This window comes from Enterococcus sp. DIV1089c (genome assembly GCF_050530965.1).
GTDB lineage: Bacteria > Bacillota > Bacilli > Lactobacillales > Enterococcaceae > Enterococcus_B > Enterococcus_B hirae.
Genome location: NZ_CP172888.1, coordinates 173014 through 288356, shown reverse-complemented (window position 1 = coordinate 288356; position 115343 = coordinate 173014). Strand labels below are relative to the sequence as shown.

The 115343-nt window shown below is 36.7% G+C and carries 103 protein-coding genes and 2 other annotated features (2 of these 105 only partly in view); of the genes, 27 read left to right on the top strand and 76 right to left on the bottom strand.

Annotated features, from left to right (window positions below; translation table 11 throughout):
* Positions 1-626 carry the 5' portion of an ABC transporter ATP-binding protein gene (locus tag IGL30_RS01390; protein WP_010720230.1) on the bottom strand. The gene continues 76 nt to the left of window position 1, outside the view, so 626 of the gene's 702 nt are visible here — the first part of the coding sequence; it begins with the start codon at positions 624-626; its stop codon lies beyond the left edge, outside the window.
* A 163-nt stretch (positions 627-789) separates the two neighbouring features.
* On the opposite strand from IGL30_RS01390, the gene IGL30_RS01385 reads away from it, so the two are divergent.
* From IGL30_RS01385 to IGL30_RS01375, 3 genes are all read left to right on the top strand, one after another.
* The gene (locus IGL30_RS01385) at positions 790-1395 is read left to right on the top strand and encodes a cysteine hydrolase (RefSeq protein WP_088745380.1); all 606 of its coding nucleotides are present in this window, start codon (positions 790-792) and stop codon (positions 1393-1395) included.
* 84 nt (positions 1396-1479) lie between these two features.
* Positions 1480-2505 carry a ribose utilization transcriptional repressor RbsR gene (gene rbsR / locus IGL30_RS01380; protein ID WP_010720232.1) on the top strand — a complete coding sequence of 342 codons (1026 nt, stop codon included), beginning with the start codon at positions 1480-1482 and terminating at the stop codon, positions 2503-2505.
* Between the two features lie 321 nt (positions 2506-2826).
* Positions 2827-4932, top strand: coding sequence for a glucosaminidase domain-containing protein (locus IGL30_RS01375; RefSeq protein ID WP_088745378.1), 2106 nt, complete (start codon positions 2827-2829; stop codon positions 4930-4932).
* Positions 4933-5304: 372 nt separating this feature from the next.
* Here IGL30_RS01375 and IGL30_RS01370 read toward each other — a convergent pair whose 3' ends face one another.
* The 10 genes from IGL30_RS01370 to IGL30_RS01325 all read right to left on the bottom strand — a co-directional run bounded on the left by IGL30_RS01370 (position 5305) and on the right by IGL30_RS01325 (position 14552).
* Positions 5305-7113, bottom strand: coding sequence for an FtsX-like permease family protein (locus IGL30_RS01370; RefSeq protein WP_088745377.1), 1809 nt, complete (start codon positions 7111-7113; stop codon positions 5305-5307).
* Between the two features lie 14 nt (positions 7114-7127).
* Complete coding sequence (locus IGL30_RS01365; protein ID WP_088745376.1) at positions 7128-7880, bottom strand: ABC transporter ATP-binding protein; 753 nt, start codon at positions 7878-7880, stop codon at positions 7128-7130.
* Positions 7881-7886: 6 nt separating this feature from the next.
* The gene (locus IGL30_RS01360; protein ID WP_010736939.1) at positions 7887-8273 is read right to left on the bottom strand and encodes a YxeA family protein; all 387 of its coding nucleotides are present in this window, start codon (positions 8271-8273) and stop codon (positions 7887-7889) included.
* Positions 8274-8955: 682 nt separating this feature from the next.
* Positions 8956-9825, bottom strand: a complete 870-nt coding sequence (locus tag IGL30_RS01355) for an SPFH domain-containing protein (protein WP_034699254.1) — start codon at positions 9823-9825, stop codon at positions 8956-8958.
* A 26-nt stretch (positions 9826-9851) separates the two neighbouring features.
* Positions 9852-10346, bottom strand: a complete 495-nt coding sequence (locus IGL30_RS01350; protein WP_010720238.1) for a DUF5348 domain-containing protein — start codon at positions 10344-10346, stop codon at positions 9852-9854.
* A 407-nt stretch (positions 10347-10753) separates the two neighbouring features.
* Positions 10754-11587, bottom strand: a complete 834-nt coding sequence (locus IGL30_RS01345) for a DUF4097 family beta strand repeat-containing protein (protein ID WP_088745375.1) — start codon at positions 11585-11587, stop codon at positions 10754-10756.
* A 17-nt stretch (positions 11588-11604) separates the two neighbouring features.
* Positions 11605-12219, bottom strand: coding sequence for a DUF1700 domain-containing protein (locus IGL30_RS01340; RefSeq protein WP_010720241.1), 615 nt, complete (start codon positions 12217-12219; stop codon positions 11605-11607).
* A complete protein-coding gene (locus IGL30_RS01335) occupies positions 12212-12529 on the bottom strand; it encodes a PadR family transcriptional regulator (protein ID WP_088745374.1) in 318 nt (105 codons plus the stop codon). The genes IGL30_RS01340 and IGL30_RS01335 overlap by 8 nt, the downstream gene beginning before the upstream one ends.
* Positions 12530-12855: 326 nt before the next feature.
* Positions 12856-13881: a HAMP domain-containing sensor histidine kinase gene (locus tag IGL30_RS01330; protein ID WP_123874931.1), complete on the bottom strand. Its 1026-nt coding sequence runs from the start codon at positions 13879-13881 to the stop codon at positions 12856-12858.
* Positions 13878-14552, bottom strand: a complete 675-nt coding sequence (locus tag IGL30_RS01325; protein ID WP_123874930.1) for a response regulator transcription factor — start codon at positions 14550-14552, stop codon at positions 13878-13880. The genes IGL30_RS01330 and IGL30_RS01325 overlap by 4 nt, the downstream gene beginning before the upstream one ends.
* A 141-nt stretch (positions 14553-14693) precedes the next feature.
* Here IGL30_RS01325 and IGL30_RS01320 point away from each other — a divergent pair, with 141 nt between their 5' ends.
* Complete coding sequence (locus tag IGL30_RS01320; protein WP_249509772.1) at positions 14694-17030, top strand: ABC transporter ATP-binding protein/permease; 2337 nt, start codon at positions 14694-14696, stop codon at positions 17028-17030.
* Between the two features lie 199 nt (positions 17031-17229).
* On the opposite strand, the gene IGL30_RS01315 is transcribed toward IGL30_RS01320, so the two are convergent.
* The 3 genes from IGL30_RS01315 to IGL30_RS01305 form a co-directional block, all read right to left on the bottom strand.
* Positions 17230-17517, bottom strand: a complete 288-nt coding sequence (locus IGL30_RS01315; RefSeq protein ID WP_034699260.1) for a DUF1905 domain-containing protein — start codon at positions 17515-17517, stop codon at positions 17230-17232.
* A gap of 120 nt (positions 17518-17637) precedes the next feature.
* Entirely contained in the window at positions 17638-18351 is a 714-nt protein-coding gene (locus IGL30_RS01310) for a DUF4811 domain-containing protein (RefSeq protein WP_081128217.1), read from the bottom strand.
* The gene (locus IGL30_RS01305; protein WP_034699264.1) at positions 18348-19820 is read right to left on the bottom strand and encodes an MDR family MFS transporter; all 1473 of its coding nucleotides are present in this window, start codon (positions 19818-19820) and stop codon (positions 18348-18350) included. The genes IGL30_RS01310 and IGL30_RS01305 overlap by 4 nt, the downstream gene beginning before the upstream one ends.
* 137 nt (positions 19821-19957) lie before the next feature.
* Here IGL30_RS01305 and IGL30_RS01300 point away from each other — a divergent pair, with 137 nt between their 5' ends.
* Complete coding sequence (locus IGL30_RS01300) at positions 19958-20437, top strand: MerR family transcriptional regulator (protein WP_010720251.1); 480 nt, start codon at positions 19958-19960, stop codon at positions 20435-20437.
* Positions 20438-20621: 184 nt separating this feature from the next.
* On the opposite strand, the gene IGL30_RS01295 is transcribed toward IGL30_RS01300, so the two are convergent.
* On the bottom strand, positions 20622-21167 hold the full coding sequence (locus tag IGL30_RS01295) for a PadR family transcriptional regulator (protein WP_063626489.1): 546 nt from the start codon (positions 21165-21167) through the stop codon (positions 20622-20624).
* A gap of 103 nt (positions 21168-21270) precedes the next feature.
* Between IGL30_RS01295 and IGL30_RS01290 the strand changes: the two genes are divergently transcribed.
* The 3 genes from IGL30_RS01290 (at position 21271) to IGL30_RS01280 (ending at position 24667) form a co-directional block, all read left to right on the top strand.
* A complete protein-coding gene (locus IGL30_RS01290) occupies positions 21271-21801 on the top strand; it encodes a phenolic acid decarboxylase (protein ID WP_010720253.1) in 531 nt (176 codons plus the stop codon).
* Between the two features lie 295 nt (positions 21802-22096).
* A complete protein-coding gene (locus IGL30_RS01285; RefSeq protein WP_375371706.1) occupies positions 22097-23713 on the top strand; it encodes a hypothetical protein in 1617 nt (538 codons plus the stop codon).
* A 324-nt stretch (positions 23714-24037) separates the two neighbouring features.
* On the top strand, positions 24038-24667 hold the full coding sequence (locus IGL30_RS01280) for a hypothetical protein (RefSeq protein WP_088745371.1): 630 nt from the start codon (positions 24038-24040) through the stop codon (positions 24665-24667).
* A 112-nt stretch (positions 24668-24779) separates the two neighbouring features.
* Here the strand turns inward: IGL30_RS01280 and IGL30_RS01275 are convergent, their stop codons facing one another.
* Both IGL30_RS01275 and IGL30_RS01270 read right to left on the bottom strand, forming a co-directional pair.
* The gene (locus IGL30_RS01275) at positions 24780-25613 is read right to left on the bottom strand and encodes an endonuclease/exonuclease/phosphatase family protein (protein ID WP_088745370.1); all 834 of its coding nucleotides are present in this window, start codon (positions 25611-25613) and stop codon (positions 24780-24782) included.
* Positions 25614-25865: 252 nt separating this feature from the next.
* Entirely contained in the window at positions 25866-28043 is a 2178-nt protein-coding gene (locus tag IGL30_RS01270; protein WP_088745369.1) for a PTS transporter subunit IIBC, read from the bottom strand.
* Positions 28044-28349: 306 nt separating this feature from the next.
* Between IGL30_RS01270 and IGL30_RS01265 the strand changes: the two genes are divergently transcribed.
* The 4 genes from IGL30_RS01265 to IGL30_RS01250 are packed head-to-tail and all read left to right on the top strand — an operon-like array spanning position 28350 to position 33358.
* A complete protein-coding gene (locus IGL30_RS01265) occupies positions 28350-30644 on the top strand; it encodes a glycoside hydrolase family 65 protein (protein WP_123874928.1) in 2295 nt (764 codons plus the stop codon).
* The gene (gene pgmB / locus IGL30_RS01260) at positions 30637-31302 is read left to right on the top strand and encodes a beta-phosphoglucomutase (protein ID WP_088745367.1); all 666 of its coding nucleotides are present in this window, start codon (positions 30637-30639) and stop codon (positions 31300-31302) included. The genes IGL30_RS01265 and pgmB overlap by 8 nt, the downstream gene beginning before the upstream one ends.
* Positions 31295-32317, top strand: coding sequence for an aldose epimerase family protein (locus tag IGL30_RS01255; RefSeq protein WP_088745366.1), 1023 nt, complete (start codon positions 31295-31297; stop codon positions 32315-32317). Before pgmB ends, IGL30_RS01255 begins: the two co-directional genes overlap by 8 nt.
* A gap of 18 nt (positions 32318-32335) precedes the next feature.
* A complete protein-coding gene (locus tag IGL30_RS01250) occupies positions 32336-33358 on the top strand; it encodes a LacI family DNA-binding transcriptional regulator (protein ID WP_063626481.1) in 1023 nt (340 codons plus the stop codon).
* Between the two features lie 170 nt (positions 33359-33528).
* Here IGL30_RS01250 and nhaC read toward each other — a convergent pair whose 3' ends face one another.
* The 10 genes from nhaC to dhaM all read right to left on the bottom strand — a co-directional run bounded on the left by nhaC (position 33529) and on the right by dhaM (position 46330).
* Positions 33529-34905 carry a Na+/H+ antiporter NhaC gene (gene nhaC / locus IGL30_RS01245; protein WP_430618446.1) on the bottom strand — a complete coding sequence of 459 codons (1377 nt, stop codon included), beginning with the start codon at positions 34903-34905 and terminating at the stop codon, positions 33529-33531.
* A 322-nt stretch (positions 34906-35227) separates the two neighbouring features.
* Positions 35228-36646, bottom strand: a complete 1419-nt coding sequence (tyrP, locus tag IGL30_RS01240) for a tyrosine-tyramine antiporter (RefSeq protein WP_010720263.1) — start codon at positions 36644-36646, stop codon at positions 35228-35230.
* A 514-nt stretch (positions 36647-37160) separates the two neighbouring features.
* Positions 37161-39035, bottom strand: a complete 1875-nt coding sequence (gene tdc, locus IGL30_RS01235; RefSeq protein ID WP_081128229.1) for a tyrosine decarboxylase — start codon at positions 39033-39035, stop codon at positions 37161-37163.
* 289 nt (positions 39036-39324) lie between these two features.
* Positions 39325-40581 carry a tyrosine--tRNA ligase gene (gene tyrS / locus IGL30_RS01230; RefSeq protein WP_010736915.1) on the bottom strand — a complete coding sequence of 419 codons (1257 nt, stop codon included), beginning with the start codon at positions 40579-40581 and terminating at the stop codon, positions 39325-39327.
* Positions 40582-40675: 94 nt separating this feature from the next.
* Positions 40676-40881: a binding site (T-box leader), on the bottom strand.
* A gap of 375 nt (positions 40882-41256) precedes the next feature.
* Positions 41257-41913 (bottom strand): HI_0552 family protein, encoded by a 657-nt coding sequence (locus IGL30_RS01225; RefSeq protein WP_088745363.1) that lies wholly within the window; start codon positions 41911-41913, stop codon positions 41257-41259.
* 121 nt (positions 41914-42034) lie between these two features.
* On the bottom strand, positions 42035-42865 hold the full coding sequence (locus tag IGL30_RS01220) for a hypothetical protein (RefSeq protein ID WP_088745362.1): 831 nt from the start codon (positions 42863-42865) through the stop codon (positions 42035-42037).
* A gap of 107 nt (positions 42866-42972) precedes the next feature.
* The gene (locus tag IGL30_RS01215) at positions 42973-44109 is read right to left on the bottom strand and encodes a hypothetical protein (RefSeq protein ID WP_088745361.1); all 1137 of its coding nucleotides are present in this window, start codon (positions 44107-44109) and stop codon (positions 42973-42975) included.
* A gap of 223 nt (positions 44110-44332) precedes the next feature.
* A complete protein-coding gene (dhaL, locus tag IGL30_RS01210) occupies positions 44333-44935 on the bottom strand; it encodes a dihydroxyacetone kinase subunit DhaL (protein ID WP_010720270.1) in 603 nt (200 codons plus the stop codon).
* A 14-nt stretch (positions 44936-44949) separates the two neighbouring features.
* Positions 44950-45933: a dihydroxyacetone kinase subunit DhaK gene (gene dhaK, locus IGL30_RS01205; protein WP_088745360.1), complete on the bottom strand. Its 984-nt coding sequence runs from the start codon at positions 45931-45933 to the stop codon at positions 44950-44952.
* A 1-nt stretch (position 45934) separates the two neighbouring features.
* Positions 45935-46330, bottom strand: coding sequence for a dihydroxyacetone kinase phosphoryl donor subunit DhaM (dhaM, locus tag IGL30_RS01200; RefSeq protein ID WP_010720272.1), 396 nt, complete (start codon positions 46328-46330; stop codon positions 45935-45937).
* A 203-nt stretch (positions 46331-46533) separates the two neighbouring features.
* On the opposite strand from dhaM, the gene IGL30_RS01195 reads away from it, so the two are divergent.
* The gene (locus tag IGL30_RS01195; RefSeq protein WP_010720273.1) at positions 46534-46854 is read left to right on the top strand and encodes a putative heavy metal-binding protein; all 321 of its coding nucleotides are present in this window, start codon (positions 46534-46536) and stop codon (positions 46852-46854) included.
* Positions 46855-47404: 550 nt separating this feature from the next.
* Here the strand turns inward: IGL30_RS01195 and IGL30_RS01190 are convergent.
* The 3 genes from IGL30_RS01190 to pepV form a co-directional block, all read right to left on the bottom strand.
* Positions 47405-48085: a hypothetical protein gene (locus IGL30_RS01190; RefSeq protein WP_123874926.1), complete on the bottom strand. Its 681-nt coding sequence runs from the start codon at positions 48083-48085 to the stop codon at positions 47405-47407.
* 471 nt (positions 48086-48556) lie between these two features.
* Positions 48557-50695, bottom strand: coding sequence for a hypothetical protein (locus IGL30_RS01185; RefSeq protein ID WP_260221566.1), 2139 nt, complete (start codon positions 50693-50695; stop codon positions 48557-48559).
* Positions 50696-51127: 432 nt separating this feature from the next.
* Positions 51128-52546: a dipeptidase PepV gene (pepV, locus tag IGL30_RS01180; protein WP_010736907.1), complete on the bottom strand. Its 1419-nt coding sequence runs from the start codon at positions 52544-52546 to the stop codon at positions 51128-51130.
* 147 nt (positions 52547-52693) lie between these two features.
* On the opposite strand from pepV, the gene IGL30_RS01175 reads away from it, so the two are divergent.
* The 3 genes from IGL30_RS01175 to IGL30_RS01165 all read left to right on the top strand — a co-directional run bounded on the left by IGL30_RS01175 (position 52694) and on the right by IGL30_RS01165 (position 54276).
* The gene (locus IGL30_RS01175) at positions 52694-53542 is read left to right on the top strand and encodes an NAD(P)H-hydrate dehydratase (RefSeq protein ID WP_088745358.1); all 849 of its coding nucleotides are present in this window, start codon (positions 52694-52696) and stop codon (positions 53540-53542) included.
* Between the two features lie 2 nt (positions 53543-53544).
* Positions 53545-53976: an acyl-CoA thioesterase gene (locus tag IGL30_RS01170; RefSeq protein WP_014834326.1), complete on the top strand. Its 432-nt coding sequence runs from the start codon at positions 53545-53547 to the stop codon at positions 53974-53976.
* 132 nt (positions 53977-54108) lie between these two features.
* Positions 54109-54276, top strand: coding sequence for a hypothetical protein (locus IGL30_RS01165; RefSeq protein ID WP_010720280.1), 168 nt, complete (start codon positions 54109-54111; stop codon positions 54274-54276).
* Positions 54277-54408: 132 nt separating this feature from the next.
* On the opposite strand, the gene IGL30_RS01160 is transcribed toward IGL30_RS01165, so the two are convergent.
* From IGL30_RS01160 to IGL30_RS01120, 9 genes are all read right to left on the bottom strand, one after another.
* On the bottom strand, positions 54409-54534 hold the full coding sequence (locus tag IGL30_RS01160; protein WP_283397847.1) for a hypothetical protein: 126 nt from the start codon (positions 54532-54534) through the stop codon (positions 54409-54411).
* Between the two features lie 150 nt (positions 54535-54684).
* Positions 54685-55038, bottom strand: a complete 354-nt coding sequence (locus IGL30_RS01155; RefSeq protein ID WP_260221551.1) for a hypothetical protein — start codon at positions 55036-55038, stop codon at positions 54685-54687.
* Positions 55013-56230 (bottom strand): DUF3329 domain-containing protein, encoded by a 1218-nt coding sequence (locus tag IGL30_RS01150; RefSeq protein ID WP_260221549.1) that lies wholly within the window; start codon positions 56228-56230, stop codon positions 55013-55015. The genes IGL30_RS01155 and IGL30_RS01150 overlap by 26 nt, the downstream gene beginning before the upstream one ends.
* A gap of 1057 nt (positions 56231-57287) precedes the next feature.
* Positions 57288-58001 (bottom strand): type II toxin-antitoxin system PemK/MazF family toxin, encoded by a 714-nt coding sequence (locus IGL30_RS01145; protein WP_185068152.1) that lies wholly within the window; start codon positions 57999-58001, stop codon positions 57288-57290.
* Between the two features lie 1269 nt (positions 58002-59270).
* Positions 59271-59630, bottom strand: a complete 360-nt coding sequence (rplT, locus tag IGL30_RS01140; protein ID WP_010720283.1) for a 50S ribosomal protein L20 — start codon at positions 59628-59630, stop codon at positions 59271-59273.
* Between the two features lie 54 nt (positions 59631-59684).
* Entirely contained in the window at positions 59685-59885 is a 201-nt protein-coding gene (gene rpmI / locus IGL30_RS01135) for a 50S ribosomal protein L35 (RefSeq protein WP_002289309.1), read from the bottom strand.
* 71 nt (positions 59886-59956) lie between these two features.
* Positions 59957-60481: a translation initiation factor IF-3 gene (gene infC, locus IGL30_RS01130; RefSeq protein WP_010720284.1), complete on the bottom strand. Its 525-nt coding sequence runs from the start codon at positions 60479-60481 to the stop codon at positions 59957-59959.
* Positions 60482-60524: 43 nt separating this feature from the next.
* Positions 60525-60650 (bottom strand) — a sequence feature (ribosomal protein L20 leader region).
* Between the two features lie 184 nt (positions 60651-60834).
* Positions 60835-61740: a magnesium transporter CorA family protein gene (locus IGL30_RS01125; RefSeq protein ID WP_010736889.1), complete on the bottom strand. Its 906-nt coding sequence runs from the start codon at positions 61738-61740 to the stop codon at positions 60835-60837.
* Between the two features lie 224 nt (positions 61741-61964).
* Positions 61965-62624 carry a deoxynucleoside kinase gene (locus IGL30_RS01120; protein ID WP_025480454.1) on the bottom strand — a complete coding sequence of 220 codons (660 nt, stop codon included), beginning with the start codon at positions 62622-62624 and terminating at the stop codon, positions 61965-61967.
* 314 nt (positions 62625-62938) lie between these two features.
* Here IGL30_RS01120 and mvk point away from each other — a divergent pair, with 314 nt between their 5' ends.
* Genes mvk through fni form a run of 4 tightly spaced genes read left to right on the top strand, consistent with a single transcriptional unit; the run spans position 62939 to position 66997 of the window.
* Positions 62939-63886, top strand: coding sequence for a mevalonate kinase (mvk, locus tag IGL30_RS01115; RefSeq protein WP_123874924.1), 948 nt, complete (start codon positions 62939-62941; stop codon positions 63884-63886).
* A complete protein-coding gene (gene mvaD, locus IGL30_RS01110; protein ID WP_063626468.1) occupies positions 63879-64856 on the top strand; it encodes a diphosphomevalonate decarboxylase in 978 nt (325 codons plus the stop codon). The genes mvk and mvaD overlap by 8 nt, the downstream gene beginning before the upstream one ends.
* A 12-nt stretch (positions 64857-64868) precedes the next feature.
* Positions 64869-65954 (top strand): phosphomevalonate kinase, encoded by a 1086-nt coding sequence (locus IGL30_RS01105; RefSeq protein ID WP_010720289.1) that lies wholly within the window; start codon positions 64869-64871, stop codon positions 65952-65954.
* A complete protein-coding gene (fni, locus tag IGL30_RS01100) occupies positions 65951-66997 on the top strand; it encodes a type 2 isopentenyl-diphosphate Delta-isomerase (protein WP_088745636.1) in 1047 nt (348 codons plus the stop codon). The genes IGL30_RS01105 and fni overlap by 4 nt, the downstream gene beginning before the upstream one ends.
* A gap of 244 nt (positions 66998-67241) precedes the next feature.
* Here fni and IGL30_RS01095 read toward each other — a convergent pair whose 3' ends face one another.
* The 4 genes from IGL30_RS01095 to tgt form a co-directional block, all read right to left on the bottom strand.
* Positions 67242-68336, bottom strand: a complete 1095-nt coding sequence (locus IGL30_RS01095; protein WP_126344798.1) for a hypothetical protein — start codon at positions 68334-68336, stop codon at positions 67242-67244.
* Positions 68337-68605: 269 nt separating this feature from the next.
* The gene (adhE, locus tag IGL30_RS01090; protein ID WP_375371606.1) at positions 68606-71203 is read right to left on the bottom strand and encodes a bifunctional acetaldehyde-CoA/alcohol dehydrogenase; all 2598 of its coding nucleotides are present in this window, start codon (positions 71201-71203) and stop codon (positions 68606-68608) included.
* A gap of 272 nt (positions 71204-71475) precedes the next feature.
* Complete coding sequence (gene yajC / locus IGL30_RS01085) at positions 71476-71865, bottom strand: preprotein translocase subunit YajC (RefSeq protein WP_010720295.1); 390 nt, start codon at positions 71863-71865, stop codon at positions 71476-71478.
* A 92-nt stretch (positions 71866-71957) separates the two neighbouring features.
* Positions 71958-73103: a tRNA guanosine(34) transglycosylase Tgt gene (gene tgt, locus IGL30_RS01080; RefSeq protein WP_010720296.1), complete on the bottom strand. Its 1146-nt coding sequence runs from the start codon at positions 73101-73103 to the stop codon at positions 71958-71960.
* Positions 73104-73311: 208 nt separating this feature from the next.
* Between tgt and IGL30_RS01075 the strand changes: the two genes are divergently transcribed.
* Positions 73312-74013, top strand: a complete 702-nt coding sequence (locus tag IGL30_RS01075) for a DUF975 family protein (protein WP_010720297.1) — start codon at positions 73312-73314, stop codon at positions 74011-74013.
* Positions 74014-74114: 101 nt separating this feature from the next.
* Here IGL30_RS01075 and IGL30_RS01070 read toward each other — a convergent pair whose 3' ends face one another.
* The 13 genes from IGL30_RS01070 to IGL30_RS01010 all read right to left on the bottom strand — a co-directional run bounded on the left by IGL30_RS01070 (position 74115) and on the right by IGL30_RS01010 (position 84282).
* Positions 74115-74324, bottom strand: a complete 210-nt coding sequence (locus tag IGL30_RS01070; RefSeq protein WP_223609961.1) for a PepSY domain-containing protein — start codon at positions 74322-74324, stop codon at positions 74115-74117.
* Entirely contained in the window at positions 74290-74742 is a 453-nt protein-coding gene (locus IGL30_RS01065) for a hypothetical protein (RefSeq protein ID WP_123874922.1), read from the bottom strand. Before IGL30_RS01065 ends, IGL30_RS01070 begins: the two co-directional genes overlap by 35 nt.
* Positions 74743-75033: 291 nt before the next feature.
* Complete coding sequence (locus tag IGL30_RS01060; protein ID WP_375371605.1) at positions 75034-75450, bottom strand: Ohr family peroxiredoxin; 417 nt, start codon at positions 75448-75450, stop codon at positions 75034-75036.
* Between the two features lie 249 nt (positions 75451-75699).
* The gene (locus IGL30_RS01055) at positions 75700-77121 is read right to left on the bottom strand and encodes a flippase (protein ID WP_010720300.1); all 1422 of its coding nucleotides are present in this window, start codon (positions 77119-77121) and stop codon (positions 75700-75702) included.
* Positions 77122-77126: 5 nt separating this feature from the next.
* Positions 77127-78293, bottom strand: coding sequence for a nucleotide sugar dehydrogenase (locus IGL30_RS01050; RefSeq protein ID WP_430618436.1), 1167 nt, complete (start codon positions 78291-78293; stop codon positions 77127-77129).
* A gap of 3 nt (positions 78294-78296) precedes the next feature.
* Positions 78297-79148 carry an NAD-dependent epimerase/dehydratase family protein gene (locus IGL30_RS01045; protein ID WP_430618434.1) on the bottom strand — a complete coding sequence of 284 codons (852 nt, stop codon included), beginning with the start codon at positions 79146-79148 and terminating at the stop codon, positions 78297-78299.
* The gene (locus tag IGL30_RS01040; RefSeq protein WP_260221548.1) at positions 79148-79987 is read right to left on the bottom strand and encodes a glycosyltransferase family 4 protein; all 840 of its coding nucleotides are present in this window, start codon (positions 79985-79987) and stop codon (positions 79148-79150) included. Before IGL30_RS01040 ends, IGL30_RS01045 begins: the two co-directional genes overlap by 1 nt.
* A gap of 39 nt (positions 79988-80026) precedes the next feature.
* The gene (locus IGL30_RS01035; protein WP_260221547.1) at positions 80027-80293 is read right to left on the bottom strand and encodes a hypothetical protein; all 267 of its coding nucleotides are present in this window, start codon (positions 80291-80293) and stop codon (positions 80027-80029) included.
* A 16-nt stretch (positions 80294-80309) separates the two neighbouring features.
* The gene (locus IGL30_RS01030) at positions 80310-81386 is read right to left on the bottom strand and encodes an EpsG family protein (protein WP_010720304.1); all 1077 of its coding nucleotides are present in this window, start codon (positions 81384-81386) and stop codon (positions 80310-80312) included.
* Positions 81383-82423: a glycosyltransferase family 2 protein gene (locus tag IGL30_RS01025; RefSeq protein WP_010720305.1), complete on the bottom strand. Its 1041-nt coding sequence runs from the start codon at positions 82421-82423 to the stop codon at positions 81383-81385. The genes IGL30_RS01030 and IGL30_RS01025 overlap by 4 nt, the downstream gene beginning before the upstream one ends.
* A gap of 5 nt (positions 82424-82428) precedes the next feature.
* Positions 82429-82902 carry a hypothetical protein gene (locus tag IGL30_RS01020; protein WP_249509781.1) on the bottom strand — a complete coding sequence of 158 codons (474 nt, stop codon included), beginning with the start codon at positions 82900-82902 and terminating at the stop codon, positions 82429-82431.
* Positions 82875-83414, bottom strand: coding sequence for a hypothetical protein (locus tag IGL30_RS01015; protein ID WP_249509782.1), 540 nt, complete (start codon positions 83412-83414; stop codon positions 82875-82877). The genes IGL30_RS01020 and IGL30_RS01015 overlap by 28 nt, the downstream gene beginning before the upstream one ends.
* Before the next feature lie 13 nt (positions 83415-83427).
* A complete protein-coding gene (locus tag IGL30_RS01010; RefSeq protein WP_249509783.1) occupies positions 83428-84282 on the bottom strand; it encodes a glycosyltransferase in 855 nt (284 codons plus the stop codon).
* Between the two features lie 131 nt (positions 84283-84413).
* Between IGL30_RS01010 and IGL30_RS01005 the strand changes: the two genes are divergently transcribed.
* Positions 84414-85796 (top strand): putative mucin/carbohydrate-binding domain-containing protein, encoded by a 1383-nt coding sequence (locus tag IGL30_RS01005; protein WP_260221544.1) that lies wholly within the window; start codon positions 84414-84416, stop codon positions 85794-85796.
* A gap of 328 nt (positions 85797-86124) precedes the next feature.
* Positions 86125-87138, top strand: coding sequence for an acyltransferase family protein (locus tag IGL30_RS01000; RefSeq protein ID WP_010736869.1), 1014 nt, complete (start codon positions 86125-86127; stop codon positions 87136-87138).
* A gap of 132 nt (positions 87139-87270) precedes the next feature.
* Here the strand turns inward: IGL30_RS01000 and IGL30_RS00995 are convergent, their stop codons facing one another.
* The 6 genes from IGL30_RS00995 to IGL30_RS00970 form a co-directional block, all read right to left on the bottom strand.
* The gene (locus tag IGL30_RS00995; protein ID WP_088745641.1) at positions 87271-89907 is read right to left on the bottom strand and encodes a cation-translocating P-type ATPase; all 2637 of its coding nucleotides are present in this window, start codon (positions 89905-89907) and stop codon (positions 87271-87273) included.
* 746 nt (positions 89908-90653) lie between these two features.
* Positions 90654-91685: a tRNA preQ1(34) S-adenosylmethionine ribosyltransferase-isomerase QueA gene (queA, locus tag IGL30_RS00990; RefSeq protein WP_010736867.1), complete on the bottom strand. Its 1032-nt coding sequence runs from the start codon at positions 91683-91685 to the stop codon at positions 90654-90656.
* A 128-nt stretch (positions 91686-91813) separates the two neighbouring features.
* Positions 91814-92524 (bottom strand): hypothetical protein, encoded by a 711-nt coding sequence (locus IGL30_RS00985; RefSeq protein ID WP_123874919.1) that lies wholly within the window; start codon positions 92522-92524, stop codon positions 91814-91816.
* A 159-nt stretch (positions 92525-92683) separates the two neighbouring features.
* On the bottom strand, positions 92684-94507 hold the full coding sequence (locus IGL30_RS00980; RefSeq protein WP_010720326.1) for an amino acid permease: 1824 nt from the start codon (positions 94505-94507) through the stop codon (positions 92684-92686).
* 560 nt (positions 94508-95067) lie between these two features.
* Positions 95068-97773 (bottom strand): YhgE/Pip domain-containing protein, encoded by a 2706-nt coding sequence (locus tag IGL30_RS00975; protein WP_088775480.1) that lies wholly within the window; start codon positions 97771-97773, stop codon positions 95068-95070.
* Positions 97774-98031: 258 nt separating this feature from the next.
* Positions 98032-98976 carry an NADP-dependent oxidoreductase gene (locus IGL30_RS00970; protein WP_123874918.1) on the bottom strand — a complete coding sequence of 315 codons (945 nt, stop codon included), beginning with the start codon at positions 98974-98976 and terminating at the stop codon, positions 98032-98034.
* A gap of 222 nt (positions 98977-99198) precedes the next feature.
* Between IGL30_RS00970 and rpsN the strand changes: the two genes are divergently transcribed.
* Positions 99199-99468, top strand: coding sequence for a 30S ribosomal protein S14 (gene rpsN, locus IGL30_RS00965; RefSeq protein ID WP_010736862.1), 270 nt, complete (start codon positions 99199-99201; stop codon positions 99466-99468).
* Positions 99469-99791: 323 nt separating this feature from the next.
* Here rpsN and IGL30_RS00960 read toward each other — a convergent pair whose 3' ends face one another.
* The 14 genes from IGL30_RS00960 to IGL30_RS00895 all read right to left on the bottom strand — a co-directional run bounded on the left by IGL30_RS00960 (position 99792) and on the right by IGL30_RS00895 (position 112432).
* Positions 99792-100154 carry a type II toxin-antitoxin system PemK/MazF family toxin gene (locus IGL30_RS00960; RefSeq protein ID WP_010720330.1) on the bottom strand — a complete coding sequence of 121 codons (363 nt, stop codon included), beginning with the start codon at positions 100152-100154 and terminating at the stop codon, positions 99792-99794.
* A 10-nt stretch (positions 100155-100164) separates the two neighbouring features.
* A complete protein-coding gene (alr, locus tag IGL30_RS00955) occupies positions 100165-101286 on the bottom strand; it encodes an alanine racemase (RefSeq protein ID WP_123874917.1) in 1122 nt (373 codons plus the stop codon).
* Between the two features lie 15 nt (positions 101287-101301).
* Positions 101302-101652, bottom strand: coding sequence for a holo-ACP synthase (gene acpS / locus IGL30_RS00950; RefSeq protein WP_010720332.1), 351 nt, complete (start codon positions 101650-101652; stop codon positions 101302-101304).
* A gap of 129 nt (positions 101653-101781) precedes the next feature.
* The gene (gene cshA, locus IGL30_RS00945; RefSeq protein WP_010720333.1) at positions 101782-103293 is read right to left on the bottom strand and encodes a degradosome RNA helicase CshA; all 1512 of its coding nucleotides are present in this window, start codon (positions 103291-103293) and stop codon (positions 101782-101784) included.
* A 322-nt stretch (positions 103294-103615) separates the two neighbouring features.
* Positions 103616-104968 carry a UDP-N-acetylmuramoyl-tripeptide--D-alanyl-D-alanine ligase gene (locus IGL30_RS00940; protein WP_123874916.1) on the bottom strand — a complete coding sequence of 451 codons (1353 nt, stop codon included), beginning with the start codon at positions 104966-104968 and terminating at the stop codon, positions 103616-103618.
* 76 nt (positions 104969-105044) lie between these two features.
* The gene (locus IGL30_RS00935) at positions 105045-106121 is read right to left on the bottom strand and encodes a D-alanine--D-alanine ligase (RefSeq protein ID WP_010720335.1); all 1077 of its coding nucleotides are present in this window, start codon (positions 106119-106121) and stop codon (positions 105045-105047) included.
* Between the two features lie 169 nt (positions 106122-106290).
* Positions 106291-106656, bottom strand: coding sequence for a DUF2512 family protein (locus IGL30_RS00930; RefSeq protein ID WP_034698720.1), 366 nt, complete (start codon positions 106654-106656; stop codon positions 106291-106293).
* Positions 106657-106782: 126 nt separating this feature from the next.
* A complete protein-coding gene (locus IGL30_RS00925; protein WP_088745039.1) occupies positions 106783-107247 on the bottom strand; it encodes a YaiI/YqxD family protein in 465 nt (154 codons plus the stop codon).
* Positions 107231-108607, bottom strand: coding sequence for a hypothetical protein (locus IGL30_RS00920; protein ID WP_088745040.1), 1377 nt, complete (start codon positions 108605-108607; stop codon positions 107231-107233). The genes IGL30_RS00925 and IGL30_RS00920 overlap by 17 nt, the downstream gene beginning before the upstream one ends.
* A gap of 429 nt (positions 108608-109036) precedes the next feature.
* Positions 109037-109528: a GNAT family N-acetyltransferase gene (locus IGL30_RS00915; RefSeq protein WP_123874915.1), complete on the bottom strand. Its 492-nt coding sequence runs from the start codon at positions 109526-109528 to the stop codon at positions 109037-109039.
* A gap of 23 nt (positions 109529-109551) precedes the next feature.
* A complete protein-coding gene (locus IGL30_RS00910; RefSeq protein WP_088745042.1) occupies positions 109552-110151 on the bottom strand; it encodes a TVP38/TMEM64 family protein in 600 nt (199 codons plus the stop codon).
* Positions 110152-110295: 144 nt separating this feature from the next.
* The gene (gene udk, locus IGL30_RS00905) at positions 110296-110925 is read right to left on the bottom strand and encodes a uridine kinase (RefSeq protein ID WP_010720341.1); all 630 of its coding nucleotides are present in this window, start codon (positions 110923-110925) and stop codon (positions 110296-110298) included.
* Positions 110926-111008: 83 nt separating this feature from the next.
* Entirely contained in the window at positions 111009-111704 is a 696-nt protein-coding gene (locus tag IGL30_RS00900) for a YjjG family noncanonical pyrimidine nucleotidase (protein ID WP_010720342.1), read from the bottom strand.
* An 11-nt stretch (positions 111705-111715) separates the two neighbouring features.
* A complete protein-coding gene (locus tag IGL30_RS00895; protein WP_088745043.1) occupies positions 111716-112432 on the bottom strand; it encodes a 16S rRNA pseudouridine(516) synthase in 717 nt (238 codons plus the stop codon).
* 327 nt (positions 112433-112759) lie between these two features.
* On the opposite strand from IGL30_RS00895, the gene IGL30_RS00890 reads away from it, so the two are divergent.
* From IGL30_RS00890 to IGL30_RS00880, 3 genes are all read left to right on the top strand, one after another.
* The gene (locus IGL30_RS00890) at positions 112760-113368 is read left to right on the top strand and encodes a 50S ribosomal protein L25/general stress protein Ctc (RefSeq protein WP_010736853.1); all 609 of its coding nucleotides are present in this window, start codon (positions 112760-112762) and stop codon (positions 113366-113368) included.
* Between the two features lie 215 nt (positions 113369-113583).
* The gene (locus IGL30_RS00885; RefSeq protein WP_088745044.1) at positions 113584-113907 is read left to right on the top strand and encodes a DUF960 domain-containing protein; all 324 of its coding nucleotides are present in this window, start codon (positions 113584-113586) and stop codon (positions 113905-113907) included.
* A 268-nt stretch (positions 113908-114175) separates the two neighbouring features.
* Positions 114176-115343 carry the 5' portion of an MATE family efflux transporter gene (locus IGL30_RS00880; protein ID WP_430618423.1) on the top strand. Its footprint extends 218 nt past the window's final position, so the window shows 1168 of its 1386 coding nt (coding positions 1-1168); it begins with the start codon at positions 114176-114178; its stop codon lies beyond the right edge, outside the window.

Sequence of the window (115343 nt, the reverse complement as noted above, 5' to 3'; positions counted from 1 at the left end):
ATGACACGATCAGCAATCGGTGCTAAGGCAGAATTATGAGTAATGATCAACACCGTATTTCCATGTTCTCTACTCGCATTTTGTAATAACTTCAACACCTGTTTCCCTGTTTCAAAATCCAACGCACCTGTTGGTTCATCACATAGAAGTAATTTCGGATTTTTTGCTAATGCTCGAGCAATGGAAACACGCTGCTGTTCTCCTCCTGAAAGCTGTGAAGGAAAATTGTCCAGCCGATGTGCCAGACCTACTTGTGTCAATACCTCCACTGGATCTAACGCATCTGGTGAAACTTCTGTTGCCAACTCGACATTTTCTTTTGCTGTTAAATTCGGTACCAAATTATAAAATTGAAATACAAATCCGACATCTGTTCGACGATAGGCGGTCAATTGTTTATCGTTGAACTGAGCGATGTCTGTCTGATCAATGATGATTTGCCCTTCATCTGGCTTATCCATCCCGCCTAATATATTAAGAACTGTTGACTTCCCTGCACCACTTGGACCAAGTATAATGACTAGTTCTCCTTTTTTGATCGCAAATGAAATATTATCATTTGCGGTAATCGTTGTTTCTCCCATTTTGTACCGTTTACATTCGTTGATTACTTCTACATAGCTCATCCTTCTTCTCTCATCTCCATCTCTTTACGAATAAAGTCGCTACTTTTTATTTTACCATTGAAATGAATCAGACTAAAGATTTGATAGACGATTCATTGACAAATACAGAAATTATGTTTTACTTACATGGAAAACGATCTATTTATTGAAAGAAGGAAAACCCATGACTACTACAAAATCACCTATTCCACTCGAATTAGCAAAAACAGCTTTTTTACCGATCGATCTCCAAAAAGGAATTGTGAATTCTGGGCAATTATTCCCTTATGATGCAACCACCATCCTCTCAAACAATCAACTGATTGCTGAGCATTTAAAGCATACACCTGCTTGGAATATACTAGTCAATGTCGATATTACCAGCTTTCAGTATTTGAGTGCTAAAAATGACCGAGCACAAGCAGGTGCTTTTTATACCCCCCCTAAAGAATTTACTGATTTATTACTTGAACCTACCACCAAAGGAACACAAAACACACTCACGATCACTAAACATAATCCAAGTGCTTTTTTTGGAACGTCTTTAGATGCCCAACTTCGTCGAAGAAAGATCGATACGCTCATTCTTTCAGGTGTAGCAACTTCAAACGGTGTCTATGCCACCGCTTTAGATGCTTTTCAACATGGTTACCATGTTATTGTTATCGAAGATGGTTGTAGTGATCGAGATCTAGAACTTCATACTCTCTTTTTTGAAAAAATGTTTCCAAAAACAGCACGAGTGCGTACAACCAAAGAAATCCTTCAAGCAATCGAAGAAGCCAGATAAAGGAACCAAACACGCCTTGTTTTTCATTTACATTGCTGGTTTTCCATGGGAAAATAAAAGTAACCGTTAGATAGGAGTATCAGAATGAAAAAAAAGAAAATAACGATTAAAGACGTGGCAAAACATTCTGGTGTTTCCATTGCCACTGTTTCATTGATTTTAAATGGTAATGAAGAAAAATTCAGCGCTAAAACAGTTGAAAAAGTGCTTGCTTCAAAAGACATTCTCGGCTATCAACCTGACTATGTCGCTCGCCAAATGATTACGAAAGAAACAAAAACGATCGGTGTCCTCGTGCCGGATATCACCAACCCTTTTTTTAACACGCTAATGCGTGGAATTGAAGATGTGTTATACAAACAAAACTTCGTGACGATTTTATGTAACGCTGATTCTGACCATCAAAAAGAAATTGAGTATTTAGCCGAATTAGCACGACGAGGCGTCGATGGGTTTATCATAGCTACTTCCGCTGTTTCGACTACAGCAATCAATGAAAATCTCAAGAAACAAAATCGACCTTTTATTGTGTTGGATCAAAAAAAGGCTGAAGGATTTAGTGATGCGATCAGCACAGATGATTTTCGTGGAGGATACTTGGCTGGTACACACTTACTTCATTTAGGTCACCAATCCATTGCGCTCGTTTATCCACAAAATCCCCCTGAAAACGTCTATCGTAGGATCGAGGGTTTTAAACATGCACTAGATTTTTATCAGCTCTCGCACGACAATTTATTGTTACTACCTACTCATTTTTCTAAAAATGGTGGGTACCAGGTCGTTCCAACGATTCTTAATTCCTCTGCGACCGCAATCTTTGCCTTAAACGACGAGCTCGCTTTTGGTATTTATCGTGGGTTGGAAGAACATGGAAAGAAAATCCCCGAAGATTATAGTGTGATTGGATACGATAATGTGGATATGTGTGAATATGTCAAACCAAAATTAACGACGATCGCTCAACCAATTTTTGAATTAGGACAATCTGCTGCTCAATTATTATTAGCCCGTATCCAGTCGCCTGAAAAAGAATGGAGCGAAAAATTATTACCAGTAGAATTGAAAAAAAGAGCTTCAACTAAGCGTGTAAGTAGCATTTGTGAATAAATTATGAAGAAAAAAATAAAACATGATGAAGTATTTTTGTGTTTTATTTTTTTTTGTTTTTTACGGTCGTTATTTTTACAAATATTTTGTAGAAATCTATCTCCTTTGGTACAATTTAAGTAGTATGACCATTTCCCCCAAATTTGTTCTCCCCCAACAAATTAATGGCATGCAGAATAATTAAAATGTTAAAGCGAAGCGACTTATTAGAAAAAAGAATCGTAGCTTATTAATCAAAAAAATCAGATCTTTGTTATGTATTAACAACAGTTGCATGAGCATAGAGACTCGTCACAAGCAAAAAGAAAAGGAGTACCGCATATGAACAAAAATAAAGCAATACGCCTACTTGCTGCATCTTGGCTGATTGCTCCAACGATTTTATCGACTCAAGCTGTTTTTGCAACAGAAAACCAACCAACAACTACAAGTAGCTCACTTGTTTCGGGAAGTGATTCTGTAACTTCAACAGCCTCAAGTACAGACACAACTGAATCGTCCACCACAGATTCATCAGCCACAACTGGCTCAACGGGTGAATCATCAACCACTGATTCATCAACGACTGAAACAGGTGAATCAACTGAGAAACCTGCGGAAGAAGTTGCGACACATACACTGACAGTTAATCCCGAATTACTGGGGAAAATTAAGCTGTCTGTTATCAGTAACGCCCCTCGAGAAGAAAAAGAGTTGACCATCCAACCTAATGGCACGGTCAGTGGGTTGAAAGAAGGAACGAAAGTGTTCTATGAAATCACCCCTCCTAAAGGTGAAAAATTACTTTCTTTCCAAGTAAATGGTGCCCAAGAAGTGAATTATCAAAAAAGATTCTTTGTCGTTGGTGTAATGGATCTATCATTGACTGCTTCATTCAACACACCAACTGTTCCATCTGAAGACTCTTCTACTCAGGATACGACTAATTCAGCTGGAAATACGCAAGATTCTTCTCAAACGACAAAACCTAATGATACAACGAAACCTAGCACAGATAAAAATAAACCAACTGATAGTTCAAAAGAACAATCGAAACCGTCAACGTCAACCAGTAACGATTCAGTTGTTTCAGCAAATACCAATAATTCTTCCAATCACCAAACAAATGACAAAAATAAAGGTCAACAGGCAGGAATTGAAAATCCTGTAGACGGGTCCTCCGATTTTGTCAGCAAAACACCGATTGAAACAACTTTACCAACAAACACGACAGCAGTTCAAAAAGAAATCGTGAAAGAAGCCTATAAATATTTAGGCAGACCCTACGTTTGGGGAGCAAAAGGACCAAGTACATTTGACTGTTCGGGTTTAGCTTATTATGTTTACATGAAGGCCACTGGTCATTATATCGGTGGATGGACAGGTGAACAACAATACGCTGGAACACAGATTCCAGTAGATCAAGCACAACCAGGTGACTTAGTATTCTGGGGACCTTCCTCAGGTGTCACTCATCACGTTGGGATTTATATTGGTAATGGACAATTTATTCATGCCCCTCAACCAGGTGACAAAGTTCGGATTACTTCAATTGCTGATTTCAGACCAGATTTTGCAGTACGTGTCAATATCGCAGGTCTACCAAGCGTGACTGACCAACTGAAAAACCAGTCGATTTTAGATGGTTTAAATGATTCATTCAACTTTACAAAAAATCAAACAACGGATCAGTTTTTGAAAAAAATTGCTACAAGCGCGCAAGAAATTGGTCAAAAAGAAGGCATTTACGCTTCTGTTATGATGGCTCAAGCGATTTTAGAAAGTGGTTCTGGCAATAGTTTGTTGGCAAGTGAACCAAACTATAATCTGTTTGGCATAAAAGGAACTTATGAAGGAAAAAGTGTTTTGTTCAATACTTTGGAACAAGACAGCAACGGTGCAAATTACCAAATCCATGCAACCTTCCGTAAATACCCTTCTTATAAAGAAAGCTTAGAAGACTATGCGAAATTGATCAAAGGCGGGTTGTCCAATAACAAAGATTTCTACAAACCAACTTGGAAATCTGAAGCCAAAAGTTATAAAGAGGCAACGAAGTATCTGGAAGGCCGCTATGCTACAGATAAACAATACGCCAAAAAATTGAATGCGATCATTGAATCGTATGATTTAACTAAATACGATGAACCGAAAAAAGAAGATAATAAAGAAACCAAAGTTAAAAATGTTTCAAAACCTTTGGTAGTACCTGTGTCTTGGGATAAAAATGAGATGTCGCTAGTTGATGTAGACACTTGGTCTTTAAAAACAATTAGGAAAAAACCAGAATATCTTTCTACAATGAAAACACCAAATTACTGGGAATTGTACTTGCAACTATCTGCCAGAGAAATTCCAAAAACGACTGTCATTAAAGTCAAAGCCGATACCATTCCTTTATTGAAAAACTTAGCGATCATCCATCCATCGTGGAGTAGATTAACTTAAAAAAAGCTATGACAGAAGTGTCTAGCTCTGAAAACAAGCCGGAGAAGAGGTTGAGACAAGTTTTGTCTCAGTCTCTTCTCCGGCTTATTCATGTTTAGAGTGAACGTGTGATGTCTCAGATGTTTCTTGTTTTAGCGTACACAAAAAGCACACAACCTTGTAAGATTCAAGTAACGAACAAAAATCAAAGGAGTGTGCCTTTTGTTAAACTATTGGATCGTCCATCAAACCACTTCAGTAACCCATATGGAACAATTTATTCCAGAAGCTGATATTACCTAGTCAATACCTCAGATGAACCAATGCTTCTTTTTCGTCTCTTTAACAAGTGCTATCGATGAAACCAACCAATTTCACCTATTTAGAGTATTTTTATTTCTCTCTTTTCAAAACAATACTTGTATATAACCAAACAGTCAATACATAGTAAATAAAGTACATGACAAAGAAAATTCCGAATGGTATCAACACATCACGATATGGATCATTCATTAAAAATTCAAATAGTCTTAAACCAAATAAGACATGGATCGCTCCTAAAATACCAGGTGCTAAGAATAAAACACCAATTTCTCGTCGAATCGATTGTCTTAATAAGCCACGAGTCGCACCGATTTTTTCTAACATCGTATATCGACCAATATCGCTCTTACTACCTGAAAGAATCTTAAACATCAAGCAACTTGCTAACATCGCTAAGAACGCAATTCCTAGGAAGAAGCCCATAAATTCCATCCCTGAGAAAATACCATTCACTTGTTGATACATTTCATATTTTTGTCCACTCATGGCTTGGTAATCTTTCAACTCTGGATTGACTTGATTATTTTCTTTTACTAATGTTTCGATACCTGGTAAACTTGCTTCAAAATCTCTAACTGTAATTAATTGTAACGTTGTTTCTGGCAACGCTAATTGATCGAATTCACTCGCACGAACTAATTTTATTCCCTTCGCTTGTTGCGTAGGTAATTCGTTTTGTCTTAATGTCTCTTGCAACTCACTTGATTTTGCGATTTCTTCAGCAGTTGCTGTCTTTACTTTGTTATCCGCAAAAGTGTTCCCACTATATGCAATATATCTAAGCGGCTCTTTTTCCCATTCATCATAATTGTAATAAACGTATTGTTCATCTTCTTTTTGAGCATAGATGTTATTTGACGTTGGATTTAGTTCTCTGACTTTTCCTTGGTCAATCTTTTGTGCATTGTTTAGAACTAAATCATAAGCGTTCGATGAATTGGTCAATGCGGAGATTTGATTTCTGAATCCTAAACCAACCGTTAACGCTCCTAAAGCTAAAGCAAATAAGATCGCTACCATTGAAAGCATTTGCGTATAGTCACGAATCCTAAAGCTTAATTGTGATAAGGTAAAGTTGTTCAACTTTTTCAATGAGATACCTTCTGATTTTTTCAGTAAAGACAAGAAGAAAATAATCACTGAATGGAAAATGAAATAGGTTCCCAGACAAATCGTTACGAGAGAAATCCCTAAACCAGACAATCCAATACGTGCAATTTCTGATAGAACGTAATAACCAACGCCTAATAAAACAACCCCTAATACAACTTCAAGTAAAAATAAAAATTTATTTTGTTTCATTCGTGTTGGTGTAGCTTCCGCACGAATCAATGTAAGAATTGGCTTTTTCACAATTGAAAAAGCATTGGTGATTGCTGCTAATAAAAACAAAACAGCAAAAAAGAAAAGAGTGATCAGAATACCCTTTACACTAAATGGTGTAAAATGTGTAATTGAAATGTTTAATTGTTCAACGAGTACTCGTTCCACAATACTTGTTAGCCCTACACCAATCGCAGAGCCAACGACGGTAGCTGTTGCACCCACAACAAATGTTTCGGTAAAAATCATTTGTGCAATTTTTCTGCCCTTAGCCCCTAACATCATAAACATTGCATAATCTTTCTGACGCATTGCCATTAAAAATGAATTAGCATAAAGGATGTATACAAAAGTAATGATTGCTAATAATACCGAGCCAAAATGAAAAATTAAAACAGTTGATCCAACGGTAGAATTACTTTCTAAAAACGCTTCATTGCTTGCGATTGACTCGAACATATAAAAAATAGCTGAAGTCATAACCAAACCTGAAAATAAAACAATATAATCTCTTAAACGCCCTTTAATCCCAGTAAGCGATAATTTCCAAAGCATGTTTTTTCCTCCCCTTACTGTTCTAGATTTCCTAAGATCGTTAGAATATGACGATAAAACTCATCACGGCTTTGTTCGCCACGTTTGACTTCTTCGTGGATACCGCCATCTTTGATAAATAAGATTCGTTCACAGTAGCTGGCAGAAAACGGATCATGTGTTACTAATAGAATTGAAACATCATCTTTTTGATTCAATTCTTTCATCGTATCTAGCAAATCACGCGCACTCTTAGAATCTAAAGCTCCAGTCGGTTCATCACCTAATAAGATCGTTGGTTGTGTAACCAAGGCACGAGCTGCTGCTATCCGTTGTTTTTGACCACCTGAAATCTCAGAAGGATAACTTCCCATGATATGAGAAATCGATAAACGTTCTGCTACTGCTTTGACCCGTCGCTTGATTTCTTTAGGTTTAACACCTTGTAAGGAAAGTGGTACTGCAATGTTTTCTTGTGCAGTTAAGTTTTCTAGTAAATTAAAATCTTGGAAAATAAAGCCAATCTCTTTCGCACGAAAGTCTGCTAATTGGTTTCCTTTTAACTTTGTTACATCGTTTTGATTGATTCGGATATTTCCGTCTGTGGGTTTATCTAATGTAGATAAAATATTTAACAACGTTGATTTACCAGATCCAGAAGCCCCCATGATTCCGATAAATTCTCCTTTTTCTACTGTAAAGCTGATCCCACTTAAGGCTTGTGTCTTCTTCTCATTATTCTTACCGTAGATTTTTGTTACATTTTGAACCTCAACAATTTTTTCCATTTTCATCTATCCTTTACTTAGTTTTTCTTGTGCTAACTTAGGTATATCGTTTTGTTTGACTTCTTCATAAGAAGTGACACCTTTTTTTTCATTCCATGTAATCTCTAAATAGGCTCCTTTTCTTAAAGGACGAGGTTTTTGTCCATTAAATGTTAATATTTTTTCACTTCCCTTTTCATCATATCCGGGAAGAGTATATTTATATTGGATGGTTATTTCATTACGATTATCTTTTATTTCCTCTTTTTCTCCATCTGTCGTAATTTTGACATAGTAGCTATCGCCACCCATGATCATTCGATCCGCAATTTTTAGGCCCCCAAAGATAAAAACTACCGAACCTAATACCAACGCTGCAATGGAAATGCCAATCCCGACCAGTAGTTTCTTCATTTCCTCTCCTTCTTTCACATATGATAGGGCAATTATAAAAAAAAAGTCCGTATTTTACCTTTGATTTAGCTGTCAAATATCTTTCAATATTGTCATTTATCTATCACAAAGCAAAAGAGTGATCCGCAAGCTTGAATCGAATCGTTTTTTATTTAGATAATAGTTTGATGAATTTTATAAAAAGACGTTGAGATAAAAGTGTTTAGCATCAAGAAATAAGAAGGAATTTCCGAAAACTGCTTCTCATATTTTTTTAAGATGCTGCTTTGATCTTACCGTGAACAAGAGGTCAGCTCTATGAACGCCGTGAATCAGAGGTCGTGAAAATATCGGGTAGCTCTGATGACAATAAGAAAGAATTTTTTTGAAACAGCTTCTCATGTTTTGAAAAATTCAGGCTTATTTCAAGGAGCTGATGTTTGAACACCGTTTAAAGCAAGAGGCTGTGAAAGAAGCGTTCAACTCCGAGCGAATAAGAGAGGATTTTTTTAAATAGCTCCTCATATTTTAGAAAATCATCGCTTATTGTTGAGGAGTTGCTTCTTGAACGCCGTTTATTCGTTTTTAGAAATACTAAAAAAGACTGAGTTTTGGCTCAGTCTCTGACTACTCTACTGTTCTATTATAGAAAAAATACAGTTGAAAAATTCGTTACAATCATACGATATTTACTCAATAATGGTTATTTTTCTTTCACTGTCCCTGTATTAATGACCGGTTGTGTTCCTTTATCTGTAATAATCGAAACAAGTAGGTTATTGATCAATTGGACTTTCCGATCATCTGTAAAATTGATCTCTTGTCCTGTTTCAATTTGTTCCAATGCCATTTGTGTCATCGTAACTGCTCCTTCAACGATCGTTTGCCGAGCAGATAAAATAGCTTTTGCTTGTTGTCTTTGTAACATTGCACTAGCAATTTCAGTCGCATACGCTAGATGATTCAATCTCGTTTCAATCACCTCGACCCCAGCAACAGATAACCGCTCCTGAAGCTCGTTGGCTAATTCATCAGAAATGGCAGTCGTATTGCCTCGCAAAGTCAAATCTTCTTCATTGAAAGTATCATAAGGGTATTGGCTGGCAATATGACGAATCGCTGTCTCACTTTGAATCTCAACAAAGTCTTGGTAATACGCCACATCGAACAACGCCTTAGCCGTGTCAACAACTTTAAAGACTACGACGGCAGATATTTCGATGGGATTGCCGTCTAGATCGTTCACCTTTAAAACCGAACTGTTAAAATTTCGTACTTTTAAAGATAAGTTGATTTTTTGTGCAAACGGAACCGTTAAGAAAAAACCACTTTCTCGTATCGTCCCAATGTACTGTCCAAAAAACAAAATAACTTTTGCCTGGTTGGGACTAACAACCGTTGCGGAGCTTAGTAGTGCAATAGCAATCAACCAACAAACGAAACCCATGACCGTCTGGAAGATCGCTCCACTTGTCATGCCAAAATAGAATAAGAAGCCGCCGATACCAACTAATAACACCAAACCGATCAATCCAATATACCCATTTACATAAACCGCTTTCTTTTCACTCATCACTTAGTTCCTTTCTTAGACCATTCCTACATGATTGGTTTCTTTCTAATACGAGCCATCACTCCCTCTAATTCTAATTCCTTATCTTCTGTGATATACCAACCGCTCACTTGTGGTCCTCCGGAAGTTTGGGGTAGATATTCTAACCTTGTGCGTACCCAATGTTTTTCTTCGGTAAAATAATCTTCCACTAAAATCTCTAAATCAATTCCTGCAGAAAGAATCAAATTCTCTCGAACTGATTTGAACACAAAACGCTCTTTTTCTTCGTCGTACTTTAAGATCCCTGTATCTAAAATCGGCAAAGAGTAATAGTCTAATTCCCTCTTTACTTTCAATAAATGATGGAATACTTCATTGTAAACTTGTTCTAATTGCCGACCTTCTGAGTTATTCGGGTAATCGATCATCACACGTTCTTTTTTTGTATCATAATATTTATGATTAAGTTCCGTGAGATAATTATGTAATTTTGTTATTTCTAACTGTAGCTCTTCTCGTTTCGCTTCATCTATTCTCATCTATTTTTCCACCTTATTATCTCAGCTGTGTTTTCTCTATTTTCTCTTATTTTACTACAGATTTGTAAGTTAAGCGATGAAAAAAATCGTTATTCCCCATGATACTGCCCGATGTCTTAACATCCTAACAGTCATATCTGTTATATTAGCTAACCTATCTGAGAAACTATCTATCAAACACCTATCCGAGATAAAAGATGTAAAATCGTTATCTAAATGTGAATAAACCGTTATTCGAAAAAAATTTTACGTGGATCATCATCCATAATCAACGACCGTCATTCAAAATCTTTTGAAAAAAATCGCTTAATCAAAAAATCGAAAAGTTCCAAAAATAGTTGCACCTATCTTTGAACCTCTTCGATTTATTTCTCTTTACTTCCTCTTAATGACAGACTTTATCCTTTTTAAACATCATATTGATGGTTTTCGTCAGCTATCACCACACTGCTATCATAACCAGTGATTTTTATATTGTTTTCTCCTTTGATCACTGTTTTGATTGGTAATTCTTCATTATTTTTTGTGACAGTTGACATCCCTAATAGATCAATATCTAATCCAATCTCTCCATTATCAAGAAAGTCTACATAGCAATTTTCTAACATAACTGTTCCTTGGGTATTTTTGAATCCATTTAAGAATAGATTCCCATACTTGGCATTCAATTCGATGTTTGAAATATCTGAATTATCAATATTTACATAACTTTGCACAGAATTTACTTTAACTTTTTTTCCATCAACTTTATTAAATGTAATGTATCCACCATTATTTGTAACGGAAACATTCTCACTCACTACGTCATTTAATAAAAGTTGTCCTTGCTCTCCTTCTAACACAAGTTGATCTAAAGGAAGTTCGCTAGGAACTGTCAGGGTGATTTTGGATGTGTTATTCATTACATGAAACAAGACGTTTTGTTCACGACCATTTCCGTTAATCGTCAAAGTATCTCCTTTAGTAGTGACTTGAGGTTTACTTGCTTTTTCATACGTAGAGTTAACTTCAAAATTTTTGCCACGTTTGATCTCAACTTGTTGGTATTGTGCATTGACCACTATTTTGTTGATTTTTTCTTTTGTCGATATCATTTGTGAGTCATGGTTCATTTCGACCAATTGAGGGCCATTTTCCCAAGCAAGGCTTCGGTGCGTCCCAAACGCATAGGTTGTCCCGGCAAGTAAGCCACCACTAACCATCAAGCCTAGACCAGCCATTAAAAAATATTTTAATTTCATCTTCACACCTCTTTTTCTTATAACTTCGACGAATGAATCGCACGTCTCGTTACAAAACGACGTCCAACCCACTTCACAAAATTCATCATCATTTTAAATATCCATTTTGTCATTTTCAGAAGGAGCGGCGCACAGAAGACGACAGTTCCGGTAGCGAATAGCCCTAATCCAACGTAAAATAATCCACTTTCTATCGACTGCCCCAACACACCAATACCCGAAACAACTGAAAATAATCCAAGCCCTAAAACAGTAATACAACCGACATAACCACCTACCAGCAAAGCGACTAATAGACATAATAACCCCACGATCACTGCAACAAAACCAATCGCCAAAGGAATCAACAGAGGGGAGGCACATAAGCCAATCACGATCATCCAAATCAACCGAATTTGTCGTTTAGAACTTCTTGGGTTGACTTCATCTGTTGCTGAATCATCTTGTTCAGAGAAATAATTGATTTTCAATTTAAGCGCAAACTGTTTAGGCGTACCATATTCTTCAATGATTTGATCAATTGTTTTGCCAGAATCTAAAAAATATTCTTCATAATATTGAATCAAATCGAATCGGTCATCTTCAGGAATCTCTTGGATTTCCTCTATTACCTCATCTAAATATTCATTCATGTTTATTATCCTCCAATAATCGATTTAAGGAATCTCGAAAGACGATCCACTCATCAATAATATCTTCTAACCGATTATACCCCGCTGGTGTTAATTGATAATATCGACGATTTCTTCCTTCAAAGGGTTCATCATAAGTATCTAAAAATCCTTCTGTTTTTAACCTTCTTAAGACGGGATACATCGTTGACTCACTTACCGACAGGCTTTCCTGTACGATTTTAGTCAACGCATAGCCATACATATCTTCTTTACTCAATGCAGCTAATACCGTGCCATCAAGTAATATCGTTGGAACTTGGATGTGCATTCCTTCACCTTCTTTTATACAATATCTTCTTTCACAACATATTATACTACATATAATATTGTTTTAAAATATAAATGTTGATTATTTTTAAATAAAACAGCATAATACTTAGATCTAAAATCTATAAATAACGCTCCGAAATCAATTGCTGCTTCAGATTATTAGAGTTGAGCCATTTGAGAAAGACAAAAACATACTAAGATTAGTCGACGGAATACCTTACCCACTCATCTTAGTATGTTTCTTTTATAACGTAATTGATCTGGTTTTAGTTCATAATAAAACAATTGAATAGAGCAACTACTTCATTATTAAAGTTTAGCTTTTTATTTTTTTAAGCTGATCACAGCTGTGGTTCCTATTTCAGGAATGCTATTATAGCGTATCGTACCCTCATGCAATTCAAGGATTTTTTTTACCAAAGACAATCCCAAGCCATTGCCAGCCATCTGACGGCTTGTGTCTCCTTGATAAAATTTTTCAAAAATGCGATTTTGAGTTTCTTCGTTCATCCCTAAACCTGAATCCGTTACTTCCAATAAAATATCTGTAGCATTTTGAGTCAAACGAATTTCGATCTTGCCATCAGGTTGATTATACTTGATCGCATTATCCATGATATTCAACCACACTTGGTATAAAAACTCTTCGTTTCCCTCATAAAAGACCGTATCCAAATCGATATGCAACTTCAACCCTTCCCATTTAGGTTGCAAAAACACGATGACTTCTCGTATTTGTTCATCTAAACGAAATTTATGCTTTTCGATTTTGACACTTTGGTTTTCTAACTTATTTAGTTTCAAGATATTTTCAGTCAACTGTGAGAGCTGAGTAATATTTTCAATCAATCGTTGCAAAAACACTTGCTTCTCTTCTTCTGGAATATCTGGTGCTTGTAACAATTGGACATAGCCTTGGATCGTCGCTAGTGGTGTTTTAAACTCATGTGAAACACTCGAAACAAAATCATTTCTTAGCGTTTCGATGCTATTGAGTTCTTGGACCATCACGTTGAAATCTTTATATAACTGTTGGACTTCTGCGACTTTGGGAGGTTCCTCCATTCGAATAGAAAAATCACCTGTAGCTACTTTACTCATATTTTTACGTAGTTCACTGATTGGCTTCAAGATCCTATGACCGACAAAGCCAGAGATTACCGTGCCGACGATCATGCTAAAAAAAGCAAAAACGAATAACGGATAGAGTGTTGGTCGTTCAGATGGCGTAACGTTTTGATGAGAAAGCAAAAAAATAAAGCCTAAGAAGCACAGTAGAGTCACTAATATTGAAACAAACACAATGCTAGCAAAGTAGATCCACAGTTGAGAGTATAATTTCTTTTTCATCTTTTGACCTCCGCTTTATACCCGAGTCCTCTAACGGTGATGAGCTGGAAATCTTCACTTGCTTCAAAACGTGTCCTTAATCGTTTGATATGTACATCGATCGTTCGTTCTTCTGTATTTGTATCCAGCCCCCAAATATCGTCCATCAATTGTTGTCTCGTAAAAATCTTATTCGGATAAGCTAACAGTTTGTAAAGCAAAAGAAATTCTTTCTGAGGCAGCACACTGACCTTTTCATTTTGTCTCACTTCATACGTTTCCTGATCTAAGGTAGTATTTCCAATATTCAATTGATTACTATGATTGATTTTTGCTCGCCTTAATAACGCTTCCACACGTAAAACCATTTCATTGACATCTACGGGTTTCGTCATGTAATCATCCGTTCCTAACTGGAAACCACGTTTTTTATCTTCAAAATCGGCTTTAGCCGTGATCATCAGCACAGGAAGCTCTATTTTTCCATCTTGTAAACTTTCCAACAATTCATAACCATCCATCTCAGGCATCATGATATCGGTAATAATCAATTCTACATGAAAATTTTCCAATCGTGCTAGTGCTTCTGTTCCACTACTAGCTGTGACTACCGAAAAACCAGCATGTTCTAATACTGAACGATAAAGCAATTGTAAATTTTCATCATCTTCTACTACTAATATACGGTTCATTTTATTCCCTCGATTTTTTGAAAAATTTCTTGTTTCTTTCTGATTGTTCATATTGAGTTAACATTCATTGATTATACTGCGTTTATTGTTCTGATATACTTTTAAGTATACCGAATATTCTAATAAGAAAGAAGGACGAATATGCTACAACTTAAAGATATAAAGAAATATTATAAAGTTGGCGAAACAACGACTAAAGCATTAGATGGCGTATCTGTTGCCTTTAGAAAAAAAGAATTTGTTGCCATTCTTGGTCCAAGTGGTTCAGGAAAAACAACGATGTTGAATGTCATCGGTGGCTTAGACAACTATGATTCCGGAGATATGGTGATCAACGGAAAGTCCACAAAAGACTTTAAAGATAGCGATTGGGATGCTTACCGAAATAATTCGATTGGTTTTATTTTTCAAAGTTATAACTTGATTGGACATTTAGGAATCATCGAAAATGTTGAATTAGGGATGACACTTAGCGGTGTGGCAAAAGAAGAAAAACGCCAAAAGGCTGAGGAAGCCTTACGCCGTGTCGGTTTAACGGACCATATGCACAAAAAACCAAACCAATTATCTGGCGGACAAATGCAACGGGTCGCAATTGCTCGTGCTTTAGCCAACGATCCAGATATCCTCTTATGCGATGAACCAACTGGAGCACTAGATACCGAAACAAGTATCCAAATCATGGAATTGATCCAAGAACTATCTAATGAGAAGCTAGTAATCATGGTTACCCATAACCCTGATCTTGCTCATCAATATGCAGATCGAATCATTGAATTTTCAGATGGTAAAATCTTGGCAGATTCACATCCTCATATCGAACGACCAAAAGATGATCAATTCAATTTACGTCGGACAAAAATGAGTTTCTGGACAGCCTTGAAACTTTCATTTAATAATATCCGCACGAAAAAGGGGCGAACATTTTTGACGTCCTTTGCTTCAAGTATTGGGATCATCGGGATTGCGATCGTCTTGGCATTATCTTCAGGCTTCCAAAAACAAATTGATAAAACACAGTCTGAAACGATGGCAAAATTCCCGATCACTATCTCAAAAGTGACAACTAATCGTTCAACAGATTCTGCTTCATTGGGTACTAGTAAAGCGGATTATCCAAATACAAAGCAGGTAACTGCTAAAATCAGTGATGAAGATAAAGCACAGCACACCAATAAAATCGACCAATCTTATGTAGATTATGTCAAAGATATCGATCCTAATTTAAGTAATAATATTGGCTTTACTCGTGCTACTGGTATCAATATGCTTCGCCAAGTTGATGGTAAAGTGCAACCAGTAAGTTTCTCTAACCAAAACCCTGAAAACGAATCATTATCATTATCAAGCACGATGTCTGCTATGACGGGTGTCGGTGTTTCCAGTTTTCCAACACAGTTAGACAATCAAAAAGAAAACTTTTTAAAAGCGAACTATTCACTGCTTTCAGGCAGTTATCCTGCTTCTGCGAATGACGTGGTCTTAATCGTAGATGGTAACAACAATACAAATATCAATGCCTTGAAAAACCTGGGCTTTGATGTAAAAGACGGTCAAAAATTAGACTTTGATCGCATTGTTGGGACAACTTTCAAAGTGATCAACAACAATGATTACTACACGAAATTACCTACTGGCAACTTTATTCCAAATACTGATTACGATACGTTGTATGCTAATTCAACGAACGAAGTAAAGATTGCAGGGATTTTACGAGTAAAATCTTCTTCAACAATGAATCTTCTTTCCCCTGGAATTGCATATAGTGATCAATTAACGACACAAATCGTTAACGAAAATAAAGATTCTGAAATTGTAAAAGCGCAAAAAGATAGTGATACGAATGTGATGTCCAACGAAAAAGTGGATGAGACAGCTAAACAATCACTGATCAGCTATTTAGGCGGTGACAGCATTCCAACTAGCATCATGATCTATCCAAATAACTTTGGTGACAAAGAAAAAATCCTTGATTACTTAGATGCTTACAACAAAGGAAAAGCAGAAGAAGATAAAATCATTTACTCTGACTTAGCAGGAACAATGACTGAATTGACTGGTGGTTTGATGGATGCCATCACTTATGTATTGGTTGCTTTTGCTGGTATCTCACTAGTGACAAGTATGATCATGATCAGTATTATCACGTATACTTCAGTCATCGAACGTACCAAAGAAATCGGGGTGTTAAAAGCATTAGGGGCTCGTAAAAAAGATATCACTCGTGTTTTTGACGCAGAAACTTGTATCTTAGGAATCTCTTCGGGCTTATTAGGTGTTTTGATTGCTTGGTTAGCAACGTTCCCAATCAATCATTTACTCTATCAAATGACTGATCTAAAAAATGTGGCTCAACTGAACCCACTCCATGCACTGATCCTCGTGATCGTCTCTACGATCTTAACGATGTTAGGTGGGCACATCCCAGCAAGAATGGCTGCTAAAAAAGATGCAGCGATTGCTCTGCGTGCAGAATAAACGATTGATATTGATTGAAGAGGGGGGCTTGTGCCTCTCTCTTTTTTCTACTATCTACTAATTTAAGATTTTGTTTTCTTCTATTTTAATTCTTTTAAAAAAAAATAATTTTCTTATTATTTCAATCAACATCTTTCTCTTATTAATTACAAAAAATGGGCTGCTAATTAATTATTCCAAAAGTGAAGTTGTTTCTTGTTTAATTTTTTGGAATCACTTCTACAGAAACGATATCACCGATGTCTTTCTCAATTTTTTTACGAATATCTTTACGTATCCCTAAGATGTAGCAAATTGTTCCATCTTCGTTTTTTACCCCCATATTCACAATACTTCCCTCATATGCTACTCCATCAAATGTCGCTTGAACTTTGACTCGGCCTACACCAAACTCTTCTCTGAGATCATAAGGAAAAATGATATATGCGCCACCCTTACCTATTTCAGAAGCATAAATTTTTGACTGGAAAGAATATTTTTTTTGCATTTCCCCACCCCTTTTTTGTTCAGTATAACAAAAAAAAGGACTCTCCACAGCTGATCGTTCAACTGTATGGAGGAGCCCTTCTTGAAATTAACTGATTCTTGCACTTACTTGATTAGCTGACTATTTATTTGCTTTGACTTCTTCAACTAATTTCGTTAATGCTTGTTGTTGGAATTGCGTTGCTAATTCTTTTGACAATGTTGCTTGTTCTTCTGGAGTCATGGCTGGATTTTCAGTCATAGCTTTCATCAGACCTTCTTGTACAAAAGCCTTTGCGTCGCTTTCCATCGTACTTTGTTGTTCTTTTACTCGTTGCGCTAATGTTTTTGCTTGATCCGTACTTAATTCGATCCAATCAGCTGGAATTTTAAAGGTGTTCACACGACTTGCATACTCGTGGTTATTGTCCGCTAGATTGAACCAGAATTTATACATATCATTTTTATAGACCCAATAAGTTGTTTTTGCTACTTTTTGCGCTTGACCAGTCGTACGTTCTACTTTATTGGTTTCATTATCAGTACCGGTAGCTTTTGGTTTCTTTTGGTCTTCATTCGTACGGTAAAGGTAGACTTTTTCAGTCCCGTCACCTAATGCTTGATATAAAAGCATATTTGCACTATCTGAATCAGCACTTGATACGATGTTAGTGGTTTTCGTTTCAGTTACTTTTTCCATACCAAAATGGTTGGATAAATTAGCCACGATCAATCCTAAGGATGCCACAAAGACTAACCCAAAAAGTAATGATACAATTGTTTGCCAAGCTTTTTTTGCAAAGATATTCATTAGGGCAAAAGCCACTAAACTAATGATCAATACGAAAATAATCATGCTTTATCCCCCGCTTTCGCTAGAACAGGTTCTTTTCTCTTCAATAAGAAGGCAATCACAAAACCAATCACACCAAAGACGATTGCTACAAAGAATGCTGCGTGGTAACCAGATAATGTCGCATTGATCGCTTGGTCTTTATAAGTTAAAGGCGTGCTTTCTAAGACTGATTTTGCAGGTAGATTATCTTTTGTTACATTGGTCAATACACTGATCAAAATAGCTGTCCCAATCGAACTAGCAATTTGTCGGAAGGTATTGTTTACTGCAGTCCCATGACTGATCAGTTTGTTTGGTAAAGCATTCATACCAGATGTTGTTACTGGCATCATAACCATAGAGATCCCAAACATCCGAATCGCATAGAGAACAACAATATATAAAATAGGCGTTGTTTTTGTTAAGAAAGCAAATGGTGCTGTTGCAGCGGTTAGCACGAACATCCCGACAATCGCTAAACGTTTTGCACCGTGTTTATCAAAGATCGCACCTGTGATCGGCATCATCGCCCCCATAATCAAGGCACCGGGTAGTAACATCAAGCCAGAATGAAAAGCTGATTCGCCACGGATATTTTGGATATATAGAGGAACAACCATTTCAGCACCGACCATCGCCATATTCGTTACACCAGCTAAAACTGCTGCAATCGTAAAGGTTGATGATTTAAATACACGCAGTTCCAAGAATGGATTTTCCAAACGAAGTTGGCGCCATGCAAATAAGGCAATAAATATTACCCCTACGATCAAGAAGCCGATCACTTTCGCACTGCCCCATCCAGCATCACCGACACTTGAAAAGCCATAAAGCAAACTACCAAATCCAATTGTTGAAAGGATAGCAGATAGAATATCGATACTTGGATTTGATAACGGAATAACGCTTCGCATCAAGAAAAAGGCTAAGACCAAAACTAAGACGACAATTGGTAAGACCATACCAAATAGATCACGCCAATGATAGTTATCAATAATATAACCTGATAATGTTGGTCCTAAAGCTGGAGCCAATCCAATAACGATTCCTGACATCCCCATGGCAGATCCTCTTTTTTCTGGTGGGAAAATCGATAACATAATATTTTGTAATAAAGGCATTGAAACACCCACACCACAGGCTTGGATCAAACGTCCAATCAATAAAGTACTAAAGTTAGGGGCAACAAAACAGGTAATTGTTCCGATTAAAAAGACTGACATTGCTGATAAATATAAACTTCTTGAACTAAATTTATTGATCAGCCAAGCAGTAATCGGGATCATGATTCCGTTAACCAATAAGAACCCTGTTGTTAGCCATTGAACACTTGATGCAGAGATATCAAAATCTTTCATCAGCGTAGGAAAAGCTGTAGTTAATAAGGTTTGATTTAATACCGTACAAAAGGTACCAATCAATAAAACGACAACTAATAGTGTCCGATTATATGGTTTGCCGTAAATATCTACGGGTTGATTTTTATTCATATTTCTCCTTCTTTCTGAATTCTTTCTGAAACCACTTGAATACTTTAGTCCTATTTCGTTCATTTGTCAACCTACTTGACACATAAGTTATCCCAAGTATAATTAAGGAAAGTTAGACAACAAAAGGAGGGACAAAAATGGTAGGAGCATCCCTGAAACGTTTATTAGAAAATGATCATTTACTGGTAGGAATCAGTGAACTAAGTGAAATTGTCGGTGTGTCTCCACGTCAGTTACGATATTGGGAACAAAAAGAATTCATTCGTTCCGTTTCTACTGGTGTGAATTGTCCTCGAAAATATCAATTACCTACTGTTATCAAGGTTGAGATTATCAAAAAATATTTAGATGAAGGCTATACGTTGAACAAATCAGCTGAAAAAGCCGAAGAACGTCTAAAAAAAATGAAGCATGTCCGCAAAGTTTTTTCCAAAGCAATCAAAGAAATCGAATTGATTGATGAAAGATATACTGTTTTATTGATCGGTGATTTCAAAGAGACAACTGAAGACTCAAAACTTTATATCATCCACGATGAAGCAACAGATGAACTCACGTATAAAATTGTCCCCGTAAGCGAAAAAATTGATTTCGAACAATTATTGAAAAATCTTTAAGCAATGGAAAATAAAATGTAGTCAAATATCCCAATTTCTCATGTGTTTTACCAAAACAATTTAAGAAATTGACGATAACCGACTACATTTTTTGCTTCTTTTCTATCTTTTTCAATTCACTACTATCATTAAATGAAGTTATTCAATTAAGTTTATCTTATATTCTCTATTCCATTTATTATTTCTATCTTTTTTGCTCTTCTAATACGCCCGTCAACCAATTCGCATATTCTGTTTCTCGATTGATCGCATGGGATAAAATCAAATAGTGTCCATAATTTTCTTCTTGTTCTTTTCTTGTTGGAAATATCCTCTCTTGACGTGCCAATAGATGTGCTCGCTTTTCTTCATGGAGATCCCGTTGCTGCTCAATGATCTCTCTCAACATCGGATCATTCACATCTTTCACAAAATATAATTTCAACACAAACTCGTCTCGATTGACTGGTAATTCATTCGTTGGCGTCCGAATCCATTCGTTTAACAATGCCTTTCCTTCATCCGTTAATTGATAGACTTTCTTCTCCAATTTCATCCCTGTAATTTCAACTTCATGTTTGATGATCCCTCGTTCTTCCATTCTTGCTAATTCAGGATAAATTTGACTATGCTTCGCTTGCCAAAACTCACCGATTTCATTTTTGAACGATTGGTTTAATTCATAGCCTGTCATCTTTTTTTTACTCAACAATCCTAACAAAATATAGCGTAGCGTATTTTTTCTCGCCATGCTCTCTCCTCCTTGACAAATCCTTTTATTCATTCTATCATAATCACGTAATCAAAAACATGTACTTTATTACATATTTTAATTTAAAAGGAGCTGTTGTTTCATGAAAGAATTTAAAGAACTAGAAGATTTTATCGGTACACACTTTATTTATACGTACGATAATGGTTGGGAATATGAATGGTATGCTAAAAATGACCATACTGTCGACTATCGAATTCACGGCGGAATGGTCAAAGGCCGTTGGGTCAAAGATCAAGAAGCAGATATCGTTAAGTTAACAGATGGCGTCTTCAAAATTACTTGGACTGAACCAACTGGTACTGACGTGGCCTTGGATTTCATGCCCAATGAAAAAAAATTACATGGAACGATTTTCTTTCCTAAATGGGTTGAAGAACATCCTGAGATCACAGTTACTTTCCAAAATGAACATATAGCTGAGATGGAAGCAGCACGTGAAAAATATGAAACTTATCCAAAATTGTTAGTACCAGAGTTCGCTAACATTACTTATATGGGCGCTGCTGGTCTCAATAATGAAGATGTCATTAGTGAAGCTCCTTATGAAGGAATGCCTAGTGATATCCGAGAAGGTCGTTATTTTGATAAAAACTATAAACGGATAAAATAAGAATCATTCGTAGATTTGACTATTAGTCTTATACGAATAGGGAAAAACAACCATAGCATCTCATACTATGGCTGTTTTTTTAATTAACTATTGATCTAAATAAAGCGAGCAACAAAGGATGTATTTTGAAAATTTCCTGTAATAATGATAATTTTTTTCATATTTTTTCGAATTTCTTGCCACTCTTTTAGGTAAGCTTTATGATTAAATAAGTTACATTATCAAAAAAGGAGTATGACAATTGAAAAAATATGTTCCGTATTTGACAATTTTACTATTTGCATTCTTATTTGTTATGCCAAATATCCTAACACATGACCTTATCATTGGAGCAGATGCACCATTTCATTATAACCGTTTTTACGATGCCGCTGAACAATTCGCTAATTGGGATTTCCATTATTTCCCTTCCATGTATGGATTTCAGCAAAGCGGGCGTATCGTCAATGCGATCTATGGTCCGTTGTTTGCTTATTTTCAAGGCTTGATCGTTTTAGTTTCAGGCAGTTGGTTCCACTATCAAATCTTATCAAACTTTATTCTCTTTGTGATTTCTGGTTGGTCGATGTTGACACTATTGAATTATGTACAGGTGAAAAAATGGGTCAGCATACCAATCTCGGTATTATTTATGACGACTTATTCCATTCAATATTGGGCAATCAATCAGGGCTTTACCAGTTGGGGCACCTGTTTTTATCCCTTATGCATGATTCCATTAGTGGACTTTGTTGTTCATAAAAAATTTCCTGTCTTGAAAGTTACCTTTTCAATTGCACTGATGACTCAGATCCACTTACTGTCCACCGTTATGTTGGTACTGATGTATATCCCTTTTTATCTTTATTATTTCTTTACTCAGACAGAAAAAGGCAAAGCAATCGGGCAACTGATCAAATCTGTCCTCTTTTATTTTGTACTAACAGCAAATATTTGGGCAGGATTAGCTATCGTCTATGGTGGAAATAAGATTTTGCCACCTTTTGTCAACCGAGAAATGAGCCAAAAAGCAATCAATCTGGATGGCAGCTATTGGCTAGCGTATCCCAAGATTTTTCCAATTTTTTTATTGATCGGACTAATACTGTATCTTCTTTTCCGCCGTCACTACGACATTTTTACAAAGTTACTTTTACGCACAAGTCTTGGATTCTTCCTACTTTCAACCAGTTTGATCCCTTGGACAACACTAGTGGAAAAAGAGGTACCTTTCGTAAGCTTGATCCAGTTTCCTTTTCGTTTCTTTGTCCCATTTACCTTGCTCTTTCTACTCTTTTTAGCACTTGCGCTAAATCAATGGGAAAAGAAAAATTGGTATCGTGCGTTTAGTGTCCTATTTCTCTTTGTCGCTTCTGCACAAACGATCCAAAACCTCTATCAGCATCTGGATAAATGGCAAGACGAAACATTTGTCAGCCGTCACACGTATCTCTTTGATACACCAGCAGAGGCAAGAAAAACATTTTATGACCATGATATGTCTACTAGTTTATTCGTTTTTCAAAAGACAACACCCGATTATCTACCAATCTATCATGAAACTAAAGCAAATAAATATGATCGCTATAATGAAGAAATCCTGGAAGGAGAAACCACGTTCATTAAATCTCATCCTGGAGGACGTTTAACGATCAAATGGAAAAACACTGGGGAAGAAACTGTCCATTTACCAGTCATTGTCTATGACCGCACAGTGTTACTGCAACACGGCAAAAAATTGACAGATTATCAATTAACAGATATCGGTACTCCTATCGTCAAACAGCACAATGGAATCAATGAGATCACTCTCTATTATGATTTACCAATTTTCTTTTACTTTGTGATGGCATTCTTCCTGATTGGTTGGTTCGTTTTGATCGGACTCTTTGTCAAAAATCGTTACCAGGTTGGGAGGATAACTAAAAAATAAGGGACTTGCTTCTGTGGATCAAAAAGAGAAATTCTCAACACGGAAGCTGTCTCTTTTTTATACCTTTTTATAAAATAGCAAACAAATCGTCAAATATAGTAGTCCTAATAAACGAATCGTGTTAGTAGCTACTTTTTTTTTCTAAACATAAGAAAAAATATTTATTTACTCTCTTCTTTTATAAACTATACTAGAATACAGAAAAGAAGGAGTGATACATATGCCTCAAACAACGAATCGACAATTGACTTTGAAAAAAAAATCGGACATGCTTTTGTTCATCAATCTACGAATACTACCCTTAATACTGAGTCTCACCTTGAAATGATACTTAAAGATCTACCTGAGGATTCGCTATCAATTAAAGAATCAACTAATGAACAGCTGTATGAGCTGCCAAATAGTAAGACTGAGCCGCTATATGTAACTGTAATTGGTGATCGATCACCTACGCCCATTTCAAATGTTCGGTCAACGAGTGAATCAACTTGTATTAATGACCAAGATTATTCTAAAAGAAATACCATTTTAGACATTTTAAAAAAAACTGCAAACTCTCCTGAAGAGGTAAAAGAGCTGACAAACATCATAGAGCAGTTAATTAATGAACTGCCACATCGTGAGCCTAGCGGTGAAGTTCTGCAACCTCATGAGCCTAAAATCAAAGATTCCCTCGTTGTACTTTTGAATCTTTTAGATAACTTGCCAATTCTAACCGATTCCGATAAAGATCGATTTATAGACCATTTTGATATTTTACATGAGGAAGTACTACATAATACCAATTTACAAAAAAATACACCGGTAACTAAAGAGTCCGACTCCTTGAAAAATGTCCGAGAATTCATTTCTGCCAATCGGAAAAAAAGTCCAGCCGAGTTAAAAAAACAATGCAGAGACCAAAGAAACAGAGAATTTTATTGCCTTCCTCCTTGGTGCTTCCCATCGCACTAACAGTCATTTCATTATCTAATCAAATTTCTGCACGTAGCTGAAGCTGCTGCAAACAAAAAGTCCCATAGAAAGGATGTATCCATTTTTCTTTCTATGGGACTTTTTGATTATTTTATTGAATGGGGCTGACCGTTATCTCTACTCCATAATGGTCACTTACAATGATTTCTTGTTTTCCATCAAAAATACTACGATAAGAAGGAACTGAGAATTCCTGTGGTACATAGATATAATCGATTCGTAACTGCTCTGTATTCATTTCCCATCCATCGATTTTCTGTTCAATGGTTGCCTGACCATGAACTTCTTGGGCAACAGTATAGGAATCGACAATCGCAAGAGGGCTTTTTTCAACCAAGCGATAGCCTGCCTCTCCTGCTGGGTTGTTAAAATCCCCCATTAAAAACAGCGGATTTGAGAGATTAGCTAAGTGTTCCATCAAGCAATGCCATTCAAAAGCAAAGCCCTTCGTTTCATCTATCCACCAAGAAAAATGACAGCTTGCTAGAGTGATTGTTTGGTCATCGATCATCGTCTGACAGATCAAAATTTTCCGAGTGTGGTAATCCTCTTTTTGCTTTGTTTCAGAAACATAGATTGCTTCACTGGTTAGTGGTGTCTTAGAAAGCAGCGCATTCCCCTCTTCATAAATCCCATAACCGACATGACTCATTTCCCAACTCCAATAATAGTCTTTCCCTTGTTTGGCTAAGTAGCGCACCAAACAATAAGCAAAATTATCGACATGGACCGGTGTTTGTTCTATAACTGGACAAAATTTGTTTAATTCTTCATTCACGATACTTTCGGAAGTGATTAATTGATTGACTTCTTGTAAAGCAATCACATCATAATCTGCTTGACAGATTTTATCTACGATCTGGCGCATCTTTTCTTCTGGTGATTCTTCTAACCAGCTATGTGTATTCAAAGTCATCATCTTCATCTTCAATTCTCCTTATTGATTAAAACTTACTTCATTTCTTTTATGATAGGATAGCCATGGATCATTAGCTGTGATTGTTTACCTGCTCGCAAACATTTAAAAATAAGTCTGAGAACTCAAAAACGAAGTATAGCGTTTTCGTGTTTTCAGACTTATTTGAGAAACAGAAAAACTGACTATCGGAAACCAAATAAGGAATTAAATTTGGTACTGGTCATCTTACTCATTATTGTTGGGTGTCTTTTATAATGATCACAGTTTTATTTCGCCAATTACTGTTCCTAATTCCGTTGGTCCTAAATGTTTGAGAATCATTTCATTGACTTTCCCATCCGTAAATACCACCATAATCGTTATATCTTTTCCTTCATTTTTGATTTCGGTTAGATTCATTTGTGCCAGTTTTGCTCCTGCTTCAACGGTTTGACCTTCTGTTACCAGGATTTCAAAAGCTGGTTGATCCATTTGGACTGTGTCGATTCCCATATGGATTAGTACTTCTGCACCTTCTTCTGTTTCCATTCCAATAGCATGTTTGGTTGGAAAAATACTAACTACTTTCCCAGTAACAGGTGCCACAACTTCACCAGTCGTCGGAATAACAGCAAAGCCATCCCCCATCATTTTCTTTGAAAAAACAGGATCATTGACTGTTGCCAAGTCTATCACTTCACCAGCTGCTACAGTCTGCAACTCTTTTCGTATACCTAACGTTTGATTATTAGCTGTTTCTTTTTCAACAACAACTTCTTCTACTGGAGCTGGGATAGGCGCCCCCGATTGAAGCAAATCTTCGATATCTGATTTTAATACATCGGCTTTTGGACCATAGACAGCTTGTACACCATTATCTTTGACGATTAGCCCCATAGCGCCTGCACGTTTCCATTCTTCTTCTGAACCTACTTTCTCACGATCAGCTACACTCACACGTAACCGTGTCATACATGCATCTACATCTTTGATATTATCTTTCCCGCCTAATAAGTGAATGATTTTGATGATTTGTGGGTCTGACGTGCCAGCTTGGACTGTCGTTTGTTCTCCATTCCCATTGCTATCGTTACTGTCACTATCATAATTACCATTACGCCCTGGTGTAGCAAAATTGAATTTTTTGATCATGAAGTTTGCCACAAAGTACGTAACAACTCCAAACAAAATGACGCAAATGACGAAGTTAAGCAAATCGCCACCAAGTCCAGCTTTCATCGCTAGAGGAGTTCTAGTTAACAATTCGATGTTTCCAAAGGAATGAACACGTAACGGTAATAAATCTGCCATTGCAAATGCTGCCCCTTGGATCACAGAATAAACAATATAAAGTGGAACTGCAGCAAACATAAACATAAATTCTAATGGTTCAGTAACCCCTGTTAGAAAAACAGCTAATGCAGCTGAGAAATACATGGAACGATAGCGTGCTTTTTTATCAAGATCAACATTTCGATACATCGCTAAAGCTAACCCCATCAAAATACCAGAAGAACCAATCATTTGCCCCACTTTAAAACGAGCTGGTGTCCAGTTGTTCAACACAAATTCATACTGTGACAAATCCCCCGCACCTTTTAAATTCACCAAATCAGTAGCCCAAGCTAACCATAAAGGATCTTGCCCAAAGACTTGCGTTCCTGCTTGTGCACCAGATAAGATTTCATACGTGCCCCCTAATTGCGTATAATTGATCGGAATCGTCAACATATGATGCAAACCAAAAGGCAACAATAATCTTTCTAAGGTACCATAAAGAAATGGCGCTAAAACCGGTGCACTTTCTTGTGACTGAGCGATCCAAAGACCAAAATTATTGATACCTGCTTGGACATTTGGCCAGACAACAGCCAATACTAAAGCTACAATCGTTGACCAAAGAATCACTACAAAAGGAACAAATCGTTTTCCATTAAAGAAAGATAACGCATCAGGTAATTTACGATAATTGTAATATTTATTATAGGCCATTGCACCAACAAAACCAGCAATAATCCCTACAAACACGCCCATATTCAACGCAGGTGCCTCTAATACACTAGTAAAAAATCCTTTGACCATGATCTTCGTGCCAAATAATGTATGGGTAAAGGCATCTTCTTTTGCTAGCATCTCACTCGTCACTCCGAAAATCGCTCCCGTGATCCGGTTGATCAAAACAAATGAGATCCCTGCTGCAAAAGCACCACCCGCACGCTCTTTTGCCCAACTTCCACCTATTGCTAAAGCAAACAACAGATGTAAATTCCCGATGATCGCCCAACCAATATTTTCAATGACACCACCCGTTGTTACTAAAAAAGCTAAATCGGGATCAATCAATGGAATAGATTTCCCGATACTGATCATCAAACCCGCAGCTGGCATCACTGCCACAACAACCATTAAAGCTTTCCCAAATTTTTGCCAAAACTCAAAATTAAATAATTTCTTCATAACTCCTACTCTCCTTTATGCAATCGGTTTCGTTGTTAGTTATTATAGCCTTTGTTTCTTTTTTTGTAAATGCTTTATTTTTGATTTTATTCACTTTCTACCCAAACAGTCGCTATCAGAAGAATCATTTTCTTTTCGCATTTAGTAGTAACTTATTATCAAAACAGTGAATGTTTTCCAGGAAAATTATCTTTTCATTTCTTTGTTTTAAATCCCCGCTAAAAAATTCTGCTTTATTTATATTGACTTGCGCAATCGGTTGCGTTTATTATAAACGTATCAATGAAATTATCTAGGAGGAGTACAATGAAACAAATCAAGCGCCTATTTCAAATTGATCCTTGGAAGATCAGCACCAACACATTAGATCGGGAAAATCTCCGTTTACAGGAATCTTTAACTAGTATTGGTAACGGATACATGGGCATGCGAGGGAATTTTGAAGAAGCCTATTCAGGTGATCATCATCAAGGAACTTATTTAGCTGGGGTTTGGTACCCCGATAAGACTCGTGTTGGCTGGTGGAAAAATGGCTATCCCGAATATTTTGGCAAAGTGATTAATGCAATCAATTTTATTGCCATGGATATCTATATCGATGAGCAATTATTAGACCTTGCTACAATCGAACCAGAAGACTTTTATTGGGAATTGAATATGAAAAACGGCGTGTTATCACGTAGTTACACAGTAACGACTGCAACTAACAAACTAAAGATCACCTTTGAACGTTTTTTAAGTATCGTCAAAAGCGAAGCTGCTTATATTCGTTTAACAGTTACGATGCTCGAAGGAAATGGCACGGTCAAAGTCATCTCTAAATTGGATAGTAACGTTCAAAATGAAGATAGTAACTATGATGAACATTTTTGGAATGAAATCGGTCGAGGTACTTCTGATGAAACAGCCTACTTAATGACCAAAACGATTCCAAATAATTTTGCGATCGAACAATTTACCGTAACGGCTGCCATGAGACATTTCGTTAATGAAGAATTAGCGCAACCAATTTACCACGAAGATACATTAGCCGTCCTTGGGGAATTTTCTTTCGACTTAACAACGAATCAATCCGTGACACTTGATAAAGAAGTACTTGTGTTGACGAGCCGTGACATCCCCGAAGCACAGCAAGTCCAACAGATTCTCCAAGAATTTAGTGACTTACAAAGTCATTATCTGCAAGCAAAAGCAGAACAAACCACTGCTTGGAGCAAACGCTGGGCACTGGCTGATGTGGTGATCGAAGGTGACGAGGAAGCACAGCAAGGGATTCGTTTCAATCTTTTCCAACTATTTTCTACTTATTACGGCGAAGATGAACGTTTGAATATTGGACCCAAAGGTTTTACAGGAGAAAAATACGGAGGTGCTACTTATTGGGATACGGAAGCTTACGCTGTCCCCTTATATCTTGCTTTGGCAAAACCTGAAGTGACAAAAAATCTCCTTAAATATCGCCATAATCAATTGCCTCAAGCTATTCATAATGCCCAACAACAAGGGTTAAAAGGCGCCTTGTACCCAATGGTTACTTTTACAGGGGTCGAATGCCACAACGAATGGGAAATTACCTTTGAAGAGATCCATCGTAACGGTGCGATCGCTTATGCGATTTACAACTATACGAACTATACAGGTGACACCGATTATTTGAAAAAAGAAGGGTTAGAAGTATTAGTTGAGATTGCTCGTTTTTGGGCAGATCGAGTTCATTTTTCAAAACGTCATAACAAATATATGATCCATGGTGTGACTGGTCCGAATGAATATGAAAACAACATCAATAACAACTGGTATACCAATACGATAGCTTGCTGGGTATTAACGTATACCCGGGAAAACTATTTAAAATTCCAAACAGAAACTACTGTAACGATCACTGACGAAGAACTAACGAATTGGCAAACCATTGCAGAAAATATGTATTTTCCTAAAGATGAAGAATTAGGTATTTTTGTCCAACATGATACATTTTTAGATAAAGAATTATTGCCGGTATCAGAGCTATCTCCTAGCGAGCTTCCATTAAACCAACATTGGTCTTGGGACAAAATTTTGCGTTCTTGTTTCATTAAGCAGGCGGATGTTCTACAAGGAATCTATTTCTTCAACGACTCGTTTAGCAAAGAAGAAAAACAAAGAAACTTTGATTTTTACGAACCAATGACCGTTCATGAGTCTTCCCTTTCACCAAGTATCCATGCCATTTTAGCTGCTGAATTAGGTATGGAGGATAAGGCAGTGGAAATGTATCAACGGACAGCCCGCCTTGATTTAGATAATTATAATAACGATACCGAAGACGGATTACACATCACGTCGATGACTGGTAGTTGGCTCGCAATCGTCCAAGGATTCGCTCAAATGAAAACAGATCACGAACAGTTACGCTTTGCTCCTTTCTTACCAAACACGTGGAAAGCCTACTCCTTCCATGTGAATTATCGTGGTCGTTTATTATTTGTTTCGGTGTCTAGTGAACAGGTGCAATTGACCTTAGTATCAGGCGAAAGTTGCCCATTAAAGGTGTACGAAAAAACGTATCTTTTAGAAGACCAGTTAAAGGTACCTTTGCGTAAGGAGGAATTAGATGTTTAAAGGAGTTTTGTTTGACTTAGATGGGGTGATTACAGATACTGCGGAGTTCCATTATCGTGCTTGGAAAAAATTAGGTCAGGAAATCGGTGTTCCCATTGATCGAACATTCAACGAACAATTGAAAGGGGTTAGTCGAGAAGATTCACTTCGCTTATTGCTTTCCTACGGACAAAAAGAAAGTGAGTTTTCCCCACAAGAATTTCAAGAATTAGCGCACAGAAAAAATGAGTACTATCTTGAAATGATTCAAGCGATCACGCCTACAGATGTTTTTCCAGGGATATTGCCATTACTTGAAGAATTGAAAGCAAACAAGATCAAGATTGCCCTTGCTTCAGCTAGTAAAAACGGACCTTTCCTCCTTGCTAAAATGGCATTAACGCCATTTTTCGATGCAATTGCCGATCCTGCAACGATCAAACTGGGTAAGCCGGCTCCCGATATTTTCTTATTGGCCGCAAAAGAAATTGGCTTATCCCCACAAGAATGCATCGGGATCGAAGATGCACAATCTGGGATCAAAGCAATCCGTGCTAGCGGGGCATTTCCAATTGGTGTTGGACGAATAGAAGATCTTGGAAAAGATATCCCAGTCGTACCTGATACGACTTGCCTTACACTAGACTATTTAAAAAATGAGTGGACACAGTATGTCTAAACCTTCCATCACTGTGATCCCCATTCCCAACACCAACTTGAAGCAAATCACATTGAAGAACGACGAACTCACAGTCGTTCTTCTCAACTACGGGGCAAGGCTTCATCAAATTCTAGCTCCAGATAAAAATGGTCACTTAGAAAATGTCTTATTATCTTATGATTCCTTAGAAGACGTTTTAAAAGATCAAAGCTATTTTGGGGCAACGATTGGACCAGTCGCTGGCAGAATTAAAAATGGCTCTTGGGCTGATCATCAGCTAGAAAAAAACGAAGGAAATCACCATATCCATGGTGGTTCAAACGGTTGGGCATTTCAGTATTGGGAGGTAGAAGTTTTTGAGACTCCTACAGCGATCGGTGTTGTTTTTTATTTGCAGGATACTTTTTCCAGTTATCCCGGTCCGATCACCGCAACCGTTACGTATCAGATAACCCAAAATAAATTAGAAATGATCACCAAGACAAGCAGCTCGACTGAAACCATCTGCAACCCAACGAATCATGCGTATTTCAATCTTTCTGGCAATGGCAAACGAGATATCTACGATCATGAACTAACGATCCAAACAGATGGAATATTAGCCTTAGATCACGAAAAAATACCAACTGGTGAAGTGATCGCTCTCAGCGACTTACCGCTTAATTTTAAACACCCACATTCGCTAATGGAAATTTTAACGAATGATCCAAACGGACTAGATGATGCTTTTGTTTTAAGTACGCCTAAACGAACGAAGAAAATACTTACCTTGACCGAAAAGCAAGCTGGTCGCCAGTTGTCTATAGCAACGACGAGCAAAAGTATGGTATTATTTTCTACGACTGGATTTGAAGCAGATTTTTTAATCAATGGCCAAAAAATGCACTCAAATTATGGGTTGGCAATTGAACCACAAGAACTTCCTGATGCCGTTCATTTCCCTGAATTTGGGTCAATCGCATTATATCCGGGACAAGAAAAAGTTTGCTCTACCACTTATCAATTTCATCGTTTAAATGAAAAGCAAGTCTAGAAAAGAGGTGTATCGTTTATGGCGATCACAGTGAAGGATGTAGCCAAAAAAGCTGGTGTTGCGACCTCGACCGTTTCACGGGTCATCAATGACCATCCAAGCATCTCAGAGGCAACCAAAAAGAAAGTACGAAAAGTCATGGATGAACTAGGCTATGTACCAAATATCACTGCTAGAAATCTAGGGAAAAGAATTTCTAGCGCAATTGGCGTCATTCTCCCACCCCTTGATTCAAAAGAACGGATTGGGAATCCTTTTTATCTTGAGATCATGGAAGCAATCAATGAAGAAGCACGCCGTTATGATCTGACAACTGCTATAGCAACAGCCAAAAATTTTGATACTTTATTAGAAAACGTGCAACGGATGCATCTGCAAAAACAAGTCGATGGGTTTATTTTAGTTTATTCCGACAGTGAAGATCCTGTCATAGATTATCTCTATACGAATGAGATTCCTTTCACTTTGATTGGTCAGCCTTACCGACATGAGAATGAAATCATTTATGTCGATAATGATAACCAATTATTAGGTAAACAAGCCACGGATTTCTTGATTCAAAACGGTCATGAAAACATTCTTTTCGTAACCAATACAACCCACGAGAGCCTTTACTTCGAACGTTATTTTGGCTACCAAAAAGCCTTGATGCTAGCTGGACTTACAGTTCATCCTAGTGTAGTGATCGAACAACCCGAAGATTATTTAGCTTTTGATGCCATTTTGAAAAAGTCACAATCAACAGCGCTGGTAGTCATTGACGATATTTTTGCCTTACGAACGATGCAACTAGCACAGATGTATGGCTATCGAATTCCTGATACCCTATCGATCATCAGCTTCAATAACTCTATTTTCGCTACATTGACTCACCCTTATTTAACCAGTATCGATATCGATATTTCTGAATTAGGAAGGGTTGCGATGCAAAAATTATACGAATTGATCCACGATGAAATCAGCAGCGGTGTTCGTTTAGTCATTCCTCATCAACTCGTCAAACGAGAAACCGTCGTTCCTCGCTTACAAGAAAAAAAATAAAACAACTGTTGAACACACAAATAAACTATTTGTAGTGTCTTCAGTTGTTTTTTTACTATACAGGTTCATTTTTTAAGAATCTACACTCTTCAAATAACTTTTTCATGAAAAAGAAACTGAGTATAAAAAGCTATTTCGATTCTCGTTCTCAAACCTTGATGGTGCCTAGACTATACACTGGTACGTTTTTTCATCTTTTGATTTAGCCAGAAACCACTCAAAATCGTAAAAATCGGTGCTAAGATCGAGAAGAAAGTAAATGGTAGATATTGTAATGCACTGACTTTCATCGTGCCCATAATAAAGGTACCACTAACTCCCCACGGAACGAGTGAATTAACGGTTGCTCCAGCATCTGCCAAAGTTCTGGTAAGATACTTTTTATTAACGCCCGCACGATCGAACGATCGCTTAAAGGTTTCGCCTGGTAAAATGATCGACAAGTACTGTTCGCCTACGATCAAATTGATCCCGATACAGCTTAATGCTGTAAAGCCAACCAAGCGAGAAGGCCGATCCATTTTTTCTCGCAATTCCTGAACAATCGTTTCCACAATCGTATATTTGATCAATAAGCCACCCAAAGCTAAAGCTAGAAGAATCAAGCTTGCTGAACCAAGCATACTAACAATTCCCCCTCTTGAAAGCAATTCATTGATTTTAGGGTCTGCTGTATGGGCAACATAGCCGTTCATTAAAATATTAGCTACTTTTGACATCGTTAAATGTGGTTGATTGATGAAGGAAAGAATGATCGCAGCAGTTGAACCAACTAGTAGTGTTGGAATCGCTGGAATTTTTTTAATCGCTCCACCAAACAAGATCACTAATGGGATCAACGTCCATGGAGAGATCCAGAAACCTGCTTTCATGTTTTGGATCATGTCCGTGATCGCTTGTAGATCCGCTGTGTGACTCCCATTCCCAAGAAAAACATAAAATAACATAGCAATTAAAAATGCTGGCAAATCAGTGTAACGCATTTGAGCGATATGCTCAAATAAGTTTACTTCTCCGATCCCGGCCGCCAGGTTCGTAGTATCAGATAACGGCGAACAATTATTTCCTAAAAAAGCCCCCGAAACAACTGCTCCTGTCGTCATCGCATCACTAAAACCTAAAATATGACCGATTCCTAAAAAAGCAATACCGATCGTTGAAATCGTTGTAAATGAGCTTCCAACAGTAATCCCGACGATTGCACAAACAAGAAAAGAAGTCGGTAAGAAAAAGCGAACCGAGATCAATTGGAAACCATAAACCATGATCGTTGGAATCGTTCCAGATAAAATCCACGAAGCTACCAAAACACCAATCAACAGAAAAATCAAAATTGGTATGATCCCTGGAGTAATTCCTTTGACAATCCCATCATGAATCTCATCCCATGAGAAACCTCTAAATCGTCCGTAAAATAACAAACACATGAAAGCGATTAGTATAGGAATATGCGGAGACAATTGAAATCCAATAATCAGTATTCCTAATATCGCCAACAATATGAATAAAACTGCCATACTTTCTTTCACAGATATTTTTTTATTCATCGTATCTTCTCCTATTTTTTTTACAAAAAAAGCCCTACCTAAAAAAAGCGTTCTTTTGGTAGGACAACTGGTCATAGCATCATTTTTTTGTTTTAGCGGATAGACGATGCTAATGACGATTATTTTCTCAAATCCGCTGAACCTTATGATTAGCGTTATTTTCGCAAAGGTTCCCTGATTAAAAAGCATACATTTGGCAAACCATGCTGTAACAGACATGAGCTACTTCTGGAACACCGTTTGTTAGGAATAAGGGACTGTGACAAGATTTTTGTCATAGCCCCCTTCCCTATTTACATTTTTTACTTGCTTCTTATTTGTTCTATTCTTTTAAACTCTTTTCTACTTCGCTTCCCCAAGAATCATTTTTAAAACGATTGATGATCAAAGGAATGACAAACATAACGATTGCAATAACTGCTACCAATAATGCATCCGTCAAGGTAGATGTTCCTAAAGTGGATACAACTACTGCAATGATAGAGAAAATCAACATGCAGCTAACTACCCAAGCCATTCCATTTCCTTTTTTACCAATTCGATAAGGACGTTCTAAATCTGGATGGCTTTTTCTCATTTTGATCAATGAAACAGCAATCAAAATATAGACGATACAATAAATAACAGTTGTAGCATTTGTTAATGTTAAGAATACAGCACTGACGTCATCCATTACGCCGTAAAGTAAAGCGAATAATGAAATAACGATTGATTGAGTTAATACGACATTACGAGAAACACCATATTCATTTTCTTTATGGAATCCAAATTTAGGTGGTAAGAAACCTTCACGTGCTACTTGGATAATCGTTTTAGATGGTCCAGTTACCCATGCAGATAATTGAAGTAACACACCGATAAACACCATAAAGCTGAAGATGTTCCCAATAATTGTTGGTAAGCCAAGGATTTGGCAATAAATCAAGATTGGTTGCGTAATGTTTGCTAATTCCATTTTTCCATTTGGTACAACATTGGCAACTAACATTGCATTGATCACGTTCAATAAAACAAGACCAATCAACGCAATAAAGACCCCTTTAGTGTAGTTTTTCGTTGCATCTTTTAAACGAGGCATGTAAACAGAACTCATTTCGATACCAACAAAAATAAATGTGATACCTGCAAGATATTTCAATGATTCACTATGTTGTAAATCTGGGAAAGCTTTTGACCAAGAAAAATCTCCTAAGTAACCATTAGATACTAGACCCACTTTGAATGCGGCGAATAAACCAAGGACAAACATGATAACCACTGGGATATACACACCTAACCAAACGCCGATGTTCCCACCAACTTTGGCCATATCAAATTTCAAGTTCAAAATTGTAATGATCCAATAAATAACTAAAATACAACCTAATACAAATAAATGATTATTGCCTAATTCTACGTTCCCGAATGTATTTCCTAATAATGGACCTAATGTTGATGCAACCATAACCATCCCTGGGAACATTTGAACCCAAAGCAACCAGGCAACAACAAATCCCCATTTACTTCCTAAGGCAGTTTTGACCCATAATTGTGGTCCACCTTCTTGTGGAAGCATCGTAGAAAGCTCACCAGAAACCATCGAAATAGGACCGGCAAAAAACAGTACGGCAAAAATTGAATAAAAAATCAATGTCCAACCAACGGCTGCTAAAGTCGGAATACTCCGAACTGTCGCACACAAAGCCATCGTCAGACCGACAAAGGTCCCAAGACCCATTTTACTTACTTGTGATTTACTCACTGTTGACACGCTCCTTGTTTTTTTTTGAATAAAAAAACGTTGTCTTCAAAGTAATCCCAAGTCGCAAGACAAAAGCCAAGAGGTTGTTCCCCACAACTTTTTTAGTATAAAAACGATGCTTAGTGACTGGATTTTATTAGTTATTATTTGCTAAAAAAGAAAAATCTGAAATAGTCTTGTGTTCCATTCGCTGTATTTGTATTGAAGCTTTTCGATCTTTCTCTTCATTCATACCAAATACCTAAAAGAGCGCAAGCTATTTCATTACAACCTCGGCTGTTTTGAACGGATTACTTGTATCGCTTCAAAGACAACCTGTAAAACAAAAAACACCTGAGCAGATAACAGAAGTGCTGAGCTCAGAAAAACCAGCAGAAGAATCTAAAAAATAACTTTTTGTATTTTAAAGATCCTTCAACTGTATTTTTCGATTGAGCTACCACCGTTTATTCGGTTTTATAGCATACAATAAAAGTGACTTCTACTTCTTATACTCAGAATGTTTTTTATTTTATTATTTTTCTTCGCTTGCTAGTAATTGATTTGCGTAGATTTTTTCTAATTTTTCTTGAAGAGCTGCTTTGATTTTTCCAGCATATTCTTCGAAGTTTTCTGCTTTATTCATGTATGGTGTCATTACACTTGCACGTAAAACAGTTACTTTTCCTGCACGGTTCCATTCTTCATCTGAGAAACCTAATTGGTTCACAAATTGTAATGGGCTGTTGCCATAATCTGGAATAGCAAAGTCAGTGTGTGATGTCAAGAATTCATTACCATAGATGCTACCTTTAACGTATGAAGAGTAGTCATAAACGTCATGATTCAATTTGTTCATTGCAACTAGATCGTCGTTGCCTTTTTCTTTAAATACATAGTCAACCATATTGAAATCTGGGTAAGTTAATGGATGTACTTCGATTTCTTTATCGCCAACTTTAAATGATAAATCTTGTAAGAAGTTATAGAAACGATGTGCTCCTTCGATTGAAGCTCCCATCAATTTACCATAACCAGTTACATTAAGTGGTAAGACATGATGTGCAGCCCAAACACTAGCAGCAGTTGCTCCTGCTTTTGAACCTTCTAAAATGTATGCACCAAGTAATGCTGGGATATCTGCGCCTTTTTCAAACACGTAAGTAGCAAAGTAAGAAATAACGTCGCGCATACGTACGTCTTTGATGACGATCCCACCAGCTGAGTAAGGAACATAACCCATTTTATGTGGATCAATTGTTACAGATTCTGCTTCTTCAATTGCTTTGAAGGCACTGTGTACATCTTCTAAGATATAATCTTTGTTTTCTGTAAATACATGATGTTTTGCATGAACATCTTTTAATTCTTCAAATGGAATAAAGTTATTTTCTTCGTCTAAGAAAATGGAACGACCATAACCGCCGTAAGCAGCATCAACATGCAAGTAGAAGTAAATACCATCTTTTTCTAATACTCGACGTAATGCAACGATTTTATCGATACCGTCAATGGCTCCTTCTTCTGTCGAACCAACAACACCGACTACACCCAAGATTGGTGTTTTTTCAGCTGCTAGTTGACGAACGATTTTTTCAAGTTCGTTGATATCCATTCGATAGTTGTGATCAACTGGTACAGGGATTACTTGATCTAACCCGATACCGATGATATCAGCTGCTTTTAGCCATGAGTAATGTTTCGTTTGTGGTACTAACCATTTTCCTAATTGTTGTAAATGTTTTCCGCTACGTGCAGAATGTGCTTTGATGTCATCAATTTTTTCTGGAACACTATCTAACAAGTCCATGATTTCTTTTGTAGACATGTTCATCAATTCCCAGTCACTTTTTCCTGAGACTAATTCAGGTGCAACTTCTTTCATTGCAAGTGGAAGTGATTTGATGTTACGTGCATACCAAAGACCTTCTAAGTTAGCTAAAGAACCATCAGCAACGATGTGTCCCCAGCCATCTTTATAGCCCATTAATTTCGCAAACTCTAGTCCTACTTCTTCTTCCATTTGACTTGTTGCTGGAGAAGATTCGTAAGCAACGTTGTTACCATTCCATAGCATTGCGAAATTATATGCTAGTAAAGATGGCATTAATGTTTCAGAGTTCATATGACCCCAATAACGTCCAGCTGTATGCCATGGTACTGAGTGAGTACGCATACGAGCTGAGATTTCAGATAAAACATCTTTTGTTTTATTGACTGTGTGCTCAAAACTTGCACTACTTTGTTCTTCTGGTGTAATAACTGGCATGTCTTGTGGCATGTAATTTTGTCGCCAGCCTAAATGTTCATCTACTAAATCGTTCAACAAATCTTTATAGAGTTGGCCGTTCTCCGCTTTGTCTCCGATAAATAGTGCATTTAGGTTTAATTCATTTGACAATGATTCCATGTGAAACCCTCCTAAAAAATATTTAAATTTTGTCGAGCCCTACATTACACCTGTTTTTTATTTCTGTAAACTAAATCACAAGTGGTTTTTTAATCATTTTATAATAATTATCAATTGTGCAAATTGTTTGCACATTTAAAAAAATTAAAAAAAACGAGGGAATTTACAAAAGTAAATTCCCTCGTAAAGATTGTATTAACTAGATCCCACGTCACCCTTTTAGGTTGGGTTTCAAAATTGGAATCTTGTAATAGAGTTGACCATTTTCAAGCCAAAAAATTACTAAATTCTAATCAACTACTTTGGCCAAAAAGTAATTTTTCTTACCCTTTCGAATAACCACAAACTTACCATCAAATTCCTTCGATGGATCTATGACAAAATTTAAATCGGTAACACGGTCACCGTTAATACTTATAGCTCCGTTTGAAACATCTTCACGCGCTTGACGTTTTGATGGTTCAATTTTTGTGGAAACCAATAATTCCACGATATTTTCAGGTTTACTTGAAATTTCAACGTTTGGCATTTTACCAAATCCTTGAGCGATCTCAGCTGCATTTAATTCTTTGATGTTTCCAGAGAACAATGCTTCTGTTATTTTTTGTGCTTCTTTCAAGTCTTCTTCACTATGAACGAATCTCGTCACTTCTTCTGCTAAACGTCGTTGTGCTTCACGTTTTTCAGGTTCAGTTTCAACTTTTTTCGCCAAATCTTCAATTTCTTCTTGTGATAAGAAAGTAAAGAATTTCAAGTATTTCACAACATCTCGGTCATCTTGGTTCAACCAGAATTGGTAGAACTCAAATGGTGATGTTTTCTCAGGATCTAACCAGATAGCGCCACCGGCAGTTTTACCAAATTTTGTCCCATCCGCTTTTAACATCAATGGGATCGTTAAACCGAATGCTTCTGCTTCTGGTCCTTCTAATTTACGGATTAAGTCTAATCCAGCTGTGATGTTCCCCCATTGATCAGCACCACCGATTTGTAGTTGAACATCATATGTTTTGTGTAAGTGCAAGAAGTCAATTGATTGCAAGATTTGGTAAGTAAATTCTGTAAATGAGATACCGACTTCCAAACGACTTGCTACGATATCTTTCGCTAACATCGTGTTAATGTTGAAGTTTTTACCGTAATCACGTAAAAATTCAAGTAACGAGATTTTTGATAACCAATCGTAGTTATTCACAAACGTGATGTTTGCATCTTTCCCAAATAATTTTCTCATTTGGTTAGATAAAGCATCAACATTATGTTGGACTTGTTCCATTGTTTGTAAGACACGTTCTGTCTTACGGCCACTTGGGTCTCCAATTGTACCTGTTCCGCCACCGATCAGAATGTATGGATGATGTCCTGCCAATTGAAATCTTTTCATCATCATAAATGGAATCAAATGTCCGATGTGCATAGAATCCCCAGTTGGGTCAACTCCGCAATATAGTGAAATACTCTTTTCGTCAACAAGTTCACGAAGTCTTTCTTCATTCGTTTGTTGGTTAATGGCATCACGCCAAGTTAATTCGTCGATAATATTCATGTTAAATCCCTCCGTATCATTTTATTGTGAAAGCAGGAACCTGCTATCATTCATACTAATTAAAATCAATAAAAAAAATCCCTTGGTTAACTAACCAAGGGACGAAATCTCGCGGTACCACCCATTTTATATGTTTCATTCAAAACATATCACTCAAACATTTAACGCTGTCACGTGACAAATCAATGCCAAAGGCTCCTAAAATGTAATTCGTCTTAAAGCTTGTACTAGTTCTCAGCAACCACTAGCTCTCTGAAACATTGGCTTTAATAACTACTGCGTTTTGATCATTGCCTGTTATCAAGTTAATATGTGTCTATCATAGAACGCTATTTTTTCTTTGTCAATAAAAAAGATAAAAATTTCTTTCTATACTTCTTCAACAATGGAATAAAACAGTAAAATCCGAACATTCTTTTTTTTAAATTATTTGCATCCAATTACCTAAAATAACTCATTGATCCCTTTATTTCATCCGTTTTTTCTAAGATGAATGATCCATTCAATGGCGCTCATTTAACCATCAAATGAAAATTTTTAAACTTTTTGAAGCTTAAGAAAATTTTATAAACTAGTATTTATCAACGACAAATTTACTTCTTTTATTTTATTATTTTAACGTTTTCGATCATCTAAGCGATCAAATACCCCTTTCTCTCGCCCTACTTAATGTTATTATTTCCCATTCAATCGAAGGTATAAAGGCATCAATTCCTGCATACCATCTAAAATCAACTTTTCAGCATCTTTTAATTCATTCGGATAAAAATAAAGCTTACCAAGTTGGAAGGTTTTATCCTCCATTGCTTGTTTTAATTCGATTTGCTTTTGCTTATCCGTCAAATAGGTGGCTAACGGTAGGTGATCCACCAGTTCATGTTCTGGTTGTGGCCAAATATAATACTCTTCAACCGGAATGTGCTTACTCCATTCCTCTAAAAACGTTAGTAGATGATTGAAGGACGAAATGCTTCCTTGGCGTTCTTCACTTTTATAGTGTTGAAACATCAAATAGATTTGGAATTGTTTTTTATTCAGCAAAGTAGCTAAACAAGCATTTTCCTGTTGGCGTCCTTCACTACGGTAAGCACACCAAAAATGGCTTCTGAGATTCCAACCATTCGTCCAACTTTCGATTTTTGGTTTTCTCATCTGCCATTGCAAGGGGGTTGCTTTTGCCACTTGTTCATTCATTTTTTTCCACTTTTGCCAGTGTGTTTGATACCTCACCTTAAGCTGTACTAATTCTTCAGTAGTATAACTTTCTTTTAGCTGCTTAAAGGTATACATCGAACGATCAAACAATTCATAATCACTAGTTAATAAATCCATTCCGCCACTTCTTTCTTAACGATTTCCCTATCCTACATTGTAAAGACTATCAATGAGAGAAACAACAAAAATAGCAAGAAAAGAGTGAGCATGGAATTATTTCGGTGAAAATACTCGATAATCATCTTCCTTTATCATTTAGATCTTGTTTTGCTTGTGTAATTGGTTGTCTATTAACTGGATTCTGCTTTGTTGTAGTTTCCTGTACTTTGTCTTTTAATTGAGCTTTTTGTCGCTGTCCATTCCCTTGTTCTAATTCCATATGCTTTTCCAGAGAGGCGATCAGCTTATCTGTATATTCTATATCTTGTTTTACCAATCCTTTAAAACTATTAATCAAAGGCATCATTTTGGCAACCAGAAGTTGTGATTGACTCTGAGTAGTGTTTTCCAGTTGAACATTCAAATTTAAAAAACGCTCTCTTTCCTTGCTCACATCTTTCTTTAACTTTTCAAGACTTTTTGTTCCTAGAAGTTTTTTCCCTAATGCTAACTCAGCTTTTTGAGCGTCAATTTCTTTTTTCAACATATATTTTTGTAACCAATTCACACCTTTTGCTAATTTTTCTTCGTTTTTGTTCATACTATCCTGCAATTTATCGATTCGTTGAGTCAAATGAACCTTCATATTTTCCTGATCTCGTGGTTCTACGTCTAATTTTTTTGCATGATTTAAATAATTTAATCGATTCATCCGTTCTTTTTTCAAATAAGAAACTCGAGCATACTGCTTCTGTCTTTGCTTATCTAACTCTAGGATCGTTTTATATGTATGTAAAAATTCCTTATCCAATAGCATGGGAATTTCCATCTTTATACTCTTTTTTTTATTTCCATTTACCTCAGTTAATTGGTAAATCTTGGCATTTTTTTTAGATACTACTTCTTGTTCAACAAGCTGATAAATTTTTTCTTTTGTTTTAACCTCTTTTGCTTTTGGTAGTATTGACATTTTTTTACTCCTTATCATTTAGTAATCGAGATATTTCGAAAACGAATGCATTGTGCCTAAACTTAGACGAAACGCATTTGGACAAACGAAACTTTCCAAACATATTACTAATTACGTGAATCGTGTTCAGGCGTTGATCTTTGTTGTTTCTCTGGTTGGCTTTGTTGTTTCCCTGGTTGGCTTTGTGGCTGCGTAACTCCTTCTATCAGAGTATATAATTCACGTGGACCATTTGTTTTTTGCACATCATTTATTTTTATTGTTTCATGCACTTCATTTGTTTCTTGCTCATCATTTCTTTCCATTTCGGCTTGTACTTTATTCTGATATTCATGTAACTCCGCATTTAGTACTTGTGGGCGATGATTCTTGATATTTTCAAATCTCTGCTGTGTCTCTAAGAAATTTTTTTCGGTCGTATAAATTGAGCGAGCAAGTTCGCCTAATAGCGGTGCCACGTACGGAAATAGACTGGCTGATACTTTATTATTTAAATCTATAAAACCTTTCTTCACCATACTAAATTGTTCATTCATATTCAAATCAGAATATTCTTTCGTTATTTTATTTATCCATTTCTTCTTTATCTTTTTACTATCAACCTCCCCACTCAAACTATAGCCTTTCCCATAAAGTGATGATAGATCAGACTCCAGTTTACCTTTTATAAGCTTTTGTTCATTTTCCAATGAACGCTTCTCTTTTTCCAAAGCTCCTATTTCACCTGTAAAATAACTTAAAAATCTTCTAAACGGTGAAGCTTTGATCTTATCGATTTCATCAGTCTTCTCCTTGATTAGTACTGGTATTGCATTTAACCGATTCAATTTGTTATCCATGTTGTTTTTTTCATTAGTGTAGCTAGTCAATTCTACGCCTATCTCTTCTTCCAACGACTGAATTTTTATTTTCATGTCGTCTTCATCACGCTCTAACTTATTTTGCATACTAATTACTGAACTCATGTCTTTATTTAGTTCAAAACACTTTTGTACTTCTTTTTTAGGAACAACTAATGATTCCTTATATGAACCAAAAGAATATTCGCTCATTAGACGTAGATCTGATTTTTCGTGTTTTTTCAACAGTTTTTGTTTGTTTTGTTCAATTGACGCAATTTTAGCTTGGTCGTTAGTGACATACGCTGCTATACATTCCTTTTTATATTTCTTAAATTTATCTTCCTGTTCCATTTCTAAACTAGATACTGCCGCATTTTTATTTTTGTTATTTAAATCCCCCATATCTGCTTATCTCCTTTATTACTTTAGTGTGTTAAGAATAACACGCACGACAACTGTTATTTCTCCGACATTTTCTCAGTTTGGAAATTTTTGTTTTAAAATTGTTTATCCTTTGTTTTTTGATTTGAAAGCATATTCTCATAAGTGTTCTGGAATAGAAAAAAACTGACTTTTGTTCCCATTTTTACTGGTTAAAAAGTCAGCTATATAAATATTTTGTTATTTATGATTCTATATTAGTTAATAAAGTTTCAAAGAAAATAGCACTAGAAGCTGCTCCGGGATCGATATGGCCAATGGCTCTTTCCCCTAGATAAGAGGCACGTCCTTTTTTGGCTACTAAATCTTTTGTATGTTCCTTCGCTTCTTCAATCACTTCTTCTGTTAATCGATTATTCTTCAAGGCTTCAGTAACAGGTAACCAGACATCTAGCATCGTTTTCTCTTCTGCTTCTGCTTTCCCCCTAGCTTGAATCCCATTTTTTCCTTCTTCAATGATTTTCCCTAATTGTTCTTGTGATGTAATCACATCAATGTCTTTTGTAGCCTTCATCATATTCATAAAGGCAGAACCATATAATGGTCCAGAAGCACCTCCAACTTTTGAGATCATTGCCATCGAAAGAACCTTGAACGTGTCACTGATCGTTTTCGGTTGTTCTTTTTGAAACGCTTCTTGATAAGCCGTCATCCCTCGCCCCATATTATTGCCATGATCGCCATCACCGATCGGCGTGTCGAGCTCACTCAGATAACTTTTATTTTCATCGATTTTCTCTGTAAAATCCGTTAACCACGCTTGAATTTCTTTGACCGTTAGTTCCATCATTCTCCTACCTTCTACCACGAAATTGTGTGAACTTCACTTTCCAATGCTTCCTGCCATTTCTTAGTTGTTAGGTCAATCATCGTCAGAGATAATCCTTGCATGTCTAAAGAAGTCATAAAATCACCGACTTTATGAAATGTCACTTTGACTGCTTCTTGTTCGAGTAATGATTGGACATCATTCATAAAAACAAAGAGTTCCATCAATGGCGTGCCACCCATCCCATTAACTAGCACTCCAACTTCTTTTGGTTTCTCTGGGTAGTCAGCTAAAATTTTTGTTACTAATTCTTCAGCTAATACTTTAGCAGGTTGTAACTTTTCTCTACGATAACCAGGCTCGCCATGGATCCCTACTCCGTATTCGATCTCATCTTCGGCTAATTCAAATCCTGGCTTTCCTACTTCAGGAACCGTGGCCGCACGCAATGCCACACCAATCGTCTTGATCGCTGGAACTAGTCTATCTCCTAGTTCCTTCAATTCTTGCAAGGATGCACCTTTCCTAGCGGCATCCCCTAAGATTTTATGCACAAGAACTGTTCCAGCTACTCCACGTTTGCCAGCAGTATATGTGCTATTTTCCACCGCAATGTCATCATCCACTACAACACTTTCTACTTCAATCCCTTCCATAGCCGCCATTTCTTTAGCCATGTCAAAATTGAGTACATCTCCTGTATAATTCTTGATGATCAATAAAACGCCTTTTCCTTGATCCGCTTCTTTGATAGCTATCTGAATCTGATCAGGTGTCGGCGAAGTAAAAACATCTCCTAAAACTGCGGCACTCAACATCCCAGCACCAACAAAACCTGCATGCGCTGGTTCATGACCACTTCCTCCCCCAGAAACCAAGCCAACTTGTTCTACTTGATCATTTTTTGCTACTACTCGAGAATCAGCTACTTGGTGAATCATTTCTGGATAACTTATCACTAAACCAGACAACATTTCTTCTACGATTGTACTAGGATTATTCATGATTTTTTTCATTTCACGTCCACCCTTTCTTTCCCGCATTCTGTGCTTCCGTTAGTATTTGTTGAGGATCATCCGTGATACCTGCTGTGATCGCTCCAGCAAAAGCCCCTTCAACAAGTGGCGCATCCACAAGATAGTATTTCTTTTGTTGGTCTTCATTCAACATTTCCTTGGCCATTTCAGCGTTCAAAACCGCACTCCCGATATCCGCAAACACAAAATACATGGCGGAATCAGCTGATTGGTTGATCGCATCGATGATTTTCATCGGATCAGAACCAATTCTTCCCTCTACTCCTCCTAAGGAAAAAAGTAACACATCTTCTGATTGTTGCATCTGTTCAATCATTTCTTTGAGTCCATCCGTTAACTGTTGACTATGGGAGACAAGTAAGATACTTTTTTTCATGCCATTTCTCCTTCTTCCTTTTGTGGTCACGCCAAGTTTGCGCTTTCATTCTTTTGATCATCAACTACATTCTTTTGCATAGTTCCAGTATATAATAGAATGTCCATTTTTTGGAAATGATGCGCTGTAATTGACTAGCTAATTCCAATTGCGACTTAAGAAATAAATTTTGATATACTATTTTTAAAGAAAGGAGTGATCGAATGATCATTACAACAACAAACAACGTGGAAAATAAAGAAGTAACAGCATATAAAGGCATTGTTTTTGGTGAAGTCATTACTGGAATCAACGTATTAAAAGATATCGGGGCAGGATTTCGCAATGTTTTTGGCGGACGTTCAAAAAGCTACGAGGATGAATTGCTTGCTGCACGTGAAGAGGCCTTAGCAGAAATGCAAGAGCGTGCTCGATCATTAGGTGCAGATGCAGTCATTGGGATGAAAATGGATTATGAAGTATTGGGGAGCGATAACGGAATGCTAATGGTCACCTGTAGTGGGACAGCGGTGACAATAAACTAGTTCAGACATGAGGTTGTGAAAAGAGTGTCTTGACCTGAGCGCTCACCAAGTAAAAACTGCGACGAGTAATCGCAGGAGCATTAAGGATGAAAATCTCGAAACAGCTCCTCATGTTTGAGATTTTTTGACTTATCGCCGAAGGTCAGCTCTTTGAACGCCGTGAATCAGAGGTCGTGAAAACATCGGGTAGCTCTGATGACAATAAGAAAGAATTTTTTGAAACAGCTTCTCATGTTTTGAAAAATTCAGGCTTATTTCAAGGAGCTGATGTTTGAACACCGTTTATTCGTTTTTAGAGATACTAGAAGAGACTGAGATAGAACTCTCACTTAAAAAATATTCCGAACCTGTTCTACCAATACACCGATTCAAAAAACAGATGGATATAAAATAAGGTGTTTCCTAAAAAATATACGTAAAAACGTTAAATTTTAGGGAACACCTATGCTCTTTTTTCCTAAATTTAATTGATTATCCAAGTAAGATACTGCTATCTAATTATTTATGTACGTTGCTCTTTTCATCAATGGATTATTTTCTGTTTTACTATCTATGATTGCTGGCATTTCACCATCCGATTATCCTCTTGAAGTTCGATTCGTTTTAAGGAAGATGCCTTCAATTTACTAAGCTGATTCTTTTTTTCATTTTCTATTTCTTTTTTTATTTCTTTTATTTCTTCGATTTCTTCTTCTACTTCTTCTTCGATTTCTTCTTTTATGTCTTCTTCTGTTTCTTTTTTTATTTCTTTTAGTTCCTTAATAACATCTCTATTTGGAAACAAGTCTTTTATAATATTTTTTACTCTAGTCTCTGATTCCTTGATTTGTTGATCTATTTCCTCCTTTTGCTTCCGTGCGTTAGGACCGAACTCCTCGACTTCTGGATCTCGCTTACTATCGTCAATTTCACTTTTTGGTTTTGTTTCCTGTTTTATTTCCTGTTTCTTTGGTTTGGAAGGCATCACTTTATATTCTTTTAAAAATTCATCCACCATTTCAGCGTGTTTATTTTCTGCGGCTACATGGATACTCTTCGCAACCTTAAACTCATCTGAAAAAGGTTGATATGTTTCCATATGATCCAATATCTGCCATGCACCATCAACTTTTTCTTGTTGTAAGTCAATTTCTTTTATAGCTTTATCCATCGCTTTTTTCTTTTCAGCTTCTGCGGCTACTTCTGCAGCTGATTGCTGAGTTATTCCTTCCTGAAAAACTGGCCTTCCCATTCTTATTTCACTCCTTCGTATATTGATAAATTAAGCGTAACATGACAATAAAAACTTTATTTTTTAATAATTTCTTTGTTTGGAAATTTTTAATAAAGTTTCATTCTTCTAGAATAAAAAGGCACTTCATCGTACCCTTAAAAATTCTGCGAGATCAAACTAACGTTTTTTGAAACAAGTAGTATTTAGGATCCTCTATCTGTACTTACTCGTCAGCATTTACCAATCGTTGACTTCACCTCCGAAAGCAAACAAAAAAATCAAGAAGATCAAAAGCAATTTTTGCTTCTCCATTCTTGATTTTAATGCCAATCCTATATTTTTCTTATTTACAGATTCAAAAGATGCTCCTTCAATAACAGACCACTTTTTTCTTCAGAAATCTCTTGTATCACTTGATACGTATATCATATCTTAGTAAAACATCAAGCAAGATACCGCCACATATTAGAGAGTACAAAATTTTATTCTCTATAATGTATGTACTTCTCTGCCAATTGATTGATTCGTTTGGTTATGTACTTGTTGAGATTTCCGGTTGCGATTTTTGTTATTTTTTAACAACTTCTTATTCCAGGCATTCGTTACCAATATTCTATACTTTTGATAATCAACAGATTTTTTCGGTGACTGATCCACTTTTTTTGAAGGTTCCTTATCTTTAAGTTCCAACATCACCCAAAAACCCAATTGTTCTTTTATCTTTGGTTGTTGCTCCTTAATAAATTTTAAACTTTTCTTTATTTGAGCAGCTAGTTCATTATTAATCTTTGGATGTTCTTCTCCTGTTGGATATTTATTTTTCAGCTGTTTCAACTGGCTTTTTAAATCTGCCAATCCATTGTTAACATGATCAACTTCCTTTCTCGCCTTGATAAAAATTCTCTCAGCCTGCTCATTCTTTTCTGTTTCAATCCTTTTTCGCTCAATGAGTTCCTTTATTTTATTCTCAAAAGTTGTCGATAAGACACTTTTTTTGGCAGTGTACTTTTCTCTAGCTTTTATATGTTTTTTAGTAAATCGACTAATAAATCGTTTTACTCTCGGCTGATCGCTATTAATCATTTTTTTCGTTGATTTTTCCCAATCCTTATGTATCTTCGCAATTTCTTGGATAATTTTTTTCACAGAATGACTTGCCTTATCACGTTCTTGTATCGTTAAGTCATATAATTGTTTAAAGTCACTGGAAAAGATATTTTGAACTTTCATATCTAATTCGGTGCTTTTATGGACTAAATATTGATACAAACCAGGTGCATTTAATTCTTCAATACGTACATTTTTATTTCCCAATTCAGCCGAAAGTTGATTGGTAAAGATATTTTCTCTTTCATTCAAATGTTTGCTTTTAGCATTTTGTTCCCTTCTTTCATTTGTTTGATTTACTGTTTCGATTACTGTTTGATCTATCGCTTTGCTTATCAGACGAATAAATCCTTGTTGATCTTTACTTTGTTCTTGCTTACGGTATTCGTCTATTTTTTGCAGATTTTGTGTTATACCTCCCACAGTACCTTTAACTTCTTCTAAATTCTTCTGTAAATTTTCTATTTTTTTCGTTAAAGCTTCCCTATTTACCTCTTTTGGTACATTTTCCTTTACTATTTCATAATTCTGATTTAAATCATTCAAAGTGGCTCCTATGTTTGCACACTTTTCTTTCCACCCCTCAAATATTTCATTACTAGAGAAAACTTCATTAAGGATATTCTCATTTCTTGTGTAAACTGTTTGTGCTTCTTCTATTTTAGAATTCATAGTATTAATTGTAGCTTTTTTTGTATCTAACTCTGTTCGTAATTCGGCCTGTTCCTTAGTAAAAAAATTAATGATTTTTCTAAAGAACGACTGATCAATCGCTTTAATTTTCGATTCTATTTGTTCAGCATCTGATTGTAGAGATAACTTTTCAACATAGCTATCCAAAAAATTTTTTTTGGCTTCATCACGTTCTCTTATACTATTTAAGATATTTTTAGTTTCTTCGTCTAGTTTAGATAACTTTGTATGTGCTTCTTCCTTTTTACTTTCTAACGGGCTTAATTTGTCGATAACTTCAGTTTCTACTGTCTCATAAAGAGAAGAATCTTTTTGTTTAAAAAATTCTCGTTCTTCATCTACTGCTAAACTACCTTCTTGAACTATTGATTGAGTTTCTTGCTTCCTTTCTGGTATCCTCGCTTCTGCATTATTCGGAGAATGTTTTATTTTTGCACGTTCTCTTTTATCTTGAATTTCTCCATTTGTTTCTTCCATAATATGTAAATCCCACTTTGCTTTTAAGTAGTCATTCTCTACTTTTCTTGCTTTATCATTATGAGGATGGGTTGAATAAGCGTCATAAATTGAGAAGAGCTGTGCTACTAATTTTTTTTGCGCCTTCAATTCTTCACGACTATATTCCTTATCTGTTGCTTTAATTGGGTGTCTTAGCATCGTTGCTAACTTTTCCTCTTCTTTTTCATGAATACGAGCTGCGTTTTTATAATTTTCTCCGTGAGGATAGGTAGCGTGACTATCCATTGTTTTATAGGCGTTCTCTACTATTTTTTTTTGCTTATCAATCTCTGATTTTGTAAATCCTCTACCTTCTGCTATTTCTGTCATTAGATCCCCTTCTCTTATTTGATTAATAATCTGAATGTAACACAAATATAGAGTTTTTTAGCCAAAAATTTCTAAATAACAGATTTTTTGTTCTATGCTAATGATATTTATTCCTAGCGACTTTCTTTATTGATGAGAATCGCTGAACTAATAACTGTTTTTTATCTTTATCTCCTCATCATTAACTACAAATATTATTTTTTCCTTCATAAAAAATATCATTCGTTTGTTTTTTTGGAACAATCTTCGATGTTGAATATTTAGAATATTATTTAGCAAGTAAAAAGGATATGATTTTTCGCCTCATCAAGCAAAAAATCACATCCATATCATGTTAGAACATCTTTTTCATTCACTTTTCCAACGATCCTTTTCAAAAATTATCTTTTAGAACAAGGATATTCGCTGAATCAGCATGAGTTTCATTCACTTTTACTTCGCCAAACGGTAGATGGCATCTGCATAAATGGCAGTTGCTCTGAAAAGGTCATCCAGACTCATAAATTCGTTGGCTTGGTGCATTGTATCTGTATAGCCTGGGAACATTGCGCCGTAAGCTACACCACGTTTCAATAGTCGGCCATAGGTTCCGCCGCCAATGATTTGTTCATAGCCTTTTTCGCCTGTATGGTCTTCATAAACTTGCAATAAAGTTGCTACCAATGGATCTTCCATTGGTACATAGTGAGGTTCCATGACACGTGCGCCACGAGTAACTGTTGCTCCTTCTGCTTTCATCGTTGTTGCAATGTCATTTTCTAAGCCATCAACGGTAACCCCTTTTGGAAAACGGAAGTTCATGTTGATATAGTTATCTTCTTCTGACCCATTTTCTTTAAAGGCAAACAATCCAGCGTTCATGGTCAATTTACCCATTTTTTCGTCTTCATGGGCAACCCCTAATTTTTCTCCATAAAAATCTTCATGAACATAGGCTGCTGCTACATGAATGAATTGTTTAGCAGAACCGATAAATTCATAATCGTCTAAGAATAATGCTAAGAATGAACCGGCATTGATCCCTGATTGAGGACTTGCACCATGTGCGCCCTTTCCGATCAATTCGATTTTCACATAGGTATTATCCGCTTCGATCGAACCACTTACTGGGTTTGCTTCAACAAAACGATAAAAAGCTTCTTCCATTTGGATCGCAGCTTCCGCACTTGGTACTTCAAGAGTCGCTGTTGCTGTTCCAGGCACCATGTTTTCACGTAAACCTGAAGTAAATGTCTTCAAGACATAATCTCCTGCGTTATCTCCTTGGAAACGTAGTGCGAAAGAAACATTTCCTTTTTCACCATTGATGATTGGAAATTCTGCATCTGGAGAAAAGCCAAAGTCAGGTTCTTCTTCATGTTCAAAGTAGTAAGCCATGTCTGCCCAACCACTTTCTTCATCACTACCAACTACAAAACGAACTTTTTTGGATAATTCCAAGTCAAGATCTTTGATGATCTTCATGGCATAGTAAGCAGCCATGCTTGGTCCTTTATCATCACTAGAACCACGAGCAAAGATTTTCCCATCTTTGATTACTGGTTCATAAGGATCTGTGTCCCAACCATCACCTGCTGGTACTACGTCCATATGACCAAAAATACCTAAAGTTTCATCGCCTTCACCAAGATCAATATGTCCTGCATAGTTATCAACATTTTTTACGACAAACCCATCACGTTCGCCATAAGCCAACATATGTTTTAGCGCATCTCGAGGTCCAGGTCCAAAAGGTGCATCAGGAGTTACTTTTGAATCATCCCGTTCACTGTTCACACGTAAAAGATTTTTTAAATCTTCAAGTAGTTCTTCTTTACGTGCTTCTACTTCTTTTTGCCAATCGATTGTCATAAAATCAATCCTCCACTCATTAAGTCTACCTGTCCATCATACCATAAATCCTGCAAAAAAAACGTGCAAAAAAATTTGTGGTTCCTTAGCCAAACGGTATTTTATTTAAAAATACTCAGTTATAATAAAAGAAAGGAGGCGGAAAAATTGTTAATAGATAGCGATTTATTACAAAAAGTAATTCAACCACGCCCAGAAAAGTCACATAAAGGAACTTTCGGTCGTACTGTCTTGATTGGCGGTAACCATCAATTTGGTGGTGCGATCATCATGAGTGCACTAGCGACTGTACACAGTGGCGCAGGATTAACGACTGTTGCTACGGACCAGCGAAATCAAGCACCGCTTCACACCCATTTACCTGAAGCCATGTGCATCGACTGGCAAGAAAAAGAACAACTGTTAGCAGTGATGGACACGGCAGACGTTCTATTGATTGGTCCAGGATTAGGGGACTCCTCATTGAGTTTAGAATTATTAGCATTCACTTTAGCACATCAAAAAAGCCATCAGTGGTTAGTGATGGACGGTTCAGCATTAACATTATTCGCTAAAGAAAATCTAACCCTCCATTTTCCCGAGCAAACCGTCATGACTCCTCATCAAATGGAATGGCAAAGAGTAAGCTCACTTAAGATTGAGGAACAAACACCTGAGAACAACCGCAAGCAGCAAGCCAAATTAGGCGCAACGATTGTTTTAAAAAGTCATCGAACCACGATCTACGGGCAACAAGAATGTTATCAAAATACTACTGGCTCTGCCGCAATGGCCACTGGAGGTACTGGTGATACATTAGCTGGTATGATCACTGGATTCTTGGCACAATTTCCTAAAAACGATGAAACAATCGCAGCAGCTGTCTACCTGCATAGTTTTATTGGGGATCAACTGGCAAAAAAACAATATGTTGTTTTACCGACACAAATCAGTCAAGCAACCCCTCAATGGATGCACTATTTTAGTCAGAAAAAAGATGGAAACAAGGAGTTCTAATGATGGAAAAATTTACTGGATACATGCGTGAGCCGTTTTACTATGAAACCGATCAAATGGGGATCATCCACCACAGCAACTATATCCGTTGGATGGAAGAATCTCGTGTTGCTTTATTGGATCATTTAGGTTTCAGCTATACAAAAATTGAAAAACTAGGAGTGATCATCCCTGTTTTAGAAGTCACTTGCCAGTACAAAGAAATGATTCGTTATGGTGAAACTGTTCGTATTTTGCCTAAAATCGAACAATATAGTGGCACAAGATTAAATTTTAGTTATGAAATCTACGGTTTAGATGACGGAAAATTACGAACAACTGGCTCTAGCAAACATTGTTTTTTACTCGCTGACAATCAGAAGTTAACCAAACTTGAACGGGTAAATCCTGCATTAGATCGCTTATTCCACGAGTATGCACAGTTGGATAGCTGAAGAATAGTATTTACCTCTTGTATTTTTTAGGATCTCCATTACGGATTTTCTTAAAAAAAATCAAAAAAGCTGCCTTTTTTCTTGTGTTGGCTTGATTCATCCGTATAATAAAATAAAAAGCAGGTGATCATCATGTATGTTGTGAAAGTATTGCACGGTTACATTGATAAAACAGGCTGCCGCACAAGAGAAAAAAATCCAGATAACTTATTGATTTTCAAAGAAAAAAAAGCATCAGAAGCTTTTGCTAAATCGATCGGAGGGCGTGTCAAACAACTGCACGAAGTACGCCCTGATTGAAATAAAACCTCAATCATTAGTTAGTCAACATGGTTGAGGTTTTTGCTTGTCCAAAAAATTTCTTTAAAAAACGAGCTTACCAAAAAGAGTGATCCTTTTGGTAGGCTCGTTTTTCTTACTATTTTCTCTCTTCTATCTTGAGAGGGTTAGTTTGTCACCAGTTAATTGAATATTAACAGCATCTACTATTTTTCCTTCTTTTGACAAAACAGCAATATTTATGCCCGCTTTATTTCTTGCAACATTTATATCGCCCACTTTTATCGCAGCAAACTGTTGGTCAGCATACGGTGTAAAACTTGAAGATACTGAGATCTCTTTCCCATTGATTTCTTGGCTAACAGAATTATAGTTCTTTGTCTGTGAAAATTCAGGATTTTTTCCTAACAGACGGATACCCGAAAAATTCTAAGAACTTTCTGAATCCCCATTTTTAAACTCAGGGAACAGCTTACGGATCTCTTCAGCTAACTGCTGGTTCATTTGTGCCTTGTCTCCTGCACCTGCCATCACAACCAAATGATCAGTTTGACTTAATGCTTCAAAATAGGCGTTAGCATTCCAAATACTCATCCATTTTGGATCTCCCTGTTGATAGATTGTTTCCCAAGCCTCTTTTGGTACTGAATGAATGGACTCTAAACCAAAATATTTTGCATTCGCTCGATTGACTTGTTTCGTTATATCCGTTTTTACGTGGGATAGTCCTCCCGAGTAAGCAGTATGACCAGTTTGATTATAAATCGTAAAGTTGGCAATCACCGGATTCAAATTCCCTTGTTTTTTTTTGCTCCCTGACGTAATGGTATTGTTGATTGATCTCTCTATAAGAAAGTGCGATGTCATTGACTCCTAAAGCAAAAGTAAATAGAAATTGGGTAATCAATACGCCACTAATCACCCCATAAAATGCTCCCTGGGTAGATTTCAACACTTTATCTGGCCATTCAAACGCCATCGCCATAATGATAAATAAAACACCACCAAAAAATGATCTTCCCCAATCAAGTCCAGCTGGTGAAAGAGATAATACATAGATCGTGGCTATCCCTGCAAAGAGATAGATATAGGATAGTCTCAACCATTCTTTGTGTTTACTAAAGAAAATTCCCAACACGATCAGAACCGCCATCAACACAAAAAGAGCTAAACTATTTTCATATAGCGTTTTTGTGATTGAAAAAACGCCCGAATACAATTTCCGAGGTAAAGACCACTGGCTACGAGCAAAATAAGTAGCTCGAACAGCATTTCCAGGGGCTGTTACCATCATGAATAAGCCAAAAATTGCTCCTAACAATCCTGTGAACATCCATGGTCGTAAAGGCTTTTTCTTTTGATAATAAAAATAGAGGTAGCCAAGAACGATCAAGATCATCCCACCAGAAGTGTTTTCATTACACCAGCCAGCTAAGATTCCTAAAATGAGTAGCAATATGCTATTTACTATAGGATTAAAAGACAATTCTTGCTCTTTCTCATAATAGCGGTGGTAAAGAAATAGGAAACTGACAACGATGATACCTCCCCATAAATAGTTAGCAGCACCAGTTTCCCATAAAATTGTTTGACCGAAAGCTGGGACAAATAACCATAAAAATACATTAATTAAAAAATATTTGAAGGAATAAAACGTAGTATTATCTTTTGTGGTCATTTTATAAATCAATAATGTCAATAAAACATAGATCAGTGGATTGACCAAATTAAATACTGTTTTAGGCATCAACAAAAATAAACGTGCAATGATATGGACAACGGATCTTCCCGTCCAAGTCATATATTGTGTGTATTCATCATGTAAAATAGACGAAAAACTACTTGTTTTATACATATACTCAATATCATCCGCAATTAACGGTGTCAAAAAGTTTAAAACAACCATGATAACATAGGCAGAAATAAGAACTAAAATTTTTTTATTATTGCGGATAGTCTCTTTTATTTGTTTCACTTCGCTCCTACTTTCTTCTTAAATTTTGCTATAAAAAGGGTTCCTGTGATTCACAAAGAAAATTATAGCATTTTTTGATTCAACTTACATTCTTACTTTTGTATTCGACTGCCACATAGATCAAATAAGGAAAAAACCATCAGTAATCATGAATGCGTGTTATGTACGAATAATCAAAGGACTAACCCTATTCTCCGCCCCTGAAAAAGGGAGATAAAGACCAAGCACCTGACCTGTTCGTTATTCGAAAAAAGACAGCATAAGCAAGATTATCGTAATAGCAAGAGGTCGTGAAAGAAGCGTTCAGCTCCGAGCGAATAAGAGAGGATTTTTTAAAATAGCTCCTCATATTTTAGAAAATCATCGCTTATTGTTGAGGAGTTGCTTCTTGAACGCCGTGAATCAGAGGTCGTGAAAACATCGGGTAGCTCTGATGACAATAAGAAAGAATTTTTTGAAACAGCTTCTCATGTTTTGAAAAATTCAGGCTTATTTCAAGGAGCTGATGTTTGAACACCGTTTAGCAAAAGGCTGTGAAAGAAACGACTAACTCCGAGCAAATAAGAGAGGATTTTTTTAAATAGCTCCTCATATTTTAGAAAACCATCGATTATTGTTGAGGAGTTGCTTTTTAAACGCCGTTTATTCACTTTTAGAGACACTCGAAGAGACTGAGGGGAGTTTTGGACTCCGAGGAAAATAAGAAAATACTTTTCGAAATACTTTCTCATTTTTTGAAACATTAAGGTTTATTTCAATTTGCCTATGTATAAACACCTTCTAGAACAAGAAATCGTGAAAGAATCTTTTCTTCTTTCTGTTCAAATTATTCTAAGATTTCTCTTCACCCACATCATTTTTCATAGCGCACAAATTTTTAGAACATAAATAAATCCCTTATGCTAAAAGCACAAGGGATAAAAAATCTTTTACACTTCATTCGTGTAAGGGTCCCATCAAAATTAAATTGATGCACCGAAAAATAGTATTATTTGTATACGGTTAATTCTTATTTACAAATTAATTGTATTTTCTAAATTCTTTTTTGTCAAGCCACTTATAAACCTTCTTGGCTTCTTCTATTTAATTCTTTTAATCTAAAATTTTCTTCTTGTAAGAGTTTGATTTGCTCATTCAACTTCTCCACATCTTCTTTAGCTTTTTGTTTACTTTCTGCTATATCCTCTTCCATCTGTTTCAATAAAAAAGGAGTAAGATACTGAGATATTTTTAAAGATATTTCGTCTAACTTTGCTCCATCAGATATCAGTCCGTGTCTTTTCAATATTCTACTACGACTTATATATCTTAGTTGGTCTATTCTAATAGTAGAGTTATACAATAAATTACCTTGATTGTTAGTTTTTTGTTTTATTTTTACTAACAATGGATTATTTATATCTTGATAATATCTAGGAGATGAGGTTATAGGAGCGACTACTAATCCTTTAATTCCAGCTTGTAACACTACAGCATTATGGACAAAAGTTAATTCTTCCCCGAATCCTCCAAAAAAATCAACAAAAACTATTTGTCCTCTTTGAAATTTTTGTCGCTGAATACCTTTTAAAACGGGTATTCCTTGATGATTAATATAGTTTGAATATCCATAACACCATTTTATTCCATCTTTCATCTTCATATTTTCTACTTGCTTGGTCAATTTATAATGTCTGAAAGAGATATCGCTCATTAATTTTTTATCAGAACCTACTTTTAATTCTGCTTGGTATTGATTTGAAGCTACTTGTTTATAATACTGTCTATCCATAAACATATTCACAACCTTTTAATATCTTAATTAATATTTTGGGTTTCACATATGCAAGCCTGTTCTCTACATAGGCATACTCTTTTTCGAGAAATTTTCAAAAAATAACGGTATATTTTTTATTCAATCGCTTGTAAAATCCAGTCACTTAACTCCTGAATCTCCAATTTTTATCTTAGAATCTAATTATTTACACGATTTTCCGCCAGTCAATATTTCCATCTTATTTCTTTTATTCTTTACTTTGTATTGAAACTTTATAGATTGATTTCATAATTTACAATGTTTATTAACGATTCGTCAGTTGTATGTATTGGATTATTCTTGTTATACATCCATCCTTCACTTGAAAATTAGACCACACAGGAACGCTCTGCTTTATTTTTTCATCAATCCTCCCATTATTTAATAATTTTTTCGTATACTAAACATCTCTTTAGAAGCAATAAAACAAACAAACGTTCCTATAAATTTCATCATAAGAGCGCATTCATTTCTATGTTTAAATGTGAATAAATTATCAATCTACGGTTTAGTTAGAACTCTTTATTCTATGAGGTTGAGACAAAAGTGTTTAGCAACAAGAAATAAGAAGGAGATTCCGAGAATTGACAAGAAACACAAACACTAGCTTTTGCTGTTGATTGTTACTACTTGATGCTTCTCATATTTCCAGTAAATTTCGGACTTGTTTTTTGAAGATGCTACTTTTGTCTCACCGTGAACAAGAGGCTGTGAAAGAAGCGTTCAGCTCCGAGCGAATAAGAGAGGATTTTTTAAAATAGCTCCTCATATTTTAGAAAATCATCGATTATTGTTGAGGAGTTGTTTCTTGAACGCCGTTTAGCAAGAGGTCGTGAAAACATCGGGTAGCTCTGATGACAATAAGAAAGAATTTTTTGAAACAGCTTCTCATGTTTTGAAAAATTCAGGCTTATTTCAAGGAGCTGATGTTTGAACACCTTTTAGCAAAAGGCTGTGAAAGAAACGACTAACTCCGAGCAAATAAGAGAGGATTTTTTTAAATAGCTCCTCATATTTTAGAAAACCATCGATTATTGTTGAGGAGTTGTTTCTTGAACGCCGTTTATTCACTTTTAGAGCCACCAGAAGCGACTGAGGCAAGTTTTGGTTCAGTCTCCTGTTGTTAAAGATACTAAAGAAAAGATGACCTTCTATTTTTGAAAAAGTCTGGGTCAATTCTGTGACAAAAGAAAAACCCCGCTCGATAAAAGCGGGGTATACGTTGGTTTAACAACGTTTATTTGATTATTTAGCTAAAGCATCTTTAGCTTGGTCAGCTAATGCAGTAAATGCTGCTGCATCGTGGACAGCTAAGTCGGCTAACATTTTACGGTTGATGTCGATTTCAGCTAATTTCAAACCGTGCATCAATTTTGAGTAGCTCAAGCCATTCATACGAGCCGCTGCGTTAATACGAGCAATCCACAATTTACGGAAGTCGCGTTTCTTTTGACGACGATCGCGATATGCGTAGTTGTATGAATTCATTACTTGTTCTTTTGCTGTTTTAAATAAAGTGTGTTTTGAACCGTAGTAACCTTTTGCTAATTTTAGCATTCTTTTACGACGTTTACGAGTGACTGTTCCACCTTTAACACGTGCCATGTTTAATTCCTCCTAATAAAAATAAATCTTCAAATTTCGATCTTTTTGTTTTTTTTATTTCATTTTTGCTAGTTGTTGGCGAATACGTTTGAAGTCGCCACTAGAAACCATGCTTGCTTTACGCAATTGACGGCGTTGTTTTTTTGTTTTACCGTGGAAACGGTGACTTGTAAACGCGCGGAAACGTTTTAATCCGCCTTTACCAGTACGTTTGAAACGTTTTGCTGATCCGCGGTGTGTTTTTTGTTTTGGCATGACTATATTTCCTCCTCAAAATCTTTCGTTATCCGACTATCGACTGTCCAACAGTCAGTGAGTCATTCAAATTACTTACTGTCGTTTTTCGGTGCCAGCGTCAAGAACATGCTGCGTCCGTCCATTTTCGCTTTTTGCTCAACTGTCGCAATATCAGCAGTTTCTTCAGCTAAGCGATCCAAGACTTTTTGACCAATTTCTTTGTGGGTAATGGCACGGCCTTTGAAGCGGATAGAAGCTTTCACTTTATCGCCCTTCTCTAAGAACTTACGTGCATTACGAAGTTTTGTATTGAAGTCATTCACGTCAATTGTTGGACTTAAACGAACTTCTTTAACATTGATCACTTTTTGTTTTTTACGCGCCTCGCGGTCTTTCTTTTGTTGCTCGAAACGGTATTTTCCGTAGTCCATGATTCGCGCAACTGGTGGCTTCGCACTTGGGGCAACTAACACAAGATCTAAATTTGCTTGTTCTGCAATTTTCAATGCTTCTGCTTTTGTCTTAACTCCTAATTGCTCACCATCTGAACCGATCAATCGTAACTCACGTGCACGAATGCCGTCGTTAACCATCATATCCTTTGCTATGGTCATTCACCTCCAAATATTATGAGAGAAAGAAAAGCGTACCGAATATTCGGCAATAAAAAAACGAGTTCTCTTCCAGAACCCGCACGTACTTCACCTAATTCAATAGATGAAAACTATCTAGCCCAGTGACTGAATCAACTAAGGCGAGAAGCGGGTGCTTCTGCTTTTATTTCTCAACTTCAATAGTATAGCAAATCTATATTTCTTTGTCAATCTTTTTCACTAGTGACTCTCGAAACATTCTCCAATCATTTAATTACTTTAGTTGTATACTTGTCTAAATAAAAAAACTTTTAGCTATCGAAACACACCCTTCATCAGACACTCAACTTTTTTGGTGACCGTCTTCCTTGAAACTAACGAATCCTACGCCACAATGCGATCAGCATCCAAACTGACAATATCAGGCTGATGAATAAGGCGATCCCCCAACCAAAGACAGAATGTGTAAAAGGCAATTGTAGATTCATACCGAAAAAGCCTGTCACAATGGTAGGAACAGTCAGAATCAACGACCAGACTGTCAAAAATTTCATTGTGTCATTTAAGTTGTTGTTCAACAAATTATTATACGTTCCCGAAAGTTGATCAAGGATCTGGGAGGCCAAATTGGTCATTTCCACTGCCTGTTTTGCTTCAATCAATGCATCATCCAATTGTTCCTTCTCTTTTTCAGTGAGCTTTCGATAAATCGCTAATGCTTTGATTTGTTCTAATAATACGACATTTTGTTTTGTACCAGTCACTAGATAAACTAAACCAACTTCGAGGTCAGATAAAGCTAGTAAATTGCGGTTCGTAGTTTTTTCTCGCAACTTTTGGTTTAAGCGTTGTCGTTCACTATTCACTTCTTCAATCAACGGGAAGAAGGAATCTGAAATCAGAAAGAGCGTACGGAAAAGTAAACTATATACATTTATCTCGGAATCTCGATCTAAGATTGAACGAATCAGGCGAATCACATATTCTGTATTTTGAGTCGTAAATGTAAATAGACCATTTTCTTTTAGAATAAATGCTACTGGACTTGTTTCATAGTGGTTTTCGATTTTTTGTTGATGAGGAACATTGGTGACTAAAAGTAAAATATCATCAAGAGTATCATATTCCACACGAGCACGTTCATTTTTGTCTAAAGAATAGGTAAGCATCTCATCACTAATGCCATACTCTTCCTTAAGATTTTTGATTCCCATTACATCATCTCTAGGCACATTCAGCCAAAAATTTTGATCAAAATTAAAAAAATGTTTTTCTCTCATACCGTCCCCTTCTTCCTGTGCTGATAGATTCATTAGGTATCTCACAACGATTCTTCTAAGTATTCTTGGCGAATTTACAAATCGTTAGCCCTTCCGACCGCTGTCTCGCTCTTAAAAATAAATAAGCCGATGAAAAGCGAAAATAGCTCTCCTATTTTCAATTTCTTCGGCTTAGCTATCGAAGTTAGATCCTGTCTTCTTTATACTATCATTTTTTATTGAACTCAAGAAACAAAGACTTCTTGACGAATTTCTGCCAACTTTTCTTCAATCATGTTCAGCACTTCTACTTTTGCTTGGGGATCTTCCACAAAATTGAATCGATCGCCATCAATTTGGATTTTGGGACTTTCATTGTACTCGTCATACCATTGATCATAGCGACGATTCAATTCTTTGTAATAATCATATAAGCTTGGATCGAAGGAAAGTTGTTCATATGATCGTCCTCTTTTTTCGATCCGTTCAAGCATTGTATCAAATGAAACACGAATATGAACCAATAAATCCGGATGTTTTTTATGTGCGGCATACGGCAACTCTTCCATCATATTGGCTAATAGCTCGTCGTATACTCGAACTTCTGTTTCAGTTGCCCGCCCCAAATCAGCATTCAAATGAAAAAGCAAAGAATCTTCATAGATCGAACGATCTAAAACATTGTTGTCTTCTTTCATTGCCTGCTTGATACTTTCAAAACGTTTATTCAAAAAATAGATTTGTAACAAAAACGCATACTGCTCAGGATTGGCATAAAATAAAGGCAATACCTCATTATCCTCGATTGACTCATAAAAAGCTCGACTTCCAAAGTGTTCAGCCATCATTTCTGTTAAACTTGATTTTCCAGCGCCAATGGTACCTGCTAAAACAATCACACTCATTAACCTCCAACTCACTTTATCACTAAATGTTGTGTCTTTTTTCAATTCTTTTTAAATATACCCCCAATATCTGGTGGTGTCAATTAGGAATAACAGGATATTTCCATTCATAAAATTCAATAAAATCTTAAGAAAAAAGAGGTTTTTCAACAGAAAACGTATTCTTTATTTTACTTCTGGGAAGGTTTTAGTAAAATAAAGATGAATTGTTTTTTGAACTTCTATGTTATACAATCTGTTCGTTAGCGCAAAGGATCCAAGGCGCTTTATTTTTTGCTCAAAAAAGTTATGGGAATAAAAGAAGGAGTTAGATTATGGCAAATTATGGCCAAGGGGAATCAAATGGTAAAATTATTCTGATGGGCGAACATGCAGTTGTCTACGGCGAACCGGCAATCGCTTTTCCTTTTCAGGCAGCAAAAGTAGTTGCTTCCTTGAATGAACACATCACTTCGTCAGGAGATCAGCTTGTTTCTTCCTACTATACAGGAATACTGCGTGATGCCCCACATTCGTTAAAAAACATCAAGCAGTTAGTATTCAACTTAAAAAAGGAACTGCAAATTGAGCAATCATTAGAGTTAACTATTCACAGCACTATCCCTGCCGAACGTGGAATGGGCTCAAGCGCTGCAGTAGCTACGGCAGTTACTCGTGCCTTTTACGATTATCTCGAACAACCACTTTCTCGCGAACAGCTCTTGACAAATGTTCAAATTTCAGAAAAAATTGCCCATGGTAATCCTAGTGGTATCGATGCTGCGGCAACAAGCAGTTTAGAACCAATCTACTTTGTGAAAGGACACCCGTTTGATTATTTCTCTTTAAATATCGACGCTTTTTTGATTGTCGCTGATACCGGAATCAAAGGTCAGACGCGAGCAGTGGTCAAAGACGTTGCTCATTTATTTGAAAAAGATCAGCGGAAAGTTGGACAAAAAATCCAACAACTAGGATACTTAACAAGGCAAGCCAAAAAAGCCATTGTTAAAAATAACCCCGAGCATTTAGCCCAAGCGATGAATGAAGCCCAACTAATTTTAAAAAATTTAACGATCAGCAACGATTTTCTTGATGTATTGATCGAAACCGCTAGAGATTCAGGCGCTTTGGGAGCAAAACTAACTGGTGGTGGTCGAGGTGGCTGCATGATTGCGCTAGCTCAAACAAAAACAAAAGCCCAAGAAATCAGCGAAGCCCTCTTACAAGCGGGAGCAGCTGCAACTTGGATTCAAGGATTAGGAGTACATACCTATGTTTAAAGGCAAAGCACGAGCATATACGAATATCGCCCTTATCAAGTACTGGGGTAAAAAAAATGAATCATTAATTCTCCCGATGAATAACAGCTTATCACTCACATTAGATGCATTTTATACGGAAACTGAAGTCAGCTTTTCAGAAGCTTACACAGAAGACCAATTTTATTTAGATAATCAATTGCAAGATGAAAAAGCAACCAAAAAAATCAGTACTTTTTTGGATATTGTGAGAGAAAAAGCGGGTACCACGAAAAAAGCAAAAGTGATCAGCCAGAATTTCGTTCCGACTGCTGCGGGTTTAGCTTCTTCTGCCAGCGGCTTAGCGGCTTTAGCCGGAGCATGCAACGAGGCATTGAAATTAGGATTAGATGATCAAGCTTTATCAAGACTGGCTCGTAGAGGATCAGGTTCCGCTTGTCGGAGTATTTTTGGTGGATTTGTTGAATGGGAAAAAGGACACGATGATCAAAGCTCGTATGCTCATCCAATTTCCTCAGACGGTTTTGAAGATCACTTAGCGATGGTCTTTCTATTGTTGAATGAACAAAAAAAGGATGTCTCAAGTCGTGATGGTATGCGCCGAACGGTTGAAACTTCAAGTTTTTATCAAGGATGGTTAGATTCTGTCGAAGCCGATCTTTATCAACTAAAACAAGCAATCAAAACTAAGAACTTTCAACTTCTAGGTGAAACTATGGAACAAAATGGGTTAAAAATGCATGGAACGACATTAGCTGCACGTCCGCCATTTACCTACTGGTCTCCTGATAGTTTAAAAGCCATGCAAGCGGTGCGGGATTTAAGAAACCAAGGGATTCCTTGTTACTTTACTATGGATGCTGGGCCAAATGTGAAAGTGCTAGTTCAAAAAGACCATCTAGATAAGGTCAAAACAGCATTTAGTGACTTATTTAGTAGCCAACAAGTCATTTCGGCTTTTGCAGGTCCAGGAATGACGATTATTGAATAAAGGGAGATTTTTATGATTGAAGTATCTGCACCAGGAAAACTTTATATTGCTGGAGAATACGCAGTTGTTGAAACCGGACATCCGGCTATCATCGTAGCCATTGATCAGTTTGTTACTGTAACCGTTGAAACCGCACGAAAAGTCGGCAGCATCCAATCTGAGCAATATAGTGGCATGCCGATTCGTTGGACTCGGCGTGATGGTGAACTTGTCTTGGATATTCGTGAAAATCCATTTCATTATATCCTTGCTGCCATTCGTTTGACTGAAAAATACGCACGAGAAAAAAATATTTTACTTTCTTTTTATGACCTAAAAGTGACAAGTGAATTGGATAGTTCTAACGGACGCAAATACGGTCTAGGCTCAAGTGGCGCCGTAACTGTCGCAACAGTCAAGGCATTGAATATGTTTTATGCGTTAAATCTTACACAGATTGAAATTTTCAAAATTGCTGCACTAGCAAATTTAACGGTTCAAGATAATGGCTCTTGTGGAGATATTGCAGCTAGTTGTTATGGTGGTTGGATTGCTTTTTCAACCTTTGATCACCAGTGGCTCCAAGAACAAGAAAAACAACATACGATCGTTGAACTCATCGAAATGGATTGGCCTGGTTTATCCATTGAGTCTCTTCCGACACCGAAAGATCTGCGTTTACTGATTGGTTGGACTGGCAGTCCTGCATCAACTTCTGATTTAGTCGATCAAGTCCATCGCTCACGTAAGGAAAAAATGGTAGCCTATCAAAAATTTTTACAAGATAGTACATTATGCGTCCATGAAATGATTAAAGGATTCAAAGAGAATAACATTGATTTGATCCAAGCTATGATCAGAAAAAATCGACAACTACTCCATGAGCTATCTTCAATTACGGGCGTATTGATCGAAACGCCTGCTTTAAATAAATTATGTAGCTTAGCAGAAGAATACGAGGGCGCAGCAAAATCATCTGGAGCAGGTGGTGGCGATTGTGGTATCGTAATCGTGGATCAAAAATCCGGTATCTTGCCTTTGATGAGCGCTTGGGAATTAGCAGAAATTACACCCTTGCCATTACACGTCTATAGTAACCAACGAAAGGAAAAAGGATGAATCGAAAAGATGAACATGTCTCATTAGCTAAAGCTTTTCATAGTAAACAAAAAAATGAATTTGATACGGTTCGAATCGTTCATAACCCCTTACCTGAAGTTTCCATGTCAGAGATTGATCTACATACGACTGTTGCTGGCTTAACTTTAGACTATCCTTTATATATCAATGCTATGACTGGTGGAAGTGAAAAAACTAAAAAAATCAACCATGATCTAGCGATGATCGCAAAAGAAACAAATTTAATGATTGCCACGGGTTCAGTCAGTGCAGCTTTAAAAGATCCTGCTTTAAGCGATTCTTACACGATCATGCGTGACGTTTATCCAGAAGGAAAGATCCTTGCCAACGTAGGAGCCGGCACCTCTTTAGCACGAGCAAAAGAGGCGATTGAACTATTTCAAGCCGATGCTTTACAACTCCATCTCAATGCACCACAAGAATTGGTGATGCCTGAAGGGGATCGTGTTTTTTCCAATTGGAAAGAATTGATCAAAGAAATCAGCGAAGGCATTTCGGTTCCTTTGATCGTGAAAGAAGTCGGTTTTGGTATGACCAGAGAAACGATTGATGAACTAGCCGAGTTGGGGGTTCAGACAATCGATATCAGTGGCCGAAGCGGAACCAGCTTCACTCAAATCGAAAATGCTCGTCGCAAAAAAAGAGAGTTAGATTATTTAGTCGATTGGGGACAATCAACGGTTACTTCTCTGCTAGAGGCAAACGAAGCCCAACATCAAGTAGAGATTCTTGCTTCTGGTGGTATTCGCAATGCCTTCGACCTCTTCAAAGCACTTTGTCTTGGTGCCAATGCAGTAGGCGTTTCTGGAACGATCTTAACGCATCTCATGACACACGGCGTGGCAGAAACGATCCAACTAGTCCAACAATGGCAAGCAGAACTTCAACGGCTATTGACCATGGTAGGAGCTAAAACTATCCAAGAACTTCATCACCAACCCTTGATTTTATCTGGAACTACTAAAGATTGGTGCGAAGCCCGAGGAATCCCTCTGACCAAATATGGCACACGAAAGAAATAAACAAATCGATTCAACTCAAAAAGGTTGTCCAATCATCGAAAAGATGAATGACGACCTTTTTTGTCTACAAAAATACAAAGTTCCCTTAGAATGAAGAATGAGATTTTCTTATGGCGTTGACTCTATTTTATCCTTCACCAATCGCCTCATACGTTTGTTCTAGTTTTCATGCGATAAATAATAGGATACCAACTCTTTTGCATCTGATAAACAAAAATAAAACCTATGTATCTTTGACAAACGGCTATAATTCCATTCCTGGCATCATTGGCGGAGCGCTAGGTTTTATTATACCCATCCCCTTCCCTATCTCAGGATTACTCGTTTCACATACTTTCCCTAGTTCTTTGCTTATTAGATCAGTCAATTGTTTTTTCCCCTGCTGTTTTTCCTGAACTGCTGTTTCACGCTTAAAGTTATCTGGATTGGTTAGTAGATAACTATAAATATCTCTCCAACTCATCTGAAGATCTCGTTCTATTTTTTTTCGTTTTTTATCCACTTTACCACCACTAAATAGATTGAGCGTTTTTCCGCCAGGGTTAATCCTGAATCGTATAATTTTTTCTAGCTGCATAGATCTTTTAAGATATAAACGTATTATGACATAATAGTCTATTTTATTTTGATTAAAACAAGAATTCTTTACATTCCCTAATTTTTTTAACGTTTGATCTAGCTCCTTAAGATTGTTGAGATTATTTTTTAATTGTTGCTTTCGTTGTTTTTCAGTCAATTCTTTAGTAACCAGTTTTAGTTCTTTTGTTGTTACTTTTTCTTTTGCTGCTATATTTTTTTCGATTGCTGCTTCCTCTTCTGTTACTACATTATTTTTTGTTGCTGCTTCCTCTTTTAGTTTGTCATCCTCCGGTGTATTTTTTTCATCTGCGACAACTTTAGTGTTCACCACGTACTTTAATAAAGAATGATCGATCCATTTTTCACCTCTCCTACCAGTTAAATACTGCATTTCCTTCGTCAGTTTTTTTATCTCAGACTTGCAATTTTTGATTTCTTTTGCTATTTCGTTAAGCTCTTTTTTTTTGCTCTTGATCGTTTCACCATGTACTCGCTTGGTGCTTTTATATAATGCATTTTTTTTTGCTTTCACTGCATTTTGAAGTTCCTGCTCACAGTCTTCCTTTTTTTTTATTTGAGTATGCTTTTTCTTATACCAATCCTCTCTTTTCTTAGCCCGTTCTTCAATTTCTCTCTTTAGTTCATGTTTCAACTCTATGTATAGCTCAGTGTATTTGTGTACGTTTTCAAGTGGTTCTAAGTTTTCCCGCAATTTGACTTCTAATGAATCAACGGTTGACATCAATTGTTCTTTTCCCATATTTTCTTGATTTTTTGTTTTCTCAAATACTGGTTTTGTCATCCTAAAAACTTCCTTCCTTTTTTCATTTTTACTTATCTAAAGTAACATGGTTCATTGGTCTTGATAAAACTATTTTTTCTAAAAAAGCGAATTAATCGTTTTTTTCTAACAAAAGAAATTCCTATGCTAGTTCTAACGAGATTGTTCCCCTTTCCGACAAAAAAAGCCCCTCTTTCCAGATCATCTTTATCTGGAAAAGGGGCTTGATTAACTATAATTGTATTGAATTAACCATTATAAGCATCAATAATGATTTGTTTTAGCTCACTGATCAATGGCTCTTTTGGATTTGCTGTTGTACATTGATCTTCATAAGCAAGTTCTGCCATACGGTCAACCGTTGAATCTAAGGTTTCTTGTGTCACACCTTGAGCCTTCAAGCTCATATTGATTCCAACTGATTGTCCTAATTCATAAACTGCTGTTGCTAAAGCTTCAACTAATTCCGCTGTTGTTTGTCCTTTTAACCCTAAGAACTTAGCAATATCTGCATAGTCTGTATCTGCACGGAAGTAATCATATTTAGGGAACATTGCATGTTTTTGTGGATCTTTTGCATTATAGCGGATGATATGTGGTAATAAAATGGCATTTGTACGACCATGTGGGATACCATATTCTCCACCAATTTTATGCGCAACTGAGTGACAAATTCCTAAGAAGGCGTTCGCAAATGCCATCCCTGCCATTGTAGAAGCGTTGTGCATTTTTTCTCGTGATTCCATATCAGGAGTTTTCACTGATTTTTCTAGGTAATCGAAGACTAATTTGATTGCTTGTAAGCTCAATCCTCTTGTATAATCAGAAGCCATAACAGAAACATAAGACTCAATCGCATGAGTTAATACGTCCATCCCTGTATCTGCCGTGACAGAAGCTGGTACTGACATGACAAATTGTGGGTCGACGATTGCTACATCTGGTGTTAATGCATAATCTGCCAATGGATATTTCACATGTGTATCACTATCTGTGATAACGGCAAAAGGTGTTACTTCAGAACCCGTTCCTGAAGTTGTCGGAATACACACAAATTGTGTTTTTTCTGGTTTATCGATCTTATATGTCCGTTTACGGATATCTAAGAATTTTTGTTTTGCTCCAAAGAATGAAGTATCTGGGTGTTCATAGAACATCCACATTCCTTTAGCAGCATCCATTGCAGAACCGCCACCTAATGCAATCACTGTGTCTGGTTTGAAATCAGCCATCAATTTCGTTCCTGCATAGACTGTGTTTGTTGAAGGATTTGGCTCAACTTCTGAGAAGACTTCGATTTTCACATCATTCTTACGTCTTGATAGTACTTCACGAACCGTATCACAGTAGCCAAACTGCACCATACCAGGATCACAAACGATCATGACACGCTCTACGTTTTCCATTTTTTCTAAATAAAGCAAAGAGTTCTTTTCAAAGAAGATTTTTGGTGGTAATTTGAACCATTGCATATTATTTCTCCGTTTCGCTACAGTTTTGACATTGATCAAGTTGATGGCACTTACATTTCTAGAAACAGAATTTTTACCATATGAACCACAACCTAAAGTTAGTGAAGGGATCATTTCGTTATAGATATTTCCGATTCCACCTTCTGCTGAAGGAGTATTTACTAAGATACGGCAAGCTTTCATCCGTAGACCAAACTTCACATGCAGCTCTTCATCCTCTGAGTGAATCACTGCAGTATGGCCTAACCCGCCTAAGTTCAACATTCCTTCGCATAATTCAAAGGCATGTTCTGTATTGTTTGCTTTAACCATTGCAAGTACTGGAGAAAGTTTTTCACGTGAAAGAGGGTAATCCGCTCCGACACCTTCTAATTCAGCTACTAACATTTTTGTTCCTTCTGGAACTTTGATGCCAGCTAGTTTTGCAATGTCCATTGCAGAATGTCCAACGATTGCTGGATTTACTGCGTATTTACCTTCATTCATCACTGCATCTTCTAATTTTGAAAGTTCAGCTGGTTTCACAAAATAGACTTGATGTGCTTGGAATTCTGCTTTAACTGCAGCATAGACTTCTTTGTCAACGATTACTGCTTGCTCAGAAGCACAAATCATTCCGTTATCGAACGTTTTAGAAACGATCAAGTCATTCACTGCTCGTTTGATTTTTGCTGTTTTTTCAATATATGCTGGTACATTACCTGGTCCAACACCTAAAGCTGGCTTTCCTGTTGAATAAGCAGATTTCACCATTCCTGCCCCACCAGTAGCTAAAACAATTGCGATCCCTGGATGATTCATCAACATTGAAGTCGCTTCAATCGATGGATGTTCAATCCATTGAATACAATTTTCAGGTGCACCAGCTGCGATCGCTGCATCACGAACGACACGTGCTGCTTCAGCAGAAGATTTTTGAGCACTTGGATGGAATGCAAAAACGATTGGGTTTCTTGTTTTCAACGCGATCATTGATTTAAAAATTGTCGTTGATGTTGGGTTAGTTGTTGGAGTTACCCCACAAACCACACCAACTGGTTCAGCAATTTCAATCAAGTCTTTTTGAACATCTTCATTGATGACACCAACTGTTTTATCGTGCTTGATGTTATTCCAAATATATTCAGAAGCATACATATTTTTGATCGCTTTATCTTCATAGATCCCACGACCAGTTTCTTCAACTGCCATTTTAGCTAACGGCATATGTTGATCTAATGCTGCCATTGCCATTTCATGCACAATATGATCTACTTTTTCTTGATCAAAGTTTTCCATCTCTTTTAATGCGACATTTGCTTTCGTTGCTAATTCATCAATCATTCCTTGAACATCAATAGTTTTTGGTTGTTCTTTCTCCATTACTTTAGCCATTGTCTTCCTCCTAATGGGTCATGGTTGTTTGTTAATTAATTCACATTCTCATCATACAACAAACCTTTTCAGATGTAAACCTTTATTGTGATTTTTTTCACAGTTTTTTAAATTTCGATTAAATCCTTTATTTATCAGTGTTTTTATTTATTATCCTAATTATCCAAAGTATTTTATCAAAAAAACAGTTTATTCAAAACTTAACAAAGTCAGAGTTTTAGGATAAAAAAAGAGCCCGAGACACCGTCTCAGACTCAACTACTAAGCTTTACCTATTTGTTTTCTTTACTATCTTCAGGTGTTTCAACAGTTTCAGTAGCTTCTTCTTTCACTTCTACTGTTTCAGCAACTTTTGGTTCTGTTTTTTCTACCGTATTTACTGTCGAATCATTGGTTACGACAGTTCCAGGTTTAACCGTTTTGATGGCTGCTCGATCGTATTCTAGAAAAATCCCTTCACAATCTATAACAACTGTGCGTTTTTCATTGTCGATCTCTGAAACAACACCATGTAATCCGCCGATTGTAACTACTTCATCGCCTGATTTCATACTGTCTAGTAAATTTTGTCGTTCTTGTTGTTGTTTCTTTTGTGAACGTGACATAAAATACCACATTGCTAAAAGAGCAACGAACATGACTAACATTGGTAATGATCCCATTTTTTTCACCTCACTAACATGTATCTACACACTCAACTTTAGCAGAAAAAGGCGTGAGACACTAGTTTTTTACATAAATTTAGTGAAAAAGATTAGAAACTTTTGGCATTCTCTTTATTAAACCCATATTCCTCAAAAAAGGCTGCTCGAAATTCTAATAAATTGTCATCCATGATCGCTTGACGCACTTGTTTCATCAAGTTTAATAAGAAGTACAAGTTATGGTAAGACGTTAACCGTATCCCAAATGTTTCATCACATTTGATCAAATGACGAATATACGCACGTGTATAATTTTTACATGTGTAGCAGTCACATTTCTCATCGATTGGGCGGAAGTCATGTGCGTATTGTGCATTTTTCACGACTAAGCGTCCTTGTGAAGTCATACAAGTACCATTTCTTGCGATACGTGTAGGTAAGACACAGTCAAACATATCGACTCCTCTAATCACGCCATCAATCAATGAATCTGCTGCACCAACACCCATTAAATAACGTGGTTTATCCTCAGGGATCAATGGTGTTGTAAACTCTAACACACGGTTCATTTCTGATTTAGGTTCGCCAACAGACAAACCACCGATTGAATAGCCAGGGAAATCCATTGAGATCAAATCTTTTGCACTTTGGCGACGTAAATCTTCAAACCCAGCTCCTTGAATGATACCAAATAATCCTTGACGATCAGGATTCAGATGGGCTTTTAAGCCTCGCTCAGCCCAACGTGAGGTCCTTTCCACTGATTTTTTGACATAATCATAGCTTTCATCAAAAGGAGGACATTCATCGAAGCTCATCATGATGTCTGATCCTAATTTATTTTGGATATTAATTGCTTTTTCTGGTGATAAAAACATCCGAGAACCATTTAAATGATTTTTAAAATGGACTCCCTCTTCTTCGATGTTACGCATATCGCTTAGCGAGAACACTTGAAAACCACCTGAATCTGTCAAAATCGGTTGATCCCAATTCATGAACTTGTGTAAGCCGCCTGCTTCTTCTACCAAGTCTTCTCCAGGTCTTAACCATAAATGGTACGTATTACTTAAAATGACTCCCGCACCCATTGCTTTTAATTCTTCAGGTGACATGGTTTTGACAGTTGCTAGTGTTCCCACAGGCATAAACATTGGTGTGGGAAATGTCCCATGAGGAGTAATCAATTCACCAAGACGGGCACCGGTATGTTTTTCTTTTTTGATTAAACGATAACGAATGGCAGGTTGTGTCATTCAATTCCCTACTTTCTCTATAATAATCGCATTGACAACTCCCATCATCATAATCGTTCTAACTCTTTTTTGCAAGGGTTCATTGGGTGACAGGTGTTTATTTAACCTTCATTTTTTAAAGAAATTATAATAACAGATAAAAGATAAAGAAAGCCAAATTGTTTCTTCTTTGTTATACTTATGGCATAAATAAAAAGGAGTGAAACTCATGCTATCTTCAAAAGAACTGAAACAACAAGCAAAAGACAGTTTAAAAGGACGCTGGGGACAAGCTGTATTATTGAATTTAGTCCCAACGTTAATCACAATTGCACTCATTATGATCATAGCTATTCCGACCGCTTTATTATTGGCTCATACCTATAATGATCCTGCAGCTGTCCAAGATATGGCAAACAATACCAACGGAGGTGCTGCTTCTAGCGGTGGTGGTATTGTGTCTGGTATTATCAGCGCACTATTTATGAGTGGGATCTCATGGACCTATCTAGATATCCTGCGTGGAACCAAATCGACCATCGAACCATTTAAAGATGCCTTTCGTGGTTTTACAGGATTATTTCTTGGTGGTGTGATTTTACTAGCTATTTTGATTTCGATCTTTACTACTTTATGGGCGTTATTATTCGTTATTCCTGGTATCATCAAAAGTTATTCTTATTCCCAAAGTTACTTCATTTACTATGATGTTATCACTGAAACAGGGGAAAAACCAGGAGTGCTCAATACGATCACTGCTAGTCGTAAATTAATGGATGGCTACAAAGGTAAATTGTTCTGGCTTGATCTATCCTTTATTGGCTGGCATATCTTAGCCATGCTAACTGCTGGAATTGGTTATTTATGGTTAAATCCTTATATTACAGCAACTAAAGCAGCTTTTTATGAACAATTGCCAAAAAACGTATAAAAATCAATGTCCAATGAAACGACCCTCAAAAGTTAGACCAAAAATCTAACTTTTGAGGGTCGTTTCACATGCTTCAGCCGCAGTCGCTTTTTTCATTTCGCTCACTTCTGCTCAGCTTTTAGAACTTCGCCAGTATACGCATCAACTTTGACTGTCACTTTTTTTATTTTTTCTTTAATAGTAATTGTCCAATACGATTTTCCTGATTGTCTTTCGAGATACCACATTACTGCTTTTCCTGTCCCAGTCGTTTTTTCAGCTACATTTTCAGCTACTTTAGTAACTTCCGATAAACTTTTTAAGTTTTTGATATTGAACAGATCTGCGGATTGCTCGGTAGTGGCTTGTTCGTGTTTGTTTCGTCTGCGATGTACTTTTTTTTTTGATGTTCGCTGTTTTAGTTGAAATTCTTACACTGCATTCTTCAGTTGCATCTCTATCAGTAATTTCGTAATAGTAAGGACCAACAGTCTGACTAACTTTAACAGAAGTAATCGCTTGATTAGGATAACAAGTCTGATAAGTTTCAAGTGCTTCTTTTAATGATACATTGAATTTTTCCGGCTCCTCAATTTCATCCGCAGATGTGGACGAACTAGAAACATTGGCAACCTTGATTTCTTTCGTTTCATTCCCATAATTTTCATAAGGATAATTAAAAACAAACATCACCAACATCCCCAAACTAAAACTAGTTAATACCGTTAAACACCATACAAACAACTTCATCTTTTCCGCTCCTTCACAATCAATTGTTAGATTCTTGAAATGAACGATTAATCGTTCTTTTTTTAGGAGTTTGAGGCTGGATGAATTGAATCCTCCAGCCTCATTGAGAGAATATAAGAGATAAAGCAAATAATATATCCCTATGTCTTTATTCTACTTAAATCTTTCATCTTATTTTTTTTATTTTTTTACCATCTAGTCATGAACAAATAAAAAAAAAAAATATTAGAAAAGCTCCCCCATGGCTTTTCTAATATGTTTCATCATTACTTTTGATGGAAAGGAACGATTTTAGAAGTCAGTGTCACTGATTTCTAAATTTACTGTTACATTTCCACGCAAAGCTTTTGAGTAAGGGCAAACTTGATCTGCTTCTTCAACAAAACGTATTGCTTCATCTTTCGGCATATCTTTGATAAAGACTGTCAAAAGAACTTCTATTGTAAAATCTGCCTCTCCATGATTCAGCAAGGCAACGTTTGCTTTTACTGAACTAGGTTGATTGATGTTCTTTCTAGATAAAACTAATTCTAAGGCACCGTTAAAACAGGCACTATAAGCTGCTGCAAAGAGCTCTTCGGGATTTGTTGCATCCGTGTTTTGGGTTCCAGTTGCTGCGACATCATACAAAAATTTTTTCTCTTGTGAATAAATTTTACCACTACGACCACCTGTATTAATAGTAGCTACCTCATAAATTTTGCTCATAAATTTCGCCCTCCAAAGTTGATTGTAAATATAGTAGTTGGCATCTAGGTAATTGGGTATCACATAAAAGGTTAGTGTATAGGAATGATTGGGTTGTTTACAAGAATAGTAAATTTTACCTGAAACCAAACTGCGTCTATTTACTTCTTTACTCTAAAGGATTATTCAACGTCATTTTTTCTTAAAAAAAATACGAATCTACTCTTTATTGAAATTATTAAAAATTTTGAGCAAGGAAACTACTCGTGTTCAATTTTCTTTTTTCCATTTCCCTAAACCACTCAAAATAGGGTTATAGCCAAACAAAGACGTTAGTAAAAAATAGATAGGGACGGCTATAGAAACTTGGATTAGATTAGTCAAAAAGGTAGGTGACATGCCATTTGTAATTATTCTTGTAACGAACCACATAATAATGGATGAACAAAAAATAACCAGTAAGTTTTTTTTCTTAAAGCTAAAATTTGTTTGATTCAAGAATGATTTTGTACGTACCACTGTTACAAAAATTTCTGCTAAAAGGTTTGAAAAAACCACTCCAAAAAAACCGATCCACGGTAACAAGATTAAATTAGATAAAATATTGATAACCGCACCAATTAATACAGATTTATTGTAGATTTTTACTTTGCCAATCGGTATCAAATATTGTCTAGAAATGGACATACCTAAGGGCATCACAACGATCAAAATAGAAAAAAGTGGAATAACTTTATTGATGAATAAGAATTCTTTCCCAAAAAACCAGGGAACTAATTTATCGTAAACCGTAAGCATCCCGAACATCGCTGGAACACTAAAATATAATTGTAAATGAATCGTCTTATCAATGATGTCCACCATCTTATTAATGTTTCCTTTGGCATATAACCCACTCATGTGCGGTAATAGCACCATATCAAGCGTTGTAATAACCGTGATAAATACCGTATTGATTGTTAATGAATTAGTGTAATAACCAACAGCTGTACTACCAATAAAAACACCCAATAAAGTCTTGTTTAGATTCGTATAAAGTAAAATAGCAACCTGTGGGATAAAAAATTCAAAAGATGATCGGATATGTCTAAAGCTATCTAAGAATGCTACCTTTTTAAAATTTATATGTTTATGAATAAATAGCCATGTCAATAGTTGAGATAATAAGGTTCCTACTGACTGTAGTAAAACATATAAAATCGTATCAGAAGAATCTTTAATCAAAAAGATAATTAAAATGAAAGTAACAAATTGAATTCCCAGATTGATCATGCTCGTTTTTCTGAAATCCTCGATTCCCATAAAAAACCACGAAATGTCAAACATAACAGCTATAATAGTGAGACTTTGTATATAGAAATAGATCTTATTACCTAAAAAAGTAGTAAATAACAAAAAAACTAAAAGTGTAATACATGTTAAAACTGCTTTTAATAAACAGATTTCCCAAAACGTTTTTGAAATATTTTCTTTACGATTATAAACTAATGCGATTTCTCGATTCCCATACATCGAGATCCCTAAACTAGCGACTAACACAAAATATTGAGTAATCGAATTGGTGTAATTAAAAATCCCTAATCCTCCAGGACCTAATGCTTTTGAAACAATTGGGACTGTAATGATTGGCATGATAATCTTTGTCAGTTGAAATAATGACTGATACCCAAAATTTTTAAGCACATGTTTCAATTCTATTAGTCCCTTCCAAATATATCTCGCGTATAGACTTTCATTTCTACATCTTTGAGTAACGGATCAAATCGATTGGCTAACATCACATCTGAATGCTTCTTGAACTCATCAATGTCCTTTATTACTTTAAATGTCGAAAAATGCTCCTTCTTCACTGTCGGTTCATAAATGACTACGTTAATGCCTTGATCTTTCAAAAGACGCATGATACTTAAAATAGATGAATATCTGAAATTATCAGAGCCCGCCTTCATTGTTAAACGATAAATCCCTACTACATCTGGATTTTTTTCCATGATACGATCTGCAATAAATGTTTTTCTTATATCATTTGACTGAACGATGGCTTGGATCAGATCATTTGGCACGTGCTGGTAATTCGCTAGTAATTGTTTCGTATCCTTCGGTAAACAATATCCGCCATAACCAAAAGAAGGATTATTATAATAGTCCCCTATTCTTGGGTCCATTGAAACCCCCGAGATAATTTGAGCTGTATCTAATCCATTCATTTCAGCATAAGTATCAAGTTCATTGAAATAAGCAATCCTTAATGCTAAATAGGTATTAGAAAACAGTTTGATCGCTTCTGCTTCTGTTGAATCAGTTAAAATAACAGGAACATCTTTTATTCGAGTATTTTTTTTAAACATCGAAGCAATTTTTTGTCCTCTTTTCGTGTTTTCGCCTACAACGATACGAGAAGGATAGAGATTATCATACAATGCTTTTCCTTCCCGCAAAAATTCTGGTGAAAAAATAAAATCCTCTGATTGATATTTCTTTTTTAAATACTTAATATAACCTAAAGGAATCGTTGACTTAATGATAAATACAGCATCCGTACGTACTGCCTTTACCTTTTCGATTACTTCTTCTATGGAGGAAGTATCGAATAGGTTTTTTTCTTCATCATAATCGGTTGGAGTAGCAATCAAAATAAATTCTCCCCATGATGCTGCACTTTTGAAGTCTTGTGTAAAAGTTATTCCCAATTCTCTATTATTCAAAAATTCTTGGATCTCTTTATCTTCGATTGGGGAACAACCTTTTATTAGTTTCTCGATTTTTTTCTGATCGATATCATAAGCAACCACATCATTATTTTGGGCAAGCAACAATGCATTTGCTAGCCCAACATAGCCCATACCGAAAACAGATAGTCTCATTTCTTACACCTTACTTATTTTTTTATTTTTTGCTTGTTTTAAAATTTTTTGTATTTTTTTATTATCCCCCCATACAGCCTTAGAATCATATTTTCTATCGGGATAGGTACCATAATCCAAATGAATATTCAAGTGATTATCTGCAATGAATTGTTCGACACGTTCTTTTAATTTAACAGGATAACCTGAGCAAATATTAATGATTCCTGAGATTTCGTCTTGTTCAACAGCTGCTGCTACTTGAAAACAAAAATCATCATAGTCTAAAAAATCGTATTGGTTTTCCCCCATTGTAAAAGGAAAGTTTACCTCTTCTTCCTTGGCTTTCTCAATGATTTTTGAAAAAACCGAACTACCACCCGGTTGATTCGATACAATGTAATAAGCACGCAACCATTGAAATTTTTTATTGGTTTCTTTAGCCATAAACGAACTGAAATTTCTCAATGAATCTTTTGCAATGCCATAGTAACTCATTGGGTGTGTACTAGTGAATTCGTTAATGCAGCCTTCATAAAATCCAACTTCATGCATCGATCCCATCACTACGATTTTATCGATTCCTGATAAGAAAAATTTTTTTAAAAATAGTGCATGATCGGATAAGTTTCTAATATGACTTTCTGCATTATGGATAAATCCATCTTGCCATGTAAGATGGACTAATACGTTCGGTTCACCAAAATAATGATACGGATCAGAAATATCAAAAAGATTTTCTTGATAGATAGTGGCTTCTTTATTTATTCGATTCGTTCTGATATCTATCGCAATAACTTCATTTCCATCATTGATCAGTTGGTCTACAATTCCAGTTCCTAAATAACCGTTTGCTCCAGTTACTAATATTTTCATCAATTCTCACTCCCAAAATTTACTATTTTTTCTATTATTTTTTCCCATGAGAAGAGGTCGAGTAACACCTGATCCCCAACAGGGATACGTTTTTTTCCCAAAAATTGAAGCATTTCGTTGATTGAGATCGGTGAATCATCATCCTTTACTTGATAAATATTTTGTTTTACTGCACTAAAAAATGGTGTTTCGCCTGATGTAATCACTGGAATTCCTTGATAAAGTGCTTCGGATACTTTGATAGCTGTCTCAATATTGGCACCTCGTAGATGTAACTTTAATGTACCGATAGCCATTGAAGCTTCACCATAAAGCTGTTCTAATTCTTGACGATCTTTATACCCATGAAATATAACGTATCCTTGTAATCGGTAAGATGCTACCAGTTGTTTTAACTCTTCAATTGCTGGTCCCCCACCAACAATGTCAAAGAAGAGCTCTGGTGCTATCTCATCTTTTGTCCGATAATAATATTCAAGTCCTTCAATTAAACGATCCAGCCCATGATAAGGATAAAAATTTCCAACAGCAACTACCCGATGTGTAGGCTGTTCTTCATTTTTCTGATATAAATTGACTGGCAAATTATCCGGATCTACACCATTGTAAAAAGAAACCATCTTCGCCTTTTTTTTATTACTTGTCTTCGCCTCAATTACTGCAATCTTATTGCATTTTTTTTCATACAATCGATCACCTAAGTAATTCCATACTAGACTCAATCCACCCTTTAACTTATTGGGTGCTACATTCAATTGTTCTTTATAATAAGGATAAGTAGGAATTTCCATAATCGTTTGAATTGTTTTTTGCTGAGAGATACTTAACAGTTCACTCATTATTTTTGTATAATATTGATCCCGAAAATAGAAATGAGTCTATTCTCTCGACAACAATAATTTTTTTGTTGCTATTTGGATATCTTTTATTTTTTGACGGTGATTCGTTGCATCACTCTTTGTTAATAGACTGTCGTGAATCATCTGCTTGTCATAAAACTCACGTACTCTTATTTCTTGTTTTTTAAAATAAAGTAACCAACATTGCTTTTTATGATTGCTCATATACTTTGCTTGGGAACAGTTCTTTTTAAAAATACCTTTATTTTCTTCTGCAGAAATCCCACTCAAAAATAAGATGCTCATTGTATTTTGTCCTTTCTTATAGCCATTCATTCTGATAAAATAGCGGATTAAAAATCCTTTCAGGTATAGAGATCGAAAAATAAGAAACATAAAACCAAGCCAGAAGGTGAATAACTAACATCCCCCACAAAACGAGTTGATAATAGGTGACTTTTTTGTATTTATAACTAGCATTGATCACAGAAATATAAATCAAAGGCAATATACCTCTGGCTAAACGGTAAAATTCCACAGAATACCAAAGCAAAGGAATAAACATCAATAAAATCACCGAAGCATAAAACACATATTGTGAGAATAGTTTATTTTTTTGACTGATTGTACTTTTAGGAAATCCTAAATGTGCCCAGTATGCTAACCCCACATTCAGCAAGAAAAGAAAAATAACTTGTATCGAACCATTTGTTATTTTTTCAGTATATTGTTGGATTCTTCCAGAATTTGTTGAGAACTCTTCGATTAAATAATTCAAATAGGGAGGAGTTCCACTATAGATTACATAGATCAACTCCAGAAAAATTGCACCACCAACCATTAGTTGAATAAAAAACTTTTTGTTTTTTGAAGATAAAAATAAAAACGGTAGATAAAATAAACTGATCGTATGAAATAAGCTAGCGCTAATTATGCCAAAAAAATATTTTATTTTTTTATTTTCTACTAAATATGGAAATGAATAAATCACAAGAGATATCGCCACTAAATTCCTTAGTTGAATAGCATCAATAAAAAATAAAAATAACGTATAAATAATTATAAATAGATGAGTATTTACGCAATATTTTTTAACTGTCGCACCGATTAATAGGGTTGCAAATAAAAAGACCAACCCACGCATACCAAAGAGTCCTAAATTTAATTGTCGGCAAAACTGTGCAAAATAGTAAAAGCCGAATTCTGTCGCTTTATATTTGATACGTGCATCATCAAAATAAGTTGCTTTATAGTAGACCATGTCTGTATTTTCAGTACCACCTGCAAAAATCAATCCGAGGATCAAAACACTTAATAAGAGTAAATATTTATTGCGTTTATTTCTGAAAACTTCAATAAAATTAAGTATCAGTACAGCAAAATAAGCAACGATGATCATCCAGCAGACACCCTATTCAACATTTTTTTTATAAAACTGGTTCCATAAATCAACTGATTCAAGGTTCGATATCTCCGTTTTTCCATTAAACGACTCACCAGACATAAATAGTTTCTATAATACCGTGATGATTCTATGATTAAAGGTTTCTGTATTTTCTCTTTGGACAATAGTTGTTGGATATCTTGTAGCATCTTTTTTTGATTCGCTGTATTCATGCCGAATTGGGTATAGATATTCAACCCATGTCGTAAAAAATAAGTATAGCGATATTTTTGATAGTAGGGATAAACGCGTTCATTCCATTCAATTTCTCCAATTGTTTCTATAAATATTTGAAAATCTTTCACAGCTGAGGGATTATTTTTTAAAGAAGTACTCGTCAATTCACGTTGACTATATTGATAAACTACTTCGGGGACCAGCTGAATCGTTTGACATTTAGAAACATAGTTAAAATTGAATAAAGTATCTTCTTGCCCATAACGAAATCTTTCATCGAATTTCAAATCATACTCATCTATTATTTTTTTTCGGTACAAACAATTCCATAAATGGAGAAACGTCATTCGATGATCTAAATTAAACAAAGCATAAGCAATCTCTTTTTGATCCTTTAATTGCTTTTCTTCATAGGAGTAATCTATTTCAGACAAAAGCAGTTGTTTCTTATCAATCAACTGCATCGATTTGCCGCCTACGATCATATCTGCATCTCCGATTTTGTTAGACAAATAGACATAGATATTGGGATCAATTGCATCGTCTTGATCGATAAAACTAACAAATTCGCCTGTCGCATAAGCTAAACCTGTATTACGGGCTGCACAGATCCCCGCGTTTGTTTGATGAATCAATAATATACGTTCATCTTGTTGTGCAAATTTTTGGCAAATTTGATAACTATCATCTTGTGAACCATCATCAATCAAAATCAACTCGATGTTTTTGTAGGGCTGATTCAATAATGCTTGGAGTGTATTTTCTAAATACAAGCTTCCGTTATAGATTGGAACAATCACGCTAATTCTCTTCAATTTCCTTACTCCTTTCCACTGAAGATCCGATCGAGCCAAGTGGATAATTGATAGTTTTTGTAAAGTTGATCATTTAGTAAATGGTAGTCTGTCTCAATAAAACGTTGTGGAATAACTGGCTTTTTTCGGTCAACTACGCAAATATTATCAGGATGGTAAAAATCATAATTTTTCACTTCTGGATTTGTTGTAATCAGTTTTCTTCTCATTCCATGTGTCTCAATCGTACGCATCGTGAGACCTGATTGATTTGCTAGCTCTAGATCCAAAATAATTTTGCTCTCTTTAACCACTTCATTAACGAGTGTTTGCGGAAGTGGTTGATAGATGAATTCTTCTTTTTTGGCTGTTGCGAGTGTCTTAGTTCCATATTTGTAATAATAAAAATGCCAGATAGAAGGAAGATATAGTTTGAAATAGTAGCTATATTGTTTTTTCTCACAAAGTTCTTTTACTTGATTGATAAATGAGTAACGCATGCTATGACCGAATCCCACAAAAGAAAAAAGATAGGTTGCTCTTTTTTGTTTTTCTCATCGGAATTTATGTAGAATAATGGCAAAAAATTTAATTCTGCGTATTTCTTGCAGTCTTTCGCATCAAAACTATATAAATAATTAAAATAATCAAAGTATCTAGTCACTTGTGAAAATGTAGCAATTGAATCCCACAAATAGGCTAATTTAGGGATCGGTCCAACAATATCGGTCACCTCTTTGATGAACTTTTCAGGAAACAGTACTGGATTGATAACGAAAAAGTAATCATAATTTTCTTGTCCTATCGCTAATAAAATTTGCTTCAGATAACTCTCTCTTAAGGTATTGAACTTTGTAGAAAGTTTCATTTTGAGGTGTGAGTCCGAAGGGATCGCATTATAATACGTCACTTTTGCGCCTTTTCTTTCTAATTCTTCGATGATCAGCTGTGGATAATCGTAAAATTTCCATGCAATAAACAATATTTTTTTATCCTTTAAGCGTTTGTCCATACTATGCCTTCTCTCAATTTTCTCCGTTGTACTGTTTTGTAATCTCTCGAATCATTTGATTTAATGAATAATTTTTTTGATAGATCGCTATTATTTGTTGTTTGTCACAGCTATGCTCTGCATTTAGGATTGCTCGTGCAAATGAGTGAGGACTATCTGTATTTAATAAGCAACCACCTGTTTGTTCAATAATTTCTTCTACTCCTGTCACCTTTTTGCCAATAATCGGAACACCAGCGCGAATCGCTTCGATCAAAGAATAAGGCAACCCTTCATATCTCGAAGTGATCAAATAATGATCATACCCTGCAACGATTCGTTCACTATCCGTTCTTTCTCCTAATAAATGGACATTTCCCGTCAAATCGTGCTTGATTAAAAATGCTTTGACTTCTTTGAATAGTGGTCCATCCCCTGCCCAGACAAAATGATAATTAGGGTCTTGTTGAATGACTTCTTTTGCTACTTCCATAAATAAAAAAGGGTCTTTTTGAAAAGAAAGACGTGCGTTGTTACCAATAACAATATTCGATTCCTTCAACCCTAGAGATTCTTTGATCGTTTTTTTAGAAGGAAAGTCGATTGCAGGCAATCCATTGCGGATGACTATAAATTTGGATGGGTTATCAAGGTGTAATTTTATACCTGCCATTCGTTCTTCTTCAGATACATTAAACGTCTTCTTCGTTGCATACCTACTTAGCATCTTCTCTATCCAAATAAATAGTGTCTTCTTAGATTGCTTAAATTCCGAAGATAAGAAAGAATACGCATGTGGTGTATAAAAAACTTGCTCAATACGATTTCTTTTAGCAGCTATTCGCCCTAGCGCACCGGCTTTCGAACTATGACAATGACCCAAATCCATTGAACCGTTCTTCAGAACGTAGATATTTCTATAAAGCAGATGCTTCAGGTGCGGGTGCTCTATATTATGGTGGCCTTTGGGCAGCACAAACTAGTACGTCTGGCGACGCTTGATTAGGCGATGGTTGGGGAGTGCTTCATGAAACTGGTCACGGCTATCAAGGAAGCTTTATGAACAAAGGAATGGATGTCGGTGAAGTTTGGAATAATCTATATGGTGTAATTTATAATTACAAACACATGGGTAAAACTGCTGCCGATAAAAATTCTTGGCTTTATGATTATGGACACAAACAATCCATTGAAAATGCATTAAAGAATACAATCAATAGTGCTGATCCAAAATTCAATAGTCAAGATTTACGTAAAAAATTAGTCATTCTTTCAAACATCGTTGATAAAGCAGGAAATGAAGGCTTTACAAATTTCTATACAAACTACCGAAAATTTGCTAGTCAGTCAGGATTCAATGCCAATAACTATCCATTACCAGATTTGATCACAACTGAAATGGGTGCACCGAAGAAAGTAGACTTTTCTGCTGTCTTAAACGCTTGGGGCTTATCAGTATCAGAAAAAGCGAAAAAAGCAGCCGCAGATAATGGCTACCAACAAGTGGCTCATTTGGCACAAGTGGTTCCTGATAATCGATTAGATGCAGCGATTCAACAATTGACACAAAATAATCGTCTAAGTTCCGTTTTATCTTTAGTTACAAATGAAGAATTAAAACCATTGAATCTAACAAGCAACGTTACATTGAAGTTTAAAGATGGCAACTTGTTCGAAGGTATGAAATTGCGTATTTTAGATGGAAATAAACTTTATAAAGAAATTACTTTAGGTAGCGATCCAGTTACGATCAACAACATGCCAAATGGTGTATACTCTCTTGAATTGGGAACAGACACTGGTTATATCCAAAATCCATATCTTTTTGTGAAAGACAATGGTACAGTAACTATTTCATTAAATAACTATCTCAAAGAAGCCACAGAAGCTGTTGACCACTTATTCCAAGACAATGATCATTCGAAAATCAAGACAAATCTGATGCAAAAAGATATTGATCAAGCCAAGAAAAAAGTAACGGCTTTACCAAACAGTAGCCAAAAAGATAACTTATTGACACGATTAAATAATGCTTTTGATCAATTGCAAGAGTTTACTTTCAAAGGATTAGGAAACTTCCATTTTGCTTCCTTTGACGTAGCAAATGGCGTAGCAACCATACGTACAATAGCTGGTACTCCGCATAGTTACTTCAATGATCGCTATGCAAGTATCACTATTTCACGTAATAATGAAACGCTCTATCAAAAAGAATACATTGGAGATCGTCATTATGATGCTAAAACGGATACGATCAATTTGAAGGAGGGCGACACAGTTACTGTGACACACCGAGAAGCAAATGCAACTCGTTTAGCCATCAATCATGAGAACTTGAAACACAATACAAGAGGAACATACCATTACGATGTACGTAACGGACAATTAGTTCTAAGAAAGTAAAAAATGTTATTAAAAATTCTATACTAACTATTTAACTGAAGCTGGAGCAACGATTGCGGCTCTTTGTCAATCATGAAGAGACTGGGACAAAACTTGTCTCAGTCTCTTCTAGTATTTCTAAATACGAATAAACGGTGAGATAAAACTAGTATCTTCGGAAAATTTGAGGAGCACCAAGCAGGTAACAATCAACATCAAAAACTAGTGTTTGTATTTCTTGTCAATTTTCGGAAATTCTTTCTTATTTCTTGATACTGAACAATTTTGTCTCAACCTCAAATTATAGAGTCACTATTGCCCCAGCCACTTTATTAAGGATGATTATTTTATGAAACGATCACGCAATCAAAAAATTGATCACTTGAGAGCATTAGCAATTTTGTGTATCATTCTTGCTCATACAGGATTACAAGGAATCCTGTTCAATTTGCGTTGTTTTGATGTGCCATTAATGGCCTTTTGTTTAGCTATTTCTTATTACTATAGCAGCAAGAATCTCTCCTATATTTCCTATGTCAAAAAAAGATTCACTCGTTTAATGGTTCCAACTTATATATTTCTGGCGTTATTATTTACATCACTTTTTTTCATTGCTCAGATTACCGATACTCCTTATCAATTTAATATTTTTTATATTTTGCACGCTTTTTTCATGGATACAGGTTATGGTTATGCTTGGATTATGCGAACGTTTTTTCTTGTATCTTTACTCATGCCCTTCCTGTATAAATTGAGCAAAAAATATCAGCACTTTGTGGAAATACTTGGTATTTTCACTTTATTATTAATCCTCCAAATCTTTTTAGTTTATTTGATTCCTTATGTTCCGAGCTCATGGCAAATCCTTTATACTCAACTCGTTCCTTTAGCTTTTGGCTATTGTCCGATTGCTTTACTAGGATTACTTGTTTTTCAATTAGACCGAAAAAAACTATTACACTTATCAATTGTTATCTTATGTTACTTAAGCATTAGTTTCTATCTCTACGGACTCCATGGATTAACTTACTTTAAATACCCACCACAGTTGCCTTTTATTTTATATGGCTGTTTCTGTGGCTGTTTCTTATGGTATATGTTAGCTAAATATGAAGGGAATTTCTTCGCCCCTATCAGTAATTATCTTTCTCTTCATTCACAAGAACTTTATTTTATTCATATTTTCTATATTTATATTTATGAGTTTTATTTACCAAAGGAAGGAAGTCTGTTAAACAATTGGTTCTTTAATTTTATCTATTTACTTTCTATGTCATTACTTACGTTGTTTTTGATCAATCAAGGCAAAAAGAAAGTAAAACAAATTAAGAACAAAACACGCCAAGTAGAATGTGACGAGTAACCGCAGAAGCAGGAAAGAGAAATCTCTCGCATCAACTTTCCCTACTGAAAGTCAGCTGTTTAAACGTCTTTTAGCCATTTTTTACATGCGAAAGAGCTTGGGCTGTTCGTTTTTGTCCCAAGCTCTTTTGATTTATTCTTCTTCTGCTTCAGGCAATTGATGAAATTTGATCAACTCATTCACAGCCACAGGTACGACTGATAAAAAGCCTACTAACAACCAATGGTTTAAGCTAACATGCACTAAGCTAAAGAGTTCTTGGGTAAACGGTAAAAGTGCAATGACCGTAGTGATGACCAATGAAAGTACCGCCATTTCCAATAACGATTTATTCGTTGCTAAGTTCACTTTGAAAATTGACTGACTGCTACGCACATTGAATACATGGAGGATTGACGAGTATGCTAACACTAAAAAGGCAACCGTCTGTCCCACTTCTTGTCCTGCATCGACCCAAGGGCTAATGGTATCGACATAGCTTCCCAAATAATAACCAAACAGAGTCACGATCGTAAATATAGTCGCATTGATCGCAATTTTTTGTAATAATCCTCGAGCAAAAATCCCTTCATTCTTAGGAATCGGTGCTTCGTCCATGATCCCTTTTTCTGCTGGTTCACGCCCCAAAGCAAATCCAGGCAACCCATCAGCAACCACGTTGACAAACAACAATTGAACTGCTGTAAACGGTGCTCCCCAGCCCACTAGCATCGCAATCAACACAATAAAAATTTCTGAGACATTACAACTCAACAAAAAGTTGATCGCTTTACGAATGTTTTGATAGACGGAACGTCCTTGACTAACCGCATCGACGATCGTTGCAAAGTTGTCATCGGTCAAGATCATATCTGATGCACTCTGTGCCACGTCAGTTCCAGTGATTCCCATTGCACACCCTACGTCACTTGCCTTCAAGGCGGGTGCATCGTTGACGCCATCTCCAGTCATAGCCACCACGGCACCAGTTCGTTGCCATGATTTAACGATCCGGATCTTGTCTTCCGGCGTAACACGAGCATAGACAGAAAGGTCTTTGACACGTTCGTCTAATTCATCATCAGATAGTGCTTGTAGTTCTGAGCCCGACAGTGCTTCGGCTGGATTTGTTAAAATACCTAATTCTTTGGCTATGGCACTAGCCGTAACAACATGATCTCCTGTGATCATCACTGTTTTGATTCCTGCTTTTTTCGCTCGTTTGATTGCTCCTTTACTTTCAGGACGAGGCGGATCAATCATACCGATCAAACCAATCAAACGTAAATCTTTTTCTAATGCTTCTGACGTGATTTCTTGCGGTTCTTCTTCATAAGTAGCATAACCTACCGCAATGACCCTTAAAGCTTTTTTCCCAAAGCTATCATTGACGATCGTGGCCTGTTCAATGTCTCCTGAAGTAAAACGCGAAGCTAGGACGTCAAAAGCGCCTTTCGTAATTGAAATATATTTTTCACCCATTTGATGAACCGTTGTCATCATCTTACGGTCTGAATCAAAGGGTAGTTCTGCCACTCTCGGGTACTTTTCTTCTAATTCCTCTTTTGTGTGATAATTTTCTTCAACCGCTCTTACGATCGCGGCTTCTGTAGGGTTTCCTTTGACAATCAATTCATCATTTTCTTTTTCGACCGTCACATCGGTACAAAGAGCAGCCATCTTCAAGATTTCCATCGCACTGTTGGTCATTGAGTCCTCTACATCAGTCACTTCATCTTCTTTGCTCCAAACTCGGCGGACACGCATTTTATTTTGTGTCAGCGTTCCCGTTTTATCTGAACAAATCACATTGGCTGTTCCTAAAGTCTCAACTGCGGGGAGCTGACGAATAATGGCATGTTTCTTCGCCATTTTTTGGACACCATATGCTAAAGTCAATGTAACGATAACTGTCAATGTTTCTGGTACAGCAGCGACGGCTAAAGAAATAGACGTCATAAACATTTCTAGTAAAGGTTCTCCTTGGAGTTCCCCAATAATAAACACTAACGCTGCAGCAGCTAATGCGATAAAACTGATGCGTTTGCCTAGTTGATTCAATCGAATTTGTAATGGTGTTTTTTGAGCAGTGTTGTCATTTAAAAGTCCAGCAATCTTACCCATTTCGGTTTTCATCCCGATAGCGGTCACAATCGCTTTCCCACGACCAGCTGCGACTGTACACCCTTTAAACACCATATTGATTTGATCACCTAAGGCATCATCTTCTTGACTCACATAATCTGCATCTTTTTCGACCGCTTCACTTTCACCAGTCAGTGCCGATTCCTCTACTCTTAATTGCGAGGTTTCAACTAATCGAGCATCCGCCGCAATGGCTGAGCCAGATTCCAAGACCAGAACATCTCCCACAACTAGGTGTTCAGCATCCACTTTTTCAACTTTGCCATCTCGGATGACTGTGGCAGTTTGCTTGTTCATATCCTGAAGAGATTCCAACGCTTTTTCGGCATTTCCTTCTTGTACGATAGCTAATACTGAATTAATGATTACGATCGCAATAATCAACAGTCCTTCAAATAAATCCCCATGTTCGGTGGCAAAGGCAGTATAAAAAGAAATGACTGCTGCTACAAGTAAAATAATCGTAGTAAAATCAGATAAACTTCGTAAAAACTTTTTTGCCAATGACTCTTTAGGCGCTTCCTCAAATTTGTTTTTCCCTTGTTCTTGACTTCTTTTTTCTGCTTCTTGGGTCGTTAACCCCTGTTCAATTGTTGTTTTTGTTTCATTCTCCACTTCTTTCACTGTTTTCTTAAAATCATCCATCCTATTCCTCCTTTATTTTAAGCACACAAAAAAGGTACTTATTTTACTATACCATTGTTAAATTGCCTTATTCAACTATACCGCTTGTTGCTTCTCTAAAATAAGGATATCTCGTGAGCTTCTTTTTTGCAACCGCTAACAAAGTGTGTTATATTATAAGTGTAAGGAAGGAGGATACCATCAAATAAACAAAAGAATTTCTCGATAGATTAGTATAAGCAAACAAAGTTGTTAAAAGGTACAGGTTTCACCAATGAGGTCATGTGAAGTATAATCTTTTACAAATAGTGAATGCGTATGAGGCGTTAGATCATGCAGTATCTAAACCAGAAGTAACATGATACGTAAAAAAGAAGAACATGAATATCTGAAAACTGAATAGAATCAAGAGATGTTTCAACTGTTGAAGATGTAACAAAAACAAGATTTTTTGTTTATCAAGAAGAAATTCAACACGGTACTTTGCATGGGTCATGGAAAGTTACACTTATTTTGTTTATTTGATTCCTTCCGCATACGAAGAGCTGGGCTTATCGAGAGCCCAGCTTTTTTTGTCGCCTGAGTTTATTTATCTTCTGCAATAAACGAATCCATGTCTCCTACACTTTTTAATTCCAACTAAAACAAAGAATAGAAAAAAATCAGTCAAAGAACCCATTTTTCTAGTTGAGGATTCTTTGACTGATAATTTATAATGGGCAATTACTGCCATTTTGTTTAATTGTATTGAAACAGCTTTTTTATCTTTATTTGACAAACATTGCATCGCCGAAACTAAAGAAGCGATAACGTTCATCAATAGCATGTTGGTAAGCTGCTAATGTTAATTCTCGTCCAGCAAAGGCACTCACTAACATGACTAACGTTGATTTTGGTAAATGGAAGTTTGTTGAAAAGGCCTCTACTACTTTAAATTGATAACCTGGTGTGATGAAAATATCTGTCCAACCACTATCTGCTTTGATTTCACCATCAAATTTAGTTCCAATCGTTTCAAGTGTACGGATCGAAGTCGTTCCTACGGCGATGATCTTGCCACCATTTTGACGGACTTGATTTAAGCGACTTGCTGCTTCTTCTGTTAGACGATAAAATTCACTGTGCATGTGGTGTTCTTCAATCTTGTCCACACTGACCGGCCGGAATGTTCCTAAGCCTACGTGAAGTGTCAAATAGACGAGTTCTACCCCTTTTGCTTCGATTTCTGCTAACAATTCTTTGGTAAAATGTAATCCAGCTGTAGGAGCTGCTGCTGACCCGTTTTCTTTTGCATAAACAGTTTGGTAACGATCTGGATCCTCTAAACGTTCTTTGATATAAGGAGGTAAAGGCATTTCGCCCAATGATTCCAACGTTTCAAGAAAAATACCTTCGTATTCAAACTCAATGATTCTTCCGCCATGTTCTAATTCTTCTTTGACAACTGCTTGTAAGCGACCATCACCAAATGTAATTCGTGTACCTACCTTCGCACGTTTTGCCGGTTTGATCAACGTTTCCCAAGTATCTCCTTCTGTATTTGTCAAAAGTAATACTTCGAGGTGTGCACCTGTTTCAGTTTTTTCACCATATAAACGAGCTGGCAACACACGTGTATTATTCATCACTAGCGCATCTCCTGGATGCAATTCTTCTAGGATGTCATGGAAATGTTTATCCGACATTTCCCCAGTTGTACGATCTAAAACTAGTAACCGAGAATGGTCACGGTCTTTTAGTGGTGTTTGAGCGATCAACTCTTCTGGTAAATCAAAGTCAAAATCTTCTGTTGTTAACATATCGTCACTCACTTTCTATCTTCTGCCTTGTCATTCTAACATTTTTACTGTTACCTTGGCAAAACCCGCACTCGAAAAAAGAAGAAAGAGAAACGAACGAACAAACCGATTTCTTGCAAATAATCGTTTTATTTTTTTATAGATTTGATTGCATCATTGATATGATTGAGTTCAAAACGTTCAATTGTGCCTCCAAATTCCGTAGTGATTAAGTCATTCAATTTCTTTGCATCCATTTCTTTGACAATCGCTAAGACCCCTTCTTGTCCTTCTGGGATACAGTTAGCAATATAATGAAAAACATTTTTAGATTTTTTCTCTGCATGATGCGCTTGCCCAAAACCAATGACATCGCCAATTGCCCAGCCAAAGATCGCCCCTAATGGACCACCGATAAAGCCAATGATAATACCTAAAATACTATCACGCCACTCATTCTTTTCGCCTGAAAGATTCTCAAAATCCATCACTGTAAATCCTCTTTCGTCAAACGCGCGTTGAGCTAACATTACTTGTTGAACCTCAACATCTGGTTTTAGATCATTTCTTTTAAGTTTATTGAACACTTCTAAGCAGTGAACATCTTCCGCCATGTTGATCACTATTAGTGTATTTTCCGGCTCTACTTCGATGTTTGGATCTAGAGCTAGATCTTCCATTTCATAAAAAGAAGAATAATCATTTAGATCACCTGAAGCAATTTTAGCCATCAACATTTCTGACTTATTGAGTTGATCGTCAGATACTTTTTGAAAGTGGCCCATTTGATCCTTGATTTCTTTGTATTGATCTTCCGTCAAGACTTTTCCATTTTCAGTATTTCTATAATATTGTGCCATTGTCTTTTCAGCTCCTTCAAATAAATTGGATAAACATGTTCTACTAAAAAAATACATCAATTAAGTGACACTTTTTTATTTATTTTTTTTGTAATTATAAAATAAATAAATAAAAAAATGCCTGAGTTTCTCACTCAAGCATTTTTTGGTCTTTAACATTTATTTCTTCAAATGATAACTATACGTACTTATCACGATATTTTCTCGCCAAGATAAACGAAGTCTTAATCGTAAACTTGTTTGATTGTGTAAGATATTTTGCCAACGACGGTTTGGTACAAACTGTGGAATCAATACTGTCGTCGTATAGTTTTGTTTTGCGGCATTTTTACTTACCAGATCAACGTAGCGGATAATTGGATTTTCAATGGAACGATAAGAAGAATGAACAACTGAAAAACGGACATCAGGAAAATGTTTCTTAAAGTCTGCTTCAATTTCTTTTTCTTTTGCTATATCTTCATCCAATGACACGTGCATGGCCACCACATAATCCCCGATCGAACGAGCATAATTGATCGCACCGATGTTAACACGTGTGACATTTCCTACTAAAACCAGCACGGTATTTCCATCATAGTCATGTAACTTGGCGTCCGTTTCAAGTCGCAGCTGTTCTGCTACCTTTTTGTAGTGATCATGAATGCGATAGAAAATATACATCACAATTGGCATGATGATAAAGAATGGCCAAATATCACCTAAGCGGTAAACGAACAAAATCGCAATGATCGCATAAGAGATAAACGCACCTGTGATATTTGCAATAGATTTTCCTAACCAGTTCTTTCCTTCTTTTTTCCATTTAACGACCATTCCTGTTTGCGATAGCGCAAAAGGAATAAATACACCGATCGAGTATAACGGAATCAAACGTTCCGTTGAACCATGGAAAATAAATAAGAGAATGATCGAACCAAAAGCTAATGTCATGATCCCATTTGAGTACCCTAAACGATCGCCACGATCTTGATACATATGTGGCATGAACTTATCTTTTGCCAAATTGTATGCTAATACTGGGAATGCAGAGAATCCAGTATTGGCAGCAACCGCCAAGATCAAAGCGGTAGCAAATTGTAATACATAATACAATACGCCATGGCCAAAGACAGCTTTCCCAATTTGAGACAATACAGTAACTTCTTTTTCAGGTACGATCCCATACCAATAGTTGATGAACGTGATACCGACAAAGAAGAAGCCTAAGATCAAAGCCATCATTGTTAAAGTTGCTGCTGCATTTTTTGCTCGAGGTTTCTTGAAAAATGGTACGGCATTACTAATTGCTTCAACCCCTGTTAAAGAAGAAGAACCAGAAGAGAATGCTCGCAAAATCAATGCGATCGACACCCCTGGGATTGCAGCTCCAGGTAAGGCTGTTGCATGTAATGGTACGGCACCAGTAATGATATTAAAGAGTCCGACCGCAATTAGCAACGTAATCACAATGATGAACGTGTAAACAGGGAATAGCAAGAAAGAAGCCGATTCCCTTAACCCGCGTAAATTCAGCATCATCAAGAGCAATACGATCGCAACTGAGATTGCTACTTGGTGACCATACAATGCGGGAATTGCCGAGGTAATCGCTTCGGCACCAGCTGACACGGAAACAGCTACCGTCAACATATAGTCGATCAACAAGGAACCTCCAGCGATCAACCCGGCATTTTTCCCAAGGTTTTCACTGCTGACGACGTAAGCTCCTCCGCCTTGAGGATACGCGTGAATGATTTGACGGTAAGAGAGAGTTAATGAAATCAATAGAATAATAACAAATGCTGCAATTGGCAGTGAATACCAAATGGCTGCAGTTGACAAGGCAACTAAAACAACCACAATCTGCTCTGTACCGTAAGCAATGGATGATAGGGCATCCGATGACAGCAATGCTAACGCGGCAAAACGAGTTAATTTATGCTCGTCGTTTTCAGCAGATTTCAACGGCTTACCTACTAACAACCTTTTTAAGTAGTCCAATTTTTTTACTCCTTTACACACATATTTACTTCAAAATTATTATTGTCAAAATTAAAAAAAATTTATCTTAAACAAGATGTTATAGTACGCTCCCATAATATAAAAGTCAATAAACTTTCATAAAATTAATTGAAAAAAATTAGAAAAAAAACAGTATTTTTTTCAATCGTACGTTAAATTAGCAAATGCCTTACATTTCAACGACTTTTTCCCTTTTCTGTCAAAAAATGTAACATCTCACTCATCGAGATTTTTCTTTCCTATTCAATAAAAACTTTTACTTTTCGTAGAACTTGAACAACCAGCACTTTCCAAAAAATAAGTAAACGGACTGTGATTTTTTCTAGCAATAATCAATCATTGTGGAATCAGCCATAACAAACTTTACTTTTCTATTTTCAATTTTTTCAATTAAACTCGTTGTTTCTACAAAAAGAAAAAAATAGCTCCTCTGATCACCTAAGCTCTGTTAATAAAATAAAGGCCTTGTCAGACGAAAATACATGACTATTTCTGTCTAACAAGGTCTTCTTTTTTCAAACTGGTTATTGCTTTAACTACTAGTGGAAAATATGACTCTGATGTGCTGCTTCTTTGAATTTGACCATTTTTTCTTGGACATAAGGCGCAACAGCCGTTCCAATAACACCAAAGCTAACGAATAGACCAATCATGATCCAAATCGCATTTGCAGCATTTGGCCAATAGATTCCTCCTGCTGATTCTCGTAATAGATTAACCGCATGAGTGAATGGCAAGAATGGATTGATCATTTGGAAGAACTTCCCTGATACTTGGATAGGATAGTTCCCACCTCCACCAGAAATCGATAGCACGAGGATAATGATCGCAAGTCCCTTTCCAACATTATCAAATAGCGCCGCTAAAACATACACGATCATCATAAAGGCTAGCGAGATCAAAACGGCAAAGGACACGCTGTAAACTGGATTATGGACATCTACACCTAATAAAAAGATATTTCCTAAAGTAACGATCAAACTTTGTGCGATAGCCATCGTTAAGAACGTGAGCATTCGAGCAACAAATTGTTCTCGTTTTGTAAAATTGTTTCTTTCTTTTTTACCGAGATAATAATCGGTTGTCGCTACACTTGAGAGTAAGACAGCTCCCACCCACAAGCAAAGTGCTGTATAAAATGGCGTACTTGCCGATCCGTTGTTTGCAATTGGATACATCGTATTGGTTTTTAATTCTACTGGTTGCGTAAAGAAGTCACTCTCTTTCGTGGCATCTAGTTTCAATAATTTGATCACTTCTCCTAGATCAACTTCTTTTTCTCCTTTACGAATAGCATCTGCTGCTTTTTGGATACCTGTCTTGATGTTTGGCCAATCATTATTGATCAAATCAGCTGCTGCATTTACTGCCGTTTCAACTTGTGGCATTTTTTCATTCGCTGTTGTCATCGTACTTGTGATTTCATTTTTGATCGTTGGCCAGTCATTTTGGATAAAGTTAGCAGCTGTACTCAATTTGTTGGCTAACACTGGCAAATCATTATTATACAGATCGGCTCCTTTATTGATCCCATTGACGATCGTTTCCATATTACCATTCAACATGGTGTTTGCATCATGGATCTCTTGTCCGATCGCTGGCATTTCTTTTTGGTACTTCTCTAATATCGCCACTGCATTGGTCACTGTTGCTTTTGTTGAATTTAACAGCGAATCAAAATCGATTTGGTCAGCCTTGCTTAACGCACCTTGAGCTGTTTCAATCGTACTGATGACTTGATTTAATAGTGAATCCACAGTTGAACTGACTTGGTTCACATCGATTCCAGAAATCAAGTTATTGACATTTTTAGCAGCAGTTTGAATTTGCCCTAAGATATTTCTTACGTTATCGATATTTCCTTCTTGAATGGCTTGTTTCAACGCTGGCAGGCGATTTTGTAAGCCGCTTAAAACTGGTTTGATACTATTTAATGTATCAATTATTTTTTGAAGTTTGGTATTACCCATTTGATTCTGTAACTGTGTCAAAAAGGTAATCAACTGATCAATCGCTTGTTGCTGTGCTGGTAAACTATTGTAGAGATTATCCAATAATTTGAGTAAGTTTCCCTTCTCTTCTTCCGTCAATTGATTATCTGCAATTGCCTGATCGACACTCGCTGTGAATGAATCAATAGACGTTGCTACCTGACTAATCGATTGTATCGTTGTATTCACACTTGTTGTGATACCTGGTAATGCGTCTTTTAATTGCTCTGCACCTGATTTTGTTTGAGTAGCTAGGTCGTTTGCTTGTGTTTCTAATTTCTTCACGTCAGGTAAGATTTCTTGGACTTGTTGAATGATCGACAACCCTTGTTTCGCTTCAGTGATTCCTTGATCCATCGTTTCTTGGATCGATGAAAAATCCTGATCGATCTCAGCAATTTGTCGACCTGCATTTTGGATTTCCGGTATTTTTTGTTGTAAATCTAAAATGATTTTCGCTTGCTCTTGGAGCTGTGGCATTTTATCATTCAGTGCAACCACTTTTTGTCCCATTTCATCGACTTGTGGGAGATAGTCCACAAATTCATTGGCTTTGTTTAACTTTTCTTTAATAGAAGGTAGTTGTTTTTGTAAATCGAGTACTTGTTGCGTATAACCGTCGATCGTATCAAGGTTCTCATCCGTTGAAAGTATCATTGATTTGACCTTATTGATACTTACTAGATTCGAATCAATGTCATAACCGATCTCGTTAAAGACCTTCAATAACGTTGAACTAGCTGTCTTGATAAATTCATCTGTAATCTGGGTTTGGATCGCAGAAGCTCCTTTATCGGTGATCTTAGGAGCAATCGCATTGATTTTCTCATTCACCGTGTATTCGATTTTTGGCTTTCTGATCTCTCCACTCGTAAAACTTAACAAGTCTTCTGAGAAATCCTTCGGTAAGTAGATTCCTGCATAATATTTCCCAGAACGAACCCCTTGTTCCAGTTCTGCTTTTGAGTCAACGAATTGCCATCCGAGTTGTTTATTGTCATGAAGTGATTTGATCACTTCTTTCCCAATTGCGACTTCTTTCCCTCGAAATTCTGCCGGTTGATCTGCACTGTAAACCGCAATAGGCAATTCACCGGTATTTCCGTAAGGATCCCATAACGCTTTGATGTTGAACCACGCATATAATGAAGGGATAATCATAATTGCAATGATCAAAAGTGTAGCAATTGGATTTTTAAAAATTCTTTTCCAGTCAAGTAGATATAATTTTAATGTGTTTTTGATTGACCGCATAAATATCCCCTTCTTCTTTTTTCAGCTGCATTACTTTACCATGTAAATCATGTAATTTTCAATTCCCTTTTTTCAAAAAGCTCGATAATTTAGACATAATAGTCAAACTGTCCGATTGTCTGACCATAGAATTGAAGAAATAGTTAAATTTTACATGTACCACTTTACCATTAAATAAAGCAGAAAGAAATTTTCATGCTAAAAATCAGAAGAAGAAAACGCATCCAGAAAAAGTTTGCTCCTTTTACCAACCCAGCTCTAATCATAAGTTAATACGATTTTACCTGCAGAGGGGTGTCCTTCAAGTTGATGGTGCGCCCAGATTAAATGATCAAGAGTTGCAGCTAATTCTTCTGCTACAAAAATATGGTAATTTCCTGTTTTATATGCAGCAATTAAATGAGTCAAAGCTTCTTGATCTGAGTATTCTTTTCTAGGAACAAAAGTCTCATAAAACCCATTTTTTTTCTGACGAGATGCAAGGGAAGGCAATTCGTTCAACGCAACATAATGACCTTCTTCTTTCATAATTTTGATAGCCATGTCTCCCGCGATGCTTCCTTTCGTCGCATCGATCACAATATCTGCTTGATTACTGAATACTTCTCCAGGATTTTCTTGATCATAAGAAGAAAAATGAGTAACGCCTAAACTTAGGACTAATTCTTCATTTGTCTTTGATGCACTAGCTAACGTCCGAATCCCTTTTTGATGAAGTAATTGGATCAAACTAGTTCCTACGCCTCCTGAAGCTCCGGTCACCATTACCGTGTCAGTTGGTTGGATCGTTAGCAGATGATTAATTACATTGTAAGCAGTGATCCCCGTCGTTACCATTGCAGCCGCTTCTACCCAACTCATTTCATCTGGTATTTTAGCCACTTTACTTGCTGGTAAGACGATTTCTTCGCCGTAAGCACCTGACACAGGATGAACGACTACACGGTCCCCCACAGCAAATGAATCGACGTCACTTGCTACTTCCGTCACGATTCCTGCACCATCATTCCCTAATACGTAAGGGAATGTTAAGGTTCGAACTTCCTTCATCTTTCCTGAACGCAAAGCGACATCATAAGGATTGATACTAAACGCTTTCAATTCCACACGAAGATGATTTGGCGTGACCTCCCTTGGTGTGTCTGCTATTTCTTGAAACACCTTTTCAGCTGGCCCATAACCACTAATAGCAAACCTACGCATCTCTACCCCCTCCTTTTCTTCTAGTTTACGTGTAACACCACTATTTGACAAAAAAACTGTTTTAATCGCATCGGTGGCCTTTCTTTTTCATAGAGAACAAGAGAAGGACTAAACATTTTTAGAAACAAAATAATTGTTTTATTTCTCACACTATGTTAAGGTATCTACACTAAACCGTAATTTTTACGATTTGAAAAATTAAAGAGATTATTGGAGGAAAATATGGCAAAAAAATCAAAAATTGCAAAAGCTAGAAAACAACAAGAAATGATTGCCCGCTATGCTGATTTACGACAAGAGTTAAAAGCGAATAAAGATTATGAAGCCTTACGTCAATTACCTTTAGATGCACGCCCTGAGCGTTTGAAAAACCGTGACTTGATCGATGGACGTCCTCGCGGATATATGCGAAAATTCGGCATGTCTCGTGTGAAATTTCGCGAACTAGCTCATCAAGGACTGATCCCTGGTGTCAAAAAAGCTAGTTGGTAATTAGTATTAGACAGACGAAAGATATTCTGGCAAAATAGCAGTCACTCTCTGAATAAGATAAACTAATCAAACACATATAAAAAAAGCCGTAAGGACTAAAGATAGGAAAACTATTTTTGGTCCTTACGGCTTTTTTATAAGTTGAACAATGCTGACTCAACTTTTTTCTTATCATTATCCAGCATTTTTTATTAAGAGTCAGAAACGACCGTATAGCGATTGACATCATTAACGCTCAGATCCAACGATTTCTCTTATAACCTTTGTTGATTGACATTCAAGATAATTAGCTTGTTCCTTTTATATGTAAAGGCATAATGTGCTTATTTAGCGACAGGGGTCAATGCTTCGATACCTACACTGATTTTAAGTGCATGATCGACTTCTGACATAATTCCTCGATCTAAATGACAAACTTTTTCTTTTAATCTTGATTTATCAATTGTTCTGATCTGTTCAAGTAAAATGACAGAGTCACGTTCGATTCCAGTACCAGTTGCTTTTATTCCAATATGCGTAGGCAATTTAGGTTTGGCCATTTTGGCAGTAATGGCCGCCACAATAATCGTTGGACTAAAATGATTCCCTAAATTATTTTGAATAACTAAGACAGGTCGTGTCCCGCCTTGTTCTGAACCCACGACTGGAGAAAGGTCAGCAAAATAAATGTCTCCTCTTTTTACCATAGGATTCTCCTTACTCTTCATATTCTCTAGGAATGCGCGTTCCTAGTACACAGGCTACCTCATAGTGGATCGTACCTAATTGATCCGCTACTGCTTGCATCGATATCTCTTTTTCCTGATTTTTACCAATCAAAGTAACCTTTGTTCCCAGTGGAACCTCCTGAGGTAAACGGATCATAATTTGATCCATACACACACGTCCGACAATTTCACATAAATTTCCATCCACTAGGACGGAAAAGCCTTGCATGTTTCGTAACCAGCCATCCGCATAGCCAATCGGGATCGTCCCGATCCACTCTGGTTGATCGGTAATATAGGTTTCCCCGTAGCCGATGCCTTCACCTTTAGCCAAACGTTTCACTTGGATCAACTCGGAAACTAACTCTAGTGCGGGTTCCAATGGATACGGTTCTGGCAGTGCATGCCCTGAAGGATTTAACCCATACATTGCTACACCAAAACGAATCATGTTACCAATTTTTTCCTCATGCCATAAAGCAGTAGCACTATTACTTACATGAACATACTTAGGTAAAGCAGGCAATGCATCGATTGTCTCTATAAAACGTTGATGTTGCTGTTGCCAATACGTTTCATCCGCTTGATCAGCCGTTGAGAAATGGGTGAAAATCCCTTCCCATTCCAATACAGCACTTTCTTGAATAAATGAAACTGCCTCTACGACTTCTTCAGGTGTCAAAAAACCAATCCGTCCCATGCCGGTATCAACTTTCAAATGAAGTGCTAACGCATGTTTCAGCTTTCTTTCTTGCAGATATTCAACAGCCTGTTCTAACCATTCTTTGTTTCCTACAGTGATCGATAAATCATGGACAACCGCTAAAGTCAATGCGTCAATGGGAACCATATTCAACACTAAAATAGGTTGTGTGAATCCCGCTTCCCGCAATTCAATCCCTTCGTCTAGATTAGACACACAAAATCCAGTAGCACCTCCAGCCAGTGCAGCTTCTGCTGTCTGGACTGCTCCGTGCCCGTAACCATTTGCTTTGACTACAGCAAATAGCTCTTTTCCTTTTGGTAATCTAGCAAATTCTTTTTTGACATTTTCAGTAATAGCTTTTGTATGTATAATGACTCTTGTAGGTCGGTGCCAAGCGACAACCATGATTTTTCCTTCTTTCTAATCTTCTAAAATAATTTGTGCAAACGCTAATTCATCCGTATGCGTGATACTAACAAAACAAGTACCTGAATGAGGTGATTTTGTGACTACAGGTTGTCCTGCATCATTTTTTAAAATTTCAATTTCTTGAAACGTCACCTTACCAATACCAGTTCCCCACGCTTTTGAAAAAGCTTCTTTGCAAGCGTAACGCCCTCCGAGAAATTCTACTTGTCGGTGAAAAGGCAGGATTTGAAATTGCTCGATTTCATTTGGCGTCAACACTCGGTCGATAAAATTTTGTTTTTCTTTGATGATCTTTGCAATCCTTGGTAACTCAACTGCATCAATCCCAATTCCTTTAATCATAGACTCTACTCTTTTCAAAAATTTTAGAACACTCTCATTCTACCAAATTCTCGGTATTTTACCACCAATATGTCCATAAATAACTAAAAAGAAAGCTCCTCTTAAAAAAGAGAAGCTTATCATTTATTATTAATCGTTATTTGTACGGATCACAAATCCACGTTTTTTATCGTTTTGACGCTTACCGCCATCTTTTTGATGGTTATTATTTTTACTGTAGCCACCTTTTGATTTGTTGCCACGGTAGTTGTTATTATCGCGTCGATTACGGTTATTTCCGCCGCCACGTTTGCCATTTTTATTATAGCCTTTTTTCTGCATTGGCAATGGACGTTCTGGAGTGATTTTAACTGGTATTGCATCAGAAGGATCCTTCGCAGTCGTTTTTAGTAACAAAGCTACTAAATCTTGTGCAGAATACTCTTCAAGCAATTTATCTGCTGTTTGCAAATACTTGTCTAAGCCGTTTTCTTCAAGCTTAGCTTCAATTTGTTCCACTGCAGCACCTAGTTGTCCCTTGAATGCTTCTTTTTCAGTTGGCGGACGTAGAGTAGCCATCCGTTTTTTCGTTAAGTTCTCAATAACATGTAGGTAGCTCATTTCGTTTGGCGTAACGAATGTCACTGACATCCCGCCTTTACCCGCACGACCTGTACGTCCGATACGGTGAACATAACTTTCTGGATCTTGTGGAATGTCATAATTGTAGACGTGAGTCACGCCTGAAATATCCAAACCACGTGCAGCTACATCCGTAGCAACTAAAATATCTAAATGACCATTTTTAAATGAACGTAAAACACTCATTCGTTTTTGTTGTGAAAGGTCCCCATGGATTCCTTCTGCACGATAACCGCGAGCTTCTAATCCACGTGCCAATTCATCAACACGTCGTTTTGTACGACCAAAAACAATCGTAAGTTCTGGTGTTTGGACATCGAACAAACGTGTCATGATATCGAATTTTTCATATTCTTTTGCTCGAACATAATATTGATCGATTAAGTCAGCTGTCATTTCTTTCGCTTTGATCTTCACGTGTGTTGGTGATTTCATGAATTTCACGCCGATATTTTTGATTGCAGGTGGCATTGTTGCTGAGAATAATAATGTTTGGCGTTCTTCAGGTACTTTTGAAATAATACTTTCAATATCTTCCAAAAAGCCCATGTTCAACATTTCATCTGCTTCATCTAGAACTAATGTTTCCACTGTTCCTAATTTCAATGTGTGGCGGTTGATGTGATCCAGCATACGTCCAGGTGTTCCTACGACAATATGTGGACGATCTTTCAATCCACGGATTTGGCGACCGATATCAGCGCCTCCGTAAACAGCTTGTACACGTACTCTTTTATCACGACCAAGACGATAAAGCTCTTCTTGTGTTTGGATCGCTAATTCACGTGTCGGTGCAATGACTAACCCTTGCAATTCGTGGCGATTAGTGTCGATTTTTTCTAACATCGGCAAACCAAAAGCAGCCGTCTTACCAGTCCCTGTTTGTGCTTGTCCAATCACATCTTTTCCAGACAATGCTAAAGGGATTGTTTCTGACTGGATCGGTGTTGCTTCTTCAAAACCAGCACGCTCTACTGATTTCAATAATTCTGGTGATAATTCTAATTCTTTAAATTTCAAATGAATCCTCCTATATGGTTGTTAACTGAGGATGTAGCTTAATTTTTGCTACCCCGTCGATTGTTCGGTCAAAGTGTTTGGTTCTTTTTGACAGTGGCCACGTACGTTTTTACTCATTCTTAGCCCCTGTGGCACCACCGAAAAATCACTTTGCGAAGTTTAGGCATTAGAAAAGCCAAACGGGTCGCGTTCAGCTTTATCATTGTTATGACATCTGGCTCTAGCAATTTACATAAACGAAAGAACCAGTCCAATTTCTCTTCATCTTTCGGCAATAGGTTATTCTAGCATAATTTCTTATTTTCTGCAAGTTTGCAGTTTATTATTTCATTCCTTGCAATTGTTTAACGACATCAATCAATCCCATTCCATTGCTTCCTTTTAAAACGATGCTATCTTCCGGACGTATTTCTTCTTTCACCGTTGCAATGAGTTGTTCTTTATCTGTTTCAAAATATTGTACGTATAAATCTGGATACTTTTCGTTCAACTTTTCATATAATGCTTTCATTTGGGGCCCATATAAATAGACTCCCGCAAAATCAGCTGGATCAAGATGTTCAGCCATACTTGCGTGCATCTTCAAAGCATCTGGTCCTAATTCCAGCATGTCCGCAAGTACAGCAAGTCTTCTCCCTTTTGTTGGTAAGTTGGCAAAAGTATCTAAGACCAATCCCATTGCTGTAGGATTCGCATTATAGACATCACTTAGAATCCCCGCACCATTTCCAGCACTTAGCCACTCCGTACGATTTTGCGTCACTGTGACACTTGCTAAACCTAGACGGATGGCTTCCGTTGGCAGACCAAAAAATTGCCCAACAGCATAAGCAATCAACGCATTGGTGACATTATAACTTCCAGGAAGAGGAATCATGAACGATTCATCATTGACGATAAAATGTGTGGCTGTTTTCTCTTCACTCGTTACCTCCGCCTGTAGCTGCCCTGTATTTAATCCAAACGTTTCAATTTTTTGGGTCAAACTTTCAGTCAAAGGTTTCAATAATGGTTCTTCTTCTGGGATAATCAACAGCCCATCTTCTCTCAAACCATCAACAATCTCCATTTTTGCTTGCGCGATTCCTGCTCGTGAGCCAAGGTTTTCAATATGTGCTTCACCAATCATCGTAATAGCCGCTACTTTAGGTCGGGCAATCAAAGAAAGCTCAGTGATCTCTCTGGCATGATCCATCCCCATTTCTAAAACGATTTTTTCGGTATCCATCGGCATGTGCAAAATCGTATAAGGCAATCCAATATTATTGTTGTAATTTCCTTGTGTTTTATAGGTTTTGTACTTTTGAGCTAAAACTGAAGCAGTCAAATCTTTTGTCGTTGTTTTCCCATTACTTCCCGTAATTGCCACCACTTCAGCCCCAACTTTCGCTAGGTAGTACTTCGCCATATCTTGCATTGCTTTTAGTGGATCATCCACAAGAATCACTCGAATCCCACTAGGTGCTTTTGTCGCTTCCAGACTCCAAAAAGTAGCAACCGCTCCATTATCCATGGCTTGTTGGATAAATTCGTGTCCATCTCTTGCTCCTTTTAGCGGCACGAACAACCCACCTTTTTCAATCTTGCGACTATCGAACTCCACACCTGTGATTTCCGTTAAATCATTCATTACGCTTCCTACAGCTTGAGCGATTTCTTGTACTGTTAGTTTCATAAAAAACCCGCCTTTTCGCATTTAGAAGCCGGAACAAATGTGAATGACATTCGCTCCAGCTTCTATTTTTAATTGTCTATTCGTTTGCTTCAAAAAAACCTTGTCGTTGATTAAAACGATTGATTCCTAATTGAATCAATTCTTCGATCAAATCGCCATACTTCAAGCCCATGTTTTCCCACAATAATGGATACATGCTAAATTGCGTGAATCCAGGCATTGTATTTAACTCATTTAGGAATAGTTCATTTTTATTCGTCAAGAAGAAATCACAACGGCTCAAGCCACTCCCACCTAGCATTGTATACGCAATTTTTGCATATTCCTGCGCTTTTTGATAGACCTCTTCCGGTACTTCAGCTGGGATTTGCATTTCAATCTTATTGTTGATGTATTTCGCATCATAATCATAGAATGCAACATCTTTGACTACTTCACCAGGTAACGTGGTACGCACGTCTTCATTCCCTAAAACAGCTACTTCAATTTCACGTGCTTCGATCCCTTGCTCAACGATCGCACGAGAATCATATTGATAAGCTAATGCAAGCGCATTTTGCAGTTCTTCACGGTTCTCCGCTTTAGAGATCCCTACACTTGAACCCATATTTGCTGGTTTGACAAACATTGGGTAAAGCAAAGACCCTTCACATTGATCAAAGATTTTTTTAGGATTTTCTTTCCATTGATTTTTCAAAACAGGGACATAAGGAACTTGTGGCACCCCTGCCGCTTGCAAAATGTATTTGGTCATGATCTTATCCATTGCACAAGCACTTGTTAAAACGCCAGCGCCGACATATGGCAAGTTCAATGTTTCCAAAAATCCTTGAATCGTTCCATCTTCACCATTAGGTCCGTGTAAGACAGGGAAAACAATCGTTCCTTCTTCTTTGATTTCTCCAGGATTGATCACTCTTCCCGTAAAGCCATCTGTCACTTTTCCGCTTGGGTCCCATGTCAAATGTAAGTCTTCTTTGCTCGCTGGTTTCTCTGTTAACAAAGGGCCTTTCACCCATTGACCTTCTTTGCTGATAAATATCAGTTGAACTTGATAGTACGTATAATAAATAGCATTTAAGACTGAAAACGCTGAAAGAACTGAAACATCATGTTCTGCACTGCGTCCACCATATAGTAAAGTAATCTTCAAAAGATTGTCCTCCCGTATCCAATATCTTTCACTTTTACTTCATATTTTAGCACAAAATCAAAAGAATCAAACAGCTTATTTTTCAAAAAGTCGATAAACTTATTTGTTAAATCAAGAAAAAAGGCACGGCATCGCTGCCTGCGCCTCTTTTTCGATTGTTGTTTTTCATCTATTCCATCTTTCGTTCATCAGGGACAATCCCTTGATTTAACAACCATTTATGGAAGAACCATTCTCCTATGCCAATTAATAAAGCAGGAATCAAAACTTTCATCCAGATGTTCGTCATATCATTCATAAAATAAAGATATACCCACAAAATGACTGCGGAAGAACCGGCATCTGCGATCGTCGCCGCAATATTCCCCACCTTTCGCAGAATGAGTAAATCACCTAATACATAAATCATCACAACGATAATGACCCCAACAATTGTCGAATCCATGAAGCTAACTCCGTATAATCCTGTTAATACGATCCATAAAATCGCCCAAATCATGATTGCTTTTACAATTAATGCTTTTACATGTTTCATTTTCCACTCTCTCCCCTCAGATTAGAAAAAAATTAGATAATAAAATATCTTTAATTATTTTATCATTTTAAAGACAATACAAGCAAAGATATCGTACTAATTGAGGGGAAAACAAACCTATTGTCGCTACTCGTTGTTTGAAGATAACTTGACTTGTTCAAGTGCTTGAATTAATGCCTGTCTAAAGTTTTGATGATCTTGAGTGGTAAAAGGTTTAGGTCCTCTAGTCCGCAGACCTGCTTTGCGCAACCTTCCACTTTGGTAACGTTGTTCTAACAAGGAGTCAATCGTTGTTGCACTAAATTCTTTACCCGTTTGATGAAACACTCGTACCCTCTTTGGTAAAACTAAAGAAGCTAACCCATAATCTTGTGTGATTAGAATATCTCCTTTGCGAATCAATCCTACAATGCGGTAATCTGCGCTATCTGCGCCTTGATCAACGTACACAAAATGAACATACGCTGGATATTCTTTATGGGTGTAATGAGCCACGCTCGTCACGATCATGACTTCCACTTGATACAAACCAGCAATTTCAATTACATCTTCCTTAACCGGCGAACCATCTCCATCAATTAGTATTCGCATGATGCCGCACCTCTCGTTTCCATAATAGATAAACACCCAGCACACCAAGGAGTAACCAGCTGATGTTCCCCCACTTAGCGTATTCCATTAATTGCACACTGATCGTAGGAACTCTTAACTTGTCAGTCAACTGCAACAACACTGCAACAGGTAGTTCTAGCCAACGGGTAAGAACTAGTAACAGCCCCATCAAGAGAAACTGATGGACCACACTCCCTTTGTTTTGTGTCGTAAATTTAATGATGACTCGTTGATCCATGGGAATATCCGTATCAGTGTCATAGCACACACGATTTAACCAACCGCTGATCACAGCATGACAAAAACTTAAGAAAAACAATCCAATCACAAACGCAGTCGGGATCAATAAAATCAATAAAGAGAGAGATAGCCCGATCAACTGGACGATCACTGGAGGATAGGGGAAACTACGTAAGATACGATTACCAATCAGCTTAGCGACGACCATTCCAGCTATATAAGGTAGATACATATAAGTGGCTAAATGATCAAATCCATACAAAACTCCTACATAAAATGTACTAAACAAAAAGAGAAAGTTTCCCACCATTCCACTCAAAAAATTCATGAGATTGAGCCAACTTGGAAACTGCCAATTTTTTTTGCCTCTCCCTAAATAAAAAGCGGCTAAAACAAATAAAAAGAGAAAAACATAAATTGTAAGATCAAACAGTTCTGGCTCAACGAGCAATCGTGCATTTCGAAGCAAAAACAATAAGACAAAAAACACAATGAACAGCACAAATTCTTTCGTGACAAAAATCGTCGTTTTCATCTCTTTAAAATCCAATTCATACCTAGGATAATGGCTGATGGTGTGATAAGCCATGATATAAAACAATGTATACAGCCCTAACGTCACAACGATTTGGGTCGTACCTGACAACTCGATCGAGCGAAAAAGCAAAACCAATAATAGTAGCGCAAAGATATATTTTTTGCCTGTCATATTCGTAAAACCCTGTCGCTTTTCATGGTAATTAACAGTCACATTTGCTGGAAGTAGCCAAGCTGCACTAAATCCCAATAAAATACTAGACAAATAAAACAAGGGGAAATAGAGCACACCAAAGATCCCTAATAACGAACCCGCCCCTCCCATCAAAAGAGCAATCATCAGTAATGTATAACTATCTAGACCTAAACGAATACTGCGAATCAAAAACAATCCCGTCATACGGAAAGTATAAAATAAGGTAAACGGTAAAATCGAAGCCCAGTTAGCCCCATCGCTCAAATTCAGAAATAAAAGGTAAGGAATAAATATAACCGTATTAGCTAAAATAAAAGGTGTTGATTGCGTAAAATTACGACCAAATTGTTTGATTTTCTCGAACATAAAAAAACTCCTTAGCGAGTAATTACAAAACTTATTTTTCATTCATTCTAGCATTAATCATAAGTAGAAACCAATTTTAGCCAATACTATCAACTAAGAATTCCGACTTATAACGAGCGATAACCTATTGCGACAAGTCTTCTTGTCAGTAATAGTAACGCTCAAGCCAAAACAAACCACGAAAGATTGCCCATAAAAAATAGGACATTACCCAGAATCTCTTCTGACTAATGTCCTATCTTACTGGTACTTGAGTTTTTGTGAACTCAAGCAGACAAGCCCTTCTCCACAAAAGTCTTGCCCGACACCCTTGCATTCCGGCAAGTGATCACATCATGATCTTGTGTCTCCAAAATCAATTAGGCGCATCTGTAAACCAGAGGCCTTCTCGACCCGTCGCATGTCGTTACTTTAACACATATCCCAAAGTTATGCGAGTCTTTTTTTCATTTGATAATCGACCATTTGAAATCCTTGACCAATATCCGAGATCAGTTCACTAGCCATTTCAAAACCTTGATGAAGGTAAACGGCGATGGCTTGAGCATTGCCTTGATTGACACGTAGAAAAATCTCTTTGATTCCTTGTTCTCTAGCGATAGTTTCGTACCACTGAAAAAGAGCCGACGTTAATCCCTTCCCTCTGAATTGATTCATTAAGTATAACTTACTCAAATATATTTTGGATGCTATTACCTCATAGGCGGTATATCCGACCGTTTGCCCTTGCTCTTTTAAGAGAAAATACTGCACACCTTCCGCCACTTCTTTTTCAATCTGTTGTTTTGATTGATAGATAGCCAGCATATAGTCCACTTGTGCTTGCCCAATGATCGGAACAAATGCTTCTGGCCAAACTTCCTTGATCACTGATACCAACTCGTCAATTTCAGTTGAGGTTACCTTGACTTTTTCTAACATTCTTTTTCTTTCCTCTCTTACTGCTAAAAATTTCCTTGTGCTTTCTGGAACAGATACAACATAATCAAACTATACGCACCGACAGACCAAGGTTTCAATAATAGGACAATTTGGATATATTCCTTAAAAGATATTTTAGTTAACCCTGCGACCAGACAAACCAAGTCATCAGGCGCAAAAGGAATCAACATGGTCAAACACAGTACTTTTTTGATATCCTTCGTTTTCTGTGTCAGTAATTGGTCGAATCTTTGGTACTTTTTGGGCGATAAAATAAGTTGTACAAAACTAACGCCATAATAACGAACCAATAAAAAACCAATGGCTTCACCGATAATCAATCCAATACAGCTATAAAGTAATCCCCAGCCATTTCCAAACATCAACAAGCCTGCCACTGAAGAAATTCCTCCAGGTAGTATTGGGATGATCACTTGAATGATCTGCAGGAGAATAAAAATCACTACTGCATACTCCCCAAATTGTTGGATGAAGCGTTGCAAAGAAGTGGTTGATCGAAAGATCCCATGTTGATAAGCATAAATGATTAACACCAAAAAGAACAATAAGCCAATAATCGGGATTATTCGGATATATTTATGTAAATGATTGTGATTGTTCATTTTCAGTCTCTCCACCTTTTAGCGCTACTTTTCATTAAGAATCGTTGCAAAAGTAAACGTTTCACTTGATAAATAAGTCGAAGAATCGAAAATAGCTTCTCCTATTTTCATGATTCTTCGACTTATCCTATTGGTTTCTTTGTTTTATTTATGATCCAAAAAACTAGCAACTTTCGTCGTAATCAAATCGATCGCTACGTGATTTTCGCCACCTTCTGGCACGATGATATCGGCGTAACGCTTAGTTGGTTCGATGAATTGATGATACATCGGTTTAACCACAGTCAAATATTGTTCGATCACGGAATCCAACGTTCTGCCACGTTCTTCCATATCTCGTTTGATTCTGCGGATGATACGGATATCATCGTCTGTATCTACATATACTTTGATATCCATCAAGTCACGTAGATTTTCATCTTCTAGAATCAAAATGCCTTCTAATATAATTACTTCTTTAGGCTCTTGGATGATTGTTGCTTGACTTCTTGTATGTGCAACATAATCATAAACTGGTTTTTCAATGGCGTTATAGTTCAGTAGTTCTTTCACGTGCTGAATCAGCAGATCATTATCAAAGGCAAAGGGATGATCATAATTCGTATTCAATCGTTCTTCAAAGCTCAAATGGCTTTGATCTTTATAATAAGAATCTTGTTCAAGCATCATGATGGAATGGTCTGGGAAATTATTGAAAATGGCACGACTTACGCTTGTTTTACCGCTTCCTGATCCACCCGTCACACCAATGATAATTGGCTTGCTTTTTGTCATTGACTAAAACCTCTTTCATATCCGTTTTTACATTCTTATCTATTATAGCGAAAATACACGAAAATGCTATATTTTTCTGAAAATTAATGCTTCTCGATTTCCAAAAGAGGATAAAGTTCTGCTAACGAATCAATCCGATAAGTCGGTACGATTTCTGGAATTTCCGGCAACCGATTTTTGTTAAACCAAATCGTATCAATTCCTGCCAAGTTCCCTCCTTTAATATCTGAGGTCAATGAATCGCCAATAATAACTGTTTTTTCTTTTTCAAATTGAGGAATCTGTGAAAAGACATGATCAAAAAATTCTTTCATTGGTTTTTGGGCGCCCACATCTTCTGAAACAAAAATTTTTTTGAAATAGCCCAACATTTTCGCATCAGTCAAACGTTGATATTGCGTTTTCGATACCCCGTTTGTCACAATATAAAGATCCGCTTGTGAAGATAACGTCTGAAGCAGTTCATGACTTCCCTCAATCAAATCATGCCCCTGATTCAAGTAATGTCTGTATCTTTTCTCCATAGCTAAACTATCAACTGTTTTACCAAATTGTTGAAATAGTAGTCCAAAACGACTCCCGGTAACCTCTTCTCTCGTCATATTCCCTTTTTCAAATTCACGCCATAAGTGATGATTTAATGCCTTATAACTTGTTTTCACTTCTGGTGTCAATTCAATTCCTTGCTCTGCAAATAATTCATTTAATGCTTTTGCTTCTGTCATCTGAAAATCAAGTAACGTATCGTCTACATCGAATAATAAAGTATGATAATTCATTTTTTTCTCTCCTATTTAAAATATATTTTCAATTGCTTTAATTCGGTTAATGTCAGTGAACGATAGGCACCTTCAGCAAGTTGTTCATCTAACTGCAAAGGTCCCATCATTAGTCGCTTTAGCTTTGTCACTTTTTTACCACGTGCAAGGAACATCTTTTTTACCTGATGAAATTTTCCTTCTTGTATCGTTACTCGTACTCGACTGCTGTTTTTGGATGTTTCCATGATTGTTAATTGTGCAGGTAAACAACGATAGCCACCCTCAAAAACAATTCCTGCTTGAAAAGCTTCGATATCTGAAGCTGTCACTTGTTCATTGATCTGCGCCTCATAAGTTTTGAAGACTTTTTTATCAGGCAGCAACATTTCATATCCCAACTGACCATTTGATGTCAGTAATAGTAGTCCTGTGGTATCACGATCCAAGCGTCCGACAGGATAGAGCGGCTTCGTTCGATCCGCTGAAGCAATCAAGTCTAGCACGGTCATTTTTGTTTGGTCTTTAACTGCAGTCACAGCACCACTCGGTTTATTCAATAAGTAATAGACTTCGTTTGTCGTTAAACGCTTACCTGAGACTTCGATCTCATGAATCAAACTATCCACATTTCGGTTTTGGCAAAATTCGACACAACCATCAATTTTCACTTGTTTTGATGCAAATAAACGCTTCATCTCTTTTCGAGTCGTTTGTAAAGTTTCTTCAATTAATTTATCTAAACGCATGGTGCTTTCCTTTCTTAGCCTAACAAGCATTATAACCCGAAAGAGAGTAGATGCAAATAAGAAAGCCATTGTTATTCCTTGACTTAAATTCAGATTCGCGCTACGGTTAAAGAGTAAAGTGAATTGGATTTCTCATACACAGCGTAATGACCTGGTGGAGAAAAGTTGAATCCTGACTTTCTAAAGGTAGATGCGCGCATCTACCTTTTTGCGTTTTTTAAGCGTCCTAGCCAATAATGTGCACGAGAATAGCCGTCGAAAGTTCACTTAAATAAAATCTGTTGGTCTACGTTGCCGACAGTCACATTTTAAGGAGGAATTTTGGTTATGTCAGTATCATTAGAAGTAAGTAAGAGAGAAGTACGTCCCCGTTCATTGAGAAATAAATTGCGTCATGAAGGTAAAGTTCCAGCTATTGTTTATGGGTACAATGTTGAAAGTACTCCGATTGCTATTGATGGACAAATATTCAGTAAATTATTACGTGAAAATGGCGCAAATACAGTAATCACAATGACGATTGATGGAAAAAAAGTCAACACGTTGGTTCATAAAGTCCAAACGAATACCTTTACCAACCATTTTGAACATGTGGAATTTCTATCTGTGAACATGTCAGAAGAAACTGAAGTCGAAACTGAAATCGTTCTTGTTGGCGAAGCTGCAGGTGTGAAAGCTGGTGGTGTCTTAGCACAAAACCTTTACACTGTGATCGTCTCTGCTACACCAAGCAACTTACCAGAACGTATCGAAGTTGATGTAACAAACCTAAATCTAGGCGATGCAATCACAGTAGCCGATCTACCTGAAAACAACGATTATAAAGTCGTTTCTGATGGTGAAGAACAAATTGCTGCAGTAGCAGCTCCAACTGAGGAAGCTGAAACTACTGATGAAGAAAGCGAACCAGAAGTTATTGGTTCAACGGAAGAATAACAAGTGACTTGTTCGTGTCAAAAGCGTTGGCAACCTTCGCTTTTGGCACGTTTTTTTCTCTCCTTAAAAAAAACTTATACTTTGAAAAAAAGTATACGATTTTTGTTGCATTTTTAAAAAAAGTCTATTAGAATGAACCATCGTTACAGTAAATCGTTTATCCTAAATGAAGAAATAAAACATGTCTATTCGATAAAACGAAGGAGGTTAAACAGATGTTTGAAAGTTTTGGCAGTAGTCGTAACCGGTATGCCTCTGTAGGTGTTGTATCAAGTTTACCAGATGAACTGATTGATAGTATCTGGTTTATTATTGACCTAGACCTTAAGGGAGTCATCCCCTTAGATAATATGTTAGCCTTTGATTTAATCGACAATAATGGAAAAGTAACTATGCATTTTTCGCAAGCTGGTAGTGATGTTGAGATGGGAATCGATTTACCGTTTCACTATTCATCAAGTTTCCCAAGCCAAGTATATGCTTATGATGATGGTACTAGAGAAACCATTCTTTTACCCAGCGAGATAAGACAGTATTAAGGTTCACAACCATTCGTTGTCCCTTTTGATTTGTACGCCCAGGCCAAGTAGTTGATCCTTTGAATTTATTCTTTGCGTTTCATTCTTTGAATTTATTCAGCGATTCAATTCTTGGCTTGTTTTATGATGCACATCATTGAAAATATCTTTGAAAATGAATCTGCAATACATTGAAAGTTATCAAAATTATTTCATTTTTACCTAGTAATCTCAGGATAAACACTATATACTACTAACTAAATTTTATAGACAATAAGGAGTTTAAAAAATGCGCGATTTAACAAAAGGAAGTCCAGCTAAACTAATCTTAATGTTCACCGTTCCTTTACTTATTGGTAATGTCTTTCAGCAATTTTACAACATGGTCGACATGATCATCGTTGGTCAAACATTAGGGAAAAATGCGCTGGCTGCTGTTGGTGCAACCGGAAGCTTGACCTTTTTAATCCTTGGCTTCGCTCAAGGTCTTACTGCTGGATTAGCGATCATTACAGCTCAGCGTTATGGTGCAAAAGATTATCGTGGTCTTAAGAAAAGTTTTGCTGCAAGTGTTGTTATCAGTTTGGTTGTCACTATTGCATTAACCGTCCTTAGTTTAGTATTTATTCGTCCGATGCTGCAATTGATGCAAACGCCCGTTGAGATTATTGACCAAGCACAAACGTTCATTTCAATCATCTTACTAGGGATTTTCGCATCTATGAGTTTTAACTTGCTTTCAAATGTTATTCGCGCGCTTGGAGATAGCCGGACACCACTTTTCTTTTTGATTATTGCAGTGGTTGTCAACGTTGTGCTTGATTTGATTTTCATCATTTCTTTTGGAATGGGTGTCGAAGGCGCAGCAATTGCAACGGTCATCGCCCAAGTTTGCTCAAGCCTACTATGTTTAGTTTATATCAAGAAAAAAATTCCTTTGTTGCAATTACGTAAAAAAGATTTTCACTTTGATAAAGAAGAAATTCGTGTTCATTTAAACGCTGCTCTTCCAATGGCTTTTCAATCATCCATCATCGCCATTGGCGCCATTGTCCTTCAAGCTGCGTTGAACAGTTTAGGAACAGATGTCGTAGCCGCTCAAGCAGCAGCCAGCAGAATTGACCAATTTGCTAATCAACCAATGATGTCCTTTGGGATTGCTATTGCAACATTTACTGCTCAAAATTATGGTGCAAAAGAATATGGTCGAATTTTAAAAGGTGTTAAGCAAACACTTATGATTAGTATTGGCTTTAGTGTTGTTGCAGGTGCGATCGTGATTTTCTTCGGTCATTCACTTATGCAGTTGTTTGTTTCACCGACAGAGACTCGTGTCTTTGAATTAGCTCAAACTTACTTCAACATCAATGGTTCCTTATATTGGATCTTAGCGATTTTATTTATCTTACGTTACACACTACAAGGACTTGGCCAAAGTAAGATTCCAACACTCGCAG

What these genes read in the sequence shown, in the direction of transcription:
- IGL30_RS01345 (WP_088745375.1), bottom strand. Translation starts at nt 11,587, where the DNA reads ATGAAATTAAAATATTTTTTAATGGCTGGTCTAGGCTTGATGGTTAGT.
- dhaL (WP_010720270.1), bottom strand. Translation starts at nt 44,935, where the DNA reads ATGGAACTAACGGTCAAAGAAATTCAAGCGTGGTTAACGGATTTTACA.
- IGL30_RS01355 (WP_034699254.1), bottom strand. Translation starts at nt 9,825, where the DNA reads ATGAGTGAAAAGAAAGCGGTTTATGTAAATGGGTATATTGGATTGATC.
- IGL30_RS00940 (WP_123874916.1), bottom strand. Translation starts at nt 104,968, where the DNA reads ATGAAACTAACAGTACAAGAAATCGCTCAAGCTGTAGGAAGCGTAATG.
- rplT (WP_010720283.1), bottom strand. Translation starts at nt 59,630, where the DNA reads ATGGCACGTGTTAAAGGTGGAACAGTCACTCGTAAACGTCGTAAAAGA.
- IGL30_RS01270 (WP_088745369.1), bottom strand. Translation starts at nt 28,043, where the DNA reads ATGAAGAAATTATTTAATTTTGAGTTTTGGCAAAAATTTGGGAAAGCT.
- rpsN (WP_010736862.1), top strand. Translation starts at nt 99,199, where the DNA reads ATGGCAAAAAAATCAAAAATTGCAAAAGCTAGAAAACAACAAGAAATG.
- nhaC (WP_430618446.1), bottom strand. Translation starts at nt 34,905, where the DNA reads ATGAATAAAAAAATATCTGTGAAAGAAAGTATGGCAGTTTTATTCATA.
- IGL30_RS01325 (WP_123874930.1), bottom strand. Translation starts at nt 14,552, where the DNA reads ATGAACCGTATATTAGTAGTAGAAGATGATGAAAATTTACAATTGCTT.
- infC (WP_010720284.1), bottom strand. Translation starts at nt 60,481, where the DNA reads ATGACCATAGCAAAGGATATGATGGTTAACGACGGCATTCGTGCACGT.
- IGL30_RS00985 (WP_123874919.1), bottom strand. Translation starts at nt 92,524, where the DNA reads ATGGCACAATATTATAGAAATACTGAAAATGGAAAAGTCTTGACGGAA.
- IGL30_RS01195 (WP_010720273.1), top strand. Translation starts at nt 46,534, where the DNA reads ATGATCATTACAACAACAAACAACGTGGAAAATAAAGAAGTAACAGCA.
- IGL30_RS01365 (WP_088745376.1), bottom strand. Translation starts at nt 7,880, where the DNA reads ATGGAAAAAATTGTTGAGGTTCAAAATGTAACAAAAATCTACGGTAAG.
- IGL30_RS01020 (WP_249509781.1), bottom strand. Translation starts at nt 82,902, where the DNA reads ATGCGTTACTCATTTATCAATCAAGTAAAAGAACTTTGTGAGAAAAAA.
- IGL30_RS01285 (WP_375371706.1), top strand. Translation starts at nt 22,097, where the DNA reads ATGCCAAATATCCTAACACATGACCTTATCATTGGAGCAGATGCACCA.
- mvaD (WP_063626468.1), top strand. Translation starts at nt 63,879, where the DNA reads ATGTTTAAAGGCAAAGCACGAGCATATACGAATATCGCCCTTATCAAG.
- IGL30_RS01360 (WP_010736939.1), bottom strand. Translation starts at nt 8,273, where the DNA reads ATGAAGAAACTACTGGTCGGGATTGGCATTTCCATTGCAGCGTTGGTA.
- IGL30_RS01250 (WP_063626481.1), top strand. Translation starts at nt 32,336, where the DNA reads ATGGCGATCACAGTGAAGGATGTAGCCAAAAAAGCTGGTGTTGCGACC.
- IGL30_RS00925 (WP_088745039.1), bottom strand. Translation starts at nt 107,247, where the DNA reads ATGCGAATACTAATTGATGGAGATGGTTCGCCGGTTAAGGAAGATGTA.
- pgmB (WP_088745367.1), top strand. Translation starts at nt 30,637, where the DNA reads ATGTTTAAAGGAGTTTTGTTTGACTTAGATGGGGTGATTACAGATACT.
- dhaK (WP_088745360.1), bottom strand. Translation starts at nt 45,933, where the DNA reads ATGAAAAAAATCATGAATAATCCTAGTACAATCGTAGAAGAAATGTTG.
- IGL30_RS01385 (WP_088745380.1), top strand. Translation starts at nt 790, where the DNA reads ATGACTACTACAAAATCACCTATTCCACTCGAATTAGCAAAAACAGCT.
- IGL30_RS01290 (WP_010720253.1), top strand. Translation starts at nt 21,271, where the DNA reads ATGAAAGAATTTAAAGAACTAGAAGATTTTATCGGTACACACTTTATT.
- IGL30_RS01165 (WP_010720280.1), top strand. Translation starts at nt 54,109, where the DNA reads ATGTATGTTGTGAAAGTATTGCACGGTTACATTGATAAAACAGGCTGC.
- adhE (WP_375371606.1), bottom strand. Translation starts at nt 71,203, where the DNA reads ATGGCTAAAGTAATGGAGAAAGAACAACCAAAAACTATTGATGTTCAA.
- IGL30_RS00995 (WP_088745641.1), bottom strand. Translation starts at nt 89,907, where the DNA reads ATGGATGATTTTAAGAAAACAGTGAAAGAAGTGGAGAATGAAACAAAA.
- IGL30_RS01280 (WP_088745371.1), top strand. Translation starts at nt 24,038, where the DNA reads ATGATACTTAAAGATCTACCTGAGGATTCGCTATCAATTAAAGAATCA.
- IGL30_RS01370 (WP_088745377.1), bottom strand. Translation starts at nt 7,113, where the DNA reads ATGCTTTGGAAATTATCGCTTACTGGGATTAAAGGGCGTTTAAGAGAT.
- IGL30_RS00900 (WP_010720342.1), bottom strand. Translation starts at nt 111,704, where the DNA reads ATGAATTATCATACTTTATTATTCGATGTAGACGATACGTTACTTGAT.
- IGL30_RS00975 (WP_088775480.1), bottom strand. Translation starts at nt 97,773, where the DNA reads ATGCGGTCAATCAAAAACACATTAAAATTATATCTACTTGACTGGAAA.
- tdc (WP_081128229.1), bottom strand. Translation starts at nt 39,035, where the DNA reads ATGGAATCATTGTCAAATGAATTAAACCTAAATGCACTATTTATCGGA.
- IGL30_RS01265 (WP_123874928.1), top strand. Translation starts at nt 28,350, where the DNA reads ATGAAACAAATCAAGCGCCTATTTCAAATTGATCCTTGGAAGATCAGC.
- IGL30_RS00930 (WP_034698720.1), bottom strand. Translation starts at nt 106,656, where the DNA reads ATGAAACATGTAAAAGCATTAATTGTAAAAGCAATCATGATTTGGGCG.
- IGL30_RS01310 (WP_081128217.1), bottom strand. Translation starts at nt 18,351, where the DNA reads ATGATTATTTTCGTATTGATCATTAGTTTAGTGGCTTTTGCCCTAATG.
- IGL30_RS01375 (WP_088745378.1), top strand. Translation starts at nt 2,827, where the DNA reads ATGAACAAAAATAAAGCAATACGCCTACTTGCTGCATCTTGGCTGATT.
- IGL30_RS01305 (WP_034699264.1), bottom strand. Translation starts at nt 19,820, where the DNA reads ATGAATAAAAATCAACCCGTAGATATTTACGGCAAACCATATAATCGG.
- yajC (WP_010720295.1), bottom strand. Translation starts at nt 71,865, where the DNA reads ATGGGATCATTACCAATGTTAGTCATGTTCGTTGCTCTTTTAGCAATG.
- IGL30_RS00895 (WP_088745043.1), bottom strand. Translation starts at nt 112,432, where the DNA reads ATGCGTTTAGATAAATTAATTGAAGAAACTTTACAAACGACTCGAAAA.
- IGL30_RS01185 (WP_260221566.1), bottom strand. Translation starts at nt 50,695, where the DNA reads ATGACAGAAATAGCAGAAGGTAGAGGATTTACAAAATCAGAGATTGAT.
- IGL30_RS00890 (WP_010736853.1), top strand. Translation starts at nt 112,760, where the DNA reads ATGTCAGTATCATTAGAAGTAAGTAAGAGAGAAGTACGTCCCCGTTCA.
- tyrS (WP_010736915.1), bottom strand. Translation starts at nt 40,581, where the DNA reads ATGAATATTATCGACGAATTAACTTGGCGTGATGCCATTAACCAACAA.
- IGL30_RS01145 (WP_185068152.1), bottom strand. Translation starts at nt 58,001, where the DNA reads ATGGATAGACAGTATTATAAACAAGTAGCTTCAAATCAATACCAAGCA.
- IGL30_RS00960 (WP_010720330.1), bottom strand. Translation starts at nt 100,154, where the DNA reads ATGGTAAAAAGAGGAGACATTTATTTTGCTGACCTTTCTCCAGTCGTG.
- IGL30_RS01035 (WP_260221547.1), bottom strand. Translation starts at nt 80,293, where the DNA reads ATGAGCATCTTATTTTTGAGTGGGATTTCTGCAGAAGAAAATAAAGGT.
- IGL30_RS01045 (WP_430618434.1), bottom strand. Translation starts at nt 79,148, where the DNA reads ATGAAAATATTAGTAACTGGAGCAAACGGTTATTTAGGAACTGGAATT.
- IGL30_RS01295 (WP_063626489.1), bottom strand. Translation starts at nt 21,167, where the DNA reads ATGGCGAGAAAAAATACGCTACGCTATATTTTGTTAGGATTGTTGAGT.
- IGL30_RS01190 (WP_123874926.1), bottom strand. Translation starts at nt 48,085, where the DNA reads ATGGGAAGGCCAGTTTTTCAGGAAGGAATAACTCAGCAATCAGCTGCA.
- IGL30_RS01095 (WP_126344798.1), bottom strand. Translation starts at nt 68,336, where the DNA reads ATGGGAAAAGAACAATTGATGTCAACCGTTGATTCATTAGAAGTCAAA.
- IGL30_RS01010 (WP_249509783.1), bottom strand. Translation starts at nt 84,282, where the DNA reads ATGGATTTGGGTCATTGTCATAGTTCGAAAGCCGGTGCGCTAGGGCGA.
- IGL30_RS01340 (WP_010720241.1), bottom strand. Translation starts at nt 12,219, where the DNA reads ATGAATGAATATTTAGATGAGGTAATAGAGGAAATCCAAGAGATTCCT.
- dhaM (WP_010720272.1), bottom strand. Translation starts at nt 46,330, where the DNA reads ATGAAAAAAAGTATCTTACTTGTCTCCCATAGTCAACAGTTAACGGAT.
- IGL30_RS01320 (WP_249509772.1), top strand. Translation starts at nt 14,694, where the DNA reads ATGCTACAACTTAAAGATATAAAGAAATATTATAAAGTTGGCGAAACA.
- pepV (WP_010736907.1), bottom strand. Translation starts at nt 52,546, where the DNA reads ATGACAATCGATTGGCAAAAAGAAGTAGAAGCACGTAAAGAAGAACTA.
- IGL30_RS01350 (WP_010720238.1), bottom strand. Translation starts at nt 10,346, where the DNA reads ATGAGAATAGATGAAGCGAAACGAGAAGAGCTACAGTTAGAAATAACA.
- IGL30_RS01075 (WP_010720297.1), top strand. Translation starts at nt 73,312, where the DNA reads ATGCTATCTTCAAAAGAACTGAAACAACAAGCAAAAGACAGTTTAAAA.
- IGL30_RS01105 (WP_010720289.1), top strand. Translation starts at nt 64,869, where the DNA reads ATGATTGAAGTATCTGCACCAGGAAAACTTTATATTGCTGGAGAATAC.
- IGL30_RS00970 (WP_123874918.1), bottom strand. Translation starts at nt 98,976, where the DNA reads ATGCGTAGGTTTGCTATTAGTGGTTATGGGCCAGCTGAAAAGGTGTTT.
- IGL30_RS01125 (WP_010736889.1), bottom strand. Translation starts at nt 61,740, where the DNA reads ATGAGAGAAAAACATTTTTTTAATTTTGATCAAAATTTTTGGCTGAAT.
- acpS (WP_010720332.1), bottom strand. Translation starts at nt 101,652, where the DNA reads ATGATTAAAGGAATTGGGATTGATGCAGTTGAGTTACCAAGGATTGCA.
- IGL30_RS01225 (WP_088745363.1), bottom strand. Translation starts at nt 41,913, where the DNA reads ATGGATTTATTAACTAGTGATTATGAATTGTTTGATCGTTCGATGTAT.
- IGL30_RS00885 (WP_088745044.1), top strand. Translation starts at nt 113,584, where the DNA reads ATGTTTGAAAGTTTTGGCAGTAGTCGTAACCGGTATGCCTCTGTAGGT.
- IGL30_RS01220 (WP_088745362.1), bottom strand. Translation starts at nt 42,865, where the DNA reads ATGTCAATACTACCAAAAGCAAAAGAGGTTAAAACAAAAGAAAAAATT.
- IGL30_RS01120 (WP_025480454.1), bottom strand. Translation starts at nt 62,624, where the DNA reads ATGAGTGTGATTGTTTTAGCAGGTACCATTGGCGCTGGAAAATCAAGT.
- IGL30_RS00920 (WP_088745040.1), bottom strand. Translation starts at nt 108,607, where the DNA reads ATGTTCGAGAAAATCAAACAATTTGGTCGTAATTTTACGCAATCAACA.
- IGL30_RS00910 (WP_088745042.1), bottom strand. Translation starts at nt 110,151, where the DNA reads ATGAACAATCACAATCATTTACATAAATATATCCGAATAATCCCGATT.
- IGL30_RS01300 (WP_010720251.1), top strand. Translation starts at nt 19,958, where the DNA reads ATGGTAGGAGCATCCCTGAAACGTTTATTAGAAAATGATCATTTACTG.
- IGL30_RS01030 (WP_010720304.1), bottom strand. Translation starts at nt 81,386, where the DNA reads ATGATCATCGTTGCTTATTTTGCTGTACTGATACTTAATTTTATTGAA.
- IGL30_RS01335 (WP_088745374.1), bottom strand. Translation starts at nt 12,529, where the DNA reads ATGCACATCCAAGTTCCAACGATATTACTTGATGGCACGGTATTAGCT.
- IGL30_RS01060 (WP_375371605.1), bottom strand. Translation starts at nt 75,450, where the DNA reads ATGAGCAAAATTTATGAGGTAGCTACTATTAATACAGGTGGTCGTAGT.
- rpmI (WP_002289309.1), bottom strand. Translation starts at nt 59,885, where the DNA reads ATGCCAAAACAAAAAACACACCGCGGATCAGCAAAACGTTTCAAACGT.
- fni (WP_088745636.1), top strand. Translation starts at nt 65,951, where the DNA reads ATGAATCGAAAAGATGAACATGTCTCATTAGCTAAAGCTTTTCATAGT.
- IGL30_RS01275 (WP_088745370.1), bottom strand. Translation starts at nt 25,613, where the DNA reads ATGAAGATGATGACTTTGAATACACATAGCTGGTTAGAAGAATCACCA.
- IGL30_RS01040 (WP_260221548.1), bottom strand. Translation starts at nt 79,987, where the DNA reads ATGAGTGAACTGTTAAGTATCTCTCAGCAAAAAACAATTCAAACGATT.
- IGL30_RS01255 (WP_088745366.1), top strand. Translation starts at nt 31,295, where the DNA reads ATGTCTAAACCTTCCATCACTGTGATCCCCATTCCCAACACCAACTTG.
- IGL30_RS01330 (WP_123874931.1), bottom strand. Translation starts at nt 13,881, where the DNA reads ATGAAAAAGAAATTATACTCTCAACTGTGGATCTACTTTGCTAGCATT.
- IGL30_RS01315 (WP_034699260.1), bottom strand. Translation starts at nt 17,517, where the DNA reads ATGCAAAAAAAATATTCTTTCCAGTCAAAAATTTATGCTTCTGAAATA.
- IGL30_RS00915 (WP_123874915.1), bottom strand. Translation starts at nt 109,528, where the DNA reads ATGTTAGAAAAAGTCAAGGTAACCTCAACTGAAATTGACGAGTTGGTA.
- IGL30_RS01000 (WP_010736869.1), top strand. Translation starts at nt 86,125, where the DNA reads ATGAAACGATCACGCAATCAAAAAATTGATCACTTGAGAGCATTAGCA.
- IGL30_RS01215 (WP_088745361.1), bottom strand. Translation starts at nt 44,109, where the DNA reads ATGGGGGATTTAAATAACAAAAATAAAAATGCGGCAGTATCTAGTTTA.
- IGL30_RS01170 (WP_014834326.1), top strand. Translation starts at nt 53,545, where the DNA reads ATGGAAAAATTTACTGGATACATGCGTGAGCCGTTTTACTATGAAACC.
- mvk (WP_123874924.1), top strand. Translation starts at nt 62,939, where the DNA reads ATGGCAAATTATGGCCAAGGGGAATCAAATGGTAAAATTATTCTGATG.
- tgt (WP_010720296.1), bottom strand. Translation starts at nt 73,103, where the DNA reads ATGACACAACCTGCCATTCGTTATCGTTTAATCAAAAAAGAAAAACAT.
- rbsR (WP_010720232.1), top strand. Translation starts at nt 1,480, where the DNA reads ATGAAAAAAAAGAAAATAACGATTAAAGACGTGGCAAAACATTCTGGT.
- IGL30_RS01050 (WP_430618436.1), bottom strand. Translation starts at nt 78,293, where the DNA reads ATGAGACTATCTGTTTTCGGTATGGGCTATGTTGGGCTAGCAAATGCA.
- IGL30_RS01065 (WP_123874922.1), bottom strand. Translation starts at nt 74,742, where the DNA reads ATGAAGTTGTTTGTATGGTGTTTAACGGTATTAACTAGTTTTAGTTTG.
- queA (WP_010736867.1), bottom strand. Translation starts at nt 91,685, where the DNA reads ATGTTAACAACAGAAGATTTTGACTTTGATTTACCAGAAGAGTTGATC.
- alr (WP_123874917.1), bottom strand. Translation starts at nt 101,286, where the DNA reads ATGGTTGTCGCTTGGCACCGACCTACAAGAGTCATTATACATACAAAA.
- udk (WP_010720341.1), bottom strand. Translation starts at nt 110,925, where the DNA reads ATGACAAAAAGCAAGCCAATTATCATTGGTGTGACGGGTGGATCAGGA.
- IGL30_RS01015 (WP_249509782.1), bottom strand. Translation starts at nt 83,414, where the DNA reads ATGGACAAACGCTTAAAGGATAAAAAAATATTGTTTATTGCATGGAAA.